110 protein-coding genes and 1 pseudogene (1 of these 111 only partly in view) are annotated in these 111,024 nt (G+C 71.9%); 57 read left to right on the forward strand and 54 right to left on the reverse strand.

Annotated elements, in window-relative coordinates; translation table 11 throughout:
* From CRP55_RS33585 to CRP55_RS33595, 3 genes are all read left to right on the forward strand, one after another.
* The coding region (locus CRP55_RS33585; RefSeq protein ID WP_143234914.1) for an RICIN domain-containing protein at positions 1-367 on the forward strand (367 nt) is incomplete at its 5' end.
* Positions 368-400: 33 nt separating this feature from the next.
* Entirely contained in the window at positions 401-1,750 is a 1,350-nt protein-coding gene (locus CRP55_RS33590; protein WP_097325517.1) for an extracellular catalytic domain type 1 short-chain-length polyhydroxyalkanoate depolymerase, read from the forward strand.
* A 131-nt stretch (positions 1,751-1,881) separates the two neighbouring features.
* Complete coding sequence (locus CRP55_RS33595) at positions 1,882-2,499, forward strand: TetR/AcrR family transcriptional regulator (protein WP_097325519.1); 618 nt, start codon at positions 1,882-1,884, stop codon at positions 2,497-2,499.
* 167 nt (positions 2,500-2,666) lie between these two features.
* On the opposite strand, the gene CRP55_RS33600 is transcribed toward CRP55_RS33595, so the two are convergent.
* From CRP55_RS33600 to CRP55_RS33610, 3 genes are read right to left on the reverse strand one after another with little or no spacing between them, the layout of a single operon-like run.
* Positions 2,667-3,458: an alpha/beta fold hydrolase gene (locus CRP55_RS33600; protein WP_097325520.1), complete on the reverse strand. Its 792-nt coding sequence runs from the start codon at positions 3,456-3,458 to the stop codon at positions 2,667-2,669.
* A gap of 34 nt (positions 3,459-3,492) precedes the next feature.
* On the reverse strand, positions 3,493-4,914 hold the full coding sequence (locus tag CRP55_RS33605) for a dihydrolipoyl dehydrogenase family protein (RefSeq protein WP_097325522.1): 1,422 nt from the start codon (positions 4,912-4,914) through the stop codon (positions 3,493-3,495).
* 1 nt (position 4,915) lies between these two features.
* On the reverse strand, positions 4,916-5,473 hold the full coding sequence (locus CRP55_RS33610) for a hypothetical protein (RefSeq protein ID WP_097325524.1): 558 nt from the start codon (positions 5,471-5,473) through the stop codon (positions 4,916-4,918).
* A 153-nt stretch (positions 5,474-5,626) separates the two neighbouring features.
* Between CRP55_RS33610 and CRP55_RS33615 the strand changes: the two genes are divergently transcribed.
* Both CRP55_RS33615 and CRP55_RS33620 read left to right on the forward strand, forming a co-directional pair.
* Positions 5,627-6,226, forward strand: coding sequence for a TetR/AcrR family transcriptional regulator (locus CRP55_RS33615; protein ID WP_097325526.1), 600 nt, complete (start codon positions 5,627-5,629; stop codon positions 6,224-6,226).
* A gap of 78 nt (positions 6,227-6,304) precedes the next feature.
* A complete protein-coding gene (locus CRP55_RS33620; RefSeq protein WP_097325527.1) occupies positions 6,305-6,487 on the forward strand; it encodes a response regulator transcription factor in 183 nt (60 codons plus the stop codon).
* Between the two features lie 210 nt (positions 6,488-6,697).
* Here the strand turns inward: CRP55_RS33620 and CRP55_RS33625 are convergent, their stop codons facing one another.
* A complete protein-coding gene (locus CRP55_RS33625; RefSeq protein ID WP_097325529.1) occupies positions 6,698-7,234 on the reverse strand; it encodes a TetR/AcrR family transcriptional regulator in 537 nt (178 codons plus the stop codon).
* Between the two features lie 72 nt (positions 7,235-7,306).
* On the opposite strand from CRP55_RS33625, the gene CRP55_RS33630 reads away from it, so the two are divergent.
* Positions 7,307-8,353 (forward strand): aldo/keto reductase, encoded by a 1,047-nt coding sequence (locus CRP55_RS33630; RefSeq protein ID WP_097325530.1) that lies wholly within the window; start codon positions 7,307-7,309, stop codon positions 8,351-8,353.
* 207 nt (positions 8,354-8,560) lie between these two features.
* Here CRP55_RS33630 and CRP55_RS33635 read toward each other — a convergent pair whose 3' ends face one another.
* From CRP55_RS33635 to CRP55_RS33650, 4 genes are all read right to left on the reverse strand, one after another.
* Positions 8,561-9,121 (reverse strand): hypothetical protein, encoded by a 561-nt coding sequence (locus CRP55_RS33635; protein ID WP_097325533.1) that lies wholly within the window; start codon positions 9,119-9,121, stop codon positions 8,561-8,563.
* 321 nt (positions 9,122-9,442) lie between these two features.
* Positions 9,443-9,742, reverse strand: a complete 300-nt coding sequence (locus CRP55_RS33640; RefSeq protein ID WP_179855443.1) for an EthD family reductase — start codon at positions 9,740-9,742, stop codon at positions 9,443-9,445.
* A gap of 129 nt (positions 9,743-9,871) precedes the next feature.
* The gene (locus CRP55_RS33645; RefSeq protein ID WP_218854758.1) at positions 9,872-10,891 is read right to left on the reverse strand and encodes a GNAT family N-acetyltransferase; all 1,020 of its coding nucleotides are present in this window, start codon (positions 10,889-10,891) and stop codon (positions 9,872-9,874) included.
* A 39-nt stretch (positions 10,892-10,930) separates the two neighbouring features.
* Complete coding sequence (locus CRP55_RS33650; protein ID WP_097325535.1) at positions 10,931-11,797, reverse strand: CE1 family esterase; 867 nt, start codon at positions 11,795-11,797, stop codon at positions 10,931-10,933.
* Between the two features lie 132 nt (positions 11,798-11,929).
* On the opposite strand from CRP55_RS33650, the gene CRP55_RS33655 reads away from it, so the two are divergent.
* From CRP55_RS33655 to CRP55_RS33665, 3 genes are read left to right on the forward strand one after another with little or no spacing between them, the layout of a single operon-like run.
* Positions 11,930-13,144 (forward strand): DUF8581 family protein, encoded by a 1,215-nt coding sequence (locus tag CRP55_RS33655; RefSeq protein WP_097325536.1) that lies wholly within the window; start codon positions 11,930-11,932, stop codon positions 13,142-13,144.
* Between the two features lie 58 nt (positions 13,145-13,202).
* Positions 13,203-13,583, forward strand: a complete 381-nt coding sequence (locus tag CRP55_RS33660; protein ID WP_143235082.1) for a hypothetical protein — start codon at positions 13,203-13,205, stop codon at positions 13,581-13,583.
* A gap of 7 nt (positions 13,584-13,590) precedes the next feature.
* Positions 13,591-14,178, forward strand: a complete 588-nt coding sequence (locus CRP55_RS33665) for a DUF8581 family protein (protein ID WP_097325538.1) — start codon at positions 13,591-13,593, stop codon at positions 14,176-14,178.
* 4 nt (positions 14,179-14,182) lie between these two features.
* On the opposite strand, the gene CRP55_RS33670 is transcribed toward CRP55_RS33665, so the two are convergent.
* Together CRP55_RS33670 and CRP55_RS33675 are read right to left on the reverse strand one after the other, a co-directional pair.
* Complete coding sequence (locus tag CRP55_RS33670) at positions 14,183-14,884, reverse strand: alpha/beta fold hydrolase (RefSeq protein ID WP_097325539.1); 702 nt, start codon at positions 14,882-14,884, stop codon at positions 14,183-14,185.
* Positions 14,885-14,979: 95 nt separating this feature from the next.
* A complete protein-coding gene (locus tag CRP55_RS33675) occupies positions 14,980-15,813 on the reverse strand; it encodes a helix-turn-helix transcriptional regulator (RefSeq protein ID WP_097325541.1) in 834 nt (277 codons plus the stop codon).
* An 87-nt stretch (positions 15,814-15,900) separates the two neighbouring features.
* Here CRP55_RS33675 and CRP55_RS33680 point away from each other — a divergent pair, with 87 nt between their 5' ends.
* Positions 15,901-16,737, forward strand: coding sequence for an oxidoreductase (locus tag CRP55_RS33680; protein ID WP_097325542.1), 837 nt, complete (start codon positions 15,901-15,903; stop codon positions 16,735-16,737).
* On the opposite strand, the gene CRP55_RS33685 is transcribed toward CRP55_RS33680, so the two are convergent.
* Both CRP55_RS33685 and CRP55_RS33690 read right to left on the reverse strand, forming a co-directional pair.
* Complete coding sequence (locus CRP55_RS33685) at positions 16,724-17,335, reverse strand: HEAT repeat domain-containing protein (protein ID WP_097325543.1); 612 nt, start codon at positions 17,333-17,335, stop codon at positions 16,724-16,726. The genes CRP55_RS33680 and CRP55_RS33685 overlap by 14 nt on opposite strands.
* Positions 17,336-17,466: 131 nt before the next feature.
* Positions 17,467-18,951: a DHA2 family efflux MFS transporter permease subunit gene (locus tag CRP55_RS33690; RefSeq protein WP_097325545.1), complete on the reverse strand. Its 1,485-nt coding sequence runs from the start codon at positions 18,949-18,951 to the stop codon at positions 17,467-17,469.
* 121 nt (positions 18,952-19,072) lie between these two features.
* Between CRP55_RS33690 and CRP55_RS33695 the strand changes: the two genes are divergently transcribed.
* Genes CRP55_RS33695 through CRP55_RS33705 form a run of 3 tightly spaced genes read left to right on the forward strand, consistent with a single transcriptional unit; the run spans position 19,073 to position 23,215 of the window.
* Positions 19,073-19,699: a hemerythrin domain-containing protein gene (locus CRP55_RS33695; RefSeq protein WP_218854759.1), complete on the forward strand. Its 627-nt coding sequence runs from the start codon at positions 19,073-19,075 to the stop codon at positions 19,697-19,699.
* Complete coding sequence (locus tag CRP55_RS33700; protein WP_097325547.1) at positions 19,696-20,448, forward strand: AfsR/SARP family transcriptional regulator; 753 nt, start codon at positions 19,696-19,698, stop codon at positions 20,446-20,448. Before CRP55_RS33695 ends, CRP55_RS33700 begins: the two co-directional genes overlap by 4 nt.
* A 19-nt stretch (positions 20,449-20,467) precedes the next feature.
* A complete protein-coding gene (locus CRP55_RS33705; protein WP_245923562.1) occupies positions 20,468-23,215 on the forward strand; it encodes an AfsR/SARP family transcriptional regulator in 2,748 nt (915 codons plus the stop codon).
* Here CRP55_RS33705 and CRP55_RS33710 read toward each other — a convergent pair.
* Entirely contained in the window at positions 23,212-26,145 is a 2,934-nt protein-coding gene (locus tag CRP55_RS33710) for an ROK family protein (protein WP_097325550.1), read from the reverse strand. The genes CRP55_RS33705 and CRP55_RS33710 overlap by 4 nt on opposite strands.
* A gap of 247 nt (positions 26,146-26,392) precedes the next feature.
* Here CRP55_RS33710 and CRP55_RS33715 point away from each other — a divergent pair, with 247 nt between their 5' ends.
* The 3 genes from CRP55_RS33715 to CRP55_RS33725 all read left to right on the forward strand — a co-directional run bounded on the left by CRP55_RS33715 (position 26,393) and on the right by CRP55_RS33725 (position 29,880).
* Positions 26,393-27,739 carry an MFS transporter gene (locus tag CRP55_RS33715; RefSeq protein WP_245923548.1) on the forward strand — a complete coding sequence of 449 codons (1,347 nt, stop codon included), beginning with the start codon at positions 26,393-26,395 and terminating at the stop codon, positions 27,737-27,739.
* 17 nt (positions 27,740-27,756) lie between these two features.
* Positions 27,757-29,514 (forward strand): glycoside hydrolase family 3 protein, encoded by a 1,758-nt coding sequence (locus CRP55_RS33720; RefSeq protein WP_101536227.1) that lies wholly within the window; start codon positions 27,757-27,759, stop codon positions 29,512-29,514.
* 84 nt (positions 29,515-29,598) lie between these two features.
* Entirely contained in the window at positions 29,599-29,880 is a 282-nt protein-coding gene (locus CRP55_RS33725; protein ID WP_143235084.1) for a hypothetical protein, read from the forward strand.
* Between the two features lie 39 nt (positions 29,881-29,919).
* On the opposite strand, the gene CRP55_RS33730 is transcribed toward CRP55_RS33725, so the two are convergent.
* The 4 genes from CRP55_RS33730 to CRP55_RS33745 are packed head-to-tail and all read right to left on the reverse strand — an operon-like array spanning position 29,920 to position 32,825.
* On the reverse strand, positions 29,920-30,621 hold the full coding sequence (locus CRP55_RS33730) for a hypothetical protein (protein WP_097325553.1): 702 nt from the start codon (positions 30,619-30,621) through the stop codon (positions 29,920-29,922).
* Positions 30,618-30,962 (reverse strand): helix-turn-helix domain-containing protein, encoded by a 345-nt coding sequence (locus CRP55_RS33735; protein ID WP_097325555.1) that lies wholly within the window; start codon positions 30,960-30,962, stop codon positions 30,618-30,620. Before CRP55_RS33735 ends, CRP55_RS33730 begins: the two co-directional genes overlap by 4 nt.
* Positions 30,959-31,900: a patatin-like phospholipase family protein gene (locus tag CRP55_RS33740; protein WP_143235086.1), complete on the reverse strand. Its 942-nt coding sequence runs from the start codon at positions 31,898-31,900 to the stop codon at positions 30,959-30,961. The genes CRP55_RS33735 and CRP55_RS33740 overlap by 4 nt, the downstream gene beginning before the upstream one ends.
* A gap of 52 nt (positions 31,901-31,952) precedes the next feature.
* The gene (locus CRP55_RS33745; RefSeq protein ID WP_097325781.1) at positions 31,953-32,825 is read right to left on the reverse strand and encodes an alpha/beta fold hydrolase; all 873 of its coding nucleotides are present in this window, start codon (positions 32,823-32,825) and stop codon (positions 31,953-31,955) included.
* Between the two features lie 133 nt (positions 32,826-32,958).
* Here CRP55_RS33745 and CRP55_RS33750 point away from each other — a divergent pair, with 133 nt between their 5' ends.
* From CRP55_RS33750 to CRP55_RS33775, 7 genes are all read left to right on the forward strand, one after another.
* Complete coding sequence (locus tag CRP55_RS33750) at positions 32,959-34,347, forward strand: wax ester/triacylglycerol synthase family O-acyltransferase (RefSeq protein WP_097325559.1); 1,389 nt, start codon at positions 32,959-32,961, stop codon at positions 34,345-34,347.
* A gap of 26 nt (positions 34,348-34,373) precedes the next feature.
* Positions 34,374-35,858 (forward strand): long-chain-fatty-acid--CoA ligase, encoded by a 1,485-nt coding sequence (locus CRP55_RS33755; protein ID WP_097325783.1) that lies wholly within the window; start codon positions 34,374-34,376, stop codon positions 35,856-35,858.
* An 88-nt stretch (positions 35,859-35,946) separates the two neighbouring features.
* Complete coding sequence (locus CRP55_RS33760) at positions 35,947-36,921, forward strand: Acg family FMN-binding oxidoreductase (protein ID WP_097325561.1); 975 nt, start codon at positions 35,947-35,949, stop codon at positions 36,919-36,921.
* A gap of 153 nt (positions 36,922-37,074) precedes the next feature.
* Positions 37,075-37,365 (forward strand): hypothetical protein, encoded by a 291-nt coding sequence (locus CRP55_RS55100; RefSeq protein WP_245923565.1) that lies wholly within the window; start codon positions 37,075-37,077, stop codon positions 37,363-37,365.
* A complete protein-coding gene (locus tag CRP55_RS55105) occupies positions 37,311-37,766 on the forward strand; it encodes a P-loop nucleotide/nucleoside kinase family protein (protein WP_438865836.1) in 456 nt (151 codons plus the stop codon). The genes CRP55_RS55100 and CRP55_RS55105 overlap by 55 nt, the downstream gene beginning before the upstream one ends.
* Before the next feature lie 202 nt (positions 37,767-37,968).
* Positions 37,969-38,178 (forward strand): DUF1918 domain-containing protein, encoded by a 210-nt coding sequence (locus CRP55_RS33770; protein ID WP_097325563.1) that lies wholly within the window; start codon positions 37,969-37,971, stop codon positions 38,176-38,178.
* Positions 38,175-38,678, forward strand: coding sequence for a universal stress protein (locus tag CRP55_RS33775; RefSeq protein WP_097325565.1), 504 nt, complete (start codon positions 38,175-38,177; stop codon positions 38,676-38,678). The genes CRP55_RS33770 and CRP55_RS33775 overlap by 4 nt, the downstream gene beginning before the upstream one ends.
* Positions 38,679-38,683: 5 nt before the next feature.
* On the opposite strand, the gene CRP55_RS33780 is transcribed toward CRP55_RS33775, so the two are convergent.
* The gene (locus CRP55_RS33780) at positions 38,684-39,613 is read right to left on the reverse strand and encodes a universal stress protein (protein WP_097325567.1); all 930 of its coding nucleotides are present in this window, start codon (positions 39,611-39,613) and stop codon (positions 38,684-38,686) included.
* A 150-nt stretch (positions 39,614-39,763) separates the two neighbouring features.
* On the opposite strand from CRP55_RS33780, the gene CRP55_RS33785 reads away from it, so the two are divergent.
* From CRP55_RS33785 to CRP55_RS33795, 3 genes are read left to right on the forward strand one after another with little or no spacing between them, the layout of a single operon-like run.
* Positions 39,764-40,630: a universal stress protein gene (locus CRP55_RS33785; RefSeq protein ID WP_097325568.1), complete on the forward strand. Its 867-nt coding sequence runs from the start codon at positions 39,764-39,766 to the stop codon at positions 40,628-40,630.
* Positions 40,631-40,633: 3 nt separating this feature from the next.
* Positions 40,634-43,261: a bifunctional acetate--CoA ligase family protein/GNAT family N-acetyltransferase gene (locus CRP55_RS33790; RefSeq protein ID WP_097325570.1), complete on the forward strand. Its 2,628-nt coding sequence runs from the start codon at positions 40,634-40,636 to the stop codon at positions 43,259-43,261.
* An 11-nt stretch (positions 43,262-43,272) separates the two neighbouring features.
* Positions 43,273-44,145 carry a universal stress protein gene (locus CRP55_RS33795; protein ID WP_097325572.1) on the forward strand — a complete coding sequence of 291 codons (873 nt, stop codon included), beginning with the start codon at positions 43,273-43,275 and terminating at the stop codon, positions 44,143-44,145.
* Here the strand turns inward: CRP55_RS33795 and CRP55_RS33800 are convergent.
* A complete protein-coding gene (locus CRP55_RS33800) occupies positions 44,126-45,064 on the reverse strand; it encodes an Acg family FMN-binding oxidoreductase (protein ID WP_097325574.1) in 939 nt (312 codons plus the stop codon). The two genes, CRP55_RS33795 and CRP55_RS33800, sit on opposite strands and share 20 nt — an antisense overlap.
* A 170-nt stretch (positions 45,065-45,234) precedes the next feature.
* Between CRP55_RS33800 and CRP55_RS33805 the strand changes: the two genes are divergently transcribed.
* Positions 45,235-46,131, forward strand: coding sequence for a universal stress protein (locus CRP55_RS33805; protein ID WP_097325575.1), 897 nt, complete (start codon positions 45,235-45,237; stop codon positions 46,129-46,131).
* Here CRP55_RS33805 and CRP55_RS33810 read toward each other — a convergent pair.
* From CRP55_RS33810 to CRP55_RS33825, 5 genes are all read right to left on the reverse strand, one after another.
* Entirely contained in the window at positions 46,116-46,967 is an 852-nt protein-coding gene (locus CRP55_RS33810) for a universal stress protein (protein ID WP_097325577.1), read from the reverse strand. The two genes, CRP55_RS33805 and CRP55_RS33810, sit on opposite strands and share 16 nt — an antisense overlap.
* Positions 46,964-47,095, reverse strand: a complete 132-nt coding sequence (locus CRP55_RS55795) for a hypothetical protein (protein ID WP_281260827.1) — start codon at positions 47,093-47,095, stop codon at positions 46,964-46,966. The genes CRP55_RS33810 and CRP55_RS55795 overlap by 4 nt, the downstream gene beginning before the upstream one ends.
* Positions 47,096-47,180: 85 nt before the next feature.
* On the reverse strand, positions 47,181-47,708 hold the full coding sequence (locus tag CRP55_RS33815) for a DUF2202 domain-containing protein (protein ID WP_097325579.1): 528 nt from the start codon (positions 47,706-47,708) through the stop codon (positions 47,181-47,183).
* 14 nt (positions 47,709-47,722) lie between these two features.
* Positions 47,723-48,466, reverse strand: coding sequence for an SDR family NAD(P)-dependent oxidoreductase (locus tag CRP55_RS33820; protein ID WP_097325580.1), 744 nt, complete (start codon positions 48,464-48,466; stop codon positions 47,723-47,725).
* Between the two features lie 15 nt (positions 48,467-48,481).
* Complete coding sequence (locus tag CRP55_RS33825; RefSeq protein WP_143235088.1) at positions 48,482-48,886, reverse strand: hypothetical protein; 405 nt, start codon at positions 48,884-48,886, stop codon at positions 48,482-48,484.
* 207 nt (positions 48,887-49,093) lie between these two features.
* On the opposite strand from CRP55_RS33825, the gene CRP55_RS33830 reads away from it, so the two are divergent.
* Entirely contained in the window at positions 49,094-49,585 is a 492-nt protein-coding gene (locus CRP55_RS33830; RefSeq protein WP_097325584.1) for a hypothetical protein, read from the forward strand.
* A 26-nt stretch (positions 49,586-49,611) separates the two neighbouring features.
* Here CRP55_RS33830 and CRP55_RS33835 read toward each other — a convergent pair whose 3' ends face one another.
* Genes CRP55_RS33835 through CRP55_RS33845 form a run of 3 tightly spaced genes read right to left on the reverse strand, consistent with a single transcriptional unit; the run spans position 49,612 to position 51,969 of the window.
* Entirely contained in the window at positions 49,612-50,301 is a 690-nt protein-coding gene (locus CRP55_RS33835; RefSeq protein ID WP_097325586.1) for a CBS domain-containing protein, read from the reverse strand.
* 10 nt (positions 50,302-50,311) lie between these two features.
* Positions 50,312-50,932 (reverse strand): hypothetical protein, encoded by a 621-nt coding sequence (locus CRP55_RS33840; protein ID WP_097325588.1) that lies wholly within the window; start codon positions 50,930-50,932, stop codon positions 50,312-50,314.
* Positions 50,929-51,969 carry a zinc-binding dehydrogenase gene (locus tag CRP55_RS33845; RefSeq protein ID WP_097325589.1) on the reverse strand — a complete coding sequence of 347 codons (1,041 nt, stop codon included), beginning with the start codon at positions 51,967-51,969 and terminating at the stop codon, positions 50,929-50,931. The genes CRP55_RS33840 and CRP55_RS33845 overlap by 4 nt, the downstream gene beginning before the upstream one ends.
* Positions 51,970-52,077: 108 nt before the next feature.
* Between CRP55_RS33845 and ppdK the strand changes: the two genes are divergently transcribed.
* The 4 genes from ppdK to pflA all read left to right on the forward strand — a co-directional run bounded on the left by ppdK (position 52,078) and on the right by pflA (position 58,708).
* Positions 52,078-54,663 carry a pyruvate, phosphate dikinase gene (gene ppdK, locus CRP55_RS33850; RefSeq protein ID WP_097325591.1) on the forward strand — a complete coding sequence of 862 codons (2,586 nt, stop codon included), beginning with the start codon at positions 52,078-52,080 and terminating at the stop codon, positions 54,661-54,663.
* Positions 54,660-55,697: a zinc-dependent alcohol dehydrogenase gene (locus tag CRP55_RS33855; protein WP_245923549.1), complete on the forward strand. Its 1,038-nt coding sequence runs from the start codon at positions 54,660-54,662 to the stop codon at positions 55,695-55,697. Before ppdK ends, CRP55_RS33855 begins: the two co-directional genes overlap by 4 nt.
* A 72-nt stretch (positions 55,698-55,769) precedes the next feature.
* Complete coding sequence (gene pflB, locus CRP55_RS33860) at positions 55,770-57,977, forward strand: formate C-acetyltransferase (protein ID WP_097325592.1); 2,208 nt, start codon at positions 55,770-55,772, stop codon at positions 57,975-57,977.
* Entirely contained in the window at positions 57,974-58,708 is a 735-nt protein-coding gene (gene pflA / locus CRP55_RS33865) for a pyruvate formate-lyase-activating protein (RefSeq protein WP_097325594.1), read from the forward strand. The genes pflB and pflA overlap by 4 nt, the downstream gene beginning before the upstream one ends.
* On the opposite strand, the gene CRP55_RS33870 is transcribed toward pflA, so the two are convergent.
* Entirely contained in the window at positions 58,702-59,346 is a 645-nt protein-coding gene (locus CRP55_RS33870) for a response regulator (RefSeq protein WP_097325596.1), read from the reverse strand. The two genes, pflA and CRP55_RS33870, sit on opposite strands and share 7 nt — an antisense overlap.
* An 83-nt stretch (positions 59,347-59,429) precedes the next feature.
* On the opposite strand from CRP55_RS33870, the gene CRP55_RS33875 reads away from it, so the two are divergent.
* Entirely contained in the window at positions 59,430-61,151 is a 1,722-nt protein-coding gene (locus CRP55_RS33875; RefSeq protein ID WP_245923550.1) for a GAF domain-containing sensor histidine kinase, read from the forward strand.
* A gap of 23 nt (positions 61,152-61,174) precedes the next feature.
* Here CRP55_RS33875 and CRP55_RS54055 read toward each other — a convergent pair whose 3' ends face one another.
* The 3 genes and pseudogenes from CRP55_RS54055 to CRP55_RS56315 all read right to left on the reverse strand — a co-directional run.
* Positions 61,175-62,158: an Hsp20 family protein gene (locus CRP55_RS54055; RefSeq protein ID WP_218854761.1), complete on the reverse strand. Its 984-nt coding sequence runs from the start codon at positions 62,156-62,158 to the stop codon at positions 61,175-61,177.
* A gap of 5 nt (positions 62,159-62,163) precedes the next feature.
* Positions 62,164-62,526 (reverse strand): hypothetical protein, encoded by a 363-nt coding sequence (locus tag CRP55_RS55110; protein ID WP_245923551.1) that lies wholly within the window; start codon positions 62,524-62,526, stop codon positions 62,164-62,166.
* Positions 62,527-62,803: 277 nt separating this feature from the next.
* Positions 62,804-63,370: pseudogene (locus CRP55_RS56315) on the reverse strand (universal stress protein); the annotation flags it as partial.
* Between the two features lie 297 nt (positions 63,371-63,667).
* Between CRP55_RS56315 and CRP55_RS33895 the strand changes: the two are divergent.
* Together CRP55_RS33895 and CRP55_RS33900 are read left to right on the forward strand one after the other, a co-directional pair.
* Positions 63,668-64,534: a universal stress protein gene (locus CRP55_RS33895; protein WP_097325598.1), complete on the forward strand. Its 867-nt coding sequence runs from the start codon at positions 63,668-63,670 to the stop codon at positions 64,532-64,534.
* A gap of 10 nt (positions 64,535-64,544) precedes the next feature.
* Complete coding sequence (locus CRP55_RS33900; protein ID WP_097325600.1) at positions 64,545-65,366, forward strand: universal stress protein; 822 nt, start codon at positions 64,545-64,547, stop codon at positions 65,364-65,366.
* Here CRP55_RS33900 and CRP55_RS33905 read toward each other — a convergent pair.
* The 6 genes from CRP55_RS33905 to CRP55_RS33930 all read right to left on the reverse strand — a co-directional run bounded on the left by CRP55_RS33905 (position 65,351) and on the right by CRP55_RS33930 (position 70,354).
* A complete protein-coding gene (locus CRP55_RS33905; RefSeq protein ID WP_097325602.1) occupies positions 65,351-66,196 on the reverse strand; it encodes a universal stress protein in 846 nt (281 codons plus the stop codon). The genes CRP55_RS33900 and CRP55_RS33905 overlap by 16 nt on opposite strands.
* A gap of 148 nt (positions 66,197-66,344) precedes the next feature.
* Positions 66,345-66,929 (reverse strand): DoxX family membrane protein, encoded by a 585-nt coding sequence (locus CRP55_RS33910; protein WP_097325604.1) that lies wholly within the window; start codon positions 66,927-66,929, stop codon positions 66,345-66,347.
* 91 nt (positions 66,930-67,020) lie between these two features.
* Positions 67,021-68,286 (reverse strand): wax ester/triacylglycerol synthase domain-containing protein, encoded by a 1,266-nt coding sequence (locus CRP55_RS33915; protein WP_097325605.1) that lies wholly within the window; start codon positions 68,284-68,286, stop codon positions 67,021-67,023.
* Positions 68,270-68,623: an HPF/RaiA family ribosome-associated protein gene (locus CRP55_RS33920; RefSeq protein WP_143235090.1), complete on the reverse strand. Its 354-nt coding sequence runs from the start codon at positions 68,621-68,623 to the stop codon at positions 68,270-68,272. Before CRP55_RS33920 ends, CRP55_RS33915 begins: the two co-directional genes overlap by 17 nt.
* A gap of 28 nt (positions 68,624-68,651) precedes the next feature.
* Positions 68,652-69,605: an Acg family FMN-binding oxidoreductase gene (locus tag CRP55_RS33925; RefSeq protein WP_097325609.1), complete on the reverse strand. Its 954-nt coding sequence runs from the start codon at positions 69,603-69,605 to the stop codon at positions 68,652-68,654.
* Positions 69,606-69,664: 59 nt separating this feature from the next.
* Positions 69,665-70,354 (reverse strand): CBS domain-containing protein, encoded by a 690-nt coding sequence (locus CRP55_RS33930; RefSeq protein ID WP_097325611.1) that lies wholly within the window; start codon positions 70,352-70,354, stop codon positions 69,665-69,667.
* Between the two features lie 115 nt (positions 70,355-70,469).
* On the opposite strand from CRP55_RS33930, the gene CRP55_RS33935 reads away from it, so the two are divergent.
* On the forward strand, positions 70,470-71,267 hold the full coding sequence (locus tag CRP55_RS33935; RefSeq protein ID WP_097325613.1) for a 2,3-bisphosphoglycerate-dependent phosphoglycerate mutase: 798 nt from the start codon (positions 70,470-70,472) through the stop codon (positions 71,265-71,267).
* Here CRP55_RS33935 and CRP55_RS33940 read toward each other — a convergent pair.
* The 5 genes from CRP55_RS33940 to gap all read right to left on the reverse strand — a co-directional run bounded on the left by CRP55_RS33940 (position 71,222) and on the right by gap (position 75,176).
* A complete protein-coding gene (locus CRP55_RS33940; protein WP_143235092.1) occupies positions 71,222-71,512 on the reverse strand; it encodes a hypothetical protein in 291 nt (96 codons plus the stop codon). The two genes, CRP55_RS33935 and CRP55_RS33940, sit on opposite strands and share 46 nt — an antisense overlap.
* Before the next feature lie 40 nt (positions 71,513-71,552).
* A complete protein-coding gene (locus CRP55_RS33945) occupies positions 71,553-71,828 on the reverse strand; it encodes a DUF1876 domain-containing protein (protein WP_097325616.1) in 276 nt (91 codons plus the stop codon).
* A 71-nt stretch (positions 71,829-71,899) separates the two neighbouring features.
* Positions 71,900-73,537, reverse strand: a complete 1,638-nt coding sequence (locus CRP55_RS33950; protein WP_097325617.1) for a SulP family inorganic anion transporter — start codon at positions 73,535-73,537, stop codon at positions 71,900-71,902.
* A gap of 21 nt (positions 73,538-73,558) precedes the next feature.
* On the reverse strand, positions 73,559-74,170 hold the full coding sequence (locus tag CRP55_RS33955) for a CBS domain-containing protein (RefSeq protein WP_097325619.1): 612 nt from the start codon (positions 74,168-74,170) through the stop codon (positions 73,559-73,561).
* 4 nt (positions 74,171-74,174) lie between these two features.
* A complete protein-coding gene (gap, locus tag CRP55_RS33960; protein ID WP_097325620.1) occupies positions 74,175-75,176 on the reverse strand; it encodes a type I glyceraldehyde-3-phosphate dehydrogenase in 1,002 nt (333 codons plus the stop codon).
* A 604-nt stretch (positions 75,177-75,780) separates the two neighbouring features.
* On the opposite strand from gap, the gene CRP55_RS33965 reads away from it, so the two are divergent.
* Positions 75,781-76,062 (forward strand): hypothetical protein, encoded by a 282-nt coding sequence (locus CRP55_RS33965; protein WP_143235094.1) that lies wholly within the window; start codon positions 75,781-75,783, stop codon positions 76,060-76,062.
* Positions 76,059-78,227 (forward strand): bifunctional polysaccharide deacetylase/glycosyltransferase family 2 protein, encoded by a 2,169-nt coding sequence (locus CRP55_RS33970; protein ID WP_245923553.1) that lies wholly within the window; start codon positions 76,059-76,061, stop codon positions 78,225-78,227. The genes CRP55_RS33965 and CRP55_RS33970 overlap by 4 nt, the downstream gene beginning before the upstream one ends.
* Here the strand turns inward: CRP55_RS33970 and CRP55_RS33975 are convergent.
* The 4 genes from CRP55_RS33975 to CRP55_RS33990 all read right to left on the reverse strand — a co-directional run bounded on the left by CRP55_RS33975 (position 78,151) and on the right by CRP55_RS33990 (position 83,090).
* A complete protein-coding gene (locus CRP55_RS33975) occupies positions 78,151-78,843 on the reverse strand; it encodes a phosphoribosyltransferase (RefSeq protein ID WP_245923554.1) in 693 nt (230 codons plus the stop codon). The two genes, CRP55_RS33970 and CRP55_RS33975, sit on opposite strands and share 77 nt — an antisense overlap.
* 2 nt (positions 78,844-78,845) lie before the next feature.
* Entirely contained in the window at positions 78,846-79,727 is an 882-nt protein-coding gene (locus tag CRP55_RS33980) for a universal stress protein (RefSeq protein WP_179855447.1), read from the reverse strand.
* 17 nt (positions 79,728-79,744) lie between these two features.
* Positions 79,745-82,468: a cation-translocating P-type ATPase gene (locus tag CRP55_RS33985; RefSeq protein WP_097325627.1), complete on the reverse strand. Its 2,724-nt coding sequence runs from the start codon at positions 82,466-82,468 to the stop codon at positions 79,745-79,747.
* Between the two features lie 196 nt (positions 82,469-82,664).
* A complete protein-coding gene (locus CRP55_RS33990) occupies positions 82,665-83,090 on the reverse strand; it encodes a hypothetical protein (RefSeq protein ID WP_097325628.1) in 426 nt (141 codons plus the stop codon).
* A gap of 181 nt (positions 83,091-83,271) precedes the next feature.
* Here CRP55_RS33990 and CRP55_RS33995 point away from each other — a divergent pair, with 181 nt between their 5' ends.
* Positions 83,272-83,748: a nitroreductase/quinone reductase family protein gene (locus CRP55_RS33995; RefSeq protein WP_097325630.1), complete on the forward strand. Its 477-nt coding sequence runs from the start codon at positions 83,272-83,274 to the stop codon at positions 83,746-83,748.
* Here the strand turns inward: CRP55_RS33995 and CRP55_RS34000 are convergent.
* Positions 83,709-84,338 carry a hypothetical protein gene (locus CRP55_RS34000; protein ID WP_097325631.1) on the reverse strand — a complete coding sequence of 210 codons (630 nt, stop codon included), beginning with the start codon at positions 84,336-84,338 and terminating at the stop codon, positions 83,709-83,711. The two genes, CRP55_RS33995 and CRP55_RS34000, sit on opposite strands and share 40 nt — an antisense overlap.
* 307 nt (positions 84,339-84,645) lie before the next feature.
* Here CRP55_RS34000 and CRP55_RS34005 point away from each other — a divergent pair, with 307 nt between their 5' ends.
* From CRP55_RS34005 to CRP55_RS34080, 16 genes are all read left to right on the forward strand, one after another.
* On the forward strand, positions 84,646-84,966 hold the full coding sequence (locus tag CRP55_RS34005; protein WP_097325633.1) for a hypothetical protein: 321 nt from the start codon (positions 84,646-84,648) through the stop codon (positions 84,964-84,966).
* Positions 84,967-84,975: 9 nt separating this feature from the next.
* A complete protein-coding gene (locus CRP55_RS34010) occupies positions 84,976-85,839 on the forward strand; it encodes a universal stress protein (RefSeq protein WP_143235096.1) in 864 nt (287 codons plus the stop codon).
* A complete protein-coding gene (locus tag CRP55_RS34015; RefSeq protein ID WP_245923555.1) occupies positions 85,836-88,283 on the forward strand; it encodes a cation-translocating P-type ATPase in 2,448 nt (815 codons plus the stop codon). The genes CRP55_RS34010 and CRP55_RS34015 overlap by 4 nt, the downstream gene beginning before the upstream one ends.
* 52 nt (positions 88,284-88,335) lie before the next feature.
* Positions 88,336-89,229 carry a class I fructose-bisphosphate aldolase gene (locus CRP55_RS34020; protein ID WP_097325638.1) on the forward strand — a complete coding sequence of 298 codons (894 nt, stop codon included), beginning with the start codon at positions 88,336-88,338 and terminating at the stop codon, positions 89,227-89,229.
* 14 nt (positions 89,230-89,243) lie between these two features.
* The gene (locus CRP55_RS34025) at positions 89,244-90,881 is read left to right on the forward strand and encodes an NAD(P)-binding protein (RefSeq protein ID WP_097325640.1); all 1,638 of its coding nucleotides are present in this window, start codon (positions 89,244-89,246) and stop codon (positions 90,879-90,881) included.
* Positions 90,878-94,435, forward strand: a complete 3,558-nt coding sequence (gene nifJ / locus CRP55_RS34030) for a pyruvate:ferredoxin (flavodoxin) oxidoreductase (RefSeq protein WP_097325641.1) — start codon at positions 90,878-90,880, stop codon at positions 94,433-94,435. Before CRP55_RS34025 ends, nifJ begins: the two co-directional genes overlap by 4 nt.
* Positions 94,432-95,496, forward strand: a complete 1,065-nt coding sequence (locus CRP55_RS34035) for a Rossmann-fold NAD(P)-binding domain-containing protein (RefSeq protein ID WP_097325642.1) — start codon at positions 94,432-94,434, stop codon at positions 95,494-95,496. The genes nifJ and CRP55_RS34035 overlap by 4 nt, the downstream gene beginning before the upstream one ends.
* Positions 95,493-95,777, forward strand: a complete 285-nt coding sequence (locus CRP55_RS34040) for an NAD(P) transhydrogenase subunit alpha part 2 (protein ID WP_097325644.1) — start codon at positions 95,493-95,495, stop codon at positions 95,775-95,777. Before CRP55_RS34035 ends, CRP55_RS34040 begins: the two co-directional genes overlap by 4 nt.
* Complete coding sequence (locus tag CRP55_RS34045) at positions 95,774-97,171, forward strand: NAD(P)(+) transhydrogenase (Re/Si-specific) subunit beta (RefSeq protein ID WP_097325646.1); 1,398 nt, start codon at positions 95,774-95,776, stop codon at positions 97,169-97,171. The genes CRP55_RS34040 and CRP55_RS34045 overlap by 4 nt, the downstream gene beginning before the upstream one ends.
* Positions 97,168-98,076, forward strand: a complete 909-nt coding sequence (locus CRP55_RS34050; protein ID WP_097325648.1) for an ABC transporter ATP-binding protein — start codon at positions 97,168-97,170, stop codon at positions 98,074-98,076. The genes CRP55_RS34045 and CRP55_RS34050 overlap by 4 nt, the downstream gene beginning before the upstream one ends.
* Positions 98,066-99,706, forward strand: coding sequence for an ABC transporter permease (locus CRP55_RS34055; RefSeq protein ID WP_097325650.1), 1,641 nt, complete (start codon positions 98,066-98,068; stop codon positions 99,704-99,706). The genes CRP55_RS34050 and CRP55_RS34055 overlap by 11 nt, the downstream gene beginning before the upstream one ends.
* A gap of 526 nt (positions 99,707-100,232) precedes the next feature.
* Positions 100,233-101,108, forward strand: coding sequence for a PD40 domain-containing protein (locus CRP55_RS34060; RefSeq protein ID WP_097325652.1), 876 nt, complete (start codon positions 100,233-100,235; stop codon positions 101,106-101,108).
* A 36-nt stretch (positions 101,109-101,144) separates the two neighbouring features.
* Positions 101,145-102,017, forward strand: coding sequence for a TolB family protein (locus CRP55_RS34065; protein ID WP_097325654.1), 873 nt, complete (start codon positions 101,145-101,147; stop codon positions 102,015-102,017).
* A gap of 72 nt (positions 102,018-102,089) precedes the next feature.
* Positions 102,090-102,689, forward strand: coding sequence for a thiamine pyrophosphate-dependent enzyme (locus tag CRP55_RS34070; RefSeq protein WP_143235098.1), 600 nt, complete (start codon positions 102,090-102,092; stop codon positions 102,687-102,689).
* Complete coding sequence (locus CRP55_RS34075) at positions 102,686-102,871, forward strand: DUF6767 domain-containing protein (RefSeq protein WP_097325658.1); 186 nt, start codon at positions 102,686-102,688, stop codon at positions 102,869-102,871. Before CRP55_RS34070 ends, CRP55_RS34075 begins: the two co-directional genes overlap by 4 nt.
* Complete coding sequence (locus CRP55_RS34080; protein ID WP_097325659.1) at positions 102,868-103,998, forward strand: carboxylate-amine ligase; 1,131 nt, start codon at positions 102,868-102,870, stop codon at positions 103,996-103,998. Before CRP55_RS34075 ends, CRP55_RS34080 begins: the two co-directional genes overlap by 4 nt.
* 21 nt (positions 103,999-104,019) lie before the next feature.
* Here CRP55_RS34080 and CRP55_RS34085 read toward each other — a convergent pair whose 3' ends face one another.
* Genes CRP55_RS34085 through CRP55_RS34105 form a run of 5 tightly spaced genes read right to left on the reverse strand, consistent with a single transcriptional unit; the run spans position 104,020 to position 108,472 of the window.
* Positions 104,020-104,481, reverse strand: a complete 462-nt coding sequence (locus CRP55_RS34085) for a hydrogenase maturation protease (RefSeq protein ID WP_097325661.1) — start codon at positions 104,479-104,481, stop codon at positions 104,020-104,022.
* A 1-nt stretch (position 104,482) separates the two neighbouring features.
* Entirely contained in the window at positions 104,483-105,781 is a 1,299-nt protein-coding gene (locus CRP55_RS34090; RefSeq protein ID WP_097325663.1) for a Ni/Fe hydrogenase subunit alpha, read from the reverse strand.
* A complete protein-coding gene (locus tag CRP55_RS34095; RefSeq protein WP_097325664.1) occupies positions 105,778-106,533 on the reverse strand; it encodes an NADH-quinone oxidoreductase subunit B family protein in 756 nt (251 codons plus the stop codon). The genes CRP55_RS34090 and CRP55_RS34095 overlap by 4 nt, the downstream gene beginning before the upstream one ends.
* On the reverse strand, positions 106,533-107,342 hold the full coding sequence (locus tag CRP55_RS34100) for an FAD/NAD(P)-binding protein (protein WP_097325666.1): 810 nt from the start codon (positions 107,340-107,342) through the stop codon (positions 106,533-106,535). Before CRP55_RS34100 ends, CRP55_RS34095 begins: the two co-directional genes overlap by 1 nt.
* A complete protein-coding gene (locus CRP55_RS34105) occupies positions 107,339-108,472 on the reverse strand; it encodes a 4Fe-4S dicluster domain-containing protein (RefSeq protein ID WP_097325668.1) in 1,134 nt (377 codons plus the stop codon). The genes CRP55_RS34100 and CRP55_RS34105 overlap by 4 nt, the downstream gene beginning before the upstream one ends.
* A gap of 149 nt (positions 108,473-108,621) precedes the next feature.
* On the opposite strand from CRP55_RS34105, the gene CRP55_RS34110 reads away from it, so the two are divergent.
* Complete coding sequence (locus tag CRP55_RS34110; protein ID WP_097325669.1) at positions 108,622-109,083, forward strand: universal stress protein; 462 nt, start codon at positions 108,622-108,624, stop codon at positions 109,081-109,083.
* Positions 109,084-109,145: 62 nt separating this feature from the next.
* Here CRP55_RS34110 and CRP55_RS34115 read toward each other — a convergent pair whose 3' ends face one another.
* Together CRP55_RS34115 and CRP55_RS34120 are read right to left on the reverse strand one after the other, a co-directional pair.
* A complete protein-coding gene (locus CRP55_RS34115) occupies positions 109,146-110,309 on the reverse strand; it encodes an acyltransferase family protein (RefSeq protein WP_097325671.1) in 1,164 nt (387 codons plus the stop codon).
* 3 nt (positions 110,310-110,312) lie between these two features.
* On the reverse strand, positions 110,313-110,813 hold the full coding sequence (locus CRP55_RS34120) for a pyridoxamine 5'-phosphate oxidase family protein (RefSeq protein WP_097325672.1): 501 nt from the start codon (positions 110,811-110,813) through the stop codon (positions 110,313-110,315).
* A gap of 155 nt (positions 110,814-110,968) precedes the next feature.
* On the opposite strand from CRP55_RS34120, the gene CRP55_RS34125 reads away from it, so the two are divergent.
* On the forward strand, positions 110,969-111,024 hold the 5' portion of the coding sequence (locus CRP55_RS34125; RefSeq protein WP_179855448.1) for a DUF2157 domain-containing protein. Its footprint extends 619 nt past the window's final position; the window shows 56 of its 675 coding nt (coding positions 1-56); the start codon lies at positions 110,969-110,971; its stop codon lies off the right edge, out of view.

Genomic DNA, 111,024 nt, shown 5'->3' on the forward strand with positions numbered 1-111,024 from the left:
CCGCATCCTCGGCGCCCAGTCCGGCCGGTGCATCGACGTGCCCGGCGCCTCGCAGAACAACGGCACCCGGGTCCAGCTCTACGACTGCAACGGCCAGGCCAACCAGACCTGGACACTCACCTCGAGCAAACAACTGACCGTCTACGGCTCACGATGCCTGGACGCCGCCGGCTCCGGCAACGGCTCGGCCGTGCAGATCTACAGCTGCAACGGCCAGGCCAACCAGCAATGGAACGTCAACACCAACGGCACCATCACCGGCGCCCAGTCCGGACGGTGCCTCGACGTCTGGGGCACCGGCAACGGCCAGCAGGTCCAGATCTACGACTGCAACGGCCAGGCCAACCAGCGGTTCGCGCTGAGCTGACCGAGCCGGCACCCGTCGTCGAAAGAAGGCTTCATGAAGCGCCTCCTGACCATCCTGCTCACGGCCGGCACGGCGCTGGTCGCCGGTCTCGCCGCGATCCTGGTGTCCGGTTCCCCGGCGATGGCGGCGAGCCTGACCCGGGTCACCAACTTCGGCACCAACCCGACCAACCTCAACATGTACATCTACGTGCCGGCGAACCTCGCGCCCCGGCCGGCGCTGCTGGTGCTGGTGCACTACTGCAGCGGTTCGGCGAGCGCTGTCTTCAACGGCAACGGCCACGACTACGTCACCGCCGCCGACCGCTACGGCTACATCATGGTGCTGCCCGAGGCCACCCGTAGCGGCGGCTGCTTCGACGTGTCGACCGCCGCCGGGCTCCGGCGCAACGGCGGCAGCGACTCCACCGGCGTCAAGTCGATGGTCGACTACGCCCGCTCGCAGTACCCGGCCATCGACCCCACCCGCATCGTGGTGTCCGGGTTCTCCTCCGGCGCCATGATGACCAACGTCCTGGCCGCCCAGTACCCGGACGTGTTCAGCGCCGGGTCGGCCTTCTCCGGCGTACCGGCCGGTTGTTTCGCCACCAGCGACGGGTCGATGTGGAACAGCCAGTGCTCCGGCGGCACCGTCATCCGCACGGCCCAGCAGTGGGGCGACACCGCCCGCGCCATGTACCCGGGATACACCGGCGCCTACCCACGCATGCAGCTGTGGCACGGCACCACCGACACCACGCTCTCCTACCCCAACTTCGGAGAGGAGATCAAGCAGTGGACCAACCTGCACGGCCTGTCGCAGACGCCGGCGTACACGGACCACCCGCAGTCCACCTGGACCCGGACCCGCTACGGTGCCACCGGCACCCAGGCGACCGTCGAGGGGATCAGCATCTCCGGCGTCGGCCACCAGCTTCCGATGAGCGGCCAGATCGCGTACGCGGTCTCCTTCCTCGGACTCGACCAGCCGTCGACCCCACCGACGTCGACCCCGCCACCCACGGGAGGCGCGACCGAGATCGTGGGGACCCAGTCCGGCCGGTGCGTCGACGTCCCCAACTCGTCGCGCACCAACGGGACGCGGGTGCAGCTCTACGACTGCCACGGCCAGGCCAACCAGCGGTGGACCTACACGGCGAGCAAGCAGCTTCAGGTGTACGGCAGCATGTGCCTGAACGCCGCCGGGTCCGGCAACGCGTCGGCGGTGCAGATCTACGCCTGCAACGGCCAGAGCAACCAGCAGTGGAACGTCAACACCAACGGCACCGTCACCGGCGTCCAGTCCGGCCGCTGCCTCGACGTGTGGGGCACCGGCAACGGCCAGCAGGTCCAGATCTACGACTGCAACGGAAAGCCCAACCAGCAGTTCACGCTCCGGCCATAGCGCTCTCCTGCGAGGGCCAGATCCCCCGGCCCGAGTCGCGTTCGTTGTCCGGGTGCGGGCGCCGGACGTCTCGTGCGCCAACTAACATTCGCGAACTTTAGACCGAACGTTCTACCCGCTACGATGGTGGCATGACGCGCGGCACAACCGACACTCGAGCCTCAGAACCGCGGACCTCCGAGGCCCGGCAGCGACTTCTCAGCACGGCGACCCAGATCTTCTACGCCGACGGCATCCACGCGGTCGGCGTCGACCGGATCATCGCCGAGGCCAAGGTCACCCGAGCCACGTTCTACCGGCACTTCCCCAGCAAGGACGACCTGGTCGTCACGTACCTGCAGGAAGTGCACCAGATGGACCGCGGCGCCATCACCGCGGCCATCGCGGCTCACTCGACGGCGGCCGACTCGCTGCTGGCCATCGCGGACACCATCGCCGCCGGCATCAAGCGCCCGGGGTTCCGCGGCTGCGCGTTCCTCAACGCCGCCGCGGAGTTCCCCGACGTCAACCATCCCGTGCACCAGCAGATCATCGCCCACCGGCAGTGGTTCCTGGACACCCTCACCACGCTGATGGCCCAGGTCGCGGAGGACTCGTCGGACGCCGCCGCCCGCCACTTCGTCATGCTGCGCGACGGCGCCATGGCGGCCGGCTGCCTGTTCGACCCCGACCTGGTCGTCGACACCTTCATGCGCGGCATCGAGGGCCTGGTCCGCATCCACGGCCAGCGCGAGCAGGCCACCCAGTAAGGGCCGACCGGCGCGCTCTGCACCCGCGTCTGGTCCTCCAGCACGGCGGAAATCCGACGCTGTGTGGATGAGCCGCGACGACGGCGGTCCGCTCCGGGGGGCACCGAGCGGACCGCCGCCTCCTTCACGCCCGGGACGCGGGGCTCACGCACGTCCGGGCGCGAAAGTCATCGCGAGGCCTGCTCGATGATCTTCGTGACGGCGTCGGGCCGGCTGAGCATGACCGCGTGCGACGCGTTCACCTCGGTGATCCTGGCGCCGGCACGGACGTCCATCTTGCGCTGGAGGTCCGGGTTGATGGCCTTGTCCTGACGGGTCAGCAGCGCGTACGACGGGATCTTGCGGAAGCCCTCGGTCGCGCTGGCGTCGGTGACCGCCTTGGTGTTGGCCGGGCGCTGAACGGTGGCCAGGTTGGCCGCGTCGTCCTTGTTCAGGTCGCCGGCGAACGCCTCGCGGAACTTCGCCGGGTCGATGATGACCTCGGCGCCCGCGGGCACCGGGGTGGTGACCAGCGGCAGGGCCGGGGTGGACTGGGCGGCCAGCTCGCCGATGGTCTCACCCTTGACCGGGATGAAGCCGGCGATGTAGACCAGCGACTTCACGTCCGGTACGGCGGTGGCGGCGTTGGTGATGACCGCGCCACCGTAGGAGTGGCCGACGAGGACCTTCGGGCCCTTGATGGTGGCGAGGTAACTGGTCACGTAGGCCGTGTCGCTGGTCAGGCCCTGGATCGGGTTGGCGATGGCCTGGACCGGGTAGCCGTCGTGGCGCAGCCGCTCGATGACGGGGTTCCAGCTGGACGAGTCGGCCCAGGCTCCGTGCACGAGCACGATGGTCGGCTTGGCCGGCTTGGTGTTCTTACCGGAGGTCATGGCGGCGGCCGGAATGGCGGCCGCACCGAGCAGGGCGAGAGTGGTGGCGCCGACGACGGCGGCACGCCGGGTGAGATGGATTCGCATGGCAGATCGAACCTTTCGATTGTTGGCCGGCCGCTCAGCGGCCGTAGGTCTCCAGGAGGCGCAGCCAGACCTCGCTGACGGTCGGGAACGCCGGGACGGCGTGCCAGAGCCGGTCGATCGGCACCTCGCCGACAATCGCGATGGTGGCGGCGTGGATGAGCTCGGCCACGTCCGGGCCGACCAGGGTGAAGCCGACGATCACCTTGCGGTCCTCGTCGACGACCATCCGCGCCTGACCCTGGTAGCCCTCGGCGTGCAGCACCGAACCCGAGACGGCGCCCAGGTCGTAGTCGATGACCCGGGTCCGCAGGCCGGCCTTCTCCGCCGCGGCGGCGGTGAGGCCGACCGAGGCGACCTCGGGCTCGGTGAAGACGACCTGCGGCACCGCGCGCTCATCGGCGGTGACCGCGTACCTGGCGTACGCACCGGTGTCCACCGGCTCGCCCTTGGCCCGGGCCACGATCGCGTCACCCAGCACCCGCGCCTGGTACTTGCCCTGGTGCGTGAGCAGCGCACGCCGGTTCACGTCACCGGCGGCGTACAGCCAATCCCCGGCGCCGTCGACGCGCAGGGCGTCGTCGACCGTGAGCCAGGAGCCGGGCTTGAGGCCGATGGTGTCGAGGCCGATCTCCTGGGTGTTCGGGACCCGGCCGATGGCGACCAGCAGCTCGTCGGCCGCGATCTGCTCGCCGTCGGTGAGCGTGAGGTGCACCGTGCCGGCCTCGTCACGGGTCACGGATACCGCCTCGGCGCCGATGCGGACGTCCACGCCGGCCTCGCGCAGCGACGCGGTGACCCGCTCGCCGGCGAACGGCTCGGCCAGGTGGAGCACGCCGTCACGGGCGAGCATCGTGACCTTGGCGCCGAGGCTCGTGTAGGCGGTGGCCATCTCCGAGGCCACCACGCCGCCACCGATGACGACGAGCCGGCCGGGAACCGCCTTGGCGGAGGCCGCTTCGCGGCTGGTCCACGGCTTCGCCTCGCGCAGGCCATCGATGTCGGGGATCAGCGCGCTGCTGCCGGTCGCGACGACCACGGCGTGCCGGGCGGTCAGCGTGGTCACGGTCTCGTCGGCGCTGTACACCTCGACGACCCGCTCGCCGCTGATCCGGCCCTGGCCGCGGTACAGCTTGACGCCGGCCGAGTCGAGCCAGGAGACCTGGCCCTCGTCGTTCCAGTTCGAGGCGAAGGAGTCACGCCGGGCCAGCACGGCCGCCGCGTCCAGCTGTCCGGTCACCGCTTCGCGGGATCCGGGCACCTGCCGGGCCGCCCGCAGCGCGGCGGTGCTGCGCAGCAGCGCCTTCGTCGGCATGCACGCCCAGTACGAGCACTCGCCGCCGACGAGCTCCCGCTCGACGATGGCGACCGACAGACCGCCCTGGACCGCCCGGTCGGCGACGTTCTCGCCGACGGGCCCGGCGCCGATCACAACGACGTCGTACGTCATGTTGTCCATGTCAGTTTTCCTTTGCGGTACGGCCGAGCCGGATGGCGGCGATGAGGAAGAAGACGGCGCCCGGGATCGCGTAGCCGACCGCGTTGGTCAGGGCGGGATCGGTCGCGGAGGCGGCCGCGAAGAACGACGAACCGGCGAGCACGGAGAGGCCACCGCTGATGATCATCGGCCACTGACCGCCCATCGTGCGGCGGGTGACGCCGACGACCAGCTGGACCAGACCGGCCACGACGGCCCAGGCGCCCCAGACTCGCAGCACCGCCGGGATGCCGGAGGAACCGGCGATGGCCAGGCCGACCGCGGCGAGCAGACTGACCGCGATGTTGACGTACAGCAGGACCGGCGAGCCGGTGGAGCGCGACGATCGGGCGTCGATGACGGCGGCGGCCACGTCGACCAGCGGGTAGATCACCAGGAGCGTGGTGCTGAGCCCGGTGAGCTCGTCGGCGACCGCGAAGGTCACGCCGGCCCAGACGAGGGCGAAGGCGGCCCGGGCGAAGTACAGCCGCCGCAGAGCGGCCGCCGTCGTCGAGATGCCGGGAGCGGCAACGGTGGTCATAGTCATCCTCTCGGTGTTCGTGAGCGAACGGACGTCCGGCGAGGCGCCGGGAACCGACCACCACTCGGAAGAACGAACGTTCTGTCGTGGCTAACCATGACGCCCGGACGCCGCATTGTCAAGAAGGAACGTTCTATCCCGTACGATCTGGAGATGCACCGCAGCGAACCAGAGGGCCGGCAGCCGGGAGCGCGCTCCCGGCTGCTCGAGACGGCCGCCCGGGTCTTCTACACCGAAGGCATCCACAAGGTCGGCGTCGACCGCATCGTCACCGAGGCGCAGGTGACCCGGGCCACCCTCTACCGGCACTTCCCCGGCAAGGAAGACCTCGTCCTGGCCTATCTCGACGAAGCCGATCGCGCCGTCCGCGGCCAGGCCGAACAGGCGCTGGCCGCGGGACTGCCGGCCGGCGAGGCCCTCCGCACCCTCAGCCGGTCGATCGCGGCGACCATCCAGTCACCGGGCTTCCGTGGCTGCGCGTTCCTCAACGCCGTGGCCGAACATCCCGACCCCGGATCGCCGGTGCACCAGGCCGTCCTGGCCCACCGCCGATGGTTCCTGGACACCGCCACGACCCTATTGGCGCCGATCGGGGGCACGTCGGCCGAGCCGGCGGCCCGCCACTTCGTGATGATGCGCGACGGCGCCATGGCCGCCGGCTGCCTGTTCGATCCGACGCTGATCAGCGAGACCTTCCTGCGCGGCGTGGACCGGCTGCTGGAGATCTCCGCCACCCGCGGCCACTCCGGATGAACGCCCGGCTCTCCCAGCTGGCGATGACTTTCATCAACTACGCGCTCGAGCTGACAGTGCCGAGAGGAGCGGGAACCCCTGCGGCTGCTGACCACCGGCCGCTCCCACGCCGAGATCGCTTCCCATCTGTTCATCTCCGAACAGACCGCCAAGACCCACGTACGCCGGGTGCTCAACAAGCAGAAGCTTCGCGACCGCGGACACGCCGTGGACTTCGGCTACGAGAACGGCGTCATCGTCTCCGGCCGGCATCGGCCATGAGGAGTCAGCGCCGGAGACAGAACGGGTGGCCGGCCGGGTCACGCAGGACGCGGAAGCGCTCCGGCTCGGAGCATTCCAGGTTGATCGCTGCGATGCGCGCTATCGGCATGGGCTTCTCCAGGATGCGGAACGATCGGAGCTGACGATGGTCAGGTCCACCCCAAAACGATAGATCACTCTTTTAAGCTGACGACTCGGAGAGCCGGTCGGCTATCCCTTGATGATTGCCATCAGGGCCGCGGTGAAGGGTGCGGGGTCCAGGTCGCCCCGGACCGCCAACTGCTGGCTGTAGCTGACGCACAGGGCCACGACCCCTTCCGCGATCTGCCGGGCCTGCGGGCGCCGGGAGTCGGGCACCAGCTCGGCGATCGCTGCCCGCATGGCGGCGAGTTGGCGCTGCACAACCGCCGCCAGCTGCGGCGACACCGCCGCTTCGGCGTAGATCTGCGCGACCAGCTTGGCATGGTCGGTGTCGCGGGCCCGGCTGCGCACATGCTCGAGGAAGCCCGCCACGGCCTCGGCGGTGAGCGCTCTCGGCAGGGCTTCGGTCCCCTGCTCGCAGACGGCGATGACGATTTCGTCCCTGCTGGCGAAGTACCGGTAGACGGCTCCGTTGGACAGCCCGGACTCGGCGATGATGTCGGCCATCGACGTGTGGGCGAAGCCGTGGCCGGCGAACCGGGCACGGGCGGCATCCACGATCTGCTGGCGGCGAGCGTCGAGGTGAGCTTGGCTGACCCTGGGCATAAAAGAGCATCTCCTCTTTTTTCTGCTACGGTCGGGAGCCTACCTCACCCCCACCGACCTCCAGGAGCTGCCATGCGCTACCAGACCTTCGGCCGCCGGACCGGGCTGCGCGTGTCCGAGTACGCGCTCGGGACGGCGAACTTCAGCAGCTCGAACACCGGCGCCGGGCCCGAGGCCTCGCGACAGATCTTCGAGGCCTTCGTTGCCGCCGGCGGCACCACGTTCGACACCTCGAACATCAACCAGGACGGGCAAGCCGAATCCGAACTGGGCCGCCTGCTCGGGCGTCAACGGAACGACTTCGTGGTGATCACCAAATACAGCGGGACACGGCAGGCCCAGCCCCGCCCCGGTACGACCGGCAACAGCCGCAAGATCATGGTCCGTTCCCTCGAAGCGAGTCTGCGCCGCCTGAACACCGACTACGTCGACGTCTTCATGCCGCACTTCCCGGACGGCGTCACACCGATCGAGGAGATCCTGGCCGGGCTCGACGACCTGACCCGCTCCGGAAAGATCCTGCACGGCGGCCTGTCCAACTTCCCGGCCTGGCGGGTCGCCGGCGCCGCCGTCCGGGCCGACCTGCGCGGCCTGGCCCCGTTGGCCGGCATAGAGACGGAATACAGCCTGGCCGAACGATCCGCCGAGCGGGAGCTGCTGCCGATGGCCCAGGCTCACGGTCTGGGCGTCGTCCTTTACTCCCCGCTGGCCGGCGGACTGCTCACCGGCAAGTACCGGCAGGGCGAACAGGGCCGTCTGAGCGCCCGGGGCGACGCGCTCGAGGGCACCGCACAGCGCACCGCCGTCCTCGACGCCGTCCTGGCGATCGCCGGCGAGCTGGGCGTCAGCGCGGTCCAGGTCGCCCTGGCCTGGCTGCGCCGCCGGGCCGCGCCGGCCCCCACGGCCCTGATCCCCATCGTCGGCCCGCGCACCCTGGCCCACCTCGAGGAATACCTGAAGTCGCTGCACCTCGAACTCAGCGACCAGCACTACCGGCATCTCGACGAGGTCAGCGCGGTCCGGCCCGGAACCCCACACGAGGACGTCGCCGCCGCGCTCAGGAACGGCTTCGACGGCGACCGCACCCTGCTCGACGCTCATCCGGCTCCGGTCGCCTGAGACGTCAGCCGGCGCTTCTCGCTGACGCCCCCGGTCAACACCCTGCCGGTCAGCGGCCGTACGTCTCCCGCGGCTGTACTCATCGGCATGGCCGAAGCCGCGATCGACGCGCTGATCGCTCTGGCCGGTGGGATGGTCCTTCGCCTGACCCCGACAACGCCTCGGCGTTTGCGTCCGCTCGAAGTCCTCCACCGGGCCGGATCCTTCTTAGTCGGCCTTGGCGGCTCGACCGAGGCGGAACGCCGCGATGAGGAAGAAGATGGCACCGGGGATGGCGTAGGCTGCGGCCTGGTTCAGCACCGGGTCGTCGGCGCCGGCGCTGATGACGAAGTTCGCGCCGGCCAGCACCGAGATGGCACCGCTGATGATCATCGGCCACTGGCCGCCCATGGCACGGCGACGAAAGCCGACGGCCAGTTGAACCGCACCGGCCACGATCGCCCAAGCGCCCCAGACCCGCAGCATCGCCGGGATGCCCGAGGCGGCGGCGACACCGAGGCCGACGGCGGCGAGCAGGCTGACGGCCATGTTCACGTACAGCAGCGTCGGCGAGCCGGTCGACCGCGACGAGCGCATGTCGTAGATGGCGGCACCCACGTCGAACAGCGGGTAGAGCACGAACAGCGTCACCGAGAGAGCGTTGACGTCCTTGGCGGTGGCGATGGTCACGCCGGCCCAGACGATGGCGAAGGCGAACCGGACGAAGTACAGCCGCCGCAGCGCGGACGCGGTCTGCGAGATGCCGGGCGAAGCAGCAACAGTGCTCACGGGAGACCCTTCATGGCGAGCAGGAGATCGAACGTTCTGTCGTCACGAGGGTGGCGTCCGCAAGAACCCTTGTCAAGACGGATCGTTCTATCTGCATCGCTTCGACTGACGGTTGGCGTTGCTGCCGAGCCGGACGAGCATGGCGATCTCACCGGTCATCGCGCACCACATTGGAGGCACGGAGGGGAACCTCGCCGAGGAAAAGGACGCAGACCAGCGATCGGGGCGAGCGGCGCCGCGGGGCGGGCCGGGACGTATACGAATCCGGCTCGGTCATCCCGCTGACGGTGACCGAGCCGGAAGCCGGGGCAGGGCCCGCGTCTACTCGATGTCCGAAAAGAGACCGGTGATCTCGACCTGCGCGCCCTGGAGACCGCCGAAGACGGCGCCGGCGGCCGGCGTGGCGACGGCGGCCGACGCGTCCTCGTAGCTGGCGAAGTAGAGGTCGAGGGTGCGGTACGCGGGGGTGGCGGTGCCGTCCTCCTTGGGCCACACCTTGGCCGACTCGACCCGCTGGAGCTTCGGGAACGTCTCGGCGGCGGCACGCACGCCGGCGTAGACCTTCTCGAACTCGTCCGGGTCGGCGGGGTTGCCGATGACAAGCGTGATCTTGGTGGGCATGGCCTTCTCCTTGCGCAGAACGAACGTTCTCTCCTTCCGAACGCTAGCAATCTCGAGTCAGGTCGTCAATACCGATCGTTCTGTCTTTAGCGATGGGCCGGCTCGACTCCGAGGTTCCGCTGCTTTCGCTCAACGGCGTCGCATGACGAAGTCGACGTGGTGGAGCGTGTCCCCGATGAACTCGCCGAACGCGTAGAAGCCGGAATCGTCGAGATAGTCGATCCGGTCGCGGTCGAGCCAATAGCGCCCGGTGTAGGCATGCCGGCGGCCACCGCGGGTCTCGTCGTACCGGCCGTTCGCCATCAGCTCCTGATGCAGCCAGTCGTTCTGGTCGATCCACACACCGGTGCGCTCGCCTCCGGGATCGGACGGCCGGGCCAGCGGATCGCCGTCGCGTACGACCAGCCGCCCCTGGGACAGCAGCGCGCGGACGTCGTAGCGGCCGATCACCACGCGCCGCCACCGGGTGCCCGGTTGGGGCGCGATCCGTTGCGGCACGAGCAGCAGGTCGGCCGGCATGCCGGGCTCGACCAGACCGATCACGTGCCCCTCGGGGCCTGGAACTACGGGGACCAGCGCCAAGCCCGTACCGTCAATTCTCTCGCCCTCGGGACCAGCGCCGCCGACGACGCCGGCGGCCACGCGGAGGTCGGTGACCTCGGTCCCGTTCGGGCCCTGGATCCGCACATCGGTGAAGAGCGTCGCGGCGAGGGACTTGGCGAAGAACACCCGGTCGAAGCCCTGCCGGCGCTCGCGGTGCGTCTCGTGGAAACCGCGCCGTGGATAGTAGGACAGGTTCTCGGTCATGGCCCGGTTGGTGCACAGCCGCACTTCGGCCAGCCCATGCGCCCGGGCCTGCTCCTCGGCGAACGTCAGCAACCGCCGGCCGACGCCCGCGCCCTGCGCTTGCGGCTCGACGGCCAGGGTCTCCACCTCGAGGTGATCGTCGGCGACGAGCAGCTGCACCATGCCGACGGCCCGGCCGGCGTCGACGGCGACCCAGCAGCGGCCCCGCTCGACGAGGTCGGCGTAGTCGTTGTCCATCGGCATGGGCCGCCGGCCGATACGGGCGATGTAGCGCGTGAACGCCAGGTCGACCAACCGGCGCACGTCGGCGACGTCGGTGGTTCGGGCAAGCCGTACATCCATGGAAGGTCTCCTCGTGCTGGGGATCGCCCGTGGCCGGCTTCACTGACGTGCGGGCTCGGAGATGGTGAAGAAATCGTCGACCATCTGGGCGGTGTGCACATCCTGGTTGGTCCTGCCCATCACGGCGGGGGCCTTGGCCGGCCCCGGGATGGTGTGGCCGCCGCCGTGCACGGTGTACAGCGCCACCGTCGGGCGCCCGGGCTCGCGGTATTCGGTGCGCTCGACCGAGGTCGCGGCGTCGGCGGCCGGCAGATTCGTGGTGGTGGGCGGTGCGGTGATGCCGTTGCGGCCGGCGAAGTAGGCCGCGGTCTCGGGCGCGGACAGGCTGCGACCTCCGACCTTGAAGAGCTTGCGCGCCCACCAGCTGAACTGCCCGCCCTCGTACTTGACGATCGGGTCTTTCGTGCCGTTGATGAGCAGGACCGGCATCGGCGCGGACGGCGCGCCGGCGAGCAGGAAGCTCTCGGGCGCCGGCATGGTCGCGGCGATCACTGTCGCTCCGGCGATCAGCGCCGGGGCCTCGTGGGCCAGGCGCATCACCATTTGGCCGCCGTTGGAGTAGCCGATCGCGTACACCTTCGCGGGGTCGATGCCGTGGCTGCCGGCCAGCTTCTCCACCAGCGCCCGGGTGAAACCGACGTCGTCGATGTTGTCGGCGCGGGCCGGGAAGGCGCTCTCCCGCCGGGCGTCGTTCCAGTTTCCCTTGTACCCGTCCGCGTAGACGACCACCGCGGCGCCGCCCTCGGCCAGGGCGTCGTAGGCGCGGCCGGTGAACTCGCGGTGCTTGGCCCCGCTCTGCCTCGAGCCGTGGAAGACGAGGACGAGACTCCGTCCGGGCTCGCCCTCCGAAGGACCGATGATTTCGTACGTCCGCCGGGTTCCGTTCACCGTGATGCCGTCGCGCATGACCGCCTCCTGAAGGGATTATCTATCCGTTCTCCACGATAGCAGGATCGGATTAGTTATCCGCTACAGCGGTGGGCGGCTTCTTGACACTGGAGTGGACAACAAGCGGGGAGCGCGGCCTCATGGAGGGCGATGAAGCGACTCTTCGAGGATCTGCTCACCATCGAGGTCGACATCGTCCTCGAGGAGCGTGACCGCGGCGACGAAGCGCCGGACGCCGATCGCGCGCTGCTCGAGATTGCGCGTGCCTACGACGGCTATCTGCGGAATGAGGCGGCGGACCTCGACGCCCGGCGCGGGGCCGGGGATCCGGGTGCGTTCGCGGCCCTGCGGGAGCGCGCGATGCGGGCCGAGGCCGCTCATCGCCGCCTGCGGGGTGCGGATCGCGGGCAGGCGGTGATTCTCCAGCGGATCCATCGCAACTGTGACCAGATCGTGGGGGCGCTTTCGCGGGGGCGCCCGTTCGCCGCCGAGGACGTCGTCCGGATTCGGAAGATCTGGGAGATCGGGGTCGACGTCATCGTTCTGCAGACCGTCGTCCAGCTCGACGGTGATGTCGTCACCCGGGTCAGCCCCGGCGGGCCGGCCCGGCTGCCGGCGCTGCACGAGCTGCATCAGGCGAACGTCCGGGCCGCCGTCGAGTGCTGGCAGGCCCTGTTCGCGTTGCTCGCGCATGTCACGGCCGGGACGGTGCGAAGCTATCTGGCCGTGGTGATCAGCAGCCGCCGCTGGCACCGGAAACCCACTGTCGGCGACCTCCGCACGTTGGCCGCCGCCTGCGCCGAGCTGCGGGACGAGCTGTTCCGTCGCGGTGGCGCCTCCGTCACCACGACCTATCCGGCCGGTGCCGGGACCGCCATCCGGACCGTGATTCAGCCCGACGGGGACCTGGTGTGCCATGTGGACTGCGACCTGTTGCCACAGGACAGCGCGCTGTGGGGCGTGCACACGGCCGCCGTCCGGGAGTTCACGGCCAAGGTTGCCGGCACCGTGCGGCGGATCGACGCGCTGCTGAGCCGGGCCGGGGTGGCGTTGCCGGTGGCGATCGCGAGTGTCGTGGCCATCGGCACCGGACGGGCGTGGGGTGCCGTCGCGGGCTTCGCCTTCAGCGTGGCCGCCGTCGGCGCCGCCAACATCAGGGATGCCGTGCTGACCACCGACCCGGACCGGGGCCTGCTGGCCCGGTGGAGTGCCCTCACGATCGGCTGCCTGTCCGCCGGCCTCCTGGGGGTCCGGGCGGGCGGCCTCTTCGATCTGCTGGTCTTCGCGTTGTCACTGGTGCCCGGCCTGTTGGTGAGCTGGGGTCTACATTGGGCGTTGCGGCGATATCTCGGCCTGCGGTTATAACGTCGGCCATCCGACCTGCCTCTTGATTTGATCACACAAAGAAATGACGCTCGACGCCGTGACGATTGACGACAAGACGCCGAGGCGCGCCGGCCAGGACCATTCGCGCGACATCATTCCGAAGATCATTGAGATGTTCAACGAATTGACCGAGATCAAAGTGGTCACGGTTGTGGGAAAGGTACAGGTCGACCTCGCGGAGAGCGACGGCCGGACGGCGACCAAGGTCACCACCCCCGAGCCGCCTACCGACGCCCTGGTCACCATCTTCGACCTGACCGACGGCGACGTGACCAACGTGATCTCGCCGGAGCTGCGGGACGACGAAGCCCTGCGGGCCTACCACCTGCAGCAGGTCGATCGGAGCATCCAGGTGCTGCCGGCCCATTTCAAGACGCTGATCGACGCGGCCGAGACGATCATCAACCACAAGTGGTGACGGGCAGGTGCTCGAAGACGTTCTCAACATCGAGATAAACGTCATCAGCAAGCCGGGCATGACCGGCCGCAAGATGCCCGAGTCCCATTTCGCCCTGCTCGACATCATCACCGAGTACAACTGCGAGCTGGACCGGGAGGGAGTCTCCGAGGTCGTCCGGGCCGACACGTTCCGCGGCCTGGCGCTGGTCGCCGAGCTTCCCCTAAAGATTCCGGACAAGGCGAAGCTCGTCATCCGCAAGCGGATCTCCCGCAACTGCGCGGCGATCGAGCGCATCCTCCGGCGGGATGAGGTCGCCGCGGCGGTCGGGACCGGCATCGGGTTCGACGCGGGTCCCGACGTTCACCTGCCGCTGAGCATGGACGAGGTCCTCGTCGTGCGGAAGGTGTGGGAGGTCGGCGTCGAGTCGATCATGATTCAGACCGTGGCCCAGCTCGACGGCGACATCGTCACGCGTCTCGACCCGGCTCACGTGTCCACCACGGATTCGCCCGTGCACACCGTTCACCGGGCCTCCGTCGAGACCGCCTACCAATATTGGCGTTTCCTCATCGAGACCGCCGTGCAGTTCGGCGGCCGGCTGCTGTCACGCTAGTTGGTCAGGCCGCGGCGCGCAGGATCGCGTCGGCGACCGGGCCGGCCTGCGAGACCGTCAGCGCGTGGCCGGCGCCCGCGATCTGCTCCGCCGTGACCGCACCGGCCCGCTCGGCCATGAACCGCATGGCCTCGGCCGGGATGTTCCTGTCGGCGCCGCCCCAGAGGTGCCAGCTCGGCACGGACCGCCAGGCCGGCGCGCCGACGAGACCCGCCGTGAGCGCGGCCTCGGCCACCGGCCGCTGCGTGGCCGCCATCAGCGCCGCCACGGCCGGGTCGACGTCGGCGGCGAACTGCTGTGCGAACTTCGCCGTCTCGATGCTCAGCTCCACGCCACCGGCCGTCAGCGGCCGCGGAACGACCGCGTCGCTGAGCGTGCTCCCCGGGAACTTCCCGGTCAGCTCCAGGGCACTCTCCCCCGTCTCGGGCGCGAACGCCGACACGTACACCAGTCCCTTGACCGCCTCATTCCCGCCGGCGGCCTGGGTGATGACCTGGCCGCCGTAGGAGTGCCCGGCCAGCACGACCGGCCCGCCGATCGAGGAGACGACGTCCCGGACGTACGCGGCGTCCCCGTCCAGACTCCGCAGCGGGTTGGCGACGGCGATCGCGGTCACCCCGCGCTCCTCCAGCCGCGAGATCACCCCGTTCCAGCTGGCCGACTCCGCGAACGCGCCGTGCACCAGTACCACGATGGGCTTGCTCATTGCTTCTCCAAGGGGATTCGTCCTGCGCTACCGCACAGTGCCACGCGGCGCCGGCAGCGATGTTCACCGGAGAGTCGTGCGTCACCAGGCGCCGCCTAGATCTCGTTCATCTGCTGAATGCCGATGGCGGCCAGCAGGTCGAGCTTGCCGCGGGCGTCGGTGCCGGCGCGGGGTGTGTAGACGACCAGGCGCAAGTTCGAGCCCTGGGTGGCCAGCACGTTGGACTCCAAGGGGATGTCGCCCACGTCGGGGTGTTCGACGACCTTTGCCGCGCTGTGGTGATCGGCCACCGAAGGCGAGGCCCACAGCTCGTGGAAGCGGGGAACGCGGCGCAGCCGGGCGACGAGGGCGGTCAGAGTGGGATCGTTCGGGTAGCGGCTTGTCGTCGCGCGCAGGTCGGCCACCAGGGACTTCTCGAACTCGGCGCGTTCGGCCGGAGTCTGCCGGGCGCGGCCGAGCGAGCCCAGCTCGAACTGGCGGATGAGCACGTGGCGGTCGTCGGCGGCGAGTGCGCTCGGGTCGCCGAAGACGGCGGCGTACAGCGGGTTCCAGGCCAGCAGGGCCCACGTGGCGTCGTGCACGGCCAGCGGGCTGCCGGAGAGCTGGTCCATGATGCGCTGCAGGCTCTCCGGGATCAGCCGGGGCACCCGCGACGGGTCGGCGGCGTGACCGGCCAGGCGCATCAGGTGGGCCTGCTCCTCGTCGCTGAGCCGCAGCGCCCGGGCCAGGGCCGCGCAGACCTGGGCCGACGGGGTCGGTGCGCGGCCCTGCTCGATGCGCACCACGTATTCGACCGAGATGCCGGCCAGCATGGCCAGCTCGCCGCGGCGCAGGCCGGCGACCCGGCGCGGCGCGTTGGCCGGCAGGCCCACGACGGCGGGTTCTGTTCTGCTCCGCCAGGCCCGGACCGCGGCGCCGAGTTGATTCATGGGTTCCATGGTGCCGCGCGGGCGGGGCCGCTGGGTGGTACAGCTTGTGGCTCCCAGGCCGGTGCCCGGTGGAGCAGGCTGGACGGCATGACCGACACGTTGAAGCTTGCCGACGATCTCGTCCTGTCCCGCATCGGGTTCGGGGCCATGCAGCTGGCCGGGCGGGGTGCCTTCGGGCCGCCGCGGGACCGGGCCGAGGCGGTCCGCGTGCTGCGCACCGCCGTCGAGCTCGGCGTCACCCACATCGACACCAGCGACTACTACGGGCCGTACGTCACCAACGAGATCATCCGCGAGGCGCTGCACCCGTACCCGGAGAGCCTGCGCATCGTCACCAAGATCGGCTACAGCCGGGGTGCCGACGGCAGCTGGAACCCGTCGCCGGACAACCTCCGCGAGCAGGTTCAGGACAACCTCCGGCGGCTCGGGCTGGACGCGCTCGACGGCGTCAACCTGCGGGTCGAGAAGGGCGAGCCGGTGGCCGACCGGTTCGGCGAGCTGGTGGCGATGCAGCGCGAGGGTCTCGTGCGTCATCTGGGCCTGTCGAACGTGACCGCCGAGCAGGTGGCCGAGGCGCGGGCTATCGCGCCCATCGTCTTCGTGCAGAACCTCTACAACGTGGTGCTGCGTGACGACGACGCCCTGGTCGACACGCTCGCCGCGGACGGCATCGGCTTCGTGCCGTTCTTCCCGCTGGGCGGCTTCAACCCGCTGCAGTCGTCGGTGCTGAACGACGTGGCGGCCGAGCTCGGCGCCACACCGCAGCAGACCGCGCTGGCCTGGCTGCTGCACCGGTCGCCGGCCATCCTGCTGATCCCGGGCACGTCATCGGTCGCCCACCTGCGCGAGAACGTGGCCGCGGGCGATCTGAAGCTTCCCGCCGGCGCGCTGGCCCGGCTCGACGGCCTGGCTACGCGCTCCTGACCCGGGCCGCCAGTTCGTCGGCGGCCGAGCGCCACAGCTCCTCGGCGGCGGCCGTGAGACGGTCGAACAGGGCCGGGACCCTCTCCGGCGGGCGCCGGTCGCCGGCGTAGCGCAGAAGGGTGCTGGCCGCGTGGTAGCGGACCAGATATTCGGGGTCGGACACCGCCGCGGCGAGCGCGGCCACGACAGCGCTGTCCGGCGGGAAGCGGGCCAGGGCGATGGCCGCGTCGAGGCGGGCGAACTCGGAGGTGGCCGCGTTCAGCACGCCGACGATCGGACGGGACCAGGACGGGTCGCCGGTGATGGCGTAGAGGGCCTCGGCGGTCCGGATGCGCATCTCGCCGGCGGCGCCGTGCAACGCGCCGCGCAGATAGCTCACCGCGTCGGCCGGAGCCCGCCCGGCCGCGGCCAGCGCCGTGAACGACTGGGCGGCCAGCGGATCGCCGGCGTACAGGCCGGCGCGGAGCATGCGCTCGACGCTGCGGGGGTCGGCGCGGACAGCGGTCAGCAGTCCGGTGAAGTCAGGGCCGTTGTGGTGGACGAGGTACGGGTCACCGAAAACCTCGCGCCGCCATCGTGTCCACTCGTCCGTGCTCATTGATGGACATTATTACCAATGATCCTCGATACGGATCAGCCGGGCCGAAAGATGATCAAGCACATGAAAGAGCCCCGGCCGAATCGGCCGGGGCTCTGACAAAGGGGCTCTGACAAAGGGGCTACGGCAGATCAGTGCGCCATCGCGGGCGGCGCGTCCGGGTCCACGTCGAGCGGGCCGCTGCGGAACATGAACGCCGAGACGACCGCACAGACCAGGAAGAACGCGCACGACCACCAGAACACCGTGTGGTAGCTCTGCAGCTGGGCCTCGGCGGCCAGGGCGGCCGACGGGGCGTGCGAGGAGGCGTAGTTCGTCGCGGCGGTCGCGGCGAACGAGCTGAGCAGCGCGGTGCCGATCGAACCGCCGATCTGCTGCACCGTGTTGATCATCGCCGAGGCGACGCCGGCGTCGTGGTGCTGCACGCCGCTGGTGGCCGCGTTCTGGGTCGGCGCGAAGACCAGGCCCAGGCCGAGGCCGATGATGAGCAGGCCGGGCAGGACGCCACCGGCGTACGAGGAGTCGAGCTGCAGGCGGGTCAGGTAGGCCATGCCGACGGCGGCGATGAGGGCGCCGGCCGGGACGAGCGGGCGCGGGCCGACCTTCGGGGTGAGGATCGAGCCGGCCAGGGTGGCCGACACCATGATGCAGGCGAGCATGGGCAGGAACGCCAGGCCGGTCTGGATCGGGGTGAAGCCGAGGACGGCGGTCAGGAAGTACGTGAGGAACAGGAAGATGCCGAACATGCCGGCGCCGGCGATGCCGATCGCGGCGTAGGAGCCGCCGCGGTTGCGGTCGAGCACCACGCGCAGCGGCAGCAGCGGCTGCGCGACCCGGCGCTCGATGAGCACGAAGGCGATCAGGAAGACGACGCCCACGATGATGGGGATCAGCGTGGCCGCGGCCGTCCAGCCGTCGGTCTCCGCCTTGCCGAGGCCGTAGACCAGGCCGACGAGGCCGATGACGACCGAGACGACGCCCGGGATGTCGATCTTGCCCTTGCCGTCGACCGGCTCGTCCTGGAGCTTCATGAGGCCGCCGACCACCGCGATGGCCGCGATGACCAGGTTGACGTAGAGGCACCAGCGCCACGAGGCGTACTCGGTCAGCACGCCGCCCAGCAGCAGGCCGACCGCGCCGCCGGCGCCGGAGATGGCACCGAAGATGCCGAACGCCTTGCCGCGCTCGGCCGGCTCGGTGAACGTGGTCGACAGCAGCGACAGGGCGGCCGGGGCGAGCAGCGCGCCGAACGCGCCCTGCAGCGCGCGGGCCACGATCAGCATCTCGAGGCCGTTGGCCGCGCCGCCGAGGGCCGAGGCCAGGGCGAAGCCGACCAGGCCGATGAGGAACATCTTCTTGCGGCCGAAGAAGTCGGACAGGCGCCCGCCGAGCAGCAGCAGGCTGCCGAAGGCCAGGGCGTAGCCGGTGACGACCCACTGCCGGTCGGCGTCGGAGAAGCCGAGGTCGGCCTGCGCGGTGGGCAGCGCGATGTTCACGATGGTGGCGTCGAGCACCACCATGAGCTGGGCCATGGCGAGCACGACCAGTGCCCACCAGCGGCCGGAGCCGTGGCCGGCCTCCGGCCGCATGAGGCGTGTTTGGGTATCGGTGGACATGCGCGCCTTCCGTAGCGAGGGATTTCCGTCCCCCTCCGCATCGGCAGGCGGTGGGCCCGGCTTAAGGGCCCGTCAAGTCGCGGGCAAGTGCGGTCGCCGAGACTGCGCGATCGTGAACGACATGACCATGGACCACGAGCTGGTGGCCCTCCACCGGGTGTTCCGCCGCGAGGCAGCCCTGCTGTCGCGTTTCGTGACCGGGTGCCGGCCCGGTGACACCGAGCGCGCGGTGCAGGTCGCCGACGCGGTGCGGCGCTACACCGGTGAGCTGCTCTGTCACCACCGGGCCGAGGATGAGCTGCTGTGGCCGCTGGTGCGGGAGCGGGCCCGCCTCTACGACGAGCTCGTGGGCCGCATGGAGACCCAGCACGCCCGGCTCGAGCAGACCATCCTGGCCATCGGCGACCTTCTCCCCCGCTGGGAGCTGGACGCGGCGGAGGCCGTACGGGACGAGCTCTGCGACCACCTCGCCGAGCACCGGGCCGCCCTCGTGGAGCACCTCGACGACGAGGAGGAGCTGATCCTGCCCCTGATCGCGGAACACCTGTCACCGGCCGAGTGGGAGCAGGTGGCCAGCCGGGGCCTGGCGACGCTGACGCTGGGCGCGATCCTGGAGGAGGCCGAGCCCGACGAGCGCCGCCACTTCCTGGCCAAGGTGCCGCTCACCGGCCGGATGGCGTGGTGGCTGATCGGCCGCCACCAGTACCAGCGGCACGTGTCCCGGCTGCGGGAGCCGCAGCCCTGGTGACCAGCGCGATCACCTTCTCCCTGCTCGGCCCGGTGCGCGCCTGGCGCGACGGCGTCGAGCTGCCCTTGGGCGACGCTCGGCAGCGCACGGTCCTCGCCGTCCTGCTGCTGCGCGAGGGCGCCCGCACCAGCACGAGCGAGCTCGCCGAGGCCATCGGAGATCAATTTCAGGTTCCGGCGTACGTCCACCGGTTGCGCCGCACACTCAGCGGCGGCCCGGTGCAGCTCGTCTGGTTCGGTGGCGGCTACGCGCTGCACGTGCCCTCCGAGTCGGTCGATGCCCGCCGTCTGACCACCCATCTGGCCCGCGCGGACGGGGCCGGGGCCGAGGCGGCTGCGGCCGAGCTCGAAGCCGCGGTGGCTCTTCGCCGAGGCGTACCACTGGAAGGGGTGACCGGAACTTTTGCGGCCGAACAGCGGGAACGCCTCGACGAGATGTGCCGGACGGCCGCGACGCGCCTGCCGGCCGTGCTGCTGGAGTCGGGCCGCTACGAGGAGGCGATCGCCGGGTTGCGGGCGCTCGTCGCCGAACGGCCGCTGCACGAGCCGGGGCACGCGCTGCTGCTGACCGCGCTGCACCGCGCGGGCCGCCGGGCCGAGGCCCTCGCGCATTACCGCACCGTCCGTTACACCCTCGCCACGCAACTGGGTGTCGAGCCGGCGCCGGAGCTGCGGAAGCTGAACCGGATGATCCTGGATGTCGACTACCCGACCGTTTCAGCAGTTCAACGCGGGTTGCCGCCCACATAGGATCGTGACCGTGATCGAGATGCGGGTTCTCGGTCCGGTCGAAGTGCTCCTCGACGGCGAGCCCATCGCCGTCCGCGGCAACCAGCCGCTCGCCGTGCTGGCGATCCTGGCCGCCGCCCGTGGCCGCCCGGTCGCCTCCGACCGGCTGATCGACCAATTGTGGGGCGCCGCGCCGCCGGCCGGGGCCGCGGCGGTGCTCCAGTCGCACGTGTCGCGGCTGCGGCGGGCGCTGGAACCACGCCGCCCACCGCGCGGGGCCGCCCAGCTGCTGGTGCGCGAGGCCGCCGGCTACGCGCTGCGGCTGCCCGCCGGGTCGCTCGACGCGAGCCGCTTCGAGCAGGCCCTGCGGGCGGCCGACGGGCTGCCGCCGGCCGGCGCGCTCGAGCGGCTCCGCGACGCGCTCCAGTTGTGGCGCGGCCGCCCGTACGAGCAGTTCGCCGACGACGAGTGGGCCGCCACCGAGACCGCCCGCCTCACCGAGCTGCACACCACCGCCCGCGAGCGCGCGGTCGACGCCCTGCTGCGCCTGGAGCGCACCGACGAGGCCGTCCCGGCCGCGCGGGCCCTCACCGGCGACGACCCGCTGCGCGGCGAGCCGTGGCGGCTGCTGGCGCTGGCGCTGTGGGCGGCCAGCCGGTCCGGCGAGGCCCTGGCCGTGCTCGGCGAGCACCGGCGCATCGTGGCCGCCGAGCTCGGCCTCGACCCCGATCCGGCGCTGGCCGCGCTCGAACAGGCCATCCGCGAGCAGCGGGCCGACGTGCTGGAGGCGGCCCTGCGGCCCGGGCCGAGCCCGGTGCGCCCGGCCCAGCTGCCCCGCCCTCAGCCGTCCTTCGCCGGGCGCTCCGACGAGCTGCGCCGCCTCGACCGGCACACGCCGGCCCTGATCGTGGTCAGCGGGACCGGTGGGGTCGGCAAGACCACCCTGGCCGTGCGGTGGGCCCACCACGCGGCCGCCCGCTATCCGGACGGGCAGTTGTACGTCGACCTGCGCGGCTTCGGGCCGGAGGACGCGGCGGCCGACCCGGGCGACGTGCTGGCGGCGTTCCTGGGCGCGCTGGGCGTGCCCGACCAGCGGATCCCGCCGTCGGTGCCGGAGCGGACCGCGCTGTTGCGCAGCGTGCTCGCCGCCCGGCGGATGCTGCTGGTGCTCGACAACGCCCGCGACGCCGACCAGGTGCGGCCGCTGCTGCCCGGCAACCCGGACTGCGCGGTCGTGGTCACCAGCCGCAGCCACCTCATCGACCTCATCGTCACCGACGGGGCCTATCCGATGCGGCTGGACGCCTTCCGGCCGGCCGAGTCGGTGGCCTATCTGCGCCGGCGTCTCGGCGACGAGGTGGTCGACGCCGACCCGAAAGCGCGCGACGCCATCGTGGAGCGCTGCGGCGGGCTGCCGCTGGCGCTGGCGCTGGTCTGCGCCCGCGGCGCCTTCCCGCTGGCCGAGATCGACGCCGAGCTGGCCTACGCCGAAGGGCTGGACGGCTTCGCGGTGCCGGGCGTGAAACACGACCTGCGGGCGGTGTTCTCCTGGTCGTACCGGCGGCTGGTGCCGTTGGCGGCGCGGATGTTCCGGCTCGTCGCGCTGCATCCGGGTCCCGATCTGAGCGTGGCGGCGGCGGCCGCGCTGGCCGGCACGGAGCCGGCCGTGGCCCGCATGCTGCTGCGGCGTCTGACCGACGCGCATCTCGTCGCCGAGGACCGGCCCGGGCGCTTCGTGCTGCATGATCTCGTCCGGGCGTACGCCAAAGAGACGGCCGGAAGGGTCGACCCGGCGCAAGAGCGCGACGCTGCCGTGACCCGCCTCCTGGATTTCTATCTGCATTCGTCGCGGAACGCGGCGCAGACGCAATATCCGTACCGCCGCCCGGTGATGGTCGGCCCGCCGCCGCCCGGGATCTCGGCCCTGCACTTCCCCGACGCGCCGGCGGCTATCGCTTGGCTCGACGATGAGTACGAGAACATCCTGTCGCTGGTGAACCTCGTTTCCCGCCCCGCCTATTTGTCGGCTTTCACGTGGACGTTAGCGTCCTATCAGCAGGACATCCGCTTCCATCTCGCCGACTCGATGGCGCTCGCGACCGACGCCCTTCAGGTCACCGACGACCTCTGGTGGGCCGGCTACCTGCGATCCGTCCTGGGCCGCGGCCTGCTGCGGATGAACCGGCACGCGGAAGCCCGGGCCGAGCTGGAGAAGGCGATCGCGATCGGCCGCGAGATGGACGATCCCGGCCGGGTGGCGCACGGGCTGCTCAGCGTCGCCGTCTCGATAGTGACCGTGCACGACGTGCCGACCCGGGCGCAGGCCGAGGCCGCCTATCCGTACGCGGTCGAGGCCCGCGACAACTACCTGCGGATGGGCAGCGAGCAGGGCGCCGTCGAGGTGGCCGACGCGCTGCACCCGATCGCCTGGTACCACGCCCACCAGCCGGACGGGCACGGCGAGGCGCGGCGCCTGTTCGAGGAGAGCATCGCCATCAACGAGCGCTGGCGCAACGCGTACGGCGCGGCGGGCAGCTGGATGCAGCTGGCCCGTTTCCATCAGCACACGGGCGATCTGACCGCGGCTGTCGCCGCTTTCCGGCAGGCCATCGATTTGTACGGCGAGGTGGCCGACCTGCGCATCGAGCCATTGATCGGGTTGTACGGGTGTCATCGCGCCGCCGGAGACCTGGACGAGGCCGCCCGCACACGCGACGAGGTCGTGCGCCTGCTGGAGACGGCCCGCTACCCGGACCTGGCCCGCTTGTCGGAGATGCTGAACCTCTAGGGCAGCAACGACTCGATCGCGCCGAGCACCTCGGCGTCGAGGGTCAGGCCGCTGCGGACGACAGTGAGCTCGGCGGTGACAGCCTGCGTGCAGTGCCGCATCAGCGACTCGCGGATGCCCTCCTCGACGTACGGCCCGGCCACGCCGTAACGGCCACCGACGACCACCACGGCCGGGTTGAGCATGTTGGTGAGCGGGGCCACCGAGCGGCCGATCAGCCGACCCGCGTCGAGCAGCGCCCGCTGAGCCGGGCGGTGCCCGTGTGCGGCCAGCTTGAGCAGACGCTCCTCCGGATCCTCGGACTCGCGGATGAAAGGCGCGGCGTCGAGCACGGCCCCGAACGAGGCCGGCGACAGAAAGGTGGAAAGGCAGCCGCGGCTACCGCAGACGCAGAGCGGCCCGACCTCGCGCACGTTGAGGTGGCCGACCTCGCCGGCGTAGCCGAGCGCACCCCGGTACATGCGGCCGCCGGCCACGATGCCGGCCCCGGTGAACTGGTCGGCCCGCAGATAGAGCACGTCGCGGGCGCCGACGGCGGCGCCCCGGCGCACCTCGGCCAGGGCGGCCAGGTCGGCGTTGTTCTCGACCCGGCAGGGCACACCGAGCACCTCGGTGATGACCTCAGCCGGAGCGAATCCGGAGAACATCGGCAGGATCCCGCGCGTGCCGAAGCTCCCGGTGTGCGGATCGACGGGCGCGGGAACGCTCAGCCCAACCTCACGCAGATCCCCGACAGCGTGGCCGTTCTCGGTCAGCAGCCCCGCGATCAGCTCCGCGGCCAGCCGAACCGGCGCCTCACCGGTCAGCGTCATCGGAATCGGATGGGCGGCCTGATGCAGCACGGCCCCCGCCCCATCGGCGATGACGACCCTGATCCCGTACGCGCTGATCGCCGCCCCCGCCAGCAGTTCCTTGGGCGTCACGAGGCGGAACCCGGGCGAGGGCCGCCCCGACCGCCCTTGCTCAGGCGGCAGATCGCAGGGCTCGACCACCCCTTCGCGGCTCATCTCGTCCAGCAGCTCAACCACCGCGGCCCGGGGAAGCTTCGTCAGCCGCACAACATCACTACGAGCCATGGCCCCATGCATCCGCAACAGCTCAGTGATCCGCACACGCCGAGCCCCTCGCTCCCGCTGCCGCGGCGAAACACTCCGCTGCGCGTGCTCTTCCCGCCCACCGCGCCGAACGGCCTCCCCGGCCAGATCACCCCGCCCCGCCTCGCCAGACCCGCCGCCCGGCACCGCCCCACTCAGCCCGCCATGCGCGGCCCCGCCTGGCCTGCCGCCACCCGATACCTCGCCGACCCCATCGCCTCGTGCCGCCTCACTCGGCCCACCTTGCACGGCCTCGCCCGTACCCGACGCCTCATCCTCCCGTCCGTACATTTCCGATTTGTCGCCCAATTTGAATCGCGTCGCCTCACTCGGCCCACCTTGAGCGGCTCCGCCCGCACCCGACGCCTCATCCTCCCTTCCGGACATTTCCAGTTTGTCGCCCGAATTGAATCGCGTCGCCTCGCTCGATCCCCCATGCGCGGCCTCGCTTGCGCCCGACGAGCCACTCTCTCGTCCAGACATTTCGGATTTGCCGCCCGCATCGGTCGGCAAGGACGGCGCGGAGGACGGCAAAGACGGCGCGGAGGAAGGCAGTGGCGGCGCGGAGGAAGACAAGGACGGTGCGGAGGACGGCAAAGACGGCGCGGAGGAAGGCAGTGGCGGCGCGGAGGAAGGCAAGGACGGTGCGGAGGACGGCAAAGACGGCGCGGAGGAAGGCAGTGGCGGCGCGGAGGAAGGCAAGCGACTCAACGCGGCGGCGATCGCGCCGAGCAAAGCGGCGCGGCCCGCCAGGGTGCCGGCGTGGATCTCGGTGTGCTCGGCGACTGCGGGCTGGGCGTAGCGAAGGAGTGACTCTCGGACTCCGGCGACGATCGGGCCGTCCTCGGTGATCAGCGGGCCGTCCAGGACGACCAGGGCCGGGTTGATCGTGTTGGCCAGGTCGGCGACGACCCGGCCGATCATGCGGCCCGCGTCGGCCAGGACGCGCTGGGCTATCGCGTCGCGGTCGGCCAGCTCGAGGGCCCGCTCCGCGCTGACCGCCGATCCGTAACTGTTCGACAGGGCGCCCAGCAGCTCGCGTGGGGCGGCGATCGTCTCCAGGCAGCCACGGTTGCCGCAGCGGCACAGGGCGCCCGTCTCGTCCACCTGCACGTGGCCGATCTCGCCGGCCACGCCGGTCGCGCCCCGGTGCACCTCGCCGTCGAGCAGCAGGCCGCAGCCGATGCCGGAGGCGATCCGGAGGTAGCAGACGTCGCGCCGGCCCCGGGCCACCCCGTGGGTGACCTCGCCCAGCAGGCTCAGGTTGGCGTCGTTGAGCACGGCCACCCCGTGCCCCAACCGGCGGCGCAGCTCGGACCCGGCCGCGAAGCCGGCCCACCCGGGCAGCACGCTGCTGGTGTGCACGACCCCGCCCGCCACCGGCGCCGGCAGTCCGATGACGGTCAGCCAGACACGCCGGCCGGCCGGAACACACTCCGTGATGAGCGCGGCGAACTCGTCCAGGATCTCCCCCGGCGCCGCCCCCGCCAGGGCGCGGCTGCGCTCCACCTCGATCTCCCCGGTCAGACCGGCCACGGCCACCCGCGCCGCCGCTATGCCGGGGCCGCCGCCGGCCGAGTCGAGGATCGCCCCCACCACGTAACCCGCGGCCGGCCCGAGCGACAGCAACCGCGCCGGCCGGCCCTGATGGCCGGCCGCCACCGGATCCGACTCGACCAGGGCCTCGGCCGCCAGCAGCTTGGTGAGCAGTCCGTTCACGGTCTCGCGGGCCATGCCGGTGCGACGGATGAGGTCGGTGCGGCTGATCGGGCCGGCGTCGCGGACCGTGGCCAGCACCAGGTCACGTCCGGTGATTTGCGCGGGACGGGTCGCCATCGCCGAAGCGTACAACCAAGTTTTGCTTGTTTTCTCGGTTAACCCGGCGGTGACCCACAACACCTGACGCCGCTGCCCCGAAAGGTCTCAGAAATAACCGAGGAAGAAGACGAATCAGAGCCTCCGGACGGCCGATCAACCTCTGGTTTGGCGTTAATCGGCTCATTACCCTCGAGATATCAGGTGGTAACGAGCCGGGCCCGGCAAGGTACCTGTCCCCCATTCCTTGAGTGCCAAGGAGGTTGCGATGACCGAGTTGCCACCGGCCGCCGCTCTGCAGACCGCCGACCCCTCGCTGAACGACCGGATGATCGATCAGGTGAACCCGATCAGCGGCGTCCCGCTGAAAATCGTGCCCGCTGACGAAAAGCAGGACGCGCCGAAGCGCCTGATCACCGCGATGGCGCTCGCGCAGTTCGGCGCCTACCTGACGATCATGACGCCGGTCGTGGTCACCCTCTCCGTCCGCGTGGCCGAGATCGCCCCGGACAACAAGGCCTCAGCGCTGAGCGCCGTGCTGTCGGTGGGTGCGCTGCTCGCTCTCGTCGGCAACCCGTTCTTCGGCGCCATGAGCGACCGCACCCGGTCGCGCTTCGGCCGCCGCCGCCCCTGGCTCATCGGCGGCATGATCGCCGGTCTGCTCGGCCTCGCCATCGTCGCCACCGGCGGCTCGATCCCGGTCCTCACCCTCGGCTGGGCCGTCACGCAGCTCGGCGTCAACGCCACCCTCGCCACCCTGACCGCGCTGCTACCCGACCAGGTGCCGGCCCATCAGCGCGGCCGCGTCGGCGGCATCCTCGGCCTGATGACCTCGATCGCGATCCTCGCCGGCACCGCCCTGGCCGCCCTGCTCTCCGGGCACACCTTCGCGATGTTCATGGTGCCGGCGGTCATCGGCACCCTGACCGTGGCGCTGCTCATCTCGATCCTCAAGGACCGCCCGGCCGCCGCCGGCCAGCACGAGAAGTACGACTTCAAGGAATTCCTCCGTACGTTCTACGTGAACCCGCGCCGGTTCCCCGACTTCTCCTGGAACCTGCTCAGCCGCTTCCTGATCTGGATGGGCATCGCCAGCGTCACGACCTACCAGTCGTACCTGCTGATCGACCGTTTCGGGTACACCACCGACAACGTCGCCACCGCCGTGCTGATCGCCACGCTGCTCACCACGGCCGGCATGGTCGGGGGCTCGACGATCGGCGGATGGCTCTCCGACCGTACGGGAAATCGCAAGCCCTTCGTCCTCATCGCCGGCGTCGTCATCGCGGTCTCCCTGCTCGGCATCGCGGTCAGCCACAGCTTCGCGCTGTTCCTGGTCTCGGTTCTCGTGTTCGGCGTCGGCGAGGGCCTCTACCTGGCCGTCGACCTGGCCCTGGCCACCGAGGTGCTGCCCAACCCGGACGACGCGGCCAAGGACATGGGCGTGCTGAACATCGCCAACGCCCTGCCCCAGTCGCTGGTGCCGATCCTGGCCGCCCCGATCCTGGCCATCGGCTCCAGCGACAGTGAGAACTACGGCCTGCTCTTCCTGCTCGGCGCGATCGTCGCCATCGTCGGCTCCCTGCTGGTCCGCCTCGTCCGCGGCGCCCGCTGAAATCCTGGAGGCTCCTCATGAACCCGTACCAGAACCCCGCACTCCCCATCGAGGACCGGATCAGCGACCTCATCGGCCGGATGACCCTCGAGGAGAAGGCCGGCCTGATGTTCCACACGATGGCCGCGGTCAACGCCGACGGCACCCTCTTCGAGCCCTCGGGCGACGGCGGCATGTTCCCGTCGACCCGCTGGCTCGTCGAGGACAAGCTCATCAACCACGTCAACATCCTGACGATGGGCCCGGTCGCGCCGGCGAAGATCGCGGAGTGGCACAACCGGATCCAGGAGCTCGCGGCGAACACCCGGCTCGGCATTCCGGTCACGGTCTCGACCGATCCCCGGCACGGCTTCATCGACAACCCGGCCACCTCGGCCGCGGCCGGCGGATTCTCGGTCTGGCCGGAGCCGATCGGGCTGGGTGCGACCAAAGACCCTTCCCTCGTACGCGAATTCGCGGACATAGCGCGGCGGGAGTACCTGGCGGCCGGAATCCGGGTCGCCCTGCACCCGATGGCCGACCTGGCCACCGAGCCCCGCTGGGCCCGCACCAGCGGCACGCTCGGCTCCGACCCGGCGACGGTGGCGGAGCTGCTGAAGGCGTACATCGAAGGCTTTCAAGGTCCTTCGCTCGGCCCGGACAGCGTCGCCACGATGGTGAAGCACTTCCCGGGGGCGGGACCGCAGATGAACGGCGAGGACGCCCATTTCCCGTACGGGCGCGAGCAGGTCTACCCGGGCGGTCGGTTCGCCGAGCACCTGGAGCCGTTCGAGGCCGCCTTCGAGGCGGGCGCGGCGCAGATCATGCCGTACTACGGGATGCCGATCGGCACGTCGTACGAGGAAGTCGGTTTCGGTTTCAACAAGGGCATCATCGAGGGCCTGCTGCGCGGCCGGTACGGCTTCGACGGTGTCGTCTGCACGGACTGGGGCCTGGTGACGGACGCCGACGACGTGTTCGGCGCGCCGATGCCGGCCCGCGCGTGGGGCGTGGAAGACCTGTCCCGTCTCGACCGGGTGTACCGCATCATCGAGGCCGGCGCCGACCAGCTCGGCGGCGAGTACTGCCCCGAGCTGATCGTCTCGCTGGTTTCATCGGGCCGCGTTCCGTTGTCTCGCATCGACGAGTCGGCGCGCCGCATTCTGCGCGACAAGTTCCGGATGGGCCTGTTCGACGACCGCCGGTACGTCTCGGTTACCGGTGCGGCAGAGGAGATCGGCCGTCCGGCGTACGTGGCCGCGGGTCTCGAAGCGCAGCGGCGCTCCATCGTGGTGCTCCAGTCGTCGGTGCTGCCCCTGTCGGAAGGCATCAACGTCTACGTCGACGGCGTCGACCCGGACGTGGCCGCCCGCTACGCCAAGGTGGTGGCGACACCGGCCGAGGCCGACATCGCCGTCGTGCGCCGGCACGCCCCGTACGACGACACCCGGACCACCGGCTTCGAGACCTTCTTCCACGCCGGCCGCCTCGACTTCACCGACGCCGAGCTGGCCCCGGTTCTGGAGGTCACCGACGCCGTCCCCACGGTCGTCGACGTCCTACTCGACCGCCCGGCGGTGCTGACGCCGCTGGCATCCCGGGCCGCCGCTTTGACCGGCAACTTCGGCGCTTCCGACGAGGCGTTGTTCGACATCCTCTTCGGCCGCACCAAGCCTTCGGGCACCTTGCCGTTCGAGCTGCCCCGCTCCATGGAGGCCGTGGTGGCTTCCCGCGAGGACGTCCCGAACGACACCGAGGATCCCCTCTTCCCGTACGGACACGGCCTCACGCTTTGAGGCCGTCCTCCGGGACTTCCGGCCCTGACGCTGTTAGCGGATCGCAGCTAACGTGCTAACTGAGGGGAAGGGAGGCGACAGAACATGACTACCGCAAGCAGCAAGACGGTCCGAGCGGTGCCCCCGGCCAAGCCCGACACTCACCCCGAGGATCGCCGGGTGCGAACGCGCCGGATCGGGCGTGAGATCGGCATCTTGGCGGTGAACGTCTACGAGCGCGGTGTCTTCGACGTGGTGGCGTTCGAGAAGGATGCGGCGAAGATCGCGCCGTACCCGTGGATGAGGTCCGTGCTCGCCACGAGCGCCGGACTCGTCGAGGACGTCGGCGCGGCCTACGTCAAGACAGCCCGCCAGGTGCTCAGGTGAACGACGGCGAATCGACCCGGGATCGGCTCCCGGGTCGATTCACGCTCCGAGGGCCGGCGGCCGGCGAAACCACCGGGCGAGCAGAATGCCGCCTACGATCAAGGTGAGCCACGTGAGGCCGATGGCGGCGACCTCGTAGCGGGCCTCGAGGTCAGCCCCGTAGGCGACGGCGAAGAGGGGCAGCGCCGCAACGGTGAGACCGCCGCCGACCATCAGCACCCACCGCAGCCCGAGTTCGAGCCGCGCCGGGCCGGTGAACGCCGCGGCGATCGTCAACAGGGCCGCGCCGAGCAGCAGGTAGCCCACGTTCTCCAGGGCGATGAACACCCCGTGCGGGTTGTACTGAGACAACAGCGACAACCCCGCCGTCTCACCACGCTCCAGGCTGGGTTGCAGCACGGTGAGCTGAACGACGTAGTCGGTCAGCAGAACCGTGGTGGCACCGACGGCGAACCCGGCGGCGATCGCGCTGAACACCACTCTCGTCGCTTGATGCACGCAGATCACCAGCACCAGGGCGAGGACGACGAGCACCGACTGCGGGTACATCCACCAGTAGTCGCGCGGACTGAAGGCCGCCACATCGGTGTACGGATAGACCACGCATCCGTTGCCGCAGTAGGGTCCCGAGCGGGCGGGGGTGGTGCCGCCGAGGGCGGCGGCGACGAGCGCGACGACCACAGTGGCCAGCGCGGTGGCCGTCCCCAGCGTTGCGACCGGGCTCCGGCTCCCGGAGGTCATCGGCGCCCACCGCCTCGGCCGGCGTCCGCGCTCGCCACGAAGGCCAGGTAGACCTCGCTCAGCGCCTGACGATGCCGAGGGCTCAGGCGCGGGTCCTCGGCGATGGCCGCCAGAACCGCTGAGGGGCGCTGACGCGAGGCCGACTCGCCGCGCAGCGCGTCGGCGGTGGTCCGCAGGGAGGCGGCGATGGCCTCCAGCACCCGGTCCGACGGAGCGCGCAGGCCACGCTCGATCTGAGACAGGTACGGCCCGGAGATGCCGACCATGGACGCGAACTGCCGCAACGGCAACTCGGCGAGCTCGCGCCGGTTGCGGATGATCTCGCCGAGGGTGGGGCTCACGCCGCCACGCGCAAGGCGGCCGGGACAGTGGCCTGCGCGGTGCGCAGCACCTCGTGCCGCCGGCGCCCGTCCATCAGGTTGAGGCCGATGGCCGCCAGGTCGTCCGGCCCCGGGGTGAGGACGACCACCCGGGTGCCGGCCCGCTCGACCTTGCGCCGCTCGGCGTCGAGCTGGGCGGCGAAGAACTGCCGCATCAACCGCTCGGCCCGCCAGGAGGGCCGCCGCGGCCGGTCGGTGCGATGACTCGCCATCGGCGCCAGTACATAGACCTCGTCGAGTTCCCCGGCCCGCAGCAGGTCGAGGGAGGCGGACGAGCGCACTCCCCCGTCGACGTAACGGCGATCGCCGATGGTGGCCGGGCGGTGCCAGCCGGGTATGGAGCAGGACGCCACGACGGCGTCCGGCAGACGGGCCGGCGGGCTGCCGGGGCGGCCGAACACCACCCGGCGGCCACGCTCGTAGTCAACGCTGACGATCCAGGTGTCGCGCGTGGGCCAAGCTTGCGGATCGTCACTGACCAGGGTGTTCACGTATCGGCGCAGGGTGTGGTGCTCGGACCGGCCCTGGGGCACGAACGCACTGGCCAGCGCCTGGGGATGGACGCTGTGCGGCGCGAGCGCGGCGGTGGCCAGCATCCGGGCCGATCCGAGGCGCAGCCGTGGTGGTGGGGGCAGCCGCCCGGAGTCGTGCTCGAACTCGTGGGCGCCGGGCAGGTCCGCCGCGTCCTCGCCGAGCTGATGGGCGATGAGGTCGGACGGGGTGAAGCCGTGCCGGAGGGCGGCGGCGACGATGCTGCCGGCGCTGGTGCCGATGATGACGTCGGCCTGGCTCAGGGGACGGCCGATCCGCTCCTCGACGGCGGTCAGCCCGCCGATGGTCCACGCGGCGCCGAGTGTCCCTCCGGCGCCGAGCACCAGTCCCACGCGTTTGCCGGCCATCGCGCTCACCGTCCCCTCGGAGGTGACCCAGGACACAATGGTGCCACGGCGGTCAGGTCGCCGCCCACTGCCCGGACAATGCGGCTATTTCGTCCACGATGGCCGGCTGGAGCGCGGTGGGCAGGTCGTGCCCCATGCCGGGGAACACGACGAGCTTCGCGCCCGGGATCGCCCGGGCCGTGGCCCGGCCGCCGGAGAGCCGCACCAGCGGGTCGGCGTCCCCGTGCACGACCAGCGCCGGCAGGCGAAGGCCGCGCAGCAGGGGCCGGCGATCGGCGGCCAGGACGATCGCGGCGAGCTGACGGCGAACCCCGTCCGGGTCGTGCGCCCGGTCGTAGCTGCGGGCGGCGACGTCGCGCAGCCAGTCCTCGTCGAGCGGATGGCCCGGTGACCCGATGATCCGGAAGATGCGGACCATGTGCTCGGCCGCCTCGGCCCGGTCACGCGCCGAGGAGTACAGCAGCGCCGGCAGAGCCCGCGGATGCGGACGGCCGATGTGCGGGGACGGAGTCGAGGACAGCGAGGTCAGGGTCCGTACCCGGCCGGGATGAAGCACGGCGGCGAGTTGGGCGATCATCCCGCCCAGCGACACTCCGACCACGTGAGCGCTGGGCCAGCCGAGCGCGTCGAGCACCGCCACGGCATCGCCCGCCATGTCGGGCAGCCCGTACCCGGGCCGGCGGGTGAGCAGCACGCGGGGCGAGGCCAGGCCCGGGCCGCTCAGGTGAGTGGACCCGCCGACGTCACGGTTGTCGAAACGGGCGACCCGGAAGCCCCGCGCGACGAGCAGGTCGCGAAAGCTCTCGGGCCAGAACAGCATCTGCAGTCCCAGCCCCATGACGAGCAGGACCGGCGTCCCGTCGGCCGGGCCCTCCACCTCGTACGCGATCTCGACCGCACCGTGTCTCGCCACACCCGACGTCATGCTCTTAAGCCTCACGCGACGCCGGCCCACACGGTAGGAGGCGAACGTCGGGCCCACCGGGTCGTCCGGCCCTGGCTCGCGCCGCACCGGCGGAAGACGGTGGAGAAAGGTGACGACCGCGAGGAGGAGCACCGTGGACTACCTCAGCCCGCTGGACACGTCCTTCCTGGACGCCGAGGATCAGGATCCGCACGCGTCGCTCGCCATCGCCTCCGTCGCGGTGCTCGACGGCCCGGCGCCGGGCCAGGCCGAGTTCGCCGAGGCGATCCGCGGCCGGCTGGCGCTGGTGCCGCGCTATCGGCAGAAGGTCCGGCGGGTGCCGTTCAACCTCGGCCGCCCGATCTGGGCCGACGACCCGCACTTCGACCTCGACTTCCATCTGCGCCGTACGGCGCTGCCCGAGCCCGGCGACGACGCCGCCCTCGAGCGCCTGATCGGCCGGATCATGTCGCAGCGCCTGGACCGTGAACGGCCGCTGTGGGAGGACTGGCTCATCGAGGGCCTGCCCGAGGGCCGCTGGGCTCTGATGTCCAAGGTGCACCACTGCATGCTCGACGGCATCGGGGGCAACGAGCTGTACCGCCTGATCTGCGACACCAAGCCGGAGCCACGCCGGCCGGTACCCGACCAGTGGCGGCCCGCGCCCGAGGAGGCCACGGTCGATCTGACCCTGGACGCGCTGGGACAGTGGGCCCGTCTCCCGTTCGACCAGGCACGCTGGATCACCGGCGCGGTCCGTGACCCGGGCGGCGCCGCCCGGCGGGTCGGCGACGCCGCCCGCGGCGCGGCCGCCCTGGCCGCGGCGTTCCTGCCGGCACCCGTCACCACGCTCGCCGGTCCACTCGGCCACGCGCGCCGCTACGCGGTGGCGCGCATGCCACTGCCGGAGATCACTGCGGTCGCCAAGGCCCACGGCGCCACGATGAACGACGTCTACCTGGCCGCGGTCGCCGGCGCCTTCCGCGGCCTCCTGCTGGCACGCGGCGAACAGCCGGAAGCCGGCGCCATCCGCACCCTGGTCCCGGTCAGCGTGCGATCGGCCGAGGCCCGCCACGTGCTCGACAACCGCGTCTCGTCCCTGCTGCTCGAGCTGCCGATCGAGATCGAGGACGCGGCCGGGCGGTTGCGGGCGGTCCGCGAGCGCATCACCGAGCTGCGGGGGCGGCACGAAGTCGAAGCGGGCGTGGCGCTCGTCGCCATGGCGGAGCAGGAGCCGTTCGCCGCGGTGTCGTTCTTCGTCCGCGGCGCCCTGCGCATGCCCCAGCGCGGGCTCGCGACCGTGACGACCAACGTGCCGGGACCGCGGGGCCGGCTGTACATCCTGGGCCGGCCGATCCGGGAGATCCTGCCCTATGTCCCGATCGCCGAGCGCATGCGCATCGGCGTCGCCGTGATGACCTACGCAGGACAGGCCGCGTTCGGCGTCACCACCGACTTCGCCTCGGTGCCGGAGGCCGGCGAGTTCGCCGAGGCCGTCGTCGACGAGGTCCGCGGGCTCCACCCCGCGCCCCAGCTCACCTGACCGCCCACCCGGAAGGGGTGACCGACATGCTGAACCTGGCCGTGATCCTGCGAGAGTCGGCGGAAAGCCGCCCGGACGCCCCCGCGGTGATGCACGACGGAGGAACCATCACCTACGCGGAGCTGGACGCCCGCTCGGACGCCGTCGCCGCGGCGCTCACCGCCCGCGGCATCGGACCCGGCGTGGCGGTGGCGCTCCAGCTGCCCAACATCCCGGCGTTCCCCACCGCCTTCTACGGCATCCTCAAGGCCGGCGGGGTCGTCGTGCCGATGAACGTGCTGCTGCGCGCTCCCGAGATCGCCCATCAGCTCCGCGATTCCGGCGCCAAGTCGTTCATCACCTGGGCCGGTGTCGCCGCCGAGGCGGCCAAGGGCGCGGCCGAGGCGGGGCTGCCCGAGCCGTACGTCGTCGACGGCTCGATCGACGAGCTGACGGTACCCGTCACCGAGCCGTTCCCCCTGTGCTCCCGGGAGCCGGGCGACACCGCCGCCATCGTCTACACCTCGGGGACGACCGGCCTGCCCAAGGGCGCCGAGCTGACCCACTTCCAGATGTACATGAACGCCGACATCCCCGGCCGGATCTTCGCCATCGAGCCGGACGACGTCGTGCTGACGGTCCTGCCGCTGTTCCATGTGTACGGCATGTCGAGCGCCATGAACCTCGGCATCCGCTTCGGGGCCGCGCTGTCCCTGGTGCCACGGTTCACCCCGGAGAAGGTGCTGGCCACGATCGAGCGCGACCGGGCGACCATCTTCGACGGCGTGCCGACCATGTTCGGCGCGCTGCTCGCCCACGCCGGCGAGCACGACTACGACACCTCGTCGCTGCGTGTGTGCGTGTCGGGCGGGGACGCCATCCCGGCTCACCTGCTCGACGCCTTCGAGGAGCGGTTCGGGGTACCGATCCTGGAGGGGTACGGCATGACCGAGACCGCCTCCACCATCACGTTCAACCCGGGGCCCGACGACCGGCGTGCGTACAGCGTCGGCAAGCCCGTGTGGGGCGTACAGGTGCAGGTGTGGGACGCGGCCGGCCGTCGCCTGCCGCCCGGCCGTGAGCACATCGGTGAGCTCGTCACGCGCGGCTACAACGCCATGCGCGGCTACCACGGGCAGCCGGCCGCCACCGCCGAGGCGTACGACCGCGGCTGGTTGCGCACCGGCGACCTCGGCTACGCCGACGAGGACGGCTTCCTCTACATCGTCGACCGCAAGAAGGAGCTCATCATCCGGGGCGGCTACAACGTCTATCCGCGCGAGGTGGAGGAGGTCCTGTACCGCCACCCGGGCGTGCTCGAGGCGGCGGTCGTCGGCGTGCCCGACGAGCGACTCGGCCAGGAGGTCAAAGCGATCATCGTCCGGCGGCCCGGTCACACGCCTTCGGAGCGGGAGATCGTCGACTACTGCCGGGACCGGGTGGCCGCCTACAAGTACCCGCGGCTGGTCGAGTTCCGCGACGTGCTGCCACTGTCGAGCACGGGCAAGGTCCTCAAGAAGGACCTGGCCTGAGGTCCCGGCGGTAGGGGCCGGGCGGCTCTGCCGTCGCGGGTCGCCGGTGGTCAGGCTCGAAGAGGACCGCCCTGTGAAGGGAGCAACGATGTCCTCGACGCCTGACCTCACCGATCCGCTCGTCCGCGCCGCCGTCTTCGCCGGGCGGGCCCCGTCGCTGCACAACAGTCAGCCCTGGCACTGGCGTCTGCGCTCCGGCGTGCTCGAGCTCGGCCTCGAGCCGCGCCGGCTGCTGCGGGTGACCGATCCGGCCGGGCGGCTGGCGATGCTCAGCTGCGGCGCCGCGCTGCACCACGCGCTGATCCACCTCGCGGCCGACGGCTTCCGGGCCGCGGTGATCCAACTGCCGGACCCCGCGGATCCGTACCTGCTCGCCCGGATCGAGATCCGCGGCCCGGCCGCCCCGAGCCATGACGCGGCCCGCTTGGTAAGGGCCGCGTCGAAGCGGCACACGGACCGACGCAACGACCCCGGCCCCCCACTCGACATCCACCAGGTCCATACCGTCCAGCAGGCGATCCGGCACCACGACGCCGGGCTCATGACGCTGCGCCTGAACCAGATGTACGCCGTGGCCCAGGCCGCCGAGCTCGCGCAGGACGTCGAGGCCGCCGACCCCGAATGGCAGGTGGAGATCGCCGGCTGGGTCGGCGGCGACCGGCCGTCGCACACCGGGGTGCCCACATCGGCCTTGCCGGCCGACCCGCACCTGCTGACCGCACCCGCCCGTGCCCTGCGCCGCGCCGGGTCGGTGCTGCTCGACGAGTCGCGCGGCCCGGCGGCGACCTTCACTGTCCTGCACACCGCCCACGACGGGCGGCGGGACTGGCTGACCGCCGGTGTGGCGCTGTCGGCCGGCTGGCTCACGGCGGCCCACATCGGTGTCGCCGTCCTGCCGCTCAGCGTCGTCACCGAGGTGGCGGGCGGCCGCGACCGCATCCGCAGCCTGCTGAACTGGTCGGCCTACCCGCACCTGGTGCTGCGGCTCGCGACCGAGTCGGACCGCCCGCCCGATCCCGCGACGCCGCGCCTGCCGAACTCGGAGATCATCTCCATCGGCTGATTCCGGAGGCACAACGATGACCTCGAACGACCATGCGGCCCTGCTGGAGACGCACGCCGCGGTGCTGTTCTTCCTCGGCGACCGGGCCTACGTCTTCTGCCTGCCCGACGACCCCCGCCCGCTGGACTGCCTGGAGTTCGACGACCGGCTGCGGTGGCTCGACCCGCGCCGCCGTCGCTGCGGCACCACTACATCGCCTACCGCGCCTACGCACGCACCAAAGTGGCCTGTCTGCGGCACGCCCAAGGCGATCCGTCCGCCGCGGCGGACGTCATCGGCTACCCCGGGCTGGCTCTTCAGCACCTGCGTGCCGGCGAGGTGCGCCTGGTCCTGGTCAGGGGCGCGCCGGGCACGGGCAAGAGCACCCAGCCGGGCGGCTCGCCGACCGGCTGGGTGCGGCGGTCCTCTCCAGCGACCGGATCCGCAAGGAGATCGCCGGCCTGACGCCGGAGCGCAGCGCGGCCGCCGGCTGGCGAGAGGGCATCTACACCGCCGAGTGGACCGACCGCACCTATCACGAACTGCTCGACAGGGCTCGCCGCCTGCTCGAACGGGGCGAAAGTGTGGTGTTGGACGCGTCCTGGTACGCGCCCCGGCGGTGTGAGGCGGCACGCGACCTCGCCCAGCACGCCCGCGGCGCGCTGCACGAGATCCGATGCACGGCCACCACGGCGACCGTCGCCGAGCGGCTCGCCCGACGGCACAGTGGCGTCTCGGACGCGGACGCCGTCATCGCCTCGGCGATGAGCGCCTCGTTCGCGCCGTGGCCGGAGGCGGTCGAGATCGCCACCGAAGAAGACCCGGACAAGTCGCTGGCGAGGGCCTGCACAACCGTCGAGACGTGAGCACACCGGGGACGGGACCAACGGCCCTGCCGGATGCCGGCTCACGCGGGGAGGCTGGAGAGGAACCCATCGGATGCCGGAAGGCGCGGCGGCGGGACCAGTCAGACGGCCAGCGCGCCGCAAGACCCACCGTGGAGAACGGCACCGGCCGCGCGTCGCCACCGCATCCGGTGGGTTCCCTACCGTCGGAGGTGACCCTGTCATGATCGCTCGAATCGGCGACCGGATCGTTGTGGAAGGCACCCATCTCGGCGACAACCGCCGGATCGGCGTGATCACCGCGGTGGCCCACGCCGACGGCCGGCCTCCGTACGAGGTCCGCTGGCTCGACGACGGCCGCACCAGCTTGATCTTCCCTGGCCCTGAGGCCCGGATCGAGCAGGCCGCCGGCGGAGCGAACGGACAGCCATGACCACGCCCGCCGAGGCGCCCGTCGTCGTGGGTGTCGACGGCTCGCCGGAGAGTCTGGCCGCGGTGGAGGTCGCAACCGTCGAGGCGGCGCTGCGCCATCGGCGGCTCCATCTCGTGCACGCGCGCGCGTGGCCCCCGTTCGGAGTGCTGGCGAGCCCGCAGATGGCCGCCTCTTTCGACGAGGCCTGTCACGCCCGCGCCGAATGCCTGATGACAGCGGCCGTCGCCCGGGCCGGCGACTACGCTCCCGGCCTGCCCATGACGACTCGGATCGTCTCCGGGGCGGCGGCCGACGTGCTGGTGGAAGAGAGCCGTACGGCCGTGATGGTCGTCATCGGCCGCCACCGGACCGGTCCGTTCCGGTCGCTGACGACCGGCCCGGTCGAGCGCCTGCTGCTCCGCCGCTCCGCCTGTCCGGTGCTGGTCGTCCACGCGCCACAAACCCCCCGGCGGATCGATCATGATCGAACGGCGGGCGGCCCGGTGCGGGGCATCTCGTAGGAAACTCAGTGCGCCGCCGTGCGCCCGGGCTTCGTCATCGCGGCCGGGGCGGTCTCGGACCAGCCGGGCGGGACCAGGACGGTCGGGCTGGTCGCCCGCACGCCCGCCCGCGACTGGCGCGCGCTGCACAGCAACTCGGCGAAACTGCCGCTGCGGCCGGTCCCGGCGACCACGAGACGACTGCGGTGCAGGGCGCGCTCGATGGTGAACGCCATGTCGAAGTCGTTGACCACCAGGTGGTCGACCGGAACAGCGGGGAACCGTGCGGTCCAAGCGGACAGCGTCTCGGCCAGTGCCCGCTCGGCCGCCGCACGCTCCTCGGCGTACGCACCCTTCGGCACCGTCACCGGTGTGCCCTCCTGGGCGCCGGGCCGCATCCACATGTGCACCGCGACCAGTGGGGCGCTGACCAGCGACGCCCGCGCGAACGCGTACGCGAGCGTGCCCTCGCCCTCCGGACGGGCCGACGTGGCCACCACGACGGGACCGTCGGCGGGAACGCTGCCGCGGTACACCATCATGGGGCAGGAGCTGTGATAGGCCAGATAGGCGGTCGTCGAACCCCAGGCCGGCCGCGCGAAGGCGTCGTCACGGTGCCCCACCACGAGCAGCCGGGCCCGCGCCGAGGCCTGGGTGAGCAGATTGGCGGCATTGCCGTCGAGCAGCTCCGTGCGCACCCGGATCCGTGGGTCGGTCAGGCGGGCACGGCTGGTCAACAGGTCCAGCAGCCGCTCGGCGTCGGCACGCGAGGGCACCGCTCCGCGACCGCGATAGGCGCCGGTGTAGCGGCCCGGCCAGACATGCACGAGAAGAAGCGGGGCCCGGTACAGGGCCGCCTCGGCCGCCGCGAGGTCGACCAGGGCTGGACCCGAGCGCGAGCCGTTCACACCGACCATGACCGGCCGGTTTCGAGGTGTCGACACGTCGCTGTGCATAGTCGCAGGCTATGCCCACGCCCGGGCCCGGGGTCACGGCCGATCGGCACGTTCGCCCCGGGGCTTGCAGCCCGTCCGATCGGGACCTCACGCTCTGACCGGCCGCGCCGGCGCGCCCGACGATCGAAGGAGATCGAAGGGAGAGCAGCCATGAGGAATCCGAGCATCGTCGTGGGCACCGACGGCACCGACTGCGGCACCTCGGCCGTCGAGTGGGCGGCGGCCGAGGCGCTACGACGCCGGGCACCGCTGCACATCGTGCACGCCTTCGACTGGGACTGGACCGAGTCACGCCTGGACATCGGCAATGAGTACATCGACGTCGCACGTCTGCTGGCCGAAGGCGTCGTGTCGGCGGCCCACGATCGGGCCCGGGCCCTGGCGCCGGAGCTCGAGATCGAGACGGACACCCTGATCGGGCACGCCGCTGCCCGGCTCGTCGAGGTGTCGCGAGGCGCTCAGCTCCTCGTCGTCGGCAGTCGTGGCCGGGGCGGTTTCGCCGGGCTCCTGCTCGGCTCGGTCAGTCAGCGCATGGCCACGCACGCGCCCTGCCCGGTCGTCGTCGTCCGTGGGCACGCCATGCCGGACGGGCCGGTCGTGGTCGGCGCCGACGACTCGGCGGGCACCGACCACGTGCTGGAGCACGCCTTCGAGGCCGCGGCCACGCGGGAGGCCTCCCTCACGGTCGTCCGGTCCTACCTGCCGGTCATTCCGCTCTGGCTCGCCGATGTCCGGCCGGCCGATGTGGACACGCCCTCGCAGGACGCGGACGAGCGCGCCCGCCTGGACGAGCTGCTCACCCCATGGATCACGAAATACCCACAGGTGAAAGTCGACGTCGTGCTCACACATGACAGCGCGGCCGCCGCGCTCGTCGCCGCCTCCGCGACCGCGCAGCTCGTCGTCATCGGCAGTCACGGGCACGGTGTGATCGGCGGGGCGCTTCTGGGCTCGGCCGGGTTCCCGCTGCTGCACCACGCGAAGTGCCCGGTTCTCGTCGTCCGGCCGGAGGCCTGAGCCATGACGGCCGGCCTTGCTCACGACGTCGCCGACGCCCTCACCTCCGACGGCGGGATCGTCGCCATCCGGCCGGTGCTGGCCGCCGACCGGCCCCGGCTCACCGCGCTCTACACCGGCGCGACACCGGAGAGCCTGCGGCTGCGGTTCTTCGCCCAGCCGAGTTCGGGCACGCTCGACGCCGAGGTCGACCGGCTGTTCCGTCCCGAGAGCGACCGGCATCTCGCGATGCTCGCCGCCGAAGGAGAGCACGTGATCGGAGTGGCCTCCTGCGAGCGCACCGACGACCTCACCCCTCGTGCGGAGTTCTCGGTCTTCGTCGCCGACGAGCACCGTGGCCGTGGCGTGGGCACGCTGCTGCTCGAGCATCTCGCCGCCCGGGCCCGGCGCCGTGGCATCAGTGAGCTGGTGGGCGAGGTCCTGCCGGGCAACTTCGCCATGCTGCGCGTCGCCCGCGACCTCAGCGCGCACGCCTGGTCGCGCTTCGGCGACGGCATCGTGGATGTCGGCCTCACCACCATCGGCGACGAGGCGGCCGAGGACGCGGTGGACGTACGGGACCGGGCCGCCGAACGGGCTTCGCTGCGTGCCCTTCTCTCCCCCGCGTCGGTGGCGGTCGTCGGCGCCGGGCGCCGGCCCGGCAGCGTCGGCCACGAGACGCTGAAAAAGCTGCGGGAGTACGGTTTCACCGGCGCCCTCTACGGGGTGAGCCGCAGCGGCGGCACCGGATATCGCTCGGTGCGTGACCTCCCGCACCCGGTCGACCTGCTGGTCATCGCCGTCCCGGCCGAGCAGGTCGCGCCGGTGATCGCCCAGGGCGCGGAGGCCGGGGCCCGCGCCGCGATCGTGCTCAGCGCCGGCTTCGGTGAGGACGGGCCCGACGGCCGGCGGCGCCAGCACGAGCTGGTCCGCCTCGCCCGCAAACACGGCATCCGGCTGGTCGGCCCGAACTGCCTCGGTGTGATCAACACCGATTCCCGGGTACGCCTCGACGCGAGCTTCGCCCCCGGCGTGCCACGCTCCGGCGGCCTCGGCGTCGCCGCCCAGTCCGGTGCGGTCGGCATCGCCCTGCTGGCCGGCCTCGGCATCTCCACCTTCGTCTCGCTGGGCAACAAGGCCGACGTCAGCGGCAACGACCTCATCGCCTACTGGTACGACGATCCGGCCACCCAGGCCGTGGCGCTCTACCTGGAATCGTTCGGCAACCCGCGCAAGTTCGCCCGCACCGTGCGCGCGCTGGGCCGCCGCAAGCCGGTCCTGGCCCTCAAGAGCGGCCGCACCGGCGCCGGACGGCGCGCCGGCGCCGCCGCGGCCGCGGCGGCGCCGGCGGCCACTGTGGACGCCCTGCTGGCCCAGGCCGGAGTCGTGCGACCGGGCGGACTCGGCGACATGATCGACGCCGCCCGCATGCTGACCGGGCAGCCTCTTCCCGCAGGCCGGCGGCTCGCCGTGGTGAGCAACGCGGGCGGACTCAACGTGCTGGCCGCCGACGCGGCCGAGGCTCACGGCCTCACCGTGCCGGCGCTCTCCCCGGCCACCCGCCGGCGGGCCGGCGGCTCGGACAACCCGGTCGACCTGGGCGCCGGCGCGTCGCCCGGCGAGGTCGGGGCGGCCGCCGCCGCGATCGCCGACAGCGGCGAGGCCGACATGCTCCTGGTGATCGCCGTCGCCACGGAGGCCAACGCGCCCGGTGACCTCCTCGACGCCCTCGCCGCGGTCCTGGACGCACGCCCGAGCCTGGCCGCCGCGGCGGTGCTGGTCGACAGTGATGGCGTCACCGCCCAGCTCGGCGGCCGGAAGGTGCCCGTCTACGACCTTCCCGAGCGGGCGGTCCGGGCGCTGGCACACGCCGCCGAGTACGCCGAGTGGCGTCGCCGCCCGCTGGGCCGCCGCCCCGAGCTTCCGGACGTCTCGCCCGGACGGGCCCGGCTCGCGGTCGACCGTGCTCTGGCCGACGGCGGTGGCTGGCAGCCATACCAGCGGACGAGGACGATCCTCGACGCGTACGGCATCAATATCCTGCCCGCGGCCCACGTCCGCACCGCCGAAGCCGCGGTCGCGGCGGCCGAGCGCGCCGGTTATCCGGTCGTTCTCAAGTCGGCCGATCCCGAGCTCGTGCACAAGAGCGACACCGGTGGCGTACGACTCGGCCTCACCGATGCCGCGGCGGTGCGGGAGGCGTTCGCCGCCATCGGAGTCGACGTCCTGGTTCAGCGCCAGATCGACGGGCGGACCGAGCTGGTGGCCGGCATAGCGCACGATGCCCGCTTCGGCTCCGTGGTGCTGCTCGGCGCCGGCGGGGTGCACACCGACCTGCTCAGCGACCGTGCGCTGCGCCTGCTGCCGATGACCGACCTCGACGCCGGATGGATGTGGCGGGAGCTGCGCTGCGCTCCCCTGCTCACCGGATATCGCGGCGCGCCCGCGGCCGACACCGGCGCGCTGGAGGACATGCTGCTGCGCCTCGGCCGGCTCGCCGACGACTTCCCGGAGGTCGCCGAGCTCGACCTCAATCCGGTCCTGGCCGGTCCCGGCGGTGTGGTCGCCGTGGACGCCAAGCTACGGCTCGCGCCGGTCGGCGCCGAGCCGGACGCGCTGCTGCGCCGTCTCAGCACGGCGGAGCCCTGGTGAAAGGAGCCACCATGTCCACCCGCACCATCATCGTCGGATACGACCGCTCCGCCGGCTCCCGTGACGCCGCGAAGTGGGCACTGGACGAAGCCGCGCGGACCGGCGCCCTGGTCGAGTTCTTCTACGCCTACGAGTGGCCCACCTGGATGCCCGCGGCCTCGATGGTGCCCGCCACCTCGGTCTGGCCCGACAACGACACCGATCGCGCCGTCAAGGGCGCCCTGCACCAGGCGGTCGTCTCGGCGCGGGCCACGCACCCTCAGGTGCGCACGGCGATCTCGATCGTGCACGCCCACGCCGGCTCGACCCTGATCGACCGGTCCCGCGAGGCGGATCTGATCGTGCTCGGCTGCCGCGGGCACAGCGCGGTCGGCGGGCTGCTCGGCTCGCTCAGCGCCGCGGTCAGCGCGCACGCCCACTGCCCGGTGGTGCTGGTACGCGGCGACGCCGCCGCGACCTCACCGGTCGTCGTGGGCGTCGACGACAGCGCGTCCTCGCACGCCGCGATGGCGTTCGCCGTCGAGCAGGCCGTGGCCCGCGGTGTCGGGCTGCACGTCATCCGTGCGTGGAAGCCGGTCACCGGCCTCTGGGAGGAGACCGCGATGGTCACCCGCAAGGTCACCGCGGAGGAGCGGCAGCCGTTCGACCAGCTGATCGCCTCGTGGCGGGAGAAGCAACCCGACCTCGAGATCCACGCCGACGCCGTGGTGGAGCACCCCGCCTCGGTGCTGGCCCGGGCCGGGCTGAGCGCTCAGCTGCTGGTCGTCGGCACTCATGGTCATGGCCCCGTACGCGGCATGCTGCTCGGTTCGGTCAGCCAGCACCTGCTGCGGCACTCGCCCTGCTCGCTCGCGATCGTGCACGTCACCTCAACACCTCGGTGAGTGGACGCCGGGGTGTCGGGCCCACCACCCGGCCGTAGCCGACCCGCAGCACCATCTGGGCGGACAGGCCGCCGGCCGGGTCGGTGAGCGCCCGGCGCACGGCCGGCACCTCGACGAGCTGGCCGATCGGCGTGGTGGACAGGTTCTGCCAGGTCGCCGTCAGCAGCACCCGCTGCAGGGCCGCACCGGCGCGCAGCTGGTCGGCCCGCTCGTCGCCCGGGGTGGCCAGCACCAGCACCGTCGGATAGGGCTCGAACCGCTCGGTGGGCCGGGGCAGTTCGGCCAGCTCGGCGAAGTCGCGGATCGGCACCGTCTCCAAGGAGTCCCACGGTCCGGCCGCCCACAGCGGCACGCCGTCGGTGCGCGCGCCCTGGCCGGTCCAGCGAGCGAGCTCGTCGCGGTAGCCCGGCCGCGCCCGCAGCCGCCGCTCCGCGGCCCGGGCGAGCCCGAGCATCGAGTCGCGCACCGCGGCGGAGGCGACGGTCAGCACCGCGCCTTCGCGGCGGGCGGCGTCGCGCAGGTGCTCGATCACCGCCGCCGGCACCGGCGTGTGGGTGAACGGCCAGCGGTTGGTGTGACGATGGGGGACGGCGGCGGCCAGCGCCTCCGCCGCTCGGCTGGGCCGGGCCGGGCAGCCGGCGCGGACCCGGGCCACCAGATCCGGCTCGTCCGGGTCGGGAAGCAGCTCCGTGGCGACCCGGTAGCCGGCGGCCGCGACCGCCAGGCGAAGGGTGAAGACCGCCGCGCCGACGCTGATCAGCTGCTCGCGGCCGCCCGGATCGAGGACCGTCAGCCGGCGGCTGGGGTCGGCGTACACATCGACGGTGTCCTGGTGGATCCGGAACAGCCACGGTTGGCTGTTGTGCAGCGAGGGAGCACTCGTCGCCGTACGAACGCCCTCGGTAAGCATCTTCCTCATGGCTCCTCCCTTCCGAGCTGCCGGAAGTACCTCAACCACACCGCGCCCGCTGAAGATCGGCCAGGGCCGAACGGCAGTGCGGGCCGATCCTGCCGGCCCTGACCGGCGGTACCGGGCGGGGAGACGATGAAGGTGGACCGCTGAGCCGGCCCGCCGAGGAGGTCGAGGTCATGAACGCCGCTGCAGTTCCTGTCGTCGCCGGGGTCGACGGATCGGAACGCGGTTCGGCCGCGGTCCTGGCCGCCGCCGACGCCGCGGTCCGGCGTGGCCGCCCACTTCGCGTCGTGCACGCTCTCGTCTACGTGCCGGCGGGCGTGACCATGTCGCCGTCCATCGCACCGCCCGCCTATCCGGCGTATCTGGCTCAGGCGGAATATCTGGTGGCCCATGCGGCCGGACTGGCTCGCCGCCGGGCTCCTGGGCTCAGCGTCACCTCGGCCGTGGTGCCCGGCGGCGCCGCGGCGGTTCTGGTGGACGAGAGCCGGCGCGCCGATCTCCTGGTCATCGGCGATCACGGCGTCAGCGCGGCCGCCGAGCTCGTGATCGGATCGGTGGCCGCGCAGACCGCGGCGCACAGTGCCTGCCCGGTCCTGATCGTGCGCGGCGCGCCTCACCCGGAAGGCGCGGTCGTGGTCGGCGTGGACGGCTCGGCGGGTTCACAGGGCGCGCTCGTCTTCGCCGCCGAGGAGGCCTCGCGCCGGGACGCCGACCTCGTGGCGGTGCACACCTGGAACGACGGCGACGGCACGGAACTCAACGCGGAGCTGCCGATGACGTACGAGACCTGGTCGGGTGACGAGGAGCAGAAGCGGGTTCTCGCCGAGGCGCTCGCCGGCCTGGCCCAGAAGTTCCCCGACCTGCGGGTCCGCTCGCTCGTACGCCGGGGATTCGCGCGGCGTGTGCTCACCGAGCACTCACGGACCGCTCAACTGCTCGTCGTCGGCAGCCGTGGGCATGGCGGCTTCACCGGTCTCCTGCTGGGCTCCGTCGGCCGGCACCTGGCCCACCACGCCGACTGCCCCGTCGCGATAGTGCGAACGCAGCCCCCGCCTCACTCGGTGTCGTGATGCGGCACGACCAGCACGGGCCGGTAGGCGTGGTGCAGAGCGGCCATGGCGACGCTGCCGAGCACGATCTCGCGAACCGCCGACCGCCCGCGCGAGCCGACGGCCAGCACCGCGGCGTGAACGGCGCCGGCCTGACCGGTCAGGGCGGCGGCCACCGCCCGGCCGCGCTCCAAGTGCCCGCCGGCCGGGGGAACCTTCACCAGCCCGGGAATCGTCTGGGGCGACGGCTCGTCGCCGTCTTCCACTCGCACCGGCACCACGGCACGCCGTGGAAGCAGCCGAGCGAGGCTTTCCTGAGCGGCCCGGGCACCGGCGGAGCCGTCCCAGCCGAGCAGCACAGGACCGGCGTCGAGCACCGCACGCTGGGCTTCGAGCAGGGGGTGAGGCACCACGAGCACCGGCCGCGTCGCGAAGTGCACGACCATGTCCGACACGCTGCCCAGGACGGCACGGGCTCCGGTGAGTCCCCGGGAGCCCACCACGATCAGGTCGGCGCCGAGTTCCTCGGCCACCTCACAGAGCTGCACGCCCTCGCCGCCGTAGGTGCGCCGGACCACCGGCTCGGCCCGCCACCCGTAAGGTGCGGCGAACGCGACCCCCATGGCGGCGATCCGCCGGGCCTCCGACTCGCCCTCACGCTCGACGGCCGCGACGAACTCGTCGACGCCCGCCGTTCTGTGCCAGAGCCTTCGCCGTAGCGCCTCGCTGGCGAACGGGGGCGTCCAGACGTACGCGACGCGCGCGTGAGCGCCGGGCAGCAGCCGGGCCGCGACCTCGATCGCGGCGCCGGCCGGCACCGACCCCTCGTAGCCGAGCAGTATGCCGGGCCCGTTCACTGGACCGTCATATCGAACGGCGTCGTCGTGGTGAACAGGGTCTCGCTCCGCTGGCGGAACAGCTGCGGCATGCCCGCCTCGTTCGGCTCGGCGAGCGTGTGCACCAGGTCGGGCGCGATCGTGATCACGGTGGCTCCTTCCGCGGGCTTGCCGTCTTTTCCGAAAGTAGGGCCGCGGCGGGCGCGGCCCCAGGGGCTTTCGACCCCACTGCGGTCACCGGCTCGCCCAGGCTTGGAGGTACTGAGCTTGCCGGACGGCGGCGGCGTGCAGCTGCGTATAGGCGTGACGGACGTCGGGGGCCGTCATTCGTGCCAGTGCCGATGCGACCGTGCCCGCTGTCTCGCCGGCCAGTTGGGCCAGCAGTCTCAGGGCGGCGCCGCGGCCCGCCGACCCCCGGCCCAACAGTTCCTCGTAGCGGCTCTGCGCCGCCGCGTCCGTGAAGCGGCCGATTTCGCGCCCGCCGTCGGGGTCGGACAGCCCGTACCGGGCGAGCAGCTGGCGGACAGCGGTGAGTTCCCGCAGTTCGGCGCCGGCGAGCTGGCCCGGGAAGGCGGCGTAGCGGCCGGCGAAGGCGACCGCCAGATCGTGCGAGGTCTTCAGTCGCCGCGCGATCCGCCTCAGATCGGCACGCTGATCGAGGGTCAGCGTGCCCGGCGGCTGGCGTAACACATCCACACCGGCGAAGCCGGCGCGATCACGCCAGGCGGGTGACACGACCGCGGTGCGGTCGAGCGTGGGCATCGGGGCCCCCTTTCTCACTGAGCGGTGTAGCCGCCGTCGGTGAGCAGATACGAGCCGGTGATGTTCGAGGCCTTGTCCGACGCGAGGAACGCGACCAGCTCGGCGACCTCCTCCGATCGGCCCAGGCGGCCGAGCGGGTGCAGGGCGCTCACCCCGGCGATGATCTCGGGATCGGCCGTGGCCAGCAGCGGGGTGTCGATGAATCCGGGACCCACGCTGTTGATCCTGATCCCCTGCTTCGCGTACTCGATCGCGGCCGACTTGGTCATGCCGACGACGCCGTGCTTGGCCGCGACGTAGGCGACGGCCATGCCGAAGCCGACGGACCCGAGGATGGAGGCCATGTTGACGATCGCGCCGCCGCCGGTGGCGAGCATGGCCGGGATCTCGGCCCGCATGCTGTAGAAGACGCCGTTGAGGTTCACACCGATGACCCGCTCCCAGCCGTCGAGCGGATAGTCACCGGTGGGCGCCTGGGGCCCGCCGACGCCGGCGTTGTTGACCGCCACGTCGAGCCGGCCGAACGCCTCCACCGCCGCGTGCACCATCGCCGCACAGCCCTGCGCGTCGGAGACGTCCACGACGTACGGCACGGCGGCGTCGCCGATCCGCTTGGCCACCCGCTCGGCCGCCTCGGCGTCCCAGTCGGCGACGAGCACCTTCGCGCACCGCTCGGCCAGCAGCAGCGCCGTGGCCTCACCGATGCCGGAGCCGCCACCGGTCACCAGGGCCACCTTGCCCTCGAACTCCCGTTCCACGTCAACCTCCTCAGTTCATTTCTTCACCCGGCAGCTGGTGACGGTCAGCGGGCACCTGACGCGGTGCCGCAGCGCCCGAAGCACGGAGGCGTCACGCGCGCCCGCCGGCGGCCCGGCCACCACCAGCCCGCAGCGGCGCGCCCCGGCCGCGACCGTGATCGCCGCGTCGAGACCGGCACGAGCGGACACGGAGCATGTGACATCCGGATATCTCCCGGCCCAGCGCTCGATGGCCGCGCGCACCGCGGCGCTGTCGCCGGAGGCGGCGGCACCCGCGATCAGCACCCGCAGGGGCACCTCACGATCTCGCGCCTGGGCGAACGCTGTCGCCAGCACGTCCTCGGCCGTGCGGTCTTCGAGGATCGCCGCCACGACGGGACCACCGACATCGATCTCTTCCGGCGCTGCGCGGTAGGTCATCATCCCTCCCGGGGGCCGCTGCTCTCACCCTCATTCTCATGCCGGGACGGCAGCTCCGGCAGGACCGAAGGTCCCCGGGATGCGGGGCTTCCCGCCCGCGCCGGCCCTCGTGAAGGGCCCTGCGGCCCTGCCCGGCGGACGACCGGGGCGCGACGGTAGGGGTAGGCGCCGCGAGAGCGGCCGGATCAGCCGTGAGGAGGCAGGACGATGACGAGAACCGACATCCGGATCTTCGATCCGCGAACGGGAGAGCTGGTCCGTAGGTGCGCCGGGCCCACCCCGGCGGGGCTGTGCCCGATCATCGGCGAGGACGGCGTCGTACCCTGCGCCGGCCTGCTCATCGCGCCGGCCGGCGCCGATCCCGAGTACTGGCCGCTGTCGGTGCCCCGGGGATACCGGCACTGTGACCTCCCGTGGAACGAACGCGCGTGGGCCTATGCGCGCCGGGCGCAGAGGTCGCACGCGCGCTGGGCGCAGGGCCTGGCCGAGGAGACCGCCCGGATCTTCCGGCTGGCCGCCAAGGGGGATCGCCGGTACCGGGACATGGACGAGTACGAGCTCAGGACGACCGCGCTCTGGCGCTGGCGCAAATCGCCCTTCGCCGAGGCCGACCGCAGCCGCGAGGAACGGTCCCGGCATCGGGCGGGCGCCTACCTGAGCTACATCCGGCAACGTCACAGCAGCGCGGGCCGGCCGTGAGAGCCACCGCACGGCCGGCCCGGCTGTCACGCCGATCCGAAGCCGAGGCCGGTGGAGAGCATCTGCCGGTCGTCGAAGTCGTACGACATCTTGCCGACGACCTCCACCACGCCGGCCACCTTCCGGGTGAGGCGCAGGGCCATGTCGGCGGCCGACCAGCGGTCGGCGCGGCCGGTGAGTGTCACGACCCCGTTCTCGACCTCCACCGTCACCGACGTGTCCGAGCCGATCAGGTATCGGCCGAACACGTCGTCGACCACCTCGGCCTTGATCTCGTCGTCGGGCCGCAGGTGCACCTTGAGCAGGTCGCCCCGCGTGACGATGCCGACGAGCCGGCCCAGGCCGTCCACCACGGGCAGCCGCTTGACCTGCTCGTCGTCCATCGTGCGGGCGGCGGCGACCAGCGTGGCGCCGGCGAGCACCGTCACCGGGGGACGGCTCATCAGGTCGGCGGCCGTCCGGGCGTGCGCCTTCGCCCGCTCGCCGCGGCGACGGCGGCTCTCGAACATGCGGGGCTGGTCGTCGCCCGCGTACTCGATCTTGCGAAGCAGGTCGGCCTCGGAGACGAGGCCGGTGACGCGCTGGAACTCGTCCACGACGGGCACGGCGCTGAAGCGCCGGCTCACCAGCAGGTCGACCAATTCACGGTACGTGGTGGCCGGTCCGGCGGTCACGACCGCCTGTGTCATCACGTCGTCCACGGTCCAGATCTTCATGGTGCCCTCCTTACTGTCCTATCGCGACGGCCGACGGAACGGTGCGCTCGGCCCGTTCGCGGATGCCCCGCAACATCCGGCGTTCCATGACGAGGCTGCCGGGGGCCATCAGGGCGGCGTAGGGAAATCTCGTCAGACGGTTGCGGCTGATCAGGCGGGTCCGGTCGCCGGCTGGGCGCAGGTCGAACGTCCACACCCACTTGCCGTCGGTGGACCGCAGGGCGAGCGTCCGGTCCCGGTCGCAGATCTCGACCCGCATGGCGGGTCCGTCGTCGCCGAGTGGGAGAACGTCGCCGACCGCCAGGTCCTGGAACTGCGGAAGGATCTCGTCGGCGCTGTGCATGTTCAGACCGAAGAGGTTCTCGATCCAGTCGTACGTGTAGGCGCCGCCCCGGCCGCTGCCCATCTGGACCAGCCACGGCCAGATCGCCGAGGGCGGCGCGCCGATCGAGATGGCCCGCGTCGAGATCAGGTCCGCGGCCGGCAGCAGATCGTCGCCCGGCACCGGCCCGTACGCCTCCTCGGGCTCGGCGCCCCAGGTGAGGTACCAGCGCTGGGCCGGCCGCGACAGCGCCGCGGCCACGCCAACGGCCAGCACGCCGGCCGCGGCCACGAAGTATCGGGTTCTCATCGCGACAACACCACCTTGAGGGCGCCGGTGCGCACGGGGTCGGCGAAGACGTCGTACGCCGGCATGAAGTCTTCGAGGGGGAAGCGGTGGGTGATCATGTGGCTGAGGTCGAGCCGGTCCGCGACGAGCATGTCGAGCAGCTTCGGCGTCGAGAAGGTGTCGACCAGGCCGGTGGTGATGGTGACGTTGCGGATCCACAGGTCTTCCAGGTGCAGCGTGGCCGGCTTGCCGTGCACGCCGATGTTGGCGATCCGGCCGCCCGGGCGCACCAGCGAGGCGCACAGCTCGAAGGTCTGCGGGGTGCCGACGGCTTCCATCGCGACGTCGGCGCCGAGCCCGCCGGTCAGGGCGAGCAGCACCTCGCGCGGATCCTCCCCGCCGGCCACGATCGTCGTGTCCGCGCCGAACATCTTCGCGGCCTGCAACCGGCTCTCGGCCTTGTCGATCACCACGATGTGCGCCGGGGAGTAGAGGCGCGCGGCCAGCACGGCCGCCAGCCCGATCGGTCCCGCGCCGACGATCACCACGGTGTCGCCCGGCTGGACCCGGCCGTTGAGCACGCCGACCTCGTACGAGGTGGGCAGGATGTCGGCCAGCAACACGGCTGATTCGTCACTCACCTGCTCCGGCAGTTTGTACGTGGACAGGTCGGCGAACGGGATCCGGGCGTACTCCGACTGCACGCCGTCGACGAGGTGCCCGAGGATCCAGCCCCCGCCGCCCAGGCACTGCCCGTACACGCCCTCACGGCAGAAGCGGCAGATGCCGCACGCCGAGATGCAGGAGGCCAGCACCCGGTCACCCGCGACGAGCCCGGCCACGCCGCCGCCCGTCTCGATCACCGTGCCGACCGCTTCGTGGCCGAGCACCCGCCCGGCCGCTGTCTCAGGCACGTCGCCGCCGAGAATGTGCAGGTCGGTGCCGCAGATGGTGACCGCGTCGACCCGGATGACCGCATCGCGGGGGTCCTGAATCGCCGGGTCGGGGATCTCTGTCCAGGACCGGTTGCCCGGTCCGCCGTACACAAGTCCTCTCATGTCTTTCACGGTCGTCCTTCTCCGGCCCGTCCAGTAGGGACGTCCGGCCCTACAGAGCGGGACCACAGCCGGGCTACCAACGAGGAGAGGGAGAGGGGTGCGACCGGCATGACCAGATACGTCTACGACTTCATCGAGGGCAACAAGGACCTGAAGGACCTGCTCGGCGGCAAGGGGGCCAACCTCGCCGAGATGACCCGCATGGGCCTGCCGGTGCCACCCGGCTTCACGGTGACCACCGAGGCCTGCCGCGATTACCTGCACACCGGGAAGATGCCGGAAGGCCTGCTGGCCGAGGTGCAACGCCATCTGGAGCTTCTGGAGACCCGGATGGGCAAGAGCTTCGGCGACGCCAAGGACCCGCTGCTGCTGTCGGTGCGCTCGGGCGGGAAGTTCTCCATGCCCGGCATGATGGAGACCATTCTCGACATCGGGCTCAACGACTCCAGCGTCGAAGGACTGGCGGAACAGAGCGGCGACGAGCACTTCGCCTGGGACTCGTACCGCCGGCTGATCCAGATGTTCGGCCGGACCGTGTTCGACGTGCCCGGTGAGGACTTCGAGGCGGTCGGCCCGGGACAGCCCAAGGATCTGGTGTACGCGTACAAGAAGGTGTTCGAGGCGCACACCGGCCGTGACTTCCCGCAGGCCTCGCACGAGCAGCTGTTCCTGGCCATCGGCGCGGTCTTCAGGTCGTGGAAGGCGGAGCGCGCCGTCCTCTACCGCCGCCAGGAGCGCATCCCGCAGGACCTGGGCACCGCCGTCAACGTGATGGCCATGGTCTTCGGCAACCGCGGCCAGGACTCCGGCACCGGGGTCGCCTTCACCCGCGACCCGGCAACCGGCCGCCGTGGCGTCTACGGCGACTACCTGCGCGACGCCCAGGGCGAGGACGTGGTCGCCGGCATCCGCAACACTCTGAGCCTGGACGAGCTCGACCGGCCTGTGCGCACCAAGTTGCTGTCCATCATGGAGCGCTTGGAGCAGCGGTATCGCGACTTGTGCGACATAGAGTTCACCGTCGAGAACGGCACGCTGTGGATGTTGCAGACCCGGGTCGGCAAGCGCACCCCGGCCGCCGCTTTCGTCATCGCCGCCCAACTGGTCGACGAGGGCACGATCACGCTCGACGAGGCGCTGCAAAGGGTCAGCGGCGAGCAACTTGCCCAGCTCATGTTCCCGAGCTTCGACATCGCGTCCGCTCCCCCGCCCCTGACCACCGGCGTGGCGGCCTCACCGGGCGCGGCCGTCGGTGCGATCGTCTTCGACTCGGCCGCGGCGGCCGCGGCCACCGGGCCGGTCATCCTGGTGCGCCGGGAGACCAACCCCGACGACCTGCCCGGCATGATCGCCGCCCGGGGCATCCTGACCTCGCGCGGTGGCAAGACCTCGCACGCCGCCGTCGTCGCCCGCGGCATGGGCAAGACCTGCGTCTGCGGCGCCGAGGAGCTGGTCATCGACGGCGACTCGGTCGCCGTGAACGGCCGTACCCTGCACGCCGGGGACGTCATCTCGATCGACGGCACCACCGGCAAGGTCTACGCCGGCGAGGTTCCGGTCCGGCCGTCGGAGATCGTGCGCTACTTCGAAGGCGAGATCACCGCGCACGGCGACCCGCTGCTCGCCGCGGTGGAACGCCTGATGATCCACGCCGATCACAGGGCCCGGCTCGGGGTGCACGCCAACGCCGACACCGGCCCGGACGCCGCCCGCGCGCGCCGCTTCGGCGCCACCGGTGTCGGCCTGTGCCGCACCGAGCACATGTTCCTCGGTGAGCGCCGCCAGCTGGTCGAACGGCTCATCCTCGGCGATCACACCGCCCTGGCCGACCTGCTGCCGTTGCAGCGCGCCGACTTCGAGGAGCTGTTCGCCGCCATGGACGGCCTGCCGGTTACCGTGCGCCTGATCGACCCGCCGCTGCACGAGTTCCTGCCCCCGCTGGAGGAGCTGACGGCCCGGGTGGCCCGGGCCGAGGCGCTCGGCCAGGACCCCGGTCGCGACGGCGTCCTGCTGACCGCGGTGCGCCGCATGCACGAGCAGAACCCGATGCTCGGCCTGCGCGGCGTCCGTCTCGGCCTGGTCATCCCCGGGCTGTTCGCCATGCAGGTCCGCGCGGTCGCCGAGGCCGCGGCGGCCCGCGTCGCCGCGGGCGGCGACCCGAAGCCGGAGATCATGGTCCCGCTGGTCGGCGCGGTCCAGGAGCTCGAGACCGTACGGGCGGAGGCCGAGTCCGTCCTGGCGAGCGTGCCCGGCGCGCCGCCGATCCGGATCGGCACCATGATCGAGGTGCCACGGGCCGCCCTGACCGCCGGGGAGATCGCCGTCGCGGCCGAGTTCTTCTCGTTCGGCACCAACGACCTGACCCAGATGACGTGGGGCTTCTCCCGCGACGACGTGGAGGGCGCCTTCTTCGGCCGCTACCTCGGCCTCGGCATCTTCGCGGTGTCGCCGTTCGAGACCATCGACGCCGATGGGGTGGGCGAGCTCGTCCGGATCGCCGTGACCCGAGGCCGTGCCGCCCGGCCCGACCTGACCGTCGGCGTCTGCGGCGAACACGGCGGCGACCCGGCCTCCGTTCGGTTCTTCCACGAGGCCGGCCTGGACTACGTCTCCTGCTCACCGTTCCGTGTCCCGATCGCCCGGCTCGAGGCCGGCCGCGCCGCGACCCCGGCCTTCGGCTCGGACAGCCGATGAAAGACCCCAAGAAGGAGGACATCATGCGCGCCGCCGTGGTCACCAACTTCCACCAGCCGCTGACCATCCAGGAGAGGCCACTTCCGCATCCTGGCCCCGGCCAGATCCGGGTCCGGATCGAGGCGAGCGGTCTCTGCCACACCGACATCCACGCCGCCCGCGGCGACTGGCCGGTCAAGCCCACCCCGCCGTTCGTGCCCGGTCATGAGGGCGTCGGCATCGTGAACAGCATCGGTCCGGATGTCACCGAGCACCAAATCGGCGACCGGGTCGCGGTCCCGTGGCTGGGTAAGGCCTGCGGCACCTGCGAATACTGTGTCACCGACCGGGAGACGCTCTGCGAGGCCCAGCTCAACACCGGCTATTCGGTCGACGGCGGGCACGCCGAATATCTGATCGCCGACGCCCGCTATGCGGTCGCCGTGCCGGCCGGCATCGACCCGAACGAGGCGGCGCCGCTGACCTGCGCCGGTGTCACCACGTACAAGGCGATCAAGGTCGGCGGGGTCACGCCCGGCGACCGGGTCGCGATCTTCGGCATCGGCGGACTCGGGCATCTGGCGCAGCAGTACGCGCAGATCGCCGGCGGCGAGACCATCGCGGTTGACGTCACCGAGGAGAAGCTCACCCTGGCCAAGGAGCTCGGTGCCACCCACACCGTCAACGCCGCCCTGACCGACCCGGTCGCCGCGATCGAGGCGCTCGGCGGCGCCGACGTCGCCGTGGTCCTGGCCGCCGACCCCCGGGTCATCGAACAGGCGCACGCCTCGCTGCGCCGCGGCGGCCGGCTGATCCTGGTCTCCTTGCCCAAGGACAACGCCATGTCCCTGCCGATCTTCCAGACCGTGCTCAAGGGCCTCCAGGTGATCGGCTCCATCGTCGGTACGCGCGCGGAGCTCGCCGAGGTGTACCGGCTGCACGCCGAGGGCCGCACCAGGGTCTTCTACGAGACCCGACCACTCGACGACATCAACGGCGCCATCGAGGACGTTCTGGCGGGCACGGTCGCGGCCCGGCTGGTCCTTGTCCCCTGACCGCTTGGGACCTCTGGCCCTGACCCGTCCGCGGAATTCCCGCCACGCTGAAGGAAGACGAAGGAGGATCTCATGGCATGGCAGGGCTTCCGCGGGACCGGGTGGCGCGAGACGATCGATGTCGGCGACTTCATTCGGCATAACGTCAGGCCGTACGACGGTGACGCCTCCTTTCTGACCGGGGCGACCGAGCGCACCGAGCGGATCTGGCGGCGCCTGCAACGCATGTTCGCCGAGGAGCGCCGGCGTGGGGTGTACGACGTGGACGCGCACACACCTTCCACCATCACCTCGCACGAGCCCGGCTACCTCGACCGCGACCACGAGCTCATCGTCGGCCTGCAGACCAGCGCGCCGCTGCGCCGCGCCATCATGCCCAACGGCGGGCTGCGGATGGTGCAGGCCGGACTCGCCGCGTACGGCTTCAGCCTCGACCCGGCCGTGAAGACCGTCTTCAGTCGCTACCGCAAGACCCACAACGACGGGGTCTTCGACGCCTACCCGGCCGACGTCAAGGCCGCCCGGCGCTCGCACATCATCACCGGTCTGCCGGACGCGTACGGCCGGGGCCGCATCATCGGCGACTACCGGCGGGTCGCGCTCTACGGCGTGGACCGGCTCATCGCCGACCGGGCCGCGATCAAGGCCTCGCTCGACGACCAGCCCTCCAGCGAGGACGTCATCCGCGACCGGGAGGAGCTGGCCGAGCAGATCCGGGCGCTGGAGGAGCTGCGGTTCATGGCCGACCGCTACGGCTACGACATCTCCGGGCCGGCCACCACCGGCCGCGAGGCGATCCAGTGGCTCTACTTCGCCTATCTGGCCGCCACCAAGGAGCAGAACGGCGCCGCCATGTCGCTCGGCCGCACGTCGAGCTTCGTCGACATCTACCTGCAGCGTGACATCGACGAGGGCCGGCTCACCGAGCAGCAGGCCCAGGAGCTGATCGACGACTTCGTCATCAAGCTGCGCATCATCCGCTTCCTGCGCACGCCCGAGTACGACCAGTTGTTCTCCGGCGACCCGACCTGGGTGACCGAGGCGCTCGGCGGGACCGGCTTCGTGACCCGGACGAGCTTCCGCTACCTGCAGACCCTCTACAACCTCGGCCCGGCGCCCGAGCCCAACCTGACCGTGCTCTGGTCGCCGTCGCTGCCCGAGGGCTTCAAGCGCTTCTGCGCACAGGTGTCGATCGACACCAGCTCGATCCAGTACGAGAACGACGACCTGATCAGCTCCGCCTACAGCGACGACACCGCGATCGCCTGCTGCGTCTCGGCCATGCGGGTCGGCAAGGACATGCAGTTCTTCGGGGCCAGGGCCAACATCGCCAAGGCTTTGCTGTACGCCGTCAACGGCGGCCGGGACGAGATGACCGGCGACCAGGTGGCGCCGGCCACCCCGCCGATCACCGACGACATCCTCGACTACGAGACGGTGTTCGCCGCGTACGACAAGACGCTGGACTGGCTGGCCGAGACCTACGTCGACGCGCTCAACGTCATCCACTACATGCACGACAAGTACGCCTACGAGCGGATCCAGATGGCCCTGCACGACTATCCCGTGCACCGCTTCCTGGCCACCGGCATCGCCGGCCTGTCGGTCGCCGTCGACAGCCTCAGCGCCATCAAGCACGCCCAGGTCAAGGTGCTGCGCGACGAGACCGGCCTGGCCGTCGACTACGCGGTCGACGGCGACTTCCCGGCCTTCGGCAACAACGACGACCGCGCCGACGCGATCGCCGTCGACCTGGTCGAGCGCTTCATGGCGAAGATCCGCCGCCAGCCCGCCTACCGTGGCGCCGAGCCGTCGCTCTCGGTTCTGACCATCACGTCCAATGTGGTCTACGGCAAGCACACCGGCAACACCCCCGACGGCCGGCGCGCGGGCGAGCCGTTCGCACCCGGCGCCAACCCGATGAACGGCCGCGACAGGCACGGCATGGTCGCCGCTGCCCTCTCCGTGGCCAAGCTCCCCTACCGCTCGGCCCGCGACGGCATCTCGCTGACCATCACCGCCACCCCGGGCGGTCTGGGCCACTCCCGCGACGAGCGGATCGCCAACCTGGCCGGCGTGCTCGACGGCTACACCGACGCCGGCGGCTTCCACATGAACGTCAACGTGCTCGACCGCGCGACGCTCGAGGACGCCATGGCCCACCCGGAGAACTACCCGCAGCTGACCATCCGTGTGTCGGGCTACGCGGTGAACTTCGTGAAGCTCACCGCCGAGCAGCAGCGCGACGTCATCTCCCGCACCTTCCACGGGTCGCTGTGACCACCATCGGCTCCGTCCACTCCTTCGATCTCTCGACCGGAGTGGACGGGCCCGGCACCCGCTTCGTGGCGTTCCTGGCCGGCTGCCCGCTGCGCTGCCTGTACTGCCACAGCCCCGACACGCAATATCGCCGCTACGGGCAGCCCACCACCGCGGACGACCTGCTGTTGGAGGTGCGTCGCTACGAACGCTTCCTCAAGGTCGCCCACGGCGGCGTGACGATCAGCGGCGGCGAGCCCTTGCAGCAGCGCGACTTCACCCGCGCGTTCCTGCGCGGCTGCAAGGAGATGGGCCTGCACACCGCCCTGGACACCAGCGGCTTCCTGGGCGACCGGGCCGACCGGGAGTTGCTCGAGGCGACCGACCTGGTGCTGCTCGACATCAAGTCCGGCCTTTCCGATACGTACGGCAAAGTCACCCGGACCGGGAGATTGGCGCCCACCGTGCGTTTCGCCCATCGCCTGGCCGAGCTTCACAAACCGATCTGGGTGCGTTTCGTCCTGGTGCCCGGCCTCACCGACGAACCCGCGAACGTCGACGCGGTCGCCGAGATCGCGGCCGGCGTGGCCACCGTCGAGCGCGTCGAGGTGCTCCCGTTCCACAGTCTCGGCGCCCCGAAATACGCGGCCCTGGGGCTGCCGTTCCCCCTCGCGGGCACCGCACCGCCCGGCCCGGCGCTGGTCGACCGCGTGCGGACACAGTTCCGCGACCACGGCCTGGCCGTCTACTGAGCCTTGTGCTCGCTGATCAGCCGGGTGGCCAGCACCGCCGCCTGGGTGCGCCGCTCCAGGCCGAGCTTGGTGAGCAGGCTCGAGACGTAGTTCTTCACCGTTTTCTCGGCCAGGAACATCCGGCCCGCGATCTCCCGATTGGTCAGCCCTTCGGCGATGAACTCCAGGATGCGCCGCTCCTGATCGGTGAGCGACCGCAGCTCCTGCGGCTGCTCCACACCGTGCCGGATCCGCTCGAGCACCCGCTGAGTGACCGCCGGATCGAGCAGCGACTGCCCGGCCGCCACCCGGCGCACCGCGTCGACCAGATCGCTGCCGCGGATCTGCTTCAACACGTACGCCGACGCCCCGGCCATGATCGCCGCGAACAGGGCCTCGTCGTCCTCGTACGAGGTGAGAATGAGGCCTTTGATCGTCGAATCGACCGCCCGCACGTCACGGCAGACGTCGATGCCGCTGCCGTCGGGCAGCCGCGCGTCGAGCACCGCGACGTGCGGGCGCAGCGCGGGAATGCGGTGCGTGGCCTCGACGGCGAGACCCGACTCGCCGACCACCTCGATGTCGCCCTCGGCCTGGAGCAGGTCGGCCAGGCCACGGCGGACCACCTCGTGGTCGTCAAGCAGATAGACACGGATCACAACCTCTTTGTACCGCTGTTCCTCGGTACGTCAAGCCGCGTGACCCTATTCCCCGCGCCCCGCACCGGCATTAGCCTGACCTCATGGCCGAGCAGCACGCGGGCGACCCGGTCGACACGCCGTCACTGGGCCTCAGCCCACTGTCGCGCGTACGGCTCGACGAGCTCCTCCAGGAGATGCTCGACCGGGTCGGCGACGTGATGGCCAGCCGGGAGAGACTGCGATCCCTGCTCGACGCCGTGGTCGCCATCGGCACCGACCTCGACCTGCGCAGCACCCTTCAACGCATCGTCGAAGCCGCGTGTTCGCTGGTCGGCGCGCGCTACGGCGCGCTCGGCGTGATCGGAGCCGACCGCACGGAGCTGGTCGACTTCATCACGCACGGCATGGACCCGGAGGTCCACGCGAGCATCGGCGACCTTCCCCGCGGCCGGGGCGTCCTCGGCGTGCTCATCACCGATCCCCGGCCCGTGCGGCTGCCCGACATCCGCCGGCACCCCGACTCGTTCGGATTCCCGCCGAACCATCCGCCGATGCACAGCTTCCTCGGCGTGCCGGTCCGCACCCGCGACCAGATCTTCGGCAACCTCTACCTTTCCGAGAAGCAGGGCGCCGACCAGTTCGGCGACGACGACGAGGAGATCGTCGTGGCCCTGGCCGCCGCGGCCGGCGTCGCCATCGACAACGCCCGGCTGTACGACCTGGCCCGGCGGCGAGAGCGCTGGCTGTCGGCCAGCGCCGAGATCACCGGCGTCCTGCTCGGCACGGTCCGCCGCGGCGAGGCGCTCCAGCTGATCGCCCGCCGGGCGCGGGAGGTGGCCGGCGCCGACCTCGTGCTGGTGATGTTGTACGAGGAGGACGACGCCCGGTACCTCATCGAGGTGGCCGAGAGCGCCGACCCGGCGTACGCCGATCTCGTCGGCCGGGTCGTCCCGGTCGATCCGGGCGCCGCGGCCGAGTTCGGCCGGGAGAAGTGCCGGCCCGTGGAGAACCTGCGCGCCGCCCTCCAGTGGCCCGGGCCGGTGCCCGACAGTCCCGCGATGGCCGTGCCGCTCGCCGGCGCGGACACGCTGCACGGCGTGCTCATCGTCACGCAGCCCGCCGGCCAGCCGCCCACCGACGAGGACGCGGTGCAGTTGTCGACCTTCGCCGGGCAGGCCGCGCTCGCTCTCGAGCGGGTCCGGGCCCAGCAGGAACGCCAGCAACTCGCCCTGCTCGAGGATCGTGAGCGCATCGCGCGCGATCTGCACGACATCGTGATCCAGCGGCTGTTCGCGACCGGCATGCACCTTCAGGGAGCCGTGCATCAGACGGCCAAGCCCGAAGTGGCCAAGCGGATCAACACCGCGGTCGACGACCTGGACGCCACGATCCGCGACATCCGCCGCTCGATCTTCGAACTGCGCACCCCGACCGGGCCGTCGCTTCGAGCTGAGCTCAACGAGGCGGTGGCGGCCGCCGTCGAAGGGCTCGGCTTCCGGCCGGTCCTGGACACGTCCGGGCCGGTGGACAACGCGATCCCCGACGACTTCCGGCCGGAGATTCTCGCCGTGCTTCGCGAGGCCTTGTCGAACGTCGCCCGCCACGCCAGGGCGAACAACGCCCGGATCTCGCTGCGGGCCGCCGACGGCGAGGTCGTTCTCCGCGTCGAGGACGACGGCATCGGCTTCGATCCGGCCCGGGCCCGCGGCGGTGTGGTCAACATGGGCGAACGTGCGCGCCAGCTGGACGGCTCGCTCGAGATCGGCCCCGGCCCGAACGAGTCGGGAACGGTGCTGACCTGGCGATTCCCACTGCCCAGCTGACGCGCACGCAATTGCCCAAGTGCTCACTCCTCCCGGGTGACGGTGATCTGCCGGCCGGCCGGCTGCGGGGCGCTCAACGGCACGGTGATCTCCAGAATCCCCTTGCTGTACCGGGCGGCGATCGCCTCCTCGTCGGCGTTGACCGGCAGGCGCACCGCACGCTGGAGCGAGCCGTAACGGAACTCGCTGCGGTGGCGGCTCTGCTCCTCCTCGCGGCGCTCGGCCTTCACGGTCAGCACCCCGTGCAGCGCGGTGATCTCGATGTCCTTCTCGGGGTCGAGCCCCGGCAGCTCGGCGCGCAGGATGTACTCGTCCTCGCTGAGCGTGTCCTCGAAGCGGATGGCCGGCAGCGGCCGCGGGAAGTCGACCTCGAACCAGTCCGTCATGTCGCCCAGCAGGCGCGGCAACAGTGCGCTCATCTCCTCCTCCTTCGCTGATGTCCGTTCCCTTCCATCGGACCTCGGGCCCGCCGGACCGGTCAGGGTCGAACGGCCCGTCATCGGGCCCGCCCGCGAGGCGCCGCCGCCGGCGAGAATCTCGGCGGCGAGCTCGCGCGCCCACGCCCGAACCCGGTTTGGATCCCGGAAATCCCCGGCGGACCGGCGTCCGAGATAGCCGATCCAGCCGTGCGCCTGGGGGGTCATCCGCCCGCCGAAGGTCACGTGCCGCCGGGCCGGGAGGTCACGCAGCGCCGCCGCGGTGTGCGGGACCGGCGGTAGCTGTCCCGTCTCACTGGAGCGGTCGAGCGGCCCGCTGCTGAACAACCAGACCGGACGGCCGGTGAACTGACCCGCGAACCGGTGCACGAAGCGCCGGGCGTCGCCGTGCCAGCCGGAGGCGTACAGCGCGGCGCCGAGTACGACCGCGTCGTACTCGCCGACCTCATCGACCTCACCGGCGGACACGAGCCGCACGTCCAGACCGGCACGGCGCAGTTCACCGGCGATCCACTGAGCGATTTCGGCGGTGCCACCGCCCGTGCTGCCATAGGCCACCAGAACGAGCATGGCCGTCACCTTCCTTCCGTGCTCTGCTCACGAACCTCTTTCGCCCTCGCGGTGACGTCCTCGTGGACGGCCCGCGGCCACTTCCAGACGTGCCAGGCGATCAACAGCGCCCCCAGGGCGGAGTAGAGAGCGAGGACGGGGATGCCGGACGCTACGCCGACAGTGCCGATCGCACCTGACGCGAAGATCGCGCCGACCACGACGTTCGTCCAACGGTTGGCGGCGTCGCTGAGGACCAATGTCAGGAATGCCATGGTCAAGGGCAGAAGCCAGTTGATCGCCCAGGAGATCTGGACAGTGGCGTCGTGCGCATTCGTTCCCATCCACTCGCCGGCCATCAGGTCGCGGACCACCCCGGGCTCGAACATGGCCAGAGGGAGTACGGCGGCGCCGGTGAACGGTCACACCGTCCACCGACTCCGTGCGCTCCACCCGCGGCGTCCGTCCGGCGCGCAGCAGCACAACATCGCTGCCCCGCAGTTGGGCCTCGCGGCGGGCGAACCCGGCGGCACGGCTCTCCTCCCCGTCGACGTGCACCACGATCGGGCGCTCGCCGAAATGAGGGCCCGGCGGCCAGCCGGCGATGCGGACGACGAGCACAGTGCCGTCGTGGCCGGTGGCGACGCGGTCGGCGACCCTCAGACCGATTGCCGCGCTCGCCGGACCGTGCCGATGTCCCACCACGACCAGTCCGGCGCCGCGTGCCTCGACCAGCAGGTGCGCGACGGTCGAGCCGACGGCCAGGCGACTGGTCACCGCGACGGTGGGCGCATAGGCGTGCACCCGGCTGATCAGCCGTTCGAGCAGGTAGGCGCCGTCATCGCGGGTGGGCTGGTGGACGCCGCCGGCGTGCTGCACGTGCAGGACCCGCAGTCCCCAGCCGCGCAGCTCGGCCTCGATGGCGGCGTGGTCGAGGGCGGTGTAGCTCGTCGGGGTCTCGTCCACCCCGACCAGCACCAGGCCCGTCTTCGTGGTGGCGGCGACCGGAACGCGGGGAGCCGCCGAGCCGTAGCTGACCACGCTCAGGTACCGCTCGACGGCCTCGCGGTATCTCGTGGGATGTCCGGCGCGGGATTCCCGCTCCGTCCGTAGCTCTTCCCATTTCCGCATGGCAGTCCTCCCGGACCCGTTCCTCCTCCTCCCATCCCAGCGTGCGCGGCCCACGACGGACAGGGCCGGAAGTCCCCGCGCCGCCGGAAGGACGACCGGCATGTCCCGGCCCGTTCGTGCCCTTGTGCCCTTCACGTCGAGGCTGCGAGGGGATGTGCTTTCCACGGTGGCCCGGGAAAGTCCACGACCGCACCGGCGGTCCGGCCCGGGCGGTGAGGATCGTCATGTATGCCAACGTCCTCGTGGTCTACGCGACCCGGAACGGCTCCACCCGCGCGGGCTGTTCGGCGGCGCCGATCCGGTCGGGCACCCCGCGACCACGCGGCGCGATCTGCGTGACTGGGCCCTGGTCGGGGCCTGGACGCGGCAGCTGATGGGTTGTCAGGAAAGGACATCGACATGACCACCGGAACGGTCGTCATCGGATACGACGGCTCGCCGCAGTCGAGAATGGCCGCGGCCTGGGCGCTGGACCAGGCCGCACTCACCGGCGCGCCGGCCGAGTTGCTTTACGCGTACGAGTGGCCCGACTGGATGGCAGCCGCCTCGATGGTTCCGTCACTCCCGATCTTCCCGACGGCCGAGATCCGCCGTCAGGCCGGCCGGGTCTTGGCCGACGCGGTCGCCGCGGCCCGGCGCAGCCACCCCGGCGTGCCGGTCACCGGCACCACCGTGGACACCGGCGCCGATCTTTCTCTGATCGACCGGTCCGCCGGTGCCGGGCTGATCGTGCTGGGCGCCCACGGACACAGCGCCGTGCCGAACCTGCTCGGCTCGACCACCGTCGCGGTCAGCGCGCACGCGCACTGCCCCGTCGTGGTGGTTCGGGGCACCGCGCAGGCACACCGCCCGGTCGTCGCCGGCATCGATGAGACGGCCGACCCCCACGCCGTCCTCGGCTTCGCGTTCGACACGGCCCTGGTCCGGCGGGCGCCGTTGCATGTGATCCGCGCCTGGCCACCGGCCATCGGCATGCCCAGCGGCACGGCGCTGACGCGCGGCGCCGTGCCGGCCGGCATCCGCCGGCCGTTCGACGAGCTCGTCGCCGGATGGCGGGAGAAGTACCCGGAGGTGCCCATCACGGCTCAGGCCGTGGCCCGGCACCCGGCCGCGGCGCTCACCGACGCCGGCACGGCCGCCCAGCTGCTGGTGGTGGGCAGCCATGGCCGTGGCCGGCTGCGCGGCCTGCTGCTGGGCTCGGTCGGTCAGCACCTGCTGCGCCACGCCGCCTGCCCGGTCGCTGTCGCCCACGAGCCCGAGACCTGAGGAGGTCACCATGCAGCGCCGCCCCATCATCGTCGGCGTCGACGGTTCCGATCCCGGCTATGCGGCAGTCACCTGGGCCGCCCGGGAGGCCGCACACCGCCGGGCGCCGCTGCGGATCGTGCACGTCATGGACGGGCACACCGCGGCTCCCGCCGGCCACGACGACAGGTCCCATGTCGAAGCGGCCTGGTCCGAATCGAACGCCCTGGTCGATGAGGCCACCCGGCGAGCCGCGAACGCCGCGCCGGACGTCAGCGTCCGCGCCGATTCCCTGCTCGGCCGTCCCCTCGAGCGGCTGTGGGAGCTCGCCGGACGGGCCGAACTGATGGTCGTCGGATATCGCGGCCGGGGCGGCTTCGCCGGCATGCGGCTGGGCTCCGTCGGGGAGCGCGTGGCCCGGCGCGCGCCTTGCCCGGTCGCCGTCGTCCGCGGCCACCCGGCCGTGCGAGGGCCGGTCGTCGCGGGCATCGACGACTCCCCCGTCGCCGACGCTGTACTGGGCACGGCGTTCCAGTCCGCCGCGGACCGCGCATGCGACCTCGTGGTGATTCACGCGGCGGCCGAAAAGGCCCGGGTCGAGGAGCAGACCGCACCCTGGCGGCCGAAATATCCGCGGGTGCCGGTCGAGGTCCGCCTCACCCGCGCCGATCCGGGGCCGGCCCTGGAGCAGGCCTCAGCAGGCGCACAGCTCGTGGTCGTCGGCAGCCGCGGCCGCGACTATCTGCGCAGCGTGCTGTTGGGCTCGACCGGGCTGCACCTGCTGCGCCACGCCGACTGCCCAGTGTTGATAGCCCGGCCGAACGAACCACGGGAGTTTCACCGAACGATGTAGACAGGGCAGTCCGCGTGATGCAGGAGTTGGAGGCCGACCGAGCCGAGCACGGCCCCGGTGATGGTCCCCCGGCCGCGGCTGCCCACCACGACCAGCTGCGCACGGGTGGACGCGTCGACCAGCGCCGCCGCGGCGCCGTCGTGCACGAGCACCACGTCGATCGGCACGTCCGGGAATTTGCCCCTCCAGGGCGTCAGTTGCGCCTCGACCCGGGCACGTTCCTCGGCCGACGGCTCCGGCAGCTCGACGTCGCCGTTCACGTAACCGACGGGAGCCCGCCCACGGATCACCGACAGCCGGCTTCCTCGGCCGGACGCCTCGGCGAAGGCGACCTCCAGGACCTTCTCCGCCGTCTGGGACTCGTCGAGGCCCACCGCCACCGGCCCCTCGGTGAGGTCGCCACCGCGTCCACGGACGACCACCACCGAGCACCCGGCGTGGGTCGCCACACGCTGGCTCACCGAGCCCAGCAGCAGGCTGGCGAACCCGCCACGCCCGCGGCTGCCCAGCACCATCAGTTCGGCGTCATCGGCCTCGGACAGCAGGCGGGCGGCGGCGTGACCGACCAGCGGATCGCCTTCCACATCGACCTCGAGCGCCGCCCCGCGGGCCTCGTACACGGCCGTTGCCGTGACGCCCTCGGCGTGCTTGCGCGCCTCGTCGAAGTAACTGTTGCTCATGTCGTAGCGGGCCTCGTGCCACTCCCAGTCGAAGACATGCGTGACGCGGAGGGGCAGCCCGCGGCGATGTGCTTCGCGCGCGGCCCAGCGCACCGCGGTCTTGCTGTGTTCGGTGCCGTCGGCACCGACGACGATCGGATGAGGTTTCATGACGCCTCCTCAGGGCTCTCTTCCAGCCTCACCCCGCGGCTGCCCGCCCGGCAGGGCACGAGGTCCCGGTTCGACCGGCACAAGGACCCACGAAGAACCCGGCCGCTGTGCTCAGCGGCCGGGCCAGTGGTGATGTTCGGGCAGGTGGTCAGATGAGCCACCGGTTCTTCTGCACGATCGGCAGCGAGGCCCACCATTTACCCAGTCCCCAGGTGTGACCGGCGTACGTCAGCGCCAGCACGATGCCCGCGAGACCGTAGATCACGTGGTAGTCGATGATCGGGTTGGTCGACATGCTCGGCTCACCGGCGCTGGTGGTCTTGTCCAGCGGCCACTCGGCGGCCCACATCAGCAGCATCATCAGCGCGCCCGCACCCGCGGCCAGGCGCATGCCGATGCCCAGCATGAAGGCCAGGCCGATGGCCAGCAGGCCCAGCATGAACAGCCAGTCCGCCCACGGGTCGCCGGCGATGTTGTGGAAGAAGCTCTCGAACGGCCCGACCTCGACCCCGGACAGGAAGCCCTTGGTCGGCGAGCCACCGTTGACCCAGGCCCGCTCGGCCGGGGTCGCGAACCCCCACCCGAACGTCTTGTCGAAGAACGCCCACAGGAAGACGAAACCCGTGGACAGGCGCAGCACGGCGAGTGCGCGAGCTGCGGTCTTGGTGAGCATGGAGCCGGGCGCCTCAACGTGCTCCAGGTGGGCCGCGGAGCCCCGGCCGATCGTCGTCATGGTCTTCCTCCTTCATCGATGTCTGCACCTCTGAGACTGCCCGACGGCCCGGCGTACCACCCGAGGACAAAGACCCGATCTCGGGAGGACCTCAGTCCCCTGCCGCCGGGACCGCCGCGGCCTCGAGCTCGGCGCTCAGACACCGGCCGAACAGGGACAGGTCCGGGCACAGCACCGGATCCACCACTGTGGTCACGGTCAGCATGCCGCCGTACGACAGCGCCTGGCAGGCCATCGTGAGGTTGGACGCGCCCGCGGGCGCGACAGGGATCATGTTTTCGACGGCGGTCCCCGCGAGCGTCACCGGCTCGGACGGGCCCCGCAGGCAGCTGACCACGAGGTGCAAGCGCCGTTGGCGGTTCATGTACCAGCGGTAGGCGCCGGTAGCGGCGGCGAGCCGGAACGCCTGGCCCATCACCGTTATCGGGGCTGGGCCGGCCGCCCGGGGACGGCGGGCCCGCATTTCGGCGACCACCTGGGCCATCCGGCGCACGCGAGGGCCGGTGACCGGAACTGTCACCGTCATCAGGCCGACCGCGTTGCCGTCGCCCGCCCGTGGATCGCCACTGACGGGCACGCCGGCCCGGACAGCCGTGATCGGTTCGCCCCGGTACGCCAGCAGGCGGCGCAGGGCTTCACCGACCGCCACCAGGACGACGGTGGTGACCGTCGCATTCGCCCGGTGGGCGGCGGCACGAAGCCCGGCCAGCTCGGTGCGAACGGCGAGGGCTCGGCGGTGTGAACCGGTCGGGCGCAGGAGGGAACCGCGGCCGACCCGGCCGGCGAACAGGCCGCCGGCTGCGGACATCGCGGTCCGAAGATCATGCCATCGGCGGCGGCCGTCACGGGCCGCGCGCCGGGGGGCCTCGGCCGACGGCTCTCCGCCGTCCACCAGCGCGTTCAGAACGGCCAGGCCGCCGAGCCCGTCGGCGAGCGCGTGATGCACGATCAAGGCCAGGGCCGTACGACCGTCCGCCAGGCCGGTCACGAACACGGCCCGCCAGAGTGGCCGGTCGCGCCGCAACCACCGCGTCACCTCCGGAAGGATGACGTCGAGCAGGGCCCGCTCATTGCCGGGCTGCCGGCAGCGCCTGGTGTAGAGGTGTCGCGCCGGGTCGAAGGAGCGATCGCCGGCCCAGATCGGGCCGCCGTGTACCCGGACCAGGCGCTGCCGTAGCCGGGGGATCCGGGCGGCGCGCTCGCCGAGCAACTCGGCACCCCGCTCGACGTCGAAGCCGGGGCCCAGCACGAGGACGACCGCGAACTGCTCAGGCACCGGTCCCCGGTCCATGGCGAGATAGGCCAGGTCGGCGTCGCTCACCCGGACGCCGGGAGGCTCGTCACGGTAGCGCAGCATGATCGTCTGTTCCCAGCGGCGGTGCCGGCGGGCCCTGCTGGGGCCGGCGGCGGATGCGGCGCAGACGGGAACGGAGGCGTTCCTGCATCAGGTCGGTGGCTTCCTGGAGGGTCTCCCCCACGGCGTGGACGTGCAGGTTGACGCCGTTCACGTTCACGTTCGCGTCCACCCGGTCGCCGGGGGCTGAGGAGTCCAACGTCAGAGAGGAGCGCAGCACCGGTGCGGGGGCGTGGTGCAGCGCCGCCTCCAGCTTGCCGACGGCGTACGCGGTGGCCCCCGGCTCGACCTCACCGTGGGTGTGTACCTGAGGGCTGATGACTTGTTCCATACGAGTCATGACGCCTCCTGTAGGGGTTCTTGAACCTTCAGCCGTCCGCCAGCACGTCCTTGAGCGGGCGGCGAGGTGTCGCCGCCGCCGGCGGCCCATATCCGAGCCTGATCAGCATCTGAGCCCATCGGCCGGATTTCGGGTCGGAGAGCACCTCGCGTATCGACGCGATCTCCACCGGCTGGCTGACCGGCGTGGTGGCCAGGCGCATCCCGGTGGCGACGAGAAGGACCCGTTGCATCGCCTGACCGGCCGCCAGCCACTGCTCCGGGCCATCACCCTCGGTGGACAGCACGGCAATGGTGGGGTACGCCTCGAAGCGCTCGCCGCGGCGCGACGGCTGCGAGTTGACGAGGCCGAAGTCGCGCATCGGAATGCGCTCCATCGCGTCCCACGGCCCGATCGCGGCCGCCGGGACACCGTCGCGCCGGCCGGGAACGGGCCGGGTCCAGCGGTTGAGCTCGGCGAAGTAGCCGCCCCGGCGGTTGAGGCGCTCCGCGGCGGTGCGGCCGAGGCTGACGATCACGGTACGGCTCGCCGGCCCGGCGATGGTCAACGTCGCGCCCTCGTGCGCGGCCGCCTGCTGAAGCAGTTCGACGGCGGCGACCGGAACCACGGCGGACACGAAGGGCCGCCGGTTGGTGTGCCGCCGCGGGATGGCGGCGGCGAGCTCCCGGGCTCCCGCGCCGGGCCGAGCCGATCGCCGTGGCCGCACACGGGCCACCAGATCCGGCGTGCCGGGATCCGGGAACGTCTCCACTCCCGGGATCCAGCCCGCGGCCCGCAGCGCCGCCCGCAGGGTGAAAACGGCGGCACCGACGCTGATCGTCAATTCACGGCCCGTGGGGTCGAGCACGTCCAGGCGGCGCAGCGGGTCGGCGTACACCTCGACCACGTCGCCTTCGATCCGGAAGCGCCACGGCTGGCTGTTGTGAAGCGACGGCGCCAGGGTCGCCGCTTCGACACAGCGTACGAGCAGGCTCGTGTCCATGCCTCAACGCTAGGGTGGCCCCGAACGGGCGCGGCAGGGCTGAAAGACCCCTCGAGCCGTCAGCCGGCCACCGTCCCTTTGCGGACGTCGAGGAACTGGCGATCGTCGTAGTCGTGCTCGAGTGAGGAACGCACCTCGACCACGCCCGCCACCTGGCGGACGAGCCGCTCGGCAATCTCGGCCGACGTGTATCGCTGCACGCGCCCGGACAAGGTCACCACGCCGTCGACGACGGCCGCCGTCACCGTCGTGCCCTCGTCGTCCACGTAGGGCTGGAGAACGCCCGACTCCACGTCCGCGAGGATGTCGCCGTCCGGCCGGAGGTGGGCCTTGAGCAGGTCGGCGCGGGACACGATGCCGATCAGCCGCCCGAGATCGTCGATGACGGGCAGCCGCTTGACCTTCTCCTGGTCCATCAGCCGCGCCGCCGAGGCGATCGGCGTGCCACTGAGCGCCACGACGGCCGGCGCGCTCATCAGGTCGGCCACCGTGCTCGCCTTGGCCTTGCGCCGCTCGCCGCGCCGGCGCCGGCCGTCGAACATCCGGGGCTCCTCCTCACCGGCGAACTCGATCTTGCGCAGCAGGTCGGCCTCGGAGACCACGCCGACCACGTGCCGGAAAGCGTCGATCACCGGCACCGCGCTCAGTCTGTTCTCGATCAGCAGGTCGACCACGTCGCGGTAGGAGTCGTCCGCCTCGACGGACAGCACTGCTTCGGTCATGACATCGTCGACTTTCCAGGTCTTCACCGCGTCCTCCTTCGACAGGCCTCGATCCCTCACGGTACGGGGGCGGGCGGGCACACATCAGGGGCCGATCGGCCCGCCCGGCCGGGACGTGCGCCCCGTCGCCTACGGTGCTGGAATGACACGTACGGATCACGGCGGCGCCCTGCTGCTGCTCAGACACGGGCAGAGTGTGAGCAACGCGGCGGATGTCTTCACCGGCTGGTCCGACGTGCCCCTGAGCGAGCTCGGTGCGGCTCAGGCCCGCGGTGCCGCCGAGGCCCTGCGCGCGCTGGGGATGCGCCCGACGAGCGTGCACACGTCGCTGCTGCGCCGCTCGATCTCCACCGCGGAGATCGTCACGCACGGGCTGAACCGCGGCTGGGTGCCGGTGCACCGCTCCTGGCGGCTCAACGAGCGCCACTACGGCGCCCTCACCGGCCGCGACAAGCGGGCCGTCGCCGCCGAGGTCGACGCCGCGGTGTTCCGGGCCTGGCGCCGGTCGTACGCGGTGGCACCGCCGCCCATGAGCGACGACGACGCCGCCACGATGTACGCCGATGACCGGTACACCGGCCTCGCGCCCGGCGCCCGCCCGCGCACCGAAAGCCTCGCCGACGTCTGGCAGCGCATGCTGCCGTACTGGACCGACATCCTCTTCCCGCAACTACTGGCCGGGCAGACGCCGCTGGTGGTCGGGCACGGCAACACCTTGCGGGCCTTCGTGATGTTCCTGGAGGAAATCGGACCGCGGGAGGTGGAAGCTCTGGACATCCCGACCGCCGTGCCGATGCGCTACGGCCTGGACCGGCGGGGCCGTCCGGTCGCCGGCCCCGCCGGCCGGTACCTCGACCCCGCCGCCGCCCGCGAGCAGATCCGCGTCGGCCTGTCTCACACGCCCGCGGCACCCTGTTCCGGTGGCACGACCAGCGGGTGACGTTCGTCGTCCCGTTCGGCGATCTTCGCCATGGCCCGCTGGTACTGCCCCCGCGTGATCTCCCCGGAGGTCAGCTGCGCGGCCAGGACACCCTCCAAGGTCGCCGGCGGCTCGGCCCGGGTGCCGTCCGGGGTGCCGTCGCTCTCGGCCGAAGATCTGCGCCGTTGCGCCGCGAGGTCGTCGTACCACGAATACACAACGGGCAGAGCACAGGCCGCGATCAGGCATCCCAGTATCGTCAGCATGATCCACATTTGCCTCACCTCCGGTCTCCTGCTTCGGCGGTCAGCCCGTCAGGTGCGCGGGGCGGTGGGTGAACTGTTCGATGTCGGCCGCCGTCACGTCGAGCAGCTTGTACGCGAGATCCGCCAGCGCTCGTGCCGTGGCCAACTCGTCGCCGATCTCGGGCACTTCGGCGTCGGCCGGGCGGCGCCGGGCCTCGCCCTCGCCGCGCACGGGGGTGCGGGCGTCGCTGTGCAGGACCGCGGTCGCCCTCGTACGGCGTTGCTCCTCGTCCTCGACGAGGTTGATCTCGACTGTCCAGGTGCGTGTGTGCATCATGGTCCACCTCCTGCTTCGTCACTTCCTGTGTAGGCCCGTCTCGGCCTGGAACACAGGGCCGTAGGTCCCGGTTACGACGGATCGGCGCGCCACTTCTCGTAGGCGGCGACCGCCGTCGGCAACGTAGGGAAGATCCGGTCGGGGCCGACCGAGGCGACCAGGCCGAACGCCTCGAGGTCGTCCAGCAGGTCCTGCTTGACCCGGGCCAGCGCGAAGACGATGCCGCGGCCCTCCAGCTCGCGCCGGAGCCGCTCCACAGCGTCGAGGGCGGTGATGTCCACCTCCACGTTCGCCTCGGTGTTGAGCACGAACCAGGCGACCGGGCCGTCGTGGTCCCGGACCGCCGCCAGCGCCCGTCGCCGGAAGTTCTCGGCGTTGGCGAAGAAGAGCGGCGAGTCGTAGCGGTAGACGACCAGGCCGGGCACGGTCCGCGCCGCTGGATAGTCGTCCACGTCGTGCATCCCGGCCAGGCCCGGCACCAGCCCCTGCACAGCGTCGTGCGGCCGCGCGACCCGGGCCAGCATCTCGGCCACCGACAACGCGACCGCGAGCACCACCCCGTACAAGATGTCGAAGATCAGCACCCCCAGCAGGGAGCTCACCGCCAGCAGAAGCTCGCTGCGCCGGAAGCGGGCGAGGCGGCGGAAGCCGGCCACGTCGACGAGCCGGAACGCGGCGTAGACCACGATCGCGCCGAGCGCGGCCGTCGGGAAGGACTTCAGCAGCGGACCGGCGAACAGCAGCGTCGCGACGACGAGCACCAGGACGATCAGCGAGTAGACCTGCGTACGACCGCCGGCGGCCCGGGCCAGAGCGGTCCGGCTGCCGCTGCTGCTGACCGGCATCCCCTGCCAGAAGCCGGCGGCGACGTTGGCCACGCCCAGGGCCACCAGCTCCTGGTTCGCGTCGATCTCCTCGGAGGAGCGGGCGAACGACCGCGCCGTCAGGATCGTGTCGCTGTAGCCCACCAGCAGGACGCCGACGGCGGGCAGCAGGAGGGACGCGACCTCGCTGAGATCCGGCACGGCCGGGAGCGGCATGCCGGTCGGCACGGCTCCGACGACCTTGATTCCGTGCTCCTCCAGCCCGAACAGCGCCACGGCCGTCGTTGCCAGAAGCACGGCGATCAGCGGTACGGGCACTCGCGGCGCCAGCATCTGGACGCCGAACAGGAACACGAGCACTGCCGCGGCGAAGACCGTGGTCGGCCCGTCGAGCCCCGGCAGGCCCGTGACGAACGACGCCAGCTCCCCGAAGAACGAGTCTCCTTCGACCGGGACGCCGGTCAGTTTTCCGAGCTGGCTCGCCACCATGATCGCCGCGACCCCGGCCAGATAACCGACCAGGATCGGCCGGGACAGGAGGTCGGCCACGAACCCGAGCCGCAGCAGCCTGCTCACCAGGCACAGCGCGCCGACGGTGACCGCCAGGGCGGCCGCGAGCCCCGCGTAGCGCCCCGGGTCACCGGCCGCCATCGGGCCGACCACGGCCGCCGTCATCAGCGCCGTGGTCGATTCCGGCCCGGCCGACAGCAGCCGCGAGGTCCCCAGCAGCGCGTACGCGAGCAGCGCGGGAACGGCCGCCCACAGCCCCACGACCGGCGGCAACCCGGCCAGGCCGGCGTACGCCAGTACCTGAGGCACCAGGTAAGCGGCCACTGTGAGCCCGGCCGGCACGTCCCCGCGCGACCACCGCCAGGTCAACACCACCGGCCCTCGATCATCGCGGCCTCACGGCTCGGTGGCCCCGACCTCGGCCCCGGCGACACCGGGCACGGTGCGGGCCAGCACCGTGACGACCGACCGCTCGGTCTCGTCGTCGAAACTCCCGTGCACCCGGGCGATCCCGCCCTGAACGGTGGCCTTCCAGCGCTGACGGCCGTCGGCGTACTCGTCCAGGCGGTGCTGCACCTCCCGCACGAGCACCTCGTCGCTGCGCACCATGGCGCGCAGGATGTCGCGGCGGCTCACGATGCCGACCAGGGCGGTGTCGTCGAGCACGGGCAGGCTGCGCACGTCGTTCTCCAGCATGGCCTCGGCGACGTCGGCGACGTCGGTGTCGGGCCGGGTGGTCAGCGGATAGGGCGACATCACCTCCACCACCATCCCGGGCCGGTGCTGCGGATCCAGATCGGGCCGGGGGCGCAGGTGAGCGGTCGGATCCTCCGGGACCCGGTGCCACAGCAGGTCGCTCTCGCTGACCATGCCGACCAGCACACCGGCCTCGTCGACCACCGGAAGCGCGGTCACCGACCGCGCGCCCATCAACTCGGCGGCGCTCTCCACCGAGGCGGTCTGCCGCACGGTGTGCACCGGGCTGCTCATGATGTCCTTGACACGCATGTCGTCAGCTCCCTGCCATCTGTTTCGTCAGGTCGGCGAGACGGCTGGTGTAGCCCCACTCGTTGTCGTACCACCCGAACACCTTCACCAGGCGCCCCTGGGCCTGGGTGAGCCGGGCGTCGAAGACACAGGAGGCGGGATCGCCGATGACGTCGGTGGAGACCAGCGGCGCCTCGGTGTAACGGATGATGCCACGCAGGCCCGAGTTCGCGGCCACGGCGACGGCCTCGTTGACACGCTCGGCCGTGACTTCGGCGGCCAGGGTGAGGGTGAGGTCGCTGATCGACCCGTCCACCACCGGCACCCGCAGCGCGACACCGTCGAGACGGCCGGCGAGCTCCGGCAGCACCAGGCCCACCGCCTTCGCCGCCCCCGTGCTGGTCGGGATGATGTTCACGGCCGCCGCCCGGGACCGCCGCGGGTCCTTGTGCGGTGCGTCCAGCACGTTCTGGTCGTTCGTGTACGCGTGCACCGTGGTCAGATATCCCTGCTCGATGCCGAACGCCTCGTGAATCACCTTCAGCAGTGGCGCGACGCAGTTGGTCGTGCAGGAGGCCGCCGAGACGACCTGATGCCGGACCGGGTCGTACGCGTCGGCGTTGACCCCGGGGACCAGCGTCGCGTCCACGCCCTTGCCCGGGGCGGAGATCAGCACGCGGCCCGCGCCCGCCTTCAGGTGCAGCGCCGCGTCGTCGCGGGTCCGCAGCTTGCCGGTCGACTCGATGACCAGATCGACGCCGAGCTCACCCCAGGGCAGCTCGTCCGGCGTGCGCTGCCGGAACGCTGGGATACGGCGCCCGCCGACGATCAGGGCGTCGTCGGCGTGACCGACCTCGGCCGCGAAAGGCCCGAAGGTAGAGTCGTACGCGAGCAGGTGCGCGAGCGTCGCGGTGTCGTACAGGTCGTTGACCGCGACCACCCGAAGGTCGTCTTTCCCGTTCGTCAGCATCCGCAGATAGTTGCGGCCGATGCGGCCGAACCCGTTGATCGCAATACGGTAGGTCATGGTCGTCCTCCGTCTCCGGCGTGGTTTGCCTCCAGCGTTTCGCCGAAACGCCGTACGAGGCAGAGTCGAAGGTCCCGTCGGCGTGGGCAGTACCTGGTCCCCCGGGCCTCTCATCCCGGTCGAAGGCCCCCGGCCGGCCGGGACGAGAGTGACGGTGCGTATTCCTACACCGGCCGCCGAGGCGTAACGGCACACCCTTTCTATCGAATTACTTCCGTCAATTCCTGTGACGGCTGGTGACCGCGCGCGGAGAATACGACGCTCCGCGGCGGCGACCGAATTCGGCGAACCCGGAAAGCAGACGCCATTTGCCGGTGCGGACATGTCCACGTAGGACCTGGTTCCCTGTGCGGTCGCGCGCCGCGGAACAAGCATCGGTGGTGAAGGCCCTTCGTATGAAAGGAGTCGGACATGACTGACCGCTTCGATCCCAACATCCCGCCCACCGGACCGGCCTCACCCTGCATCGAAGGTGAGTTCATCGGCACCGTCGTCATCACCGAGGACCCTCGGTGACATCACCGTCCGGAGGCGGGGCCACCGGCCCCGCCTCCGGGACTTTCGGAACATGCCAGGGTGGACGGACGAAGCTTAGCGTCGAGTCATGGCCAGAAAACGGCGTGCGCAAGGGCAGACGACACCACGCGCGGTGGGGCGGGTGGCCGGACGGGTACGCGTCGGCCGTGTGAGCGGCCGCGTGCCGCCGATCGACCGGGCCTCCACCGAGGTGGCCCATTTCGACGAGGCGCCCCGGCCCGTCTTCCACGATCCAGCGGGCGGTCGTCGCCGTCGCCTGCGCATCGCCGCGTACGTGGTCGGCCTCGCTCTTCTCGTCCTCCTGCTGGCGTTCTGGTTCAGCCAGCTCAGCGGTGGAGTGCCGCAATGAGCCTTTACCACGGCGCCCGCGACACCGGACCCGAGATGACCACCGGAAGCATTCCCGCGCTGCGCCGGCGGCGGTCCATCCTGCGCGGCGTGGTGGTCTTCGCGTTGCTCCTTCTGCTGGTGAACATGCTGCTCGTGGAGGCGTACCTGCGCTTCGACTTCGCGCCGGACAGCATCCCGCAGGAGGAACAGTCCACGGACGCCGTGCCCACGGCGGTCCAGCACGGCGGCCCGGTCCTGGACCTTTCCGGCGCCGAGCCGCTCACGTACCGGATTCCGGCCCGCACCATCGTGATCACCTTTGACGACGGGCCCGATCGGCGATGGACCCCGCAGGTCCTCGACGTCCTGCGGCGGCACGGGGCGCACGCCACATTCTTCGTGCTCGGCACCCAGGTCCTGCGCAACCCTGGCCTTTCCCGGCGCATCGTCGCCGAGGGCAACGACATCGGCGTGCACACCTTCACGCACCCCCGCATGGGCGCTGTGCCGTCCTGGTTGCGCCGCCTCGAGTACGCCGCGACGCAGGGCGCGATCGCCTACCGCACCGGCCGTTCCACGACCCTGTACCGTCCGCCGTACTCCTCGACCCCTGACGCGCTGGACGACAGCGACATGGCCGCACTACGACAGGCCGGCCTCCAGGGGTACCTGACCGTGCTCAACGACCTCGACAGCCAGGACTGGCAGCGGCCCGGCGCCGAAGCGATCGCGCGCCACGCGACACCGGCGAACGGCGCCGGCGCCGTGGTTCTGATGCACGACGCGGGCGGCGACCGCTCGCAGACCGTGGCCGCCCTGGACCTGCTCATTCCGCGTCTGCAACAGCGCGGCTACCGGTTCCTCACGGTCTCGGAGGCACTGGCCGGCCGGATCCCGCCGGCCGGCCGGCCGGCCGGATTCCTCGCGCAGTCGCGCGGATGGGCGCTGGTGTGGATGGTCCTAATCGCCGACCTGACCCTCCGCGCGCTCTGGGTGCTGCTGTTCGCGGCCGGCGCGCTGGTCCTCGCCCGCACCGTGCTGCTGATCGTGGTCGCCGTGCGGCACGCCCGGCAGCGCCGCGGGCCGCCCTGGTCCTGGGGACCCCCGGTCACCGAGCCGGTGTCGATCATCGTGCCGGCGTTCAACGAGGCCGCGACGATCGGGCCCGCGGTGCGATCACTGGCGTCCTCCGCCCACCCGGGCGTCGAGGTGGTCGTGGTCGACGACAACTCGACGGACGGGACCGGTGACGTCGTACGCCGACTGGCTCTGGACAACGTGCGGGTGATCCGGCAACCCTCGGGCGGCAAGGCAACGGCGCTCAACACCGGCGTCGCGTTCGCCCGCCACGACCTGATCGTCATGGTGGACGCCGACACGGTCGTCGAGCCGGACGCGATCCACCGCCTCGTACGGCCGTTCGCGGACCCGCAGGTGGGCGGCGTCTCGGGCAACGTCAAGGTCGGCAACCGGCGGGGCCTGCTCGGCACATGGCAGCACATCGAGTACGTGGTGGGCTTCAATCTCGACCGGCGCTTGTACGACACGTTCGGCTGCATCCCCACCATCCCGGGCGCGCTGGGCGCCTTCCGGCGCCGGGCTCTGACCGACGCGGGCGGTCTGCGGCTCGACACGCTGGCGGAAGACACTGATCTCACCATCGCCGTGCAGCGCGCCGGCTGGCGCGTGGTCTTCGTGGACGACGCCCGTGCCTGGACGGAGGCCCCGACCGGCATGCGGCAGCTGTGGCGACAGCGGTACCGATGGAGCTTCGGCACGATGCAGGCGTTGTGGAAGCACCGCCGGGCCGTCACGGACGGCGGGCCGTCGGGCCGGTTCGGGCGGCGCACGCTCCTGTTGGTCGTCCCGTTCACCGTGTTCCTGCCGCTGCTGGCGCCGCTGTTCGACATCATGGCGGTGTACGGGCTGTTCTTCCTGGACAGTAAAGCGGCGGCTCTGGGCTGGCTCTCGATGCTCGTGGTGCAGACCGTGACGGCGGCGGTGGCCTTCCGCCTCGACCACGAGCCGCTGCGGCCGCTGTGGACGCTGCCGTTGCAGCAGGTCTTCTACCGCCAGTTGATGTATCTGGTCCTTCTCCACTCGGCGCTCACGGCCGTGGCCGGGCGGCGCCTCCAGTGGCAGAAGATGAGGCGTACCGGGGAAGTCCGGATCCTGCGTGGCTGATCAGCAGACGGACGACGTCCACATCCGTGACAGGTGAGAAGTCGTCGTAGTAGTAGCCCACCGACAGGAACGGCTGCGGCCGAGCCAGGCAGACTACTTCGTCGGCGGTGGCCCGCAGGATGTCCACGGCCTCGTTCGAGCCGACCGGAAGGGCGACCATCACTCGCCCAGCGCCGAGTTTGCGGGCGATCTGACAGGCCGCACGGGCGGTCGCGCCGGTCGCCGCGCCGTCGTCCACCAGGATCACGGTCCGGCCTTGGAGAACGACACGATCCCAACCGTCGCGAAGCTTGTGGGCCCGTTCGCTGACCTCGTTCCGCGCTCGTCGCTGGGCCGAGGCGAATTCCGAGGCCGTGACGTGGGCGGCGGCGACCACATCGGCGTTGACGACCGCCACCCCGTCCTCGCCCACGGCGCCCATGGCCAGTTCGGGGTCACCGGGCACGCCGACCTTGCGCACCACGATGACGTCCAAGGGCAGGCGCAACGCCTTGGCCATCTCGAACGCCACCGGCACTCCACCTCGGGGCACGCCCAGGACCACCCCGCCGGAGCGCCTCAGCCCTCGGAGCCGGCGAGCCAGAGCCCGGCCCGCGGCGACGCGATCGGAGAACATCCTCATGACTGTCCCGGCCCAACCATGAAAACAGGGCACAGTGCCCGCTGCGGGAGCAGGTGAGCGGCCGCGCTCAGGGCCGTGCCAGGCATCAGAACCCCGTGGTGGTGGCGGCCGATGACCACGGCGGCGGCCCGGCCGGAGGCCTCGATCAGCGCGGCGGCCGGGTCTCCCTGGATGATCTTGTGACGGACGGGTACGGGCGAGTGTGTCTCCAGACGCCGCGCCAGATCGGAGCCGTCACCGACGACATGCAGCACGACGACCTCGCAGCCTCGGATTCGCGCCTCGGCGAGAGCGAAATCCAGCGACGCCCGGGCCGTCGCCGAGCCGTCGACGCCGACGACCAAAGGCCATGATGCCCAGCCGGACCCGGCCGGCATGCGCACGATCAGCACCGGGTCGTCGTGCTGCCGGGCCACCCGGTCGGCGAGGCTGCGCCCGAGCGTGGTCGCGGTGGCGCCGCGCCGGTGCCCGACCACCACGAGGCCGGCGCCCCGGGCCTCCAGGAGCAACGACCGTGCCGGGTCGGGCCCGATCACGAGCCGGCCGGTCACGGCCACCGAGGGCGAGCCGGCGCGCACCCGGTCGCTGAGGCGGTCGAGCAGCCGCGCGCCCGCGTCTCCGCCGCCGGCGTGCCGCACGGTCACGATCCGCAGCGCCCAGCCGCGCAGCTCGGCCTCGACGGCCGCGTGATCCACGGCGACGCAGGCGGCCGGACTCTCGTCGGCGCCGACCACGATGAGCCCCGTGGCCGGTGGGGCTGGGGCGGAAGGCCCGTCCGGGCGGGTCCGTGGGGCGTACGGGTCGGGGTACCCGACCGCACCGAGATAACGGTTGATCGCGTCACCGAAGTGGGTGGCGTCCGAGTGCGCCTGCGTCATGGCGGCCACCTCCTCTTTCATCCCACGCCGGGCACGCCTTCGCGGGCAGAGGCGTTCGACCTGTTTCGCCCGGACCGACCGCGGCGCAGCAGGGCCCGGTAGACCTCGTCGGCGCCCCACACGAGCACGGGGAACGGCGCCAGAAGGGCCAACTCGGTCCCGCTCAGGGCTGCGGTGCCGAAGACCGGCTGGAAGGCCGGCACATAGATGAGGGCGGCCGCGAACACGATCTCGAAGGCGATGCCGCCGAGCAGCAGGCGATTGCTGAACACCCCGATCGTGCGAAGAGCCGCGAGATCCGTGCGGGCGGCCATGGCGGTGCCGATCTGGCAGGCGACGATCCCGGCGAACGTCATCGTCGCGGCCTTCGCCTGCACCTCGGCGGGCAGGTCCGCGCCCGGATGCCATCCCGCGCGCCACAGGACCCAGAAGAAGCCGGCCGTGACGAGCACCGCGGACGTCACCCCGAGCAGTCCCCAGGCACGCACGAGCAGCCGCCGGTCGATCACGCCCGACTTCGGCGATCGCGGCGGCCGGTCCATCAACCCGGGCTCGGCCCGTTCCCGGCCCAGCGCCAGCGCCGGCAGGGTCTCGGTGCCCAGGTCGATGGCGAGGATCTGCAACACGGTCAGCGGCAGTGGCACGGCGCCGCCGGAAAGCGCGAAGATCAGGAAGGGGACGACCTCGGGCACGGCGTGCGCGAAGATGTAGAGCACGAACTTGCGCACGTTGTCGTACACCTGCCGGCCGGCCTCGACGGCCCGCACGATGGTCGCGAAGTTGTCGTCCGTGAGCACCATGGTGGCCGCCTCCCGGGCGACGTCGGTGCCGGCCCGGCCCATCGCGACGCCGATGTCGGCGCGCCGCAGCGCCGGAGCGTCGTTGACGCCGTCGCCGGTCATGGCGACGATGTGCCCCTCGGAGCGCAGTGCCTCGCAGACGCGCAACTTCCCCTCGGGCGACGAGCGGGCGAAGACGATCTCGTGATGGTCACCGAGCAGCCGGTCGAGGTCGGCGTCGCCCATCCGCTCGAGCTCCGCGCCGGTGATGACGGTCCCGTCGCCCTTGCCGATGCCGGCCTGGGCGGCGATCTGCGCGGCGGTGGGACCGTAGTCACCGGTGATGACGTGCACCGTGATGCCGGCACGGTGAGCGGCGGCGACGGAGGCGGGGACCGCCGCGCGCGGCGGGTCCGCCATGGCGACCAGGCCGAGCAGGGTGAGCCCGGTCTCGGCCGACTCACGATCACCGGCCGGCACGCGGGAAGATCGTGCGATCGCCAGCACACGCAGGCCCTCGGACGCGTATCGGTCGACCGCCGCCGTCACCTCGGACCGTGTCGCGCCGGTCAGCTCTCCCACCTGCCCACCGGCGCCGAGAATTGTGGCGCAGAGCGGGACGACCGATTCGGGAGCGCCCTTCGAGAAGAGGCGGCCGCCGGCCTCGATGGACATGCGTTTGGTGCGAGGGTCGAAGGCGTACAACGCGGTCCGCGCCGCATCGCGGTCGGCCGCGTGCACCGGCACGCCGGTGTCGGCGGCCAGCCGCAGCAGGGCCAGCTCGGTGGGATCACCGGCGTCACCAGGCGTCCCGTCGCCGGCCAGATGGGCGGTGGTGCACAGGGCCGCCGCCGTCACCAACTCCCGGGCGGGCTGGTCGCCGGCCGCCACCGTCGCGTCCCGGTCGTCGCCGGCCATCCAGACCCGGGTGACCCGCATCCGGTTCTCGGTCAGGGTGCCGGTCTTGTCGGTGCAGATCACCGTGGTCGAACCGAGGGTCTCCACGGCCGACAGGCGTTTGACCACCGCCCCGGAACGGGCCAGCTCCCGCACTCCCGCCGCGAGCGCCAATGTGATCGTGGGCAACAACCCCTCGGGGACGTTGGCCACGATGAGCCCGATTGCGAAGGTGATCGCCGCGGCCCAGCCGAGACCGGCGAGCACTCCGATCGGAAGGAACGCGGCGCCGGCGACGACCGCCACAGCGGCGATGATCCACGTGGCCCGCCGCACCTGCCGTTCCAGAGGGCTCGGCTCCTGCCGGCCGCGCTGCGACAGCGCCGCGATGCGGCCGATCTCGGTGCGCATCCCGGTGTGCGTCACCACGGCGCGGGCCTGACCCGCGGTGCAGGACGTGCCGCTGAAGACCAGTTCGCTGGCCTCCAGCAGCGGACCCGGCACCAGTTCCGCGTCAGCGGCGCGGATGGCGGGCACCGATTCGCCGTTGAGCGCCGAAAGGTCGACCGCGACCGAACCCTCGACGAGACGGGCGTCGGCGCAGATCCGGTCGCCCTCACCCACCTCCATGACATCGCCGGGCACGAGGTCGCGCGCCGGCACCTCGAGCAGCACGCCGTCACGCATGACCAGCGCCGAGTCCGGCAGATAGGCCGCGAGCGCCTCCACGGCCCGCTCCGCCTGACGTTCCTGCACGAACGCGAAGGCCGCGTTGAGCAGGATGACCGCGACGACCGCCACGGCCAGCGCGGGCGCGTGCCCGGCCCAGGCGAGCACCGCCGCGATCATGAGCAGCACCGCGAGCGGCTGCGTGAACTGGGCCAGAAGCTGGCGCGGCCACCGCCGGCCGTGCCGCCGGGTCAGCTCGTTCGGCCCGTACACGGTCAGCCGGCGGGCGGCTTCCCTCGATCGCAGCCCGGACGGAGTGGACCGCAGGTGACGGAAGAGCTCGGTCGGTGGTTCCCGTCCGTCGACATCGGCCGGCGGCATCGTCGTCTGTGCCATACGGCCAGCGTCGGCTCGGACCAGCCGCGTGGGTCAGGGCCGAACTACCCGGCCGGGCGGTCTCAACGGGCCCCGAAAAGGCCCAACGGCTTGCTCGGCGGCGTTTCCGAGCTAGGGGCGGTGCGGGGAGGTGGACGCCGGCCGCTCGCGTCATCCCGGCGACGGGAAACGCTCGTCGACAATGACGGAACGGTCCTCAGCCTCTCACGCGGAACGCGGTCACGAGGTGGCTGAGGCCGGCGATCAGGCCGATCACGGATCCGCCGATACCGACGGCCAGCAGGATCCGGGTCACCACTTCCCAGTCGAAGCCGCCGGTGAACGTGAAGGGGAAGACCTGCCACATCCGGATCATCGCGACCAGGCCGACGCCGGTCGTGGCCAGCTCGCCGAGCGCGGTCAGCCAGCCCGGGTCGTAGGCGATCCACACCACGTTGACCACTATGCCGACGATCAGTGAGGTGTTCACCGCGAGAAGGACCTGGGTGGTCTCCGCGCTGAGGAACGGCACGGCGTCCCACCCCGGCCATTGATTGATGAGGAACAGCAGCAACCCGTTGACGGCCGCCGCGATCACGTATCCGGCCCGCCGGCCGGTTGGACGGTGCAGCTGCGTTGTCATGGCTCCTCCTTGTTCCCTTCACCGTGCTGCAAGCGCGCCGTGGGGGGACAGGGACCGAGGTCGTGTCGCATCAGGACCAGGGACCCTGGTGGTCACGGCCGTACCGGGATGTGCTGGAGCGTGGTGACCGGCGAGACGGTCATGGTCGTACGTGGCCGCCCGAAGATCCCGGAGGATCCCGATGTTCTATTCGGATGACCGCCTGCGCGCCATGTACAGCGGCGGGCGGGGCGATGCCACGGCGCGCCGGTTCGCACGTTTCTGGGCCGCGGTGCAGGGCGCCGGGCTGCTCCCGCGGCGCTGGGTGACACTCGAGGTTCCCGGCCGCCGGACCGGCCGGATCACCCGGTTCCCGCTCGGCATGGCCGACTGGCAGGGTGACTGGTATCTGGTGTCCATGCTCGGCGACGACTGCAACTGGGTACGCAACGTCCGTGCCGCCGGCGGCCGGGCAACGCTGCGGCGTGGTATCGCCCGGGAGTGCCGCCTGGTCGAGGTGCCGGTGGCCGGCCGGGCACCGATCATCAAGCGCTACCTGCAGAAAGTGCCCGGTGGACGGCCGCACATCCCGGTCGACCGGCGGGCGCCGCTGGCGGAGTTCGAGGCGATCGCGGGCCGCTACCCGGTCTTCCGGGTAGCGGCGAACAGCCGCGAGTGACGCACCAGCCGCCCCATGACCAACCCGGTGATCCCGGATGTCACCGCGGCCATGAGCAGACCGGCGACGGCCCCGATCATCAGCACGGTCGGGAGCGCCTGTCCCGGTCGCCAGAGAGGCGTGGCCAGGCCGAGGAACACCCCCAGGCCGACGAGCCAGGCGAACGCCGTGCCGGCGATCCAGCTCGCCGAGCGCCGCAACACCGTGCGCAGGACGAGCCACTGAGCCGTGCCGATGGACGCCAGCAACACCGGCCCGCCGATGATCAACACCACCGGCGCCGCCGCCGGCCATGTCGAGGGCATCATGCCGATCGCGTACGCGAGAACGGCCGCCCCCGCCGTCGCCGCCAGCCACCGGCGTACCGGAAAACCGACGAGAACCCGCCGGAGCACGGTGGCCTGAGCGAGCCCGAGCATCGTGCCCTCCACCGCGCCGGCGGCCAGGACGGCCGGAAGGGCGATCGCGGCCGGCACCCCGGCGGTGAGCGCGCCGGCGATGACCGGCACGCAGAATCCGGCGAACTCGCCCGCGGTCACCACGGCGAGCCAGCGGAGGAGGAACCATTCGCGGTCCGGTCGCTGCGTCATCACGGTCCTCCTCCTGGATCGCCGGCATCCTCAGCAGACCGCCGTGTCACCGCGGAGCACAGGGCCGGACGGTACGTACGCCCAGGTCCTCGGGCCCTCCAGATGGCGCCCGGCGCGTCCAGGCCGGGTTTCGGACCTGGAATACAACCCTCCGCAGGTCCGCACGTGCCGGTGGTGCCACGAGAGCGGTCGGGCCGGGCCCACCTACGGGTGACGGCTCCCGGTCGACAGGGGACCTTCGGCTCTGACCAGCCACCGCGCCGGGCCGCACGGTAGTCGGGAGACCGGACGACGGAAGGTTCCCACCATGACACCGCTCGAGCAGGCCGCCCGCGCGACCCGGCACGCGCAGTCGATCTTCGGCAGCCAACCATGGAGCCGGCGGGTCACCGGCGACGGGATGGATCTGTTCGCCGGCTTCACACGCCGGATCGACGGCGTCGACCGTCGAATCGCCCTGCTCCTGCTCGCCGCCGCGGACGGTCTGGTGACGGCGCCACCGAGCGATGCCGCGGACGTGGATGGGCCGCACCGATTGATCGGCGTTCCCGGCGTCCCGTACCTGGTGGTCCAGATCGGCTACGCCGCGGCCGTTGCCCGCCGCGACTTCGTCGCCATCGCCGAGTAGGTGAGCAACATGGGCTGCTCGATCGCGGCCGGCGTCGGCGGCGCCGGCGGATGGCGCGCGCTCACCTGGGCCGCCGACGAGGCCGAGCACACCGGCGCGCGGCTCGTGCTGCTGGACGTCTGCCCGCCCGGCTCACCGCTCGATCGCAGTGCCGGCGAGCTCGGTCCCGCCCAGCTCGAACTCGTCGATCCGCCGCTGGCCCGCGCCGTCGCCCGGACGCAGACGCGGCTGGGCCGCCGGCACGTCGCGCTGCTCGCACCCGTCGGAGACCCGGGGGCACGGCTGGTCGCGGCGTCCGCGGGGGTCCGTCTCCTGGTCATCGGTGAAGGTGAGCGCGGCCGCACGGTACGGCGGGTGCTCCGGCGCGCACACTGCCCGGTCGTGGTGGTCAAACCGGCAACCCGCGCGTCGCGCGGCGCCGAGCTCGGCGGGCATGTCGTCGTCGGTGTGGACGGCACGCCCGCGAGCCGCTCCGCCCTCGAGTTCGGTTTCGCTTTCGCCGTCGAACACGCGCTGCCCGTGGCGGCCGTTCATGTCTGCGCCGTGAGCCGTGACGACTTCTTCTACGACGATGTGACCCTGTCCACCCATTTCGCCGTCGAACCCGCCGCTCTCGAACTCCTCGCCGCGGAGACGGAGCCGTTCGCGCTCAGGCATCCCGCGGTGCCGGTTCGCCGGGCCGTTCTGCACGGGTCCGCCGCGGAGGCGCTGATCCGGGCCGGGTACGGCGCCGAGCTGCTCGTCGTCGGGGACAAACGGCGCGGCGCGGTCGGCCGGGTCCGCACGGACGACGTTCCCCTCGCCGTGGCAGCCGGGGCACCATGCCCCGTCGCTGTCGTTCCGGTCAACCAGCACCAGGGAGACCCGTTGTGAGCACGGCCCTTGTCACCAACGGCCTGACCACCGCCGAGGCCGCCGCCCGGCTGGCGGCGGACGGCCCGAACCTGGTCGAGGCGCCGCGGCCGCGGCGGCTGGCCGGGCGGATCGGGCGGCAGCTCGCCGACCCGCTGGTCGCGCTGCTGCTGGCCGCCGCGCTCGTCACCATTCTGCTCGGCGACGTGCCGGACACCGCCGTCATCCTTCTGGTCGTCACCGTCAACACGGTCATCGGCGTCTTCCAGGAGGTTCGCGCGGACGCGGCCATCGCGGCGCTGGACCGGATGGCCGCGCCCACCGCGCGGGTCGTGCGGGACGGCGAGGATCGCGTCGTGCCCGCCGCCGAGCTGGTGCGCGGTGACCTCGTCCGCCTCGAAGCGGGCGACGTCGTCCCGGCCGATCTGCGATTGTGCGACGCCCAGCGCGCCGGTTTCGACGAATCCGCGGTGACCGGCGAGTCCGTTCTGGTGCACCGGGCGCCCGGCGAGGACGCCGCGTCCGGAACGGTCCTGGCCACCGGGCGGGTGGCCGGGATCGTCGCTCGGGTCGGCCGCGACAGCACCCTCGGCCGGATCTCCGCGCTGGTGGCCCGGACCCGCCCGGGCCCGACCCCACTGCAGCGGCGCATCGCGGCGCTGGGGCGGGTCCTCGGCCTGACGGCCGTCGCCGTCTCGGCGGTCGTGTTCGCCCTCGGCCTGCTCGCCGGGCAGCCGGTCGCCCGCATGGCGATCACCGCCGTCAGCCTGGTCGTGGCCGCCGTGCCGGAGAGCCTGCCGGCCGTGGTCACCCTCGCCCTCGCGCTCGGCGCGCGCCGGATGGCCCGCACCCGCGCCATCCCGCGGCGCCTGCACGCGGTGGAGACGCTCGGGTCGGTCACCGTGATCGCCTCGGACAAGACCGGGACCCTCACGCAGAACCGGATGTCGGTCCAGCACGCCGTCACCGCCGACGGTGCCTGGCACACGGCCTCGGGCATCGGATACGCCCCGGAGGGAGAGATCGACACCGTCGGCGGTACGGCGGGGTCGCGCGAGCAGCTGCGCCTGCTCGCCCTCGGCGCGGTGCTCTGCAACGACGCGAACCTCATCCCGCCGGATTCGGACCGTGAGGAGTGGACCGCCGCCGGCGACCCCATGGAAGCCGCGTTGATCGCCTTCGCCGCCCGCTGCGGTCTCGACGTCGCGGCCGAGCGCGCGGCTGCGCCACGGGTGGACGAACAACCCTTCGACCAGGCCACACGCCGCATGACGACCGTGCACAGGCGGCCCGGCGGCGACTATCTGATCGTCTGCAAGGGCGCGCCCGAGGCCGTGCCCAGCGACGCCGGCGCCGCCGCCGAGCTGGCGGCGCGAGGCCTACGGGTGCTGGCCGTCGCCACCGCCACCACCGGCGATCGCTCGGCACGGCCACCGCTGCGCCCCGCCGGGCTCGTGGGCATCGGCGACCCGCTGCGGGCGAACGCCAAGGACACCGCCGCCGCGTTCGCCCGATCCGGCGTGAAGCTTGTGTTGATCACCGGGGATCATCCCGCGACCGCCGCCGCGATCGGATCACAGCTGGGTCTGTTCAACGAGGACGACCGGGACACCCGGGTGTACGCGCGCGTGCAGCCCGAGGAGAAGCTCGACATCGTCGCCGCCCTCCAGGAGCGCGGCGAGATCGTCGCCATGACCGGCGACGGCGTCAACGACGCGCCGGCGCTGCGCCGCGCCGACATCGGCGTCGCGATGGGCGGCGGCACCGAGGTCGCCCGGCAGGCCGCCGAGCTGGTGCTGGTCGACGACAACCTGGCCACCGTGGCCGACGCCATCGGCGAGGGGCGGCGCATCTACGACAACATCCGGCGGTTCCTGCGCTACGGCCTCTCCGGCGGCATCGCCGAGCTGCTCGTCATGTTGGCCGGGCCGCTGTTCGGCATGCCGCTGGCGCTGCTGCCCGCGCAACTGCTCTGGGTCAACCTGCTGACCCACGGCGTGCCGGGCGTGGCCCTGGGCGCGGAGCCGGCCGAGGCGGACGTGCTCGAGCGCCGGCCTCGTTCACCGCAGGAGTCCGTGCTGGGTGACGGGCTGCTGGCGAGCGTGCTCGCCGGGGGCCTGTGCGTCGCCACGGTGGTGCTCGGCGCCGGTGTCTTCGCCCTGCACCACGGGATGCCCTGGCAGTCGGTCATGTTCGTCGTACTGGGCCTCGCCCAGCTCGGCGTGGCCTTGGCCGTCCGTGCCGGGGCCACACCGGGTACACCTCGCAACTGGTCGCTGATCGCCGCCGTCGCCGTCTCCGGGGTTCTTCAGGTGGCGGGCGTTCTGCTGCCGCCGTTGCAGGCCCTGCTCGGCACCGAGGCGCTCACGCCGGTCGAGCTGCTCGCGTGCGCGGCCGTCGCGGTGATTCCCGGGCTGGCGCTGCGCCTGCCGATCGGCCCGGGGTCGCGGGCCCACCGCCTCTGACCGCCCGGCCGCGCCCGCGCGCACCGTGAGGGAAGAGTCAAAGGAGACTGCCATGACCACTCGGCTACGGCTCGGCCAATGCGGCCTGAGCGCGGGCAAGAAGGCCCGGCTGCACCGGATCCTCTACAAGCACGGTCTGGGCAACGGCACCGCCCTGTTCCTGCCCTACGACCAGGGCCTGGAGCACGGGCCCCGCGACTTCTTCGCCGACCCGATCGCCGCCGACCCGAAGTACATCGTCCGGTTGGCGCTGGAGGGCGGCTTCAACGGCATCGCCATCCAGGTGGGGCTGGCCGAGAAGTTCTACTGGGACTACGCCGGCGAGGTTCCGCTGATCCTGAAGCTCAACGGCAAGACCGACATCCCCAGCGATCGCAGCGCGCTGTCCCCGCTGCATGCCTCGGTCGAGGACGCGGTGCGGCTGGGTGCGGACGCCGTCGGCTACACCCTCTATGTGGGCTCACCGGCCCAGGACGCCGACTTCGCCCAGTACCGGGCGGTCCGCCAGGAGGCGCAGCGCTTCGGCATGCCCTTGATCGTCTGGGCGTACCCGCGCGGCGAGGCGATCGAACACAAGGGCGGCAAGGACTCCTTCTACGCGGTGCACTACGCCGCCCGCGTGGCCAGTGAGCTCGGCGCCGACGTCGTCAAGGTGAACTTCCCGCACCCCGAGAAGCACACGGACGTGCCCGCCGCCTACGCCGCCGAGTTCAGCAGCCAGGAGGCCATCGACGAGGTCGTCCGCGCCGCCAACCGCACCATGGTGCTGGTCTCCGGCGGCAGCCGGGCCGGCGACGAGGCCATGTTCGAGAAGGCGCAGGAGTCGATGTCGGCCGGGGCCACCGGCCTCATCTTCGGCCGCAACGTCTGGCAGCGCGACCACGACGAATCGCTGCACTTCGTCGACCGGCTGCGCCAGATCCTCGCCAAGTACCCGACGCCCTGACCGAGGACGATGTCATGAGCCGGCCGCACGACGATCTGACGACACCGCCCGACCTGCGCCTGGACCAGGCGCGGGGCGGGCCGGCCCGGGCACGCCGCCCGGTGTACCTCGACCTGCTGCCGCCCTGCAACGCCGGGTGCCCGGCCGGTGAGAACATCCAGGAGTGGCTGGCCCTGACCCGCGCCGGCGAGCACGAGCGTGCCTGGCGGGCCCTGGTGGCGGCCAATCCCCTGCCGGCCGTGCACGGACGGGTCTGCTACCACCCGTGCGAGAGCGTGTGCAACCGCGCCGAGCTGGACAGCCCGGTGTCGATCCACGCGGTCGAGCGGTTCCTCGGCGACCTCGCCCTCGATCGGGGCTGGCACTTCGATCCGCCGCCCGCCGCGAGCGGCCGGCGGGTGCTCGTGGTCGGCGCCGGCCCCAGCGGGCTGTCGGCCGCCTATCACCTGGCCCGGCTCGGGCACCAGGTGGTGATCCACGACGCCGAGGCGGAGCCGGGCGGCATGATGCGCTACGGCATCCCCGCCTATCGCCTGCCCCGGGACGTGCTGGCCGCCGAGATCGCCCGCATCACCGCGCTGGGCGTCGAGATCGTCACCGATCACCCCGTCCGCGACCTGGCCGGCGAGCGGCGTGACGGCCACTTCGACGCGGTCTTCGTGGCGGTCGGCGCCCATCTGTCCAAGCGGGTGGACATTCCGGCCCGCGAGGCAAGCCGCATCGTCGACGCGGTGGGGCTGCTGCACAGCGTCGCCGCCGGCGAACGCCCCCGGGTGGGCCGCCGGGTGGCCGTGTACGGCGGCGGCAACACCGCCATGGACGCGGCTCGCGTGGCGCGGCGCCTGGGCGCCGAGGAAGCCCTGGTCGTCTACCGCCGCACCCGCGCGCAGATGCCCGCCCACGCCGAGGAGGCGGACGAGGCCGAACGCGAGGGCGTACGGATCAACTGGCTGCGAACCATCCAGGCCTTCGACGGCCGCGATCTGACCGTCGAGGTCATGGAGCTCGACGCGGACGGCCGGCCGGTGCCGACCGGGCGCACCGAGACGCTCGAGGCCGACACCGTCGTGCTCGCCCTGGGCCAGCGGTCCGACACCGCCTTCGTGCGTGACGTCCCGGGTGTCGAGTTCACCGCGGACGGCACGGTGCTGGTCTCGCCGAGCCTCATGACGGGCTGTCCGGGCGTGTTCGCCGGTGGCGACATGGTCCCGGCCGAGCGCACCGTCACGGTCGCGGTCGGCCACGGCCGTACGGCCGCCCGGCACATCGACGCCTATCTGCGCAGCGCGACCACGGCCGATCCGCAGCGGCCGCCGATCGCCGGCTTCGCCGGGCTGCACCCCTGGTACTTCGGCGACGCCGGCCGCCGGCAGCAGGCCGAACGCGACCCGGAACAGCGCGTCGGCGACTTCACCGAGATCGTCGGCGGCCTCGGGGCGACCGCGGCCACCTACGAGGCGGGCCGATGCCTGTCGTGCGGCACGTGCTTCGAGTGCGACGGCTGCCTCGGCGCCTGTCCCGAGGACGCGGTGACCAAGCTGGGACCCGGGCTGCGTTACCGCTTCGACTACGCCCGCTGCACCGGCTGCGGCACCTGCTTCGACCAGTGCCCGGTGCACGCCATCTCGATGATTGCCGAGGCGACGCCATGACCCGCGCGACGATAGACGGCAACGAGGCCTGCGTCTCGGTGGCCTACCGCCTCAACGAGGTGTGCTGCATCTATCCGATCACACCGTCCTCGGCGATGGCCGAGCTCGCCGACGAGTGGTCGGCCGCCGGACGGCCGAACATCTGGGGCTCGGTGCCCACTGTGGTGGAGATGCAGAGCGAGGGCGGCGCGGCGGGCGCGCTGCACGGCGCCTTGCAGAGCGGCGCGCTGAGCACCACCTTCACCGCCTCGCAGGGGCTCCTGCTGATGATCCCGAACATGTACAAGATCGCCGGTGAGCTGACCCCGGCCGTGCTGCACGTGGCCGCCCGCTCGCTCGCCGCTCAGGGCCTGTCCATCTTCGGCGACCATTCGGACGTCATGGCCGCCCGCACCACCGGCTTCGCGATGCTCGCATCGGCGTCCGTCCAGGAGGCTCACGATTTCGCGCTGGTGGCGCAGGCCGCCTCGCTGGGCACGCGGGTGCCGTTCGTGCATTTCTTCGACGGATTCCGCACGTCGCACGAGATCAACACGATCGAGACGCTCGGCGACGACGACCTGCGAGCGCTGGTCCCGGACGAGTTGGTCCGCGCCCACCGCGCCCGGTCCCTCTCCCCGGAGCGCCCGGTCATCCGCGGCACGGCGCAGAACCCGGACGTCTACTTCCAGGGCCGCGAGACGGTCAACCCGTTCTACGCCCGCGTGCCCGGGGCGGTGCGGGCCGCGATGGACGCCCTCGGCCACCGCACCGGCCGCCGCTACGACATCGTCGAGTACGCGGGCGCCCCCGACGCCGACCGGGTGATCGTGCTGATGGGCTCGGGCGCGCAGACCGCCCGTGAGACCGTCGCCCGCCTGACCGCCGGCGGGGACCGCGTGGGCGTACTGCAGATCCGTCTCTTCCGCCCCTTCCCGGCGGCGGCGGTGGCGGCCGCGATCCCGCGCACCGCCACCCGGATAACCGTGCTCGACCGCGCCAAGGAACCGGGCTCGCTCGGTGAGCCGCTCTTCCTCGACGTGGTCGCCGCGCTGGCCGAGCATCGCCGCGACGCGATGCCGACGGTGATCGGCGGCCGCTACGGGCTCGGTTCGAAGGAGTTCACGCCCGGCATGGTCGCGGGTGTCCTGGCCGAACTGGCCCGCGAGGAGCCGCGGCCCCGGTTCACCGTCGGGATCGTCGACGACGTCTCCGGCAGCAGCATCCCCTACGAGGATCTCGACATCGAGCCGAACGGCGCGGTGCGGGCGCTCTTCTACGGCCTCGGCTCGGACGGCACCGTCGGCGCGAACAAGAACACCATCAAGATCCTCGGAGCGGATCCGCGGATGCACGCGCAGGGCTACTTCGTGCTCGACTCCAAGAAATCCGGCTCGATGACCGTGTCACACCTGCGCTTCGGGCCGGAGCCGATCCGCGCGCCCTACCTCATCGCCGAGGCCGGGTTCGTCGGCTGCCACCATCTCGGCCTGCTCGACCGGGTCGACGTGCTCGGCCGCGCCGCCCGTGGCGGCACTCTGCTGCTCAACTGCCCGCGCCCGGAACACGTCTGGGCGGAGCTCTCCCGCGACGTACAGGAACAGATCCTCGATCGGGAGCTCACCGTCTGGGCGATCGACGCCGACCGCATCGCCGCCGCGCACGGCCTGCCCGGGCGCACCAACACGATCCTGCAGACATGCTTCTTCGCGATCTCCGGTGTGCTCCCCCGCGAGGCGGCGATCACCAAGATCAAAGAAGCGATCGGCCGTACGTACGCCAAGCGCGGCGCCGATGTCGTCGCCCGCAACGATGCCGCCGTCGACGCCACCCTCGAGGCCCTGCACCGCGTCGTGCTGCCGGAACTGGCCACCGCGACCCGCCGCCGCCCGCCGCCGGTGCCGGCCGCAGCGCCGCCCTTTGTCCGCGAGGTCACCGGCGTGATGCTCGCCGGTCAGGGCGACCGGCTGCCGGTCAGCGCGCTTCCCGTCGACGGAACCTATCCCGGCGGCACGACCGCGTACGAGAAGCGCAACATCGCCGACCTCGTCGCCGTCTGGGACCCGCAGACCTGCATCCAATGCGGTAACTGCTCGTTCGTCTGCCCACACAGCGTCATCAGGTCGAAGTTGTACGACCTGAAGGAGCTCACCGGCGCACCCGGCGGCTTCCCGTCGGCGCCGCTCAACGCGCGCGGCCTGCCCGACAACCGGTACACGTTGCAGGTCTACCTGGAGGACTGCACCGGCTGCGGGCTCTGCGTCGAGGCCTGCCCGATCGGCACCCCCGAGCACCGGGCGATCAACCTGGAACCCCGCGAGCCCCGCCTCGAATCGGGCCGCGCCGACATCGCCTTCTTCGAGGCGCTGCCGAACGCCGACCGGTCCCGGGTGGACTTCGGCACCGTCCGCGGCGCGCAGTTCCTTCAGCCGCTGTTCGAGTTCTCCCTCGCCTGCGCCGGATGCGGCGAGACGCCGTACCTCAAATTGTTGTCGCAGTTGTTCGGCGATCGCCTGATGGTGGCGAACGCGACCGGCTGCTCGTCCATCTACGGCGGAAATCTGCCCACCACGCCGTGGACGCGCAACGACCAGGGCCGCGGCCCGGCATGGTCGAACTCGCTGTTCGAGGACGACGCCGAGTTCGGCATGGGCTTCCGGCTCGCCGCCGACCTGCACCACCGGCTCGCGGCCGACCGGCTCCGTCAGTTGCGTGACGAACTCGGGACCGAGCTCGTCGAAGCGGTGCTCGGCGCGCCTCAGCGGCGCGAGTCCGAGTTCGCCGCCCAGCGTGAACGCCTGGCCGAGCTCTCCCGCCGGCTGGACGCTCTCCCCGAGGGGGACCCGGTCGTGGCCGACCTGCGCAGCGTCCTGGATCACCTGGTACGGCGCAGTGTGTGGATCGTCGGTGGCGACGGCTGGGCGTACGACATCGGGGCCGCCGGGTTGGATCACGTGCTGGCCAGTGGCCGCGACGTGAACGTGCTCGTGCTCGACACCGAGGTCTACTCGAACACCGGCGGCCAGATGTCCAAGGCCACCCCGCTCTCGGCGGTCGCCCGGTTCGCCGCCGCGGGCAAGACCACGCCCAAGAAGGATCTGGCCCTCCAGGCCATCGCCTACGGCAACGTGTACGTGGCCCGGGTCGCCATGGGCGCCGACCCGGAGCAGACGCTGCGGGCGCTGCGCGAGGCGGAGGCGTACGACGGCCCGTCGCTGGTCATCGCGTACGCGCACTGCATCGCCCACGGCATCGACATGCGCGACGGCCTCGGACAGCAGAGCCGCGCCGTGCGGTCCGGCTACTGGCCGCTGATGCGCTACGACCCCGTGCTGCGTGCCGCCGGGCGCAACCCGTTCCTGCTCGACTCGCCGCGCCCGCGCACCCCGTTGTCCGACTACACCGACCGGGAGTTGCGGTTCCGGCGGCTGCACGACACCGATCCGGACGAGGCGGCCCGGCTGGCGACACTCGCGCAGGAGGCGGTCGACCAACGCTGGCAGACGTACGAGGAGATGGCCACCCGCGGCCCGGAGCGCTTCCCGGCCGACGCGAGGCCGAAGGGAGAGCCATGAGTGTCATCGGTGTTCTCCGGGAGACCGCCGCGGGCGAGCGCCGGGTGGCGCTCACCCCGGACGTCGCACGCCGGCTGTCCGACCGCGGCGTCAAGGTGCTGGTGGAGACCGGCGCGGGCCGCATGTCCTTCTTCGACGACGCGGCCTACACCGCCGCAGTCGTGGTCACTCGCGATGAGATCTACGCCGGCAGCGACGTGCTCCTGTGCGTGCGCCGGCCGGACGACCTGGCCGCCGCGCGACCGGGGCAGATCCTGGTCGGCCTGCTCGGTCTAGACCCGAACGGGCTGAACGGTGTCACCGCGATCAGCCTCGACCGGCTCCCCCGCACGCTGAGCCGGGCGCAGGCCATGGACGCGCTCACCTCGCAGGCGAACGTCGCCGGCTACAAGGCCGCGCTGATCGCCGCCGAGGCCTGCCCCGGCTTCTTCCCGATGCTGATGACCGCCGCCGGCACCACCAGGCCGGCCCAGGTCCTCGTGCTCGGCGCCGGTGTGGCCGGTCTCCAGGCGATCGCCACCGCCCGCCGGCTCGGCGACCAGGTCACCGGCTACGACGTGCGCGACGCGGCCCGCGCCGACATCGCCTCCACCGGCGCCGCCGTGCTGGACGTCGCCGCGCCCAGCGCCGAGGCGGCCGGCGGCTACGCGCGCGACCTCACCGAGGACGAGGCCGGCGCCCAGTCGCAGGGCCTGGCCGCGGCGATACCCCGGTTCGACGTGGTGATCACGACGGCGAAGGTGCCGGGCGCGCCCGCCCCGCTGCTCGTGCCCGCGGCGGCCCTGGCCGCCATGCGCCCCGGCTCCGTGGTCATCGACCTGGCCGCCGGCAACGTCGCCGGTTCCGTTGCCGGCGCCCGCACGCTGACCGGCAACGAGGTCACCGTGATCGGCGCGCCCGACCTGGCTTCCACCGTGCCGGTCGCGGCCTCCACGGCGTACGCCCGCAACCTGCTCGCCCTGCTCACCCACCTGATGCCGCACGGCGAACCCCAGCTCGACCTCGACGACGAGATCACCCGGGCCGTGCTGCTGAGCGACCGCGAAGGAGCCCGGCCATGAGCCCGCTGCTGCTGGCCGACCTGACCGTCTTCACCCTGGCCCTGCTGGTCGGCTTCGAGGTGATCAGCAAGGTGCCGGCCACCCTGCACACGCCGCTGATGTCCGGCGCCAACGCCATCCACGGCGTGGTGATCGTCGGCGTCATGCTGCTGGCCACGATGGTGTCCACGCCGGCCGGCTACGCCCTGCTGGCGGTCGCCGCGTTCTTCGGGGCGATGAACGTCGCCGGCGGTTACGTGGTCACCGACCGCATGCTCGCGATGTTCCGGAGCCGGTCATGAGCGCCTTCGACACGGTGATGCACCTGCTGTACCTGGCCTGTGCGGTCAGCTTCGTGGTGGGCCTGCACCTGATGAACGCGCCGGGCACCGCCCGGCGCGGCAACCGTATCTCGGCCGCCGGCATGGCCGTCGCCATCGTGGTCACCGCCGCGGTTCTGGGCCACGACGGTGGCGCCACGGCCGCCGGGGTGGTCGCGCTGGCGGCGGGCGCCTCGGCCGGGATCGCCGCGGGCACGGTCACCGCGCGCAGGGTCCAGATGACCGCGATGCCACAACTGGTCAGCCTGTTCAACGCCGTCGGTGGCGGCGCGGCGGCACTCATCGCGCTCGGCGACCGGCCCGGCACCACCAGCGCGGCGGTCGCCGGGGTCCCCGACGTCCTCATCGGGGCGGTGACCTTCAGCGGCTCCCTCGTCGCCTCCGGCAAACTCGCCGGCAAGATCGCCGGCCGGCCGATCATCCTGCCCCTCGGCCGGCCGGTCACCGCACTGCTGGGCGCCGCCGCGGCCGGGCTCGCGGTGGTCATCGTCGGTTTCGGCGCGCCGGCCGGGGCGCTCTACGGCCTCGCCGGCTGCGCCCTCGCCGCCGGGGTGCTCCTGACGCTGCCCATCGGCGGCGCCGACATGCCGGTGGTGATCTCGCTGCTCAACGCCTTCACCGGCACCGCGGTCGCGATGGCGGGGTTCGTTCTTGCCAGCACGCCGCTGATCATCGCGGGCGGCCTGGTCGGCGCGGCCGGCGCCATCCTCACCAAGCTCATGGCCGACGCCATGAACCGGCCGGTCGGCGCGATCATCGCCGGCGGCTACGGCACCGGCGACGCCGTCACCGTCACCGCCGGTGCGGGCTCGGCCGCCGTACGGGAGACCACCGCCGACGATGTGGCGCTGCAGCTCGCGTACGCCGAACGGGTCGTGATCGTGCCCGGTTACGGGCTGGCCGCCGCGCAGGCCCAGCACGAGGCGGCGTCGCTCGCCGAGGCCCTGGCCGGGCAAGGCGTGGCGGTCACCTACGCCATCCATCCCGTGGCCGGCCGGATGCCGGGGCACATGAACGTGCTCCTGGCCGAGGCCAACACGCCCTACGAGCTGCTGCGCGACCTCGACGAGGGCAACGCCGACCTGGCCCGCGCCGACGTGGCCCTGATCATCGGGGGCAACGACGTGACCAACCCCGCGGCCCGGCGGCCCGGCAACGCGGTCTCCGGCATGCCGATCCTCGACGTCGACAAGGCTCGCTCCGTGATCGTGATCAAACGTTCGCTGGGTCACGGCTACGCCGGCATCGACAACGAGCTCTACACCGACCCGCGCACGGCCATGCTCTTCGCCGACGCCAAGGCCGGCCTGACGGCGATCCTCACGGCCCTGCACGCCTACAGGTCCACGGCATGACCACGATTGCCGTACGCGATCTGAGGCGCTCCTACGGCAGCGTGCGCGCGGTCGACGGCGTCAGCTTCACCGTCGGCGACGGCGAGGTCTTCGCCCTGCTCGGCCCGAACGGCGCCGGTAAGACCACGACCGTCGAGATCCTGGAGGGGTATCGGGAGCGGGACGCCGGAACGGTCGAGGTGCTCGGCTTCGACCCGGCCACCGGCGGGACGGCATACCGCGAGCGGATCGGCGTGGTGCTCCAGTCGGCGGGCTTCGAGGAGGAGTTCACCGTCCGGGAGCTGGTCCGGCTCCAGTCGAGCCTCTATCCCCGACGGCACGACCCGGACGAGCTGATCGATCTGGTCGGGCTGGCCGGTAAGCGGACCACCCGCGTCAAAGGCCTCTCCGGCGGCCAGCGGCGCCGCCTCGACCTCGCCCTCGGCCTGGCCGGCGCGCCCGACCTGCTCTTCCTCGACGAGCCGACGACCGGCTTCGACCCCGCCGCCCGGCACCACGCCTGGGACTTGGTGGCGAGCTTGCGCGATCTGGGCACCACGATCCTGCTGACCACGCACTACCTGGAGGAGGCGCAACGGCTCGCCGACCGGGTGGGCGTGCTGCGCGACGGGCGGCTGCTGACCGTCGGCACCCCGGCCGAGCTGCGCGCCCGCAGCGACCTGCCGACTGTGATCAGCTTCCGGATCCCCGGCGGCGGCCTCGGTGATCTGCCCCCGCTGAGCGCCCGGCCCCGTCTCGCCGACGGGGTGGTACGGCTGGACAGCCGCGACCCGGTCACGGACACCTGGCACCTGACCGCTTGGGCGACGGCAAGGTGGACCCCGCTGGAGGATCTCGCCGTGAGCCCGCCGACGCTGGAGGACGCGTACCTCGCCCTGACCGAGGAGCACGACGATGGCCGTTGACACGCCCGCGCGGGTGCGCCCGCCGTCGCCGGCCACCCGCGTCCGGGCGCTGCCGGTGCTGACCGCCCACGCGGTCCGGGCGTTCACGCACAACCCGCCCGCCGCCTTCTTCACGCTGGCCTTCCCGCTGGCGTTCCTGATCATCGTGGCGTCGATCGTCGGCGACCAGACGACCGACGCCGGCGTTCCGGTGGCGCAGTTCCTGGTGCCGCCGTTCGCGGTCTTCGGCGTGGCCCAAGCCTCGTTCACCTTGCTGGCCACCGACACCGCGGTGCTCCGGGAGAACGGGGTGCTGCTGAGGCAGCGCGCGGCGCCGGTGCCGGCCCGTACCGTCCTGGCCGCGCGGACAGCCGCCTCCGTGATCATCTCCGGCGCGGCGGTGGCGCTGCTGGTCGCGGTCGGCGTGCTCGCGTACGACGTGGAGGTCGTCTGGCGCAAGGTGCCGGCCATGCTGGTCACGCTCCTGCTCGGCATCGCCTGCTGCGCGTCTCTGGGGCTGGCCTTGGCGGCGCTGGTACGCACGGCCCGGGCCGCGCAGGCGCTCGCCCAGGGGCTGCTGATCCCGCTGGCCTTCATCTCGGAGGTTTTCATCGTGGGCGCCGATCTGCCGCGCCCGCTGTCGGCGATCGGCTCGGCCCTGCCGCTGAAACACTTCGCCCTGGCGATGGCCGAGACGTTCGATCCCGCCGGAGGCTACGGCTTCCGGCCCGGCCACCTGCTGGTGCTCACAGCTTGGACGGTCGCCGGCGCCTTCACCGCCCAGCGGTGGTTCGGCTGGCAGCCGCGCGGGGAGGCCCGCCCGCGCTCCGAGCCCGAGGTCGCCCCGCACACGCGCCTGTCCGCGCCGGTCACCTACCCACGCCGGTCGCCGGCCCGGCTGTTGCCGGGGCAGATCCGGTACGCGCTGACGGGCCTACGCCGTGATCCGCTCGCCGTCTTCTTCGCCGTGGTCTTCCCGGCCCTGCTGCTCGTCCTGTTCCCCTCCGTGTTCGGCGACGCGCGGGTGCACGGTCTGTCCATGGCCCAGTACCTGTTCGCCGGCATGCTCGCCTACACCGCCGCGGTGTCCGGCTATGTGGACCTGCCGGAGGCCGTGGTGGCCGCCCGGTCGTCCGGTGTTCTCCAACGCCTCCGGGGCACGCCGCTTCCTCTGCGCCTTTATCTGGCCGGGCGGGTGTCCGGGGCCCTGCTCACCACCCTGCTGGCGGCCGCCGTGCTCGCGGCCGCGGGCATCGGTTTTCTCGGCGTCCGCGTCCCACCCGCGCATCTGCCAGCCATATTGGTCACGATCGTCCTGGGCTCCTTCTGTTTCGCCGCGCTCGGCCTGGCGCTCGTGGCCCTGCTGCGGTCGGCGCGCACGCTGGTCGCGATCACTCTCGGTACTCTGCTGCCGCTCTGCTTCGCCTCCGAGATCTTCGTGGCGGGCGACCGGCCGCTGCCCGATGCCCTCACCACCCTGGCCGGGGTGTTTCCCCTGCGCCATTTGCTTCAGGCGCTGTTGGCAGCCACGGAGCCGGACGGCGGCGGCGCCGGCTTCGCCGGGGCCCACCTCGCCGTCGTCGCCGCGTGGACGCTGGCCGGTCTGCTGATCATCCGCGGACGCGGCCTCGGAGAAAGGGGACGGTCATGACCACCTCGCTGACGGTCTTCGATCAGCTCGTCCTGCACGGCCTCGTCCAGCTGGACTTCCACGTGCCCGCGGGCGAGGTGCCGCTCGAACTCGTCGGAGCCGACGAGGTCATCGGCTGGTCCTGCCTGGTTCCCCCGTTCCGTTCCACGGTGGGTGCCATGGTCGTCGAGGAGAGCCACATGGTCGAGCTGCGCGCGGGAGCGCTCGGAGGATCCGATGTTCGGGCTCGAGTTCACGACCAGGATGCTGGCCGTGGCCCAGCAGCGGCTGGCCGCGGCGCGGCAGCGCGTCGCCGGCCTCGCGGAAGAGCCCTTCGGCCCTGGCAACCGCACGGTCCGCGATCGAGGCTGGAAGGCACTCCGAGGAAGAGGCGGCGGTCATGCGCCGCCGCGGGAGTTTGTTCCCCACCTCTCACGGCCGTGCCGGACTATCCAGGTTGCCGGGAGGGCAGTCGGCACGGACTGCACGATCTCCTGCCCTCCCCTTCCCACTCGTGAACGTTTGATGGAAGACAGGAGTGCCTCTCATGCGTCGATCCCGCCTCTCAGTCGCCGCCCTCGCCATCGCCGTGTCCGTGGCCGGACTTTCGGCCACCCGTGCCGAGGCGGCGCCGGCCCCGCCCGGCGGGCGGATCCTCACGCTGGCGGTGACCGCCGAGCGCGGCAGCGGCGAGCTGCGCAGCGTGCGGCCGGACGGCTCCGGCGCGTACGCGTACAGCCTGCGACTGTCGTGGTGGGCCGGCCCGGACTATTCGCCGGACGGCAGCCGGATCGCATATGCGGACTGGATGGAGGTGTGGGCGATGAACGCGGACGGGACGAATGCCCAGAACCTGGTCGGCGGCCCGTGTGCCCCGGAGAGCCCGCGATGGTCGCCCGACGCCCGATGGATCGCATTCGAGTCGTGCGGCGACATCTACAAAGTCAGCGCGAAGGGATACGCGAGCGGCTTCGTCAACCTGACCAACGACGACCTCTACACCCTCCGGGCGGCCTGGAGCCCGCTCGGCGCCCGGATCGCCACCGCAGGGCCGTCCGGCGTGTATCTGTACCGGGCCGACGGCACCGGGGCTCCGCGCCGGGTCAGCGACCTGCCGGATGCCACCCGTCTGGATTGGAGCCCGGACGGCCGTACCCTCGCCGTCGCCGCCGGCGACGACCTCTGGACGGTCGACCTGCCCACCGGCGCTCGGCGGCGCATGACCGACACACCTGGCGTCATCGAGCGGCATCCGGTGTGGTCGCCGGACGGCCGGTGGCTCGCGTTCTCCCGGGGCCCGGAAGACCCGAACGACCCGGGCGTGGCCCTCACCCCCGAGGTGTGGCTGACAACCGCCGCCGGCACCCACAGCCACTCGACCGGCGTGCTCGGAATCCCCACGAGCTGGCGATTCCAGCCCTGACAGTCATCAAACAGACAGCCGAAAGGAGCATCACCGATGCGCCGACTACGAGTCCTGCTGGCCACCGGTACCGTCGCGATACTGGTGGGCGGCCTTCCGGCCGCCGGCGCCGAGGCGGCTTCCGACCGACCCGGCGGGCGGATCCTGACCTTGGCGGTAGCGAACGAACACGGCACCGGTGAACTGCGCAGCGTGCGGCCGGACGGCACCGGAGTCCACGCGTACGGGCGGGTGCTGATCTGGTTCGCCAGCCCGGACTATTCGCCGGACGGCGGCCGGATCGCCTACGTGGACGGCTTCGACATCCGGACGATGGCCGCGGACGGCACGGACGACCGGTGGTTGGTCGGCGCCCCCTGCGGCCCGTCGAGCCCGCGCTGGTCGCCCGACGCCCGATGGATCGCCTTCGAGTCGTGCAGCGACATCTACCAGGTCAGCACCAAGGGATATGAGGACGGTTTCGTCAACGCGACCCACAACGATCTCAACGACCTGCAGCCGGCCTGGAACCCGTCAGGCAGCCGATTCGCCACCGCCACGCTGCCCGGCGTGCACGTCTACCGGGCCGCTGGGTCCGAGCCGCGCCAGGTCAGCGACCTGCCGGGCGCCGTGCGCCTGGACTGGAACCCGAACGGGCGCACCATCGCGATCGCCGCCGAGGGCGACCTGTGGCTGCTCGATCTGCTCACCGGAGCACAACGCCGCCTGACCAACACGCCCGGCGTGATCGAGGCACACCCGGTGTGGTCGCCGGACGGACGGTGGCTCGCCTTCGCGCGTGGCCCGGACGACCCGGACGACCCCGGCGCCGCTCTCGCCCCGAAGGTGTGGCTGATGACCGCCACCGGCACGCGAAGCCACTCGACCGGCGTGCCGGGCATCCCCTCGAGTTGGCGCTTCACACCCTGAAGAGCCCTTCGGCCCTGGCCGTCGCGCGGCCGGCGGACAAGGCTGGATGGAGACTTGAGAGAGGTGCCGGTCATGTCCGGGTTCGTACAGGCACGGCGCTCGGCGGAGCTGCGCACCCGGTTGATGCACCGCATGCTGGTGGCACGACGTTTCGCCGAACTCGGCGCCGCCGTGCCGATGGACAGCTGCCGCGCGAAGTTCGGCTCCGGCGAGGAGGCGGTGGCCGCCGGCACCTGGGCCGCGCTCGGGCCGGCCGACACGGTGATCCGCCACCCGGGGCGCGTCAATGTGCCCCCGGAGGCCGGAGTCATGATCTGCCTGGCGGACGTGCGAGAAAGCGACGCCCTGCAACGGTGGCTGGACTCCGCCCGGCGCCGCGACCGGCACGCGCTCGCCGCACGTCTGACCATCTCGCCGTCCGGCGATGCCGTGGACGCGCTGGACGTGGAGGCGGTCTTCGCCGCCATGCGGCTGCACCTGGACGAGCTGCACGCCGGTGGTCCACCCCGCCTCGTCGAGCTCCGCCTCGGCGACGCCGACCCGATCACCACGCTCGCCCAGCGCATGTTCGTCCAGCGCCAACTGGACGAGAACGCCCTGCGCGCCATCGACGCCGACACGCGCGCCTACGTGCGGGCGGTCCTGGCGTCCGGCCGTGGAGGCCGGCGGTGAAACCGGACGCGCGGTGCCCGGTACGGCCCGGCGAGCCCTGCACCCTCTGCCAGATGGGCGCGACCGGCCCACAAGATTGCCCGCTGGTCTACCTGGTGATGACCGACGACGAGCTGCGCGCCGGTGTGCACGCCGCGGCCCTGCGCGCCCGCGCGCGGCGCGGGAAGGAGAGCGCGCCATGATGAGCCGCCGGCCGCCGACATTCGGCGTGGAGGAGGAGTTCCTGCTGCTCGACCCGGTCCGCGGTTGTCCGGTGCCGGCCGCGGCCAGCCTGCTGCGGCTGTTGCGCGGCGAGACCGGCCCGCACGCCGAGATCATGCGGTACCAGCTCGAGACGGCGACCCGGGTCTGCCAGGACGCCGGCGAGCTTCGCGGTGATCTGGAACGCCTGCGGCGGCTCGCCTCCGGCGCCGCCCGCGCCAGCGGTTGCCGGCTCGTCGCCGCCGGCACTTCGCCGTACGGCACGCCGGCGCTGGCCGGCATCACCGACGATCCGCGATACCACGGGCTGGCGCGACGCTATCCGGCGCTGATCCCCGCCCTGGGCACCTGCGCGACCCACGTTCATGTGGGCGTCCGATCGCGCGACCTCGGCGTTCAGGTGCTCGGCCGGCTGCGGCCCTGGTTGCCGACCCTGCTCGCGCTCAACGCGAACTCTCCTCTGGAGAGAGGTGAGGACACCGGCTGGGCGAGCCGCCGGTACCTCCACGCGTCACGCTGGCCGACCGCCCGTCCGCCGTCGGTGTGGTCCGGGGCGCAGGCCTACGACCGCGCGATCCGCAAGATGATCGAACGCGGCGCCGCGATGGACGAGCGGAGCGTCTATATGTTCGCCCGGCTGTTCCCCCGCTACCCCACCGTCGAGATCCGGATCGCCGACGTCAGCATCGATGTCGACACCGCTGTGCTGCTCGCCGTTCTGATCCGCGCGCTCGTCGCCACCGCCGTCGCCGACTCCCGGGCGGGTCGGCCCATGCCCCGTCCGGGCCGGGAGGCGATCCGCTCGGCCCTCGACCTCGCCGCCCGCCACGGCCTCACGGGCCCCGCCATCGATCCGTGGACCGGCGTGCACACCGAGGCCGCCCGCCTGCTGACCCGCCTGGTCGATCACGTCAGCGGCAGCCTGGCCGGTCTCGGAGACGACCGTACGGTGGAACGCCTGCTGGCCGCGATCGAGGCGCACGGAACCGGCGCCGACCGCCAGCGCTCGGCCTGGCTGCGGTCCGGGTCTCCGACACAACTTGTCGCCGAGCTCGCCGCGACGACCTGGCCCTCGCCCAGTCCGGACGGCCTGCTCGTCGCCGGGTGACGCGCCCGTGCCGACCGGTGGTCAGGGCGCCGCCAGAAGGGCACAGACCCGGTCGGCGACCGGGCGGACCGCCTCGGCGACGCCGCCGCTGAGCCCGACGCCGAAGCCGAGATCATGGCCGTGGGCGACCAGCGCCACGACGCGCGGCGGCAGTCGGCCGAGCACCCGGGCCAGCGCCACGGTGGTGCCGAGGCCGATGTCGTGACCGGAGGCGGTGTGCTGCGGGCCGGCCACCTCCGGCAAAGCCAGCTCAGACCAGCCGCCGGGCCCACCGATGCCGACGGCGACGTCGATCACGATGGCGAGCTCCGCGCCGGACCACGCGTCCAGCATGCGGCTGGGCTCGCCGTCGCTGACGTACAGCTGGACGCCGGCCAGCCGGTCGTCGCCGCGGGCCCGCAGCTCGGCGACGACCTCGGGACCGAAGCCGTCGTCGCGGCGGAACTCGTTGCCCACCCCGATCACCACCCGGCGGCCGGTCATGTCAGCCCCGGTCCACGCGCAGGTCGAGGAAGTGGGTGGCGCACGAGATGCACGGGTCGTAGTTGCGGATGGCCTGCTCGCACTCGGCGGTGAGCCGGTCGTCGGGCAGGTCCAGCCGGCCGGCCACGAAACGGCCCAGGTCGTCCTCGACGGCGGCCTGGTTCTGCGACGTGGGCGGCACGATCCGGGCCGAGGTGACCAGCCCGGCCGCGTCCAGCTCGTACCGGTGGAACAGGGTGCCGCGCGGCGCCTCGGTCGCACCGCGGCCGGTGCCGGCCCGCGGGGGCACGGGCACGGCGGCCTCGGACGGCGGCTCGTAGCAGTCGATCAGGCGGATCGCCTCCTCCACCGCGTAGACCGTCTCGACGGCACGGACGATGATGCTGCGGTACGGGTTGAGGCACTCCGCGCCGAGGCCCGCCTCGGCCGCCACCTCCCGCGCCAGCGGCGAGAGCCACCGGTGGTTCAGCGTGTACCGCGCGGCCGGGCCGGTGAGATAGCGGCCGCGGCCGGCGAGGTGGGCGTGCAGCGCGGTCGAGTGCGGCACGTGCTCCTCGATGACGTGATCTTCGAATTCCCGTACGCCGAAACCGAGACCCCCGGTGGTCGCGACCGTGCCCGACTCGATGGCGTATCGGCCCGGCTCGGTCAGCGCCAGCATCTCGTGCTCGTGGCGGAAGTCGGGAAAGTCGAAGCCGGCCACCCATCGCACGGTCTCCAGCGCCTGGTCGAGCGCGACACGCAGGCGTTCGCGCAGCGGGGCGAGGTCCGCGGGTGCCGGCACGCGATGGAAGCCGCCGACCCGCACGTTGACCGGATGGATGGCACGGCCGCCGACCACCTCGATCAGGTCGTTGCCGGTCTTCTTGAGCGTCAGACCGCGCTCGACGAGGTCACGCCGGTCCTTGGCCAGGTCGAGCGCGGAGGGGTATCCGAGGAAGTCCGGCGCGTGCAGCAGATAGATGTGCAGCGTATGGCTCTCGATCCACTCGCCGCAGTAGAGCAGCCGGCGCAGGTCGGCCAGGCTGGGCGGCACCGTGACACCGCAGGCGTCCTCGATCGCCGCGCAGGCGCTCATCTGGTACGCCACCGGGCAGATCCCGCAGATGCGGGCCGTGATGTCCGGTGGCTCGGTGTGCCGGCGCCCGCGCAGGAACGCCTCGAAGAAGCGCGGCGGCTCGTAGATCTCCAGGCGCACGCCCGCCACGGCGCCGTCGCGGACCCGTACGTGCATGGCGCCTTCGCCCTCGACGCGGGCCAAGGCCCGCACGTCGATCAGCCGGTCGGATCGGTGTGTCATGACGCGTCTCCCGCCACTTCGGCGAAGGCCGACACGGTGAAGGTCCGGTACAGCCGCCGGATGTCGTCCCCGGACATGCCGTGCGCGCGCAGCAGGTCCGCCTCGGCTGGCCCGTTCGGGGTTTCCGCCGGGCCGAAACAGCCGAAGCAGCCGCGGCCGAAGGCCGGGCAGATCGCCCCGCAGCCGGCCCTCGTCACCGGGCCGAGGCAAGGCTCGCCGTGGGCCACGACCACGCAGACGTTGTTGCGGCGCTTGCAGTCGAAGCAGACGCTGTGCGCCGGCAGGTTCGGTTTGCGCCCGGCCAGCAGCGCGGTGATCGTCTCGAGGAGCTGTCCCTTGTCGATCGGGCAGCCGTGCAGCTCGTAGTCGACGTCGACATGCGCGGCGATCGGGGTCGACGTGGCCAGGGTGTCGAGATAGTCGGGCCGGGCGTACACCGCGGACGCGTACTCGGCGACATCGGCGCTGTTGCGCAGCGCCTGGATGCCGCCGGCGTTCGCGCAGGCGCCGAGGGTGACCAGCACCCGTGAGGCGTCGCGGATCGCGCGAATCCGCTCGGCGTCCGCCGCGGTCGTGATCGAGCCCTCGACCAGCGAGACGTCATAGGGACCGGGCAGGACTTCGCGGGACGCCTCCAGGAAATGGGCAATCCGCACCTGGCCGGCGACGGCCAGCAGTTCGTCCTCGCAGTCGAGCAGGCTCAGCTGGCAGCCGTCGCACGACGCGAACTTCCACACGGCGAGGGTGATCATCACAACTCCCGGACGCGCATCAGGGGTTCGGCCACCGGATAGCCGACGACGGGGCCGTCCCGGCAGAGCAGCAACGGGCCGAGCTGGCAGTGGCCGCACCAGCCGAGCCCGCAGCGCATGTTGCGCTCCAGCGACACCTGGATCCGTGCGGCCGGCACGCCACGCTCCAAGAGCGCCTGAACGGTGAACCACATCATCGCCTCGGGACCGCAGACGAAGGCCGCGGCCGCGGCGTGATCCACGTCCATGCCGGGGATCAGCGCGGTGACCAGGCCGACCGGCCCTTTCCAGCCGTCCGCGGCACGATCCACGGTAGTGCGGACCTGCGCCTGGGTGGCCCATTGCCGCCGGGCGTCGGCGTAGAGGAGCTCGGCCGGCTCCCGGGCTCCGGCCAGGATCGCCACCCGGCCGAAGGCGGACCGGTCGGCGAGCACCCGCTCGACGACCGGGCGCAGCGGGGCGAGGCCGATGCCACCCGCGACCACGATGACGTCGTGGCCGGCCGCGGACGCGACGTCCCAGGCCGTCCCGAAGGGCCCGCGCACGCCGATCACATCGCCGGGCGCCGCGTCGTGCAAGGCCCGGGTCACCGCGCCGACAGCGCGGATGGTGTGCAGCGGGCGGGCGCCGTGCCGGCCGCTGACCGAGATCGGCACGTCGCCTATGCCGTACGCGGTGAGCATCGCGAACTGACCCGGGCGAAAGGCCGGCAGCGCCTCACCGACGGGCGCCAGCTCGACGGTGACCGTGTCGGCGGTGTCCACCCGCCGGTCCACGATCCGGTGCGGCACGGGCACGACGGCGTTCACGGCGCATCCTCGAGGCGCGCGGCGGCCAGCGCGGCCGCCTCTTCGGTGATGTCGATGCCGGCGGGGCACCAGGCGATGCAGCGCCCGCAACCGACGCAGCCGGACATGCCGAACTGCTCCTGCCAGGTGCCGAGCTTGTGGCTCATCCACTGCCGGTAGCGGGAGGCCGTGCTGGTGCGCACCGGTCCGCCGTGCAGATAGGAGAAGTCGAGGCTGAAACAGGAGTCCCAGTGCCGTTGATGCTCGGTGTGCTGGCCGGTGAGGTCGGTGACGTCCTCGGTGCTGGTGCAGAAGCAGGTCGGGCAGACCATGGTGCAGTTGCCGCAGGTCAGGCAGCGCGAGGCCACGTCGGCCCAGCGCGGTGACTCCCGGCTCGCGGTCATCAGGGCCGGCAGCGGCTCATCCGGCATGTGCCGCGAGATGGCGGCGGCGGCCCGCTCCACCGCGGCCGTCGCGGCGGCAGTGTCCTCGGCACCGGCCGGTACGGAGGGCAGGGCGGCGAGCACTTCGGTCCCGGCGGGCGAGCCGCCGCGGGCGAGGAACCGATGGCCGCCGTCGAGCAGCTCGGTGATCGCGATGTCGAAACCCGCGGTCGCGGCCGGCCCCGTCCCCATCGACGTGCAGAAGCAGGTGGCGGCCGGTTCCGTACACTCGGCGACGACCACGAACGTGCCGTCACGGCGGGCGGTGTAGACCGGGTCCGGATGTTCTCCCCCGGCCAGGACACGGTCGAGGACCCCGAGCGCGGCGATGTCACACGGGTGCACGCCGACGAACGCGAAGCGTTTCGCCGGTGCGTCGGGACCGGCGGCCGACACCGACCCGTCCGGGTTGCGGTCGGCCGACCAGAGCCGGGCCCGCGGCGGGTGCACGAAGGTCTTGGCCGACACCGGGCCGGCGCAGTGGGCGAACACCGCGCCGTCCTCGCGGCGCCGCGACCGGTAGCGGCCGGCCTCGGTGTCGGCGCTCCAGCCGGACGGCAGTTGCCCGGCCGAGTCGAGCTCGGCCAGGACGACGGCGCCGTCGCGCAGGGTCGGGCCGACAACGGTGTAGCCGCGGTCGCGCAATGCGGTGAAGAGCGCGCCGAGGCCGTCCGCACCGATCAGTCGTGGCGTTTCTTCGGATCTCATGGCACCTCCCCTACTCACCGTCGTCCGCGCCGCCACCCGGGCACAGGGCCGGAGGTCCCGCGTCCGCGGGTGGCACAAGGGACCTTCGACTCTGATTCGCCACCGGAGACGGCGGCACGGTGAAGACAGGAATCCCCTGGAGGTGAACCATGACCAGTCGGCATCTGATCGTCGTGGGCGTGGACGGGTCGGAAGGCGGCCGCCGCGCTCTGGAATGGGCCGTACAGGAGGCGGAGGAGCGAGGCAGCACGGTGCGGGCGGTGACCGCCTGGTCGTGGGACGGACTCGAGTTCGGGCCGGTCACCGCGACCAATCCCGAGGAGGCCAAACAGCGTGCGACCCGGCTGCTCGCCAAGGAGATCGAGGCGCTGCCCCCGGAGCACGTCCCGGTGGACGCCGAGGTCATCGAGGGCGCACCGGCCGAGGTGCTCGGCGACCGCAGCCGCTCGGCCGACCTGCTCGTCCTGGGCAGTCACGGGCACAGCGGGATGCGCCACACCGTCCTCGGCTCGGTCAGTGAGAAGAGCATCCGCAAGGCGGCCTGCCCGGTGGTCGTGATCCCGGTTCCGGCGCAAGCAGCGGTGCCCAGCACGTCGCCCGGCCCGCGGTGAGGTCTGGTGACTCCAGCGGACCGGCCATCTCGATCTTTTCCCTCGACAGGCGGCCCACCCGGTCAAGGTTCTGGTCCGGGTGGGCCGCCGCCGCGCTGGAGACTCTCACCATCGTGCCGTTCCCGCTGGCCGCGGCCCTCTCGATCGCGGACGGCGCCCGCCGCCGCGACGGTGGGACCTGACGCCCCGGTGGCCGGCCATAGCCGCGGTGGGCGCCGGGCGGCCAGGTCTTCGGCCCAGCCGAAGGCGAGCATCGTCGCGAGGACCAGCACCAACGTCGCGAGCAGCTCGACCGCGGCGCCGGGCAGACCGCCCAGGTCGATCCGCAGGAAGGCGAGCACGGGCCAGATCGCCGCGATGGCCGCGTTGTGCCACAGGTAGATGGTGACGGCGCGGGCATTGGTCACCGTGACGGCCCGATCGAGGTGGACCCGCTGGGTGAGCCAGTCCATCGACGGCTGCCACCGGAGGATCACCAGCACGAAAGCGAACGACCAGAGCGCCTGCGTCTCCGGCACGTCGTTGAGGTCCCAGCTGCCGGCGTCCCGCGCCCGCCACAAGGCGGCCAAGGCCAAGGTCGGCGCCAGCGTGTACGCGATCCACGGCGGTACGCGGGCGAGCCGGCCGTCGTGGTGGGCGAACCCGGCGATCCAGCACGCCCCGAACGTGGCGAAGTCCCACACCGTGGCGTCGACGACTGCCGGCAACGAGACGCCGGAGAGCCCGAGCGCCGCCAGCAGCAGGAAGGGCAACCCGGCCGACGCCCAGCCGACCCGGCGCCACAGCAGGAGCAGGAGCGGAGAGAGCAGGACGAACCAGAGGTAGGCGCGGATGTACCAGAGCGGCACCCAGACGTCCGCGGCCGCGTCGCTGCCGGGTGGGTCGCCGACGGGCAGAATCCAGAACAGCAGCGACGGCACGGTGAAGGGATGTTCGCCGCCGCTCTCGCTCGGCCAGCCACCGGCGATCATCAGGGGTACGGCGATGAGGCCGAGCAGCCACAACGGAGGCAACAGGCGCCGCAGCCGTGACCTGATGACCTTGATCGATCCGCGCCGTTCGAGCGAGGCCGCGGTCAGCGAGCCGGCGAGGGCGAACATGATGCCCATCGCGGGCAGCAGCATCGGCAGCCAGGTCCACCCGTACAGGTGGTAGACGACGACACGGACGATCGCGGCCGCCCGGAGCAGGTCCAGATATCGGTTACGTCCCCCGGCCGCCGGCATGGGCTATCGCCCGGCCGCTATGCGGGCCCGGGAGCGAGCCGGGTCACGCATCGCGAGCAGTGGCACGCCGAGGCCGTAGGTGACGAAGTGGCCGGTCGGCCGGATCTCGAGAATCACGCACGCCGCCTGCCGTTCCGGCGGTACCAGCCGGGCCAGGCGGGGCATCCGGGTCAGATGGTCGCCGGGATGGACCACCGCGACGGCTGGAAAGCTGATCGTGGCCGGCGGGATCGGCAGTATCAGTGACAGCGGCCCGCCGCGGCGGACCGGCACGGTAACCGCGACCATCCCGTCGGCCGCCACGTGCCGCGCCTTCCAGCTGTCCTTGGCGACGGCCACGTAGAGGCGATGGTCCTCGACGGCGTAGACGACCCCGCTCGAGCGGGGCGCGCCGGCCGGCGTGACATGGCTGAGCACGGCGAACGAGGCGCGGCCGATCGCGTGCCACACGTCCTGGGCGGTCAGCGGAATCGTCCGGCGGCCACCCCTGGTCGAGGTCGACATGGCAACTCCCTTCCTCCTCCCACACGTACTCCCCGGCCGGCCGCGACGGCAGGGCCGACCGGCACCAGCCCTTCGGCCCTGGTGGCCCCTGCTGCCACGGCGTGACAGTGGGCGGGGAGCTTCTCCCCCGGGAGGCTGCGATGAGATCGGCTGACATGGCTGACCAGATCGACCGCTGGGCCGCGACGGGACTGGTCACGAACGACCAGGC

It is taken from the genome of Paractinoplanes atraurantiacus (genome assembly GCF_900215205.1).
Taxonomy (GTDB): Bacteria; Actinomycetota; Actinomycetes; order Mycobacteriales; family Micromonosporaceae; genus Actinoplanes; species Actinoplanes atraurantiacus.

What these genes read in the sequence shown, in the direction of transcription:
- CRP55_RS33590 (WP_097325517.1), top strand. Translation starts at nt 401, where the DNA reads ATGAAGCGCCTCCTGACCATCCTGCTCACGGCCGGCACGGCGCTGGTC.
- CRP55_RS33595 (WP_097325519.1), top strand. Translation starts at nt 1,882, where the DNA reads ATGACGCGCGGCACAACCGACACTCGAGCCTCAGAACCGCGGACCTCC.
- CRP55_RS33600 (WP_097325520.1), bottom strand. Translation starts at nt 3,458, where the DNA reads ATGCGAATCCATCTCACCCGGCGTGCCGCCGTCGTCGGCGCCACCACT.
- CRP55_RS33605 (WP_097325522.1), bottom strand. Translation starts at nt 4,914, where the DNA reads ATGGACAACATGACGTACGACGTCGTTGTGATCGGCGCCGGGCCCGTC.
- CRP55_RS33610 (WP_097325524.1), bottom strand. Translation starts at nt 5,473, where the DNA reads ATGACCACCGTTGCCGCTCCCGGCATCTCGACGACGGCGGCCGCTCTG.
- CRP55_RS33615 (WP_097325526.1), top strand. Translation starts at nt 5,627, where the DNA reads ATGCACCGCAGCGAACCAGAGGGCCGGCAGCCGGGAGCGCGCTCCCGG.
- CRP55_RS33625 (WP_097325529.1), bottom strand. Translation starts at nt 7,234, where the DNA reads ATGCCCAGGGTCAGCCAAGCTCACCTCGACGCTCGCCGCCAGCAGATC.
- CRP55_RS33630 (WP_097325530.1), top strand. Translation starts at nt 7,307, where the DNA reads ATGCGCTACCAGACCTTCGGCCGCCGGACCGGGCTGCGCGTGTCCGAG.
- CRP55_RS33640 (WP_179855443.1), bottom strand. Translation starts at nt 9,742, where the DNA reads ATGCCCACCAAGATCACGCTTGTCATCGGCAACCCCGCCGACCCGGAC.
- CRP55_RS33645 (WP_218854758.1), bottom strand. Translation starts at nt 10,891, where the DNA reads ATGGATGTACGGCTTGCCCGAACCACCGACGTCGCCGACGTGCGCCGG.
- CRP55_RS33650 (WP_097325535.1), bottom strand. Translation starts at nt 11,797, where the DNA reads ATGCGCGACGGCATCACGGTGAACGGAACCCGGCGGACGTACGAAATC.
- CRP55_RS33655 (WP_097325536.1), top strand. Translation starts at nt 11,930, where the DNA reads ATGAAGCGACTCTTCGAGGATCTGCTCACCATCGAGGTCGACATCGTC.
- CRP55_RS33670 (WP_097325539.1), bottom strand. Translation starts at nt 14,884, where the DNA reads ATGAGCAAGCCCATCGTGGTACTGGTGCACGGCGCGTTCGCGGAGTCG.
- CRP55_RS33675 (WP_097325541.1), bottom strand. Translation starts at nt 15,813, where the DNA reads ATGAATCAACTCGGCGCCGCGGTCCGGGCCTGGCGGAGCAGAACAGAA.
- CRP55_RS33680 (WP_097325542.1), top strand. Translation starts at nt 15,901, where the DNA reads ATGACCGACACGTTGAAGCTTGCCGACGATCTCGTCCTGTCCCGCATC.
- CRP55_RS33685 (WP_097325543.1), bottom strand. Translation starts at nt 17,335, where the DNA reads ATGAGCACGGACGAGTGGACACGATGGCGGCGCGAGGTTTTCGGTGAC.
- CRP55_RS33690 (WP_097325545.1), bottom strand. Translation starts at nt 18,951, where the DNA reads ATGTCCACCGATACCCAAACACGCCTCATGCGGCCGGAGGCCGGCCAC.
- CRP55_RS33695 (WP_218854759.1), top strand. Translation starts at nt 19,073, where the DNA reads ATGACCATGGACCACGAGCTGGTGGCCCTCCACCGGGTGTTCCGCCGC.
- CRP55_RS33705 (WP_245923562.1), top strand. Translation starts at nt 20,468, where the DNA reads ATGCGGGTTCTCGGTCCGGTCGAAGTGCTCCTCGACGGCGAGCCCATC.
- CRP55_RS33710 (WP_097325550.1), bottom strand. Translation starts at nt 26,145, where the DNA reads ATGGCGACCCGTCCCGCGCAAATCACCGGACGTGACCTGGTGCTGGCC.
- CRP55_RS33715 (WP_245923548.1), top strand. Translation starts at nt 26,393, where the DNA reads ATGACCGAGTTGCCACCGGCCGCCGCTCTGCAGACCGCCGACCCCTCG.
- CRP55_RS33720 (WP_101536227.1), top strand. Translation starts at nt 27,757, where the DNA reads ATGAACCCGTACCAGAACCCCGCACTCCCCATCGAGGACCGGATCAGC.
- CRP55_RS33725 (WP_143235084.1), top strand. Translation starts at nt 29,599, where the DNA reads ATGACTACCGCAAGCAGCAAGACGGTCCGAGCGGTGCCCCCGGCCAAG.
- CRP55_RS33730 (WP_097325553.1), bottom strand. Translation starts at nt 30,621, where the DNA reads ATGACCTCCGGGAGCCGGAGCCCGGTCGCAACGCTGGGGACGGCCACC.
- CRP55_RS33740 (WP_143235086.1), bottom strand. Translation starts at nt 31,900, where the DNA reads ATGGCCGGCAAACGCGTGGGACTGGTGCTCGGCGCCGGAGGGACACTC.
- CRP55_RS33745 (WP_097325781.1), bottom strand. Translation starts at nt 32,825, where the DNA reads ATGACGTCGGGTGTGGCGAGACACGGTGCGGTCGAGATCGCGTACGAG.
- CRP55_RS33755 (WP_097325783.1), top strand. Translation starts at nt 34,374, where the DNA reads ATGCTGAACCTGGCCGTGATCCTGCGAGAGTCGGCGGAAAGCCGCCCG.
- CRP55_RS33760 (WP_097325561.1), top strand. Translation starts at nt 35,947, where the DNA reads ATGTCCTCGACGCCTGACCTCACCGATCCGCTCGTCCGCGCCGCCGTC.
- CRP55_RS33770 (WP_097325563.1), top strand. Translation starts at nt 37,969, where the DNA reads ATGATCGCTCGAATCGGCGACCGGATCGTTGTGGAAGGCACCCATCTC.
- CRP55_RS33775 (WP_097325565.1), top strand. Translation starts at nt 38,175, where the DNA reads ATGACCACGCCCGCCGAGGCGCCCGTCGTCGTGGGTGTCGACGGCTCG.
- CRP55_RS33780 (WP_097325567.1), bottom strand. Translation starts at nt 39,613, where the DNA reads ATGCACAGCGACGTGTCGACACCTCGAAACCGGCCGGTCATGGTCGGT.
- CRP55_RS33785 (WP_097325568.1), top strand. Translation starts at nt 39,764, where the DNA reads ATGAGGAATCCGAGCATCGTCGTGGGCACCGACGGCACCGACTGCGGC.
- CRP55_RS33790 (WP_097325570.1), top strand. Translation starts at nt 40,634, where the DNA reads ATGACGGCCGGCCTTGCTCACGACGTCGCCGACGCCCTCACCTCCGAC.
- CRP55_RS33795 (WP_097325572.1), top strand. Translation starts at nt 43,273, where the DNA reads ATGTCCACCCGCACCATCATCGTCGGATACGACCGCTCCGCCGGCTCC.
- CRP55_RS33800 (WP_097325574.1), bottom strand. Translation starts at nt 45,064, where the DNA reads ATGAGGAAGATGCTTACCGAGGGCGTTCGTACGGCGACGAGTGCTCCC.
- CRP55_RS33805 (WP_097325575.1), top strand. Translation starts at nt 45,235, where the DNA reads ATGAACGCCGCTGCAGTTCCTGTCGTCGCCGGGGTCGACGGATCGGAA.
- CRP55_RS33815 (WP_097325579.1), bottom strand. Translation starts at nt 47,708, where the DNA reads ATGCCCACGCTCGACCGCACCGCGGTCGTGTCACCCGCCTGGCGTGAT.
- CRP55_RS33825 (WP_143235088.1), bottom strand. Translation starts at nt 48,886, where the DNA reads ATGACCTACCGCGCAGCGCCGGAAGAGATCGATGTCGGTGGTCCCGTC.
- CRP55_RS33830 (WP_097325584.1), top strand. Translation starts at nt 49,094, where the DNA reads ATGACGAGAACCGACATCCGGATCTTCGATCCGCGAACGGGAGAGCTG.
- CRP55_RS33835 (WP_097325586.1), bottom strand. Translation starts at nt 50,301, where the DNA reads ATGAAGATCTGGACCGTGGACGACGTGATGACACAGGCGGTCGTGACC.
- CRP55_RS33840 (WP_097325588.1), bottom strand. Translation starts at nt 50,932, where the DNA reads ATGAGAACCCGATACTTCGTGGCCGCGGCCGGCGTGCTGGCCGTTGGC.
- CRP55_RS33845 (WP_097325589.1), bottom strand. Translation starts at nt 51,969, where the DNA reads ATGAGAGGACTTGTGTACGGCGGACCGGGCAACCGGTCCTGGACAGAG.
- ppdK (WP_097325591.1), top strand. Translation starts at nt 52,078, where the DNA reads ATGACCAGATACGTCTACGACTTCATCGAGGGCAACAAGGACCTGAAG.
- CRP55_RS33855 (WP_245923549.1), top strand. Translation starts at nt 54,660, where the DNA reads ATGAAAGACCCCAAGAAGGAGGACATCATGCGCGCCGCCGTGGTCACC.
- pflB (WP_097325592.1), top strand. Translation starts at nt 55,770, where the DNA reads ATGGCATGGCAGGGCTTCCGCGGGACCGGGTGGCGCGAGACGATCGAT.
- CRP55_RS33875 (WP_245923550.1), top strand. Translation starts at nt 59,430, where the DNA reads ATGGCCGAGCAGCACGCGGGCGACCCGGTCGACACGCCGTCACTGGGC.
- CRP55_RS54055 (WP_218854761.1), bottom strand. Translation starts at nt 62,158, where the DNA reads ATGCTCGTTCTGGTGGCCTATGGCAGCACGGGCGGTGGCACCGCCGAA.
- CRP55_RS55110 (WP_245923551.1), bottom strand. Translation starts at nt 62,526, where the DNA reads ATGTTCGAGCCCGGGGTGGTCCGCGACCTGATGGCCGGCGAGTGGATG.
- CRP55_RS33895 (WP_097325598.1), top strand. Translation starts at nt 63,668, where the DNA reads ATGACCACCGGAACGGTCGTCATCGGATACGACGGCTCGCCGCAGTCG.
- CRP55_RS33900 (WP_097325600.1), top strand. Translation starts at nt 64,545, where the DNA reads ATGCAGCGCCGCCCCATCATCGTCGGCGTCGACGGTTCCGATCCCGGC.
- CRP55_RS33905 (WP_097325602.1), bottom strand. Translation starts at nt 66,196, where the DNA reads ATGAAACCTCATCCGATCGTCGTCGGTGCCGACGGCACCGAACACAGC.
- CRP55_RS33910 (WP_097325604.1), bottom strand. Translation starts at nt 66,929, where the DNA reads ATGACGACGATCGGCCGGGGCTCCGCGGCCCACCTGGAGCACGTTGAG.
- CRP55_RS33915 (WP_097325605.1), bottom strand. Translation starts at nt 68,286, where the DNA reads ATGCTGCGCTACCGTGACGAGCCTCCCGGCGTCCGGGTGAGCGACGCC.
- CRP55_RS33920 (WP_143235090.1), bottom strand. Translation starts at nt 68,623, where the DNA reads ATGACTCGTATGGAACAAGTCATCAGCCCTCAGGTACACACCCACGGT.
- CRP55_RS33925 (WP_097325609.1), bottom strand. Translation starts at nt 69,605, where the DNA reads ATGGACACGAGCCTGCTCGTACGCTGTGTCGAAGCGGCGACCCTGGCG.
- CRP55_RS33935 (WP_097325613.1), top strand. Translation starts at nt 70,470, where the DNA reads ATGACACGTACGGATCACGGCGGCGCCCTGCTGCTGCTCAGACACGGG.
- CRP55_RS33940 (WP_143235092.1), bottom strand. Translation starts at nt 71,512, where the DNA reads ATGCTGACGATACTGGGATGCCTGATCGCGGCCTGTGCTCTGCCCGTT.
- CRP55_RS33945 (WP_097325616.1), bottom strand. Translation starts at nt 71,828, where the DNA reads ATGATGCACACACGCACCTGGACAGTCGAGATCAACCTCGTCGAGGAC.
- CRP55_RS33955 (WP_097325619.1), bottom strand. Translation starts at nt 74,170, where the DNA reads ATGCGTGTCAAGGACATCATGAGCAGCCCGGTGCACACCGTGCGGCAG.
- gap (WP_097325620.1), bottom strand. Translation starts at nt 75,176, where the DNA reads ATGACCTACCGTATTGCGATCAACGGGTTCGGCCGCATCGGCCGCAAC.
- CRP55_RS33965 (WP_143235094.1), top strand. Translation starts at nt 75,781, where the DNA reads ATGGCCAGAAAACGGCGTGCGCAAGGGCAGACGACACCACGCGCGGTG.
- CRP55_RS33970 (WP_245923553.1), top strand. Translation starts at nt 76,059, where the DNA reads ATGAGCCTTTACCACGGCGCCCGCGACACCGGACCCGAGATGACCACC.
- CRP55_RS33975 (WP_245923554.1), bottom strand. Translation starts at nt 78,843, where the DNA reads ATGTTCTCCGATCGCGTCGCCGCGGGCCGGGCTCTGGCTCGCCGGCTC.
- CRP55_RS33980 (WP_179855447.1), bottom strand. Translation starts at nt 79,727, where the DNA reads ATGACGCAGGCGCACTCGGACGCCACCCACTTCGGTGACGCGATCAAC.
- CRP55_RS33985 (WP_097325627.1), bottom strand. Translation starts at nt 82,468, where the DNA reads ATGGCACAGACGACGATGCCGCCGGCCGATGTCGACGGACGGGAACCA.
- CRP55_RS33990 (WP_097325628.1), bottom strand. Translation starts at nt 83,090, where the DNA reads ATGACAACGCAGCTGCACCGTCCAACCGGCCGGCGGGCCGGATACGTG.
- CRP55_RS33995 (WP_097325630.1), top strand. Translation starts at nt 83,272, where the DNA reads ATGTTCTATTCGGATGACCGCCTGCGCGCCATGTACAGCGGCGGGCGG.
- CRP55_RS34000 (WP_097325631.1), bottom strand. Translation starts at nt 84,338, where the DNA reads ATGACGCAGCGACCGGACCGCGAATGGTTCCTCCTCCGCTGGCTCGCC.
- CRP55_RS34005 (WP_097325633.1), top strand. Translation starts at nt 84,646, where the DNA reads ATGACACCGCTCGAGCAGGCCGCCCGCGCGACCCGGCACGCGCAGTCG.
- CRP55_RS34010 (WP_143235096.1), top strand. Translation starts at nt 84,976, where the DNA reads ATGGGCTGCTCGATCGCGGCCGGCGTCGGCGGCGCCGGCGGATGGCGC.
- CRP55_RS34020 (WP_097325638.1), top strand. Translation starts at nt 88,336, where the DNA reads ATGACCACTCGGCTACGGCTCGGCCAATGCGGCCTGAGCGCGGGCAAG.
- CRP55_RS34025 (WP_097325640.1), top strand. Translation starts at nt 89,244, where the DNA reads ATGAGCCGGCCGCACGACGATCTGACGACACCGCCCGACCTGCGCCTG.
- nifJ (WP_097325641.1), top strand. Translation starts at nt 90,878, where the DNA reads ATGACCCGCGCGACGATAGACGGCAACGAGGCCTGCGTCTCGGTGGCC.
- CRP55_RS34035 (WP_097325642.1), top strand. Translation starts at nt 94,432, where the DNA reads ATGAGTGTCATCGGTGTTCTCCGGGAGACCGCCGCGGGCGAGCGCCGG.
- CRP55_RS34040 (WP_097325644.1), top strand. Translation starts at nt 95,493, where the DNA reads ATGAGCCCGCTGCTGCTGGCCGACCTGACCGTCTTCACCCTGGCCCTG.
- CRP55_RS34045 (WP_097325646.1), top strand. Translation starts at nt 95,774, where the DNA reads ATGAGCGCCTTCGACACGGTGATGCACCTGCTGTACCTGGCCTGTGCG.
- CRP55_RS34050 (WP_097325648.1), top strand. Translation starts at nt 97,168, where the DNA reads ATGACCACGATTGCCGTACGCGATCTGAGGCGCTCCTACGGCAGCGTG.
- CRP55_RS34055 (WP_097325650.1), top strand. Translation starts at nt 98,066, where the DNA reads ATGGCCGTTGACACGCCCGCGCGGGTGCGCCCGCCGTCGCCGGCCACC.
- CRP55_RS34060 (WP_097325652.1), top strand. Translation starts at nt 100,233, where the DNA reads ATGCGTCGATCCCGCCTCTCAGTCGCCGCCCTCGCCATCGCCGTGTCC.
- CRP55_RS34065 (WP_097325654.1), top strand. Translation starts at nt 101,145, where the DNA reads ATGCGCCGACTACGAGTCCTGCTGGCCACCGGTACCGTCGCGATACTG.
- CRP55_RS34070 (WP_143235098.1), top strand. Translation starts at nt 102,090, where the DNA reads ATGTCCGGGTTCGTACAGGCACGGCGCTCGGCGGAGCTGCGCACCCGG.
- CRP55_RS34080 (WP_097325659.1), top strand. Translation starts at nt 102,868, where the DNA reads ATGATGAGCCGCCGGCCGCCGACATTCGGCGTGGAGGAGGAGTTCCTG.
- CRP55_RS34085 (WP_097325661.1), bottom strand. Translation starts at nt 104,481, where the DNA reads ATGACCGGCCGCCGGGTGGTGATCGGGGTGGGCAACGAGTTCCGCCGC.
- CRP55_RS34090 (WP_097325663.1), bottom strand. Translation starts at nt 105,781, where the DNA reads ATGACACACCGATCCGACCGGCTGATCGACGTGCGGGCCTTGGCCCGC.
- CRP55_RS34095 (WP_097325664.1), bottom strand. Translation starts at nt 106,533, where the DNA reads ATGATCACCCTCGCCGTGTGGAAGTTCGCGTCGTGCGACGGCTGCCAG.
- CRP55_RS34105 (WP_097325668.1), bottom strand. Translation starts at nt 108,472, where the DNA reads ATGAGATCCGAAGAAACGCCACGACTGATCGGTGCGGACGGCCTCGGC.
- CRP55_RS34110 (WP_097325669.1), top strand. Translation starts at nt 108,622, where the DNA reads ATGACCAGTCGGCATCTGATCGTCGTGGGCGTGGACGGGTCGGAAGGC.
- CRP55_RS34115 (WP_097325671.1), bottom strand. Translation starts at nt 110,309, where the DNA reads ATGCCGGCGGCCGGGGGACGTAACCGATATCTGGACCTGCTCCGGGCG.
- CRP55_RS34120 (WP_097325672.1), bottom strand. Translation starts at nt 110,813, where the DNA reads ATGTCGACCTCGACCAGGGGTGGCCGCCGGACGATTCCGCTGACCGCC.